We start from the raw sequence: 112,317 nt of genomic DNA, 5'->3' as shown, positions 1-112,317 counted from the left end.
ACCACTGAAGAAGAAGCCGGCCAGCGGGGCGATCTGGCTGAAGTTCTCCACGCGGCCTTGCACGTGCGGGGCGATCTTCATCAGGTACTCCGGGTTGAGCGCCCACTTCTGCACTTCTTTCGCAAAATCCTCCACCGACAGCTCGCGAATCCACTGGCCGTTCAGCCAGGAGAGCTTCTCGATGTCGAAGATCGGGCCGCCCAGCGAGACGCGGGACAGGTCGAAGTGTTCGATCATCTCCGCCAGGCTGAACTTCTCGCGCTCGTCAGGCATGGACCAGCCCATGCGGCCCAGGTAGTTCAGCAGCGCCTGGGGCAGCAGGCCCATGCGCTCGTAGAAGGTGATGGAGGTGGGGTTCTTGCGCTTGGACAGCTTGCTCTTGTCCGGGTTGCGCAGCAGCGGCATGTAGCAGAGCACCGGCTGTTCCCAGCCGAAGTACTCGTACAGCTTGATCAGCTTGGGTGCCGAGGGCAGCCACTCTTCGCCGCGCAGGACGTGGGTGATGCCCATCAGGTGGTCGTCGACCACGTTGGCGAGGAAGTAGGTGGGCAGGCCGTCGGCCTTCATCAGCACCTGCATGTCCATGCGGTCCCACGGGATTTCCACGTCGCCACGGAGCATGTCCGGCACCACGCAGACACCCTCGGTCGGCACCTTCATGCGCACCACGTGGGATTCGCCGGCGGCGATGCGCTTGGCCGACTCCTCTTTCGCAAGGTGCATGCAGTGGCCGTCGTAGCGCGGGGTTTCCTTGCGCGCCTGCTGCTCGGCACGCAGTGCGTCGAGGCGCTCGGAGGAGCAGAAGCAGGGGAAGGCGTGGCCTTTCTCGACCAGCTCGTCGCTGTACTGCTTATAGATAGCGCCACGCTCGCTCTGCCGGTACGGGCCGTGCGGGCCGCCGACGTCCGGGCCCTCGTCCCACTCGATACCCAGCCAGCGCAGCGCGTCGAAGATCTGCTGTTCCGATTCGCGGGTCGAGCGCACCTGGTCGGTGTCCTCGATGCGCAGAATGAACTGACCGCCGTGCTGGCGGGCGAAGCAGAGGTTGAACAGCGCGATATACGCGGTGCCGACGTGCGGGTCGCCGGTGGGAGACGGCGCGATACGGGTGCGGACTGTGGTCATGAAGGCTCTCGTGTGCAGCAATTCTTCGTGTGAAGCGGACAGCGCGCGACGGCGCGCGCGCTCATGGGTGCGATGGTATCAGGCGGGCCACCTTCGGCTCCAGCCAGCGACCGGGATCCAGGGGCAGGTTATTGATCATGAAGTCGAGGAAAGCCTTTACCTTCATTGCCTGGAAACGCCGCGACGGGTAAACGGCGTACAGCTCGCCCACCGGCAGCTGTACCTGCGGCAGCACGCGCACCAGGCTTCCGCTGGCCAACTGTTCGTCGACGATCAGCTCCGGCAGCGAAGCAATTCCCACTCCAGCCAGCACGGCTTCGCGGGCGAAAGTGATGTTGTTGCACGACAGCACCCGGTGACACGGCACGGTTTCCCCGCGCAACGGCCAGTAGCGCTGGGAGTCGGCCTGCAGCAGCACGGCGCGGTGGCCGGCCAGCTCTTCCACGGTTTCCGGGCGACCATGCAGCTCCAGGTAATCGGGACTGGCGCACAGGCAGCGGCTGGTGGTCAGCATGCGCCGGGCGATCAGGGTCGAATCCTCCGGCTGGCCGACCATGATGACGATGTCCACACCCTCCTCCAGCGGATCGACGGTACGCGAGGTGAGCTCGACCTCGGCGGTGATCTGTGGATAAAGGTTCATGAAGTCGCCTACCACCTTGGCCAGGTACATCTGGCCGAACTCGATGGGCGCGCTGATCCGCAACAATCCCGAAGGCGCCTGCTGCAACTGCATCACCGCCTGCTCCGCCTCGGCGAAGTCATGCATGATCTGCCGGCAGCGGTCGTAGTAGGCCTGGCCCACTTCGGTCAGCCTCAGCTTGCGCGTGGTGCGGTTGATCAGGCGCACGCCCAGGCGCTCTTCGAGCAGCGCGATACGCCGGCTCACCGTGGATTTCTGCATCCCCAGGCTCTGCGCCGCCTGGGTGAAACTGTGCAGTTCCACGACGCGAGTGAAGATCAGCGCATCATCCAGCCCCATGATTGTTCCCTATAAGCAACAAAGTTTCCGAAGTGTAGCGGCTACGTGCCGCCACGGAACACTGTTACATTGGCAAACATTTTTTTGGCCAACCAAACGCTCGTTTACCTATGCCTGCACAATTGAAACGCCGCCTGTCCGTATTCTTCGTCATCCTCGTGGTGGTCGCCCTCGCCTTCCTGGCGCGCTGGTACTTCATCGGCCGCTTCGTCGAGAGTACCGACAACGCCTACGTGCAGGGTGAGATCACCCGCATCGCCAGCCAGCTCGGCGCCCGCGTCGACGAGGTACTGGTGCAGGACAACCAGCACGTCGAGAAAGGCCAGTTGCTGGTGAAACTGGAGGCTGCCGACTTCCAGCTCGCCCTGGACCGCGCCAAGGCCACCCTGGCTACCCGCGAGGCGGAACTGGAACAGGCGCGCAGCAAGCTCAAGGGCCAGACCAGCATGATCGCCGCCAGCGCGGCCGACGTGAACGCCAGCCAGGCCACCCTCGGCCGCACCGAAGTCGACCTCGGCCGCGCCCAGGCCCTGCGCAAGCCCGGCTACGTGTCGGAAGAGCGCGTGACCACCCTGGCCGCCGATTCCAACGTCGCCCGCTCCCAGGTGGCCAAGGCCCAGGCCGACCTGCAGGCCCAGCGCGTGCAGCGCGAAACCCTGGGCACCGACGTGCAGCGCCTGCAGGCGCAGATCGAAAGCGCCCGCGCCGATATCACCCAGGCCGAGATCAACCTCGCCCGTACCGAAATCCACGCGCCGGTCAGCGGCCTGGTCGGCCAGCGCGGCGCCCGCGTCGGCCAGTACGTGCAGGTCGGCAGTCAGTTGCTGTCGCTGGTGCCGGACGACGGTATCTGGGTCCAGGCCAACTTCAAGGAAACCCAGATCGGCAAGATGCGCCCCGGCCAGACCGTCCGGCTGGTGTTCGATTCCTTCCCCGACCAGCCCATCGAAGGCCAGGTACAGAGCCTGTTCGCCGCCTCCGGTGCGCAGTTCAGCCTGCTGCCGCCGGACAACGCCACCGGCAACTTCACCAAGGTGGTGCAGCGCATTCCGGTCAAGATTACCTTCGCCACCGACACCCCGCTGCAAGGGCTGATCCGCCCGGGCATGTCGGTCGAGGCCGAGGTCGAGCTGCGTGGCCGGTGATCAACTGATCCGGCCGGTCGGCGAGCCGACCCGCCGCGACTGGATTGCCGTGTTCAGCGCCATGCTCGGCGCGTTCATGGCGGTGCTCGACATCCAGATCACCAACTCTTCGCTGAAAGACATCCAGGGAGCGCTGGCCGCCACCCTGGAGGAAGGCTCGTGGATTTCCACCTCCTACCTGGTGGCCGAGATCATCATGATCCCGCTCACCGCCTGGTTGGTGCAGCTGCTCTCGGCGCGTCGGCTGGCGTGGATGATCTCCGTCGGCTTCCTGTTCTCTTCGCTGCTCTGCTCGTTCGCCTGGAACCTGGAGAGCATGATCGTGTTCCGCGCCATGCAGGGCTTCACCGGCGGCGCGCTGATTCCCCTGGCCTTCACCCTGGCGCTGATCAAGCTGCCGGAGCACCACCGCCCCAAGGGCATGGCGCTGTTCGCCATCACCGCCACCTTCGCGCCCTCCATCGGCCCGACCCTGGGCGGCTGGCTGACGGAAAACTTCGGCTGGGAATACATCTTCTACATCAACATCCCGCCGGGCCTGCTGATGATCGCCGGCCTGCTCTACGGCCTGGAGAAGAAGGAAGCGCACTGGGAGCTGCTGAAAAGCACCGACTACGCCGGCATCGTCACCATGGCCATCGGCCTGGGCTGCCTGCAGGTGTTCCTCGAAGAAGGCCACCGCAAGGACTGGCTGGAGTCGAACCTGATCGTCAGCCTGGGCAGCATCGCCCTGGTCAGCCTGATCCTCTTCGTGATCCTGCAGACCTCGCGACCGAACCCGCTGATCAACCTGGGGATTCTGCGCAACCGCAACTTCGGGCTGTCGAGCATATCCAGCATCGGCCTGGGGATGGGCCTGTACGGCTCGATCTACGTGTTGCCGCTGTATCTCGCGCAGATCCAGGGCTACAACGCCATGCAGATCGGCGAGGTGATCATGTGGATGGGCGTGCCGCAGCTGTTCCTCATCCCGCTGATTCCCAAGCTGATGAAGATCATCGAGCCGCGCCTGCTCTGCGCTATAGGCTTCGGCCTGTTCGGCATGGCGAGCTTCTTCTCCGGCGTGCTCAACCCGGACTTCGCCGGCCCGCAGTTCAACCAGATCCAGCTGCTGCGCGCCCTCGGCCAGCCGATGGTGATGGTCACCATCTCGCTGATCGCCACCGTCTATCTGCAGCCGCAGGACGCAGGCTCGGCTTCCAGCCTGTTCAACATCCTGCGCAACCTCGGCGGGGCCATCGGCATCGCCCTGCTGGCCACCCTGCTGGATAGCCGCGCCAAGGTCTATTACGACTACCTGCGCGAAGCGGTAGTGCCGGTGAATGGCGCGGTGGACGAGCGACTGGCGCAGCTGACCGCGCAACTGGGCACGCAACAGGCGGCGCTGGGCAAGATCAGCGAGATCGTCCACCAGCAGGCGGCGATCATGGCCTACAACGATGCCTTCCACGCCATTGGCATCGTGCTGGCGATCAGCATGGTGGCAGTGCTGCTGACTCGCCCGCTACCGGCGGGCATGGGGGCTGGCGCAGGAGCCGGGGCGCACTGAGCGCCCCGCCCTCCTCTTACCCCATCGACACCATGCGGTCGCGCAACTTGCCGATCTCGTCGCGCACCCCGGCCGCGGCCTCGAACTCCAGGTCGCGGGCCAGCTGGTACATGCGCTCCTCCAGTTGCTTGATGCGCTTGCCGATCTCGTCGGGCGTACGCAGCTCGTTTTCGTACTTCCCGCTCTCCTCCGCCACTTTCGCCAGGCTGCGTCGCTTGCCCTTGGCACCCGGCACCACGGCACCTTCGAGGATGTCCTTGATGTCCTTCTTCACACCCTTGGGCACGATGCCGTGCTTGGCGTTGAACTCCAGCTGCTTGGTGCGGCGGCGCTCGGTCTCGTTGATCGCCCGCTGCATCGAGCCGGTCATGTTGTCGGCATAGAGGATCGCCTTGCCGTGCAGGTTCCGCGCGGCGCGGCCGATGGTCTGGATCAGCGAGCGCTCGGAACGCAGAAAGCCTTCCTTGTCCGCATCGAGGATGGCCACCAATGCCACCTCGGGCATGTCCAGGCCCTCGCGCAGCAGGTTGATGCCCACCAGCACATCGAACTTGCCCAGGCGCAGGTCACGGATGATTTCCACCCGCTCCACGGTATCGATGTCCGAGTGCAGGTAGCGCACGCGCACGTCATGGTCGCCCAGGTAGTCGGTAAGGTCCTCGGCCATGCGCTTGGTCAGGGTGGTGACCAGCACGCGTTGGTCCAGCGCCACGCGTTTGCCGATTTCCGAAAGCAGGTCGTCGACCTGGGTCGTCGCCGGGCGGATTTCCACTTCCGGGTCGACCAGGCCGGTGGGGCGTACCACCTGTTCGACCACGCGACCGGCGTGCTGGTCTTCATAAGGGCCGGGCGTCGCGGAGACGAAGATGGTCTGCGGGCTGATCGACTCCCACTCCTCGAAGCGCAGCGGGCGGTTGTCCAGCGCCGAGGGCAGACGGAAGCCGTACTCCACCAGGGTTTCCTTGCGTGAACGGTCGCCCTTGTACATGGCGCCGACCTGGGGAACGCTGACGTGGGATTCGTCGATCACCAGCAGGGCGTTGTCCGGCAGGTAGTCGTAGAGCGTCGGCGGCGGCTCGCCGGGACCACGCCCGGAGAGGTAGCGCGAGTAGTTCTCGATGCCGTTGCAGTAGCCCAGTTCGAGGATCATCTCCAGGTCGAAGCGGGTGCGCTGCTCCAGGCGCTGGGCTTCGACCAGCTTGTTGTTGGTGCGCAGGTAGTCCAGTCGCTGCTTCAGCTCGGCCTTGATGTGCTCGACCGCCTCGAGCAGCGTCTCCCGCGGGGTGACGTAGTGGCTCTTGGGGTAGAAGGTGAAGCGCGGCAGCTTGGTCAGCACCTCGCCGGTCAGCGGATCGAAGGCGGCGATATTCTCCACCTCGTCGTCGAACAGCTCGATGCGGATTGCCTCCAGGTCCGATTCCGCCGGGAACACGTCGATGACATCGCCGCGCACACGGAAGGTCGCGCGGGCGAAATCCATGTCGTTGCGGGTGTACTGCAGGCTGGTCAGGCGGCGCAGCAGCTCGCGCTGGTCCATCTTGTCGCCACGGTCCAGGTGCAGGACCATCTTCAGGTAGGACGCCGGGTCACCGAGGCCGTAGATCGACGACACGGTGCAGACGATGATGGCGTCCTTGCGCTCCAGCAGCGCCTTGGTCGCCGACAGTCGCATCTGCTCGATGTGGTCGTTGATCGAGGAATCCTTCTCGATATAGGTGTCCGAGGACGGTACGTAGGCCTCGGGCTGGTAGTAGTCGTAGTAGGAGACGAAGTACTCGACGGCGTTGTTCGGGAAGAAGGTCTTGAACTCGCCGTAGAGCTGCGCGGCCAGCGTCTTGTTCGGCGCCAGCACCATGGTCGGGCGCTGCACCTGAGAAATGACGTTGGCGATGCTGAAGGTCTTGCCCGAGCCGGTCACCCCCAACAGCGTCTGGTGCGACAGCCCCGCTTCCAGTCCTTCCACCATCTGTCGGATGGCTTCGGGCTGATCGCCGGCGGGCTCGAATCGCGAATCCAGTTGAAAAATCGACATGGGAACCTCGCTTTGGCGTGTGACGCTTCGGTCGCCAAAGCGTCATACCAGTCGAAAAGCACGCGCGACAACTCGCCGCCTGCTGTAGAGGCCTATATAATACCGGCCCGTCGACGCAACCCCCAGCGCCGTGTGCGGGTGGGTTGCAATTGCACTTCACTCCCGCCTTAGAGCTGCTGCCAAAATGAGTCTGTTCTCCGCTGTCGAAATGGCCCCCCGCGACCCGATCCTGGGCCTGAACGAAGCTTTCAACGCCGATACCCGTCCGGGCAAGATCAACCTGGGCGTAGGCGTTTATTACAACGAGGAAGGCCGTCTCCCGTTGCTGCGCGCCGTGCAGGCCGCGGAGAAAGCCCGCATCGAGGCCCACGCACCGCGCGGCTACCTGCCGATCGAAGGCATCGCTGCCTACGACTCGGGTGTGCAGAAGCTGCTGTTCGGCGCTGATTCCGAGCTGCTGGCCGAAGGCCGTGTGGTTACCACCCAGGCCGTCGGCGGTACCGGCGCGCTGAAGACCGGTGCCGACTTCCTCAAGCGCCTGCTGCCCAACGCCACCGTCGCCATCAGCGACCCGAGCTGGGAAAACCACCGCGCGCTGTTCGAAGCCGCCGGCTTCCCGGTGCAGAACTACCGCTACTACGACGCCGCCACCAACGGCGTGAACCGTGCCGGCCTGCTGGAAGACCTCAACGCCCTGCCCTCGCAGTCCATCGTTGTGCTGCATGCCTGCTGCCACAACCCGACTGGCGTCGACCTGACCATGGACGACTGGAAGCAGGTCCTGGACGTGCTCAAGGCCAAGGGCCACGTGCCGTTCCTCGACATCGCCTACCAGGGCTTCGGTGACGGCATCGACGAAGACGCCTCCGCCGTGCGCCTGTTCGCCAAGTCGGGCCTGAACTTCTTCGTGTCCAGCTCCTTCTCCAAGTCGTTCTCGCTGTATGGTGAGCGCGTTGGCGCCCTGTCGGTCGTGACCGACAGCCGCGAGGAATCCACCCGCGTCCTGTCCCAGGTCAAGCGCGTGATCCGCACCAACTACTCCAACCCGCCGACCCACGGCGCCAGCGTCGTCGCCGCCGTGCTGAACAGCCCGGAATTGCGCGCCGTCTGGGAAGAAGAGCTGGGCGAAATGCGCACCCGCATCCGCGCCATGCGCGTGGCGATGGTCGAGCAACTGGCCGCCCTGGGCGCCAAGCGCGACTTCAGCTTCGTTGCCGAGCAGCGCGGCATGTTCTCCTACTCCGGCCTGACCGCCGAGCAGGTCGAGCGCCTGAAGAACGAGTTCGGCATCTATGCCGTCGGCACTGGCCGCATCTGCGTCGCCGCGCTGAACAACGGCAACCTGGACACCGTTACCCGCGCCATCGTCCAGGTGCTGTAAAAAAATCAGGGGAAGTCGTCGGCACGATGTTGACTTCCCCTTTTTAATCAGTAAGATACGCCCCGTTGTTCCGCGATAGCTCAGTCGGTAGAGCAAATGACTGTTAATCATTGGGTCCCTGGTTCGAGTCCAGGTCGCGGAGCCAGAATTCAAAGCCCTCGGCACACGCCGGGGGCTTTTTTATTGGGCCTCTGGACTCTCTCCAGGGACTGCGTCCCAGGTGATTCCCCCTTCGGGGCCGCGCTGAAGCGCGTTCGGCTGACGCCGTCGAGTCCAGGTCGCGGAGCCAGAATTCAAAGCCCTCGGCACACGCCGGGGGCTTTTTTATTGGGCTTCTGGACTCTCTCCAGGGACTGCGTCCCAGGTGATTCCCCCTTCGGGGCCGCGCTGAAGCGCGTTCGGCTGACGCCGTCGAGTCCAGGTCGCGGAGCCAAATTCGAAGCCCTCGGCACACGCCGGGGGCTTTTTTATCGGGCTTCTGGACTCTCTCCAGGGACTGCGTCCCAGGTGATTCCCCCTTCGGGGCCGCGCTGAAGCGCGTTCGGCTGACGCCGTCGAGTCCAGGTCGCGGAGCCAGAACTCAAAGCCCTCGGCACACGCCGGGGGCTTTTTTATCGGGCCAAAGAATGCTCCCCAATGAAAAAGCCGGTCAGTGACCGGCCTTTTCATTTCGACTGGCAAAGGCTCAGAGCGAAATCCTGTCCCGGTTCTTGTCCAGGGTGCCCTTGCCGATACCCTTCACTTCCAGCAGCTGATCGACCGTGGTGAAGGGGCCGTTACTGGTTCGGTAGTCGACGATCGCCTGGGCCTTCACCTTGCCGATGCCTTTCAGGGACTTCTGCAGTTCCTCGACGGATGCCGTGTTGATATTCACCGCCTCGACCTGGGAGACAGGCGCCTTGGCAGCGGGAGCCGGAGCAGGAGCTTCGGCCGCCGTCTTGGTGGCAGGCTGATCATTGGTGGCTGCCTGGGCAAAACCACCAAAAGAAAGGCTGGTGAACAGAATCAGACTGGCGATGGAGAGCAGGTTCTTCTTCATGAGTCATTCCTTGGAATGAGAGGCTTCTAGGCGGGCGCGACGGCGCCGCCCAGTGACCATATCGCCAGGAACACTCGCAAAAACCTTGGTTTAGAGAGTCGGCAGCAGTTTCCGGCGCCGCCGACAGATCGCCAGGAAAGGACTGACGATGCACGCAGACGCGACGACGACCGCGTCTGCTAGGAACCCTGGATCAGGGCTCCATCCGCCGCTGCTGGTGAATCAGGTCGACGATCTCGCCCTCGGGGCAATAACCGCTGACGGTTTCCCGCAACAATTGCCGTACCCGCGCGTAGTTGCCCTGATCCACCGCCTTGAGCAGATCCGCCAGGACGAGCTTGAAGCCCTCCCAGTGCATCAGCTCCTCGTTGGCCTTCATGATCATCGGATGCTCGGTGGCGCTGACGTTGTCGCCGATCAGCAGCTCCTCGTAGAGCTTCTCGCCGGGCCGCAGACCACTGAACTCGATGGAGATATCACCGTGAGGCGTGCGCTCGGAGCGAACGCTGAGGCCCGACAGGTGGATCATCCGCTCGGCCAGTTCGAGGATCTTCACCGGCTGCCCCATGTCCAGCACGAAGACATCGCCGCCGCGCCCCATGGAGCCAGCCTGGATCACCAGCTGAGCCGCCTCGGGGATGGTCATGAAATAGCGGGTGATGCCCGGATGGGTCACGGTGACCGGCCCGCCGCGCTTGATCTGCTCGCGGAACAGAGGAATGACTGAACCCGACGAGCCCAGCACATTGCCGAACCGGACCATGGTGAAACGGGTCTTGTTGACCTGGTGTACGCCGGACTTGTCGCCGAACAGCACCGGAGCTGACTCCTGGCTCAGGGCCTGCAGGATCATCTCTGCCAGGCGCTTGGTGCTGCCCATGACATTGGTCGGGCGCACCGCCTTGTCGGTGGAGATCAGCACGAAGTGCTCGACACCGGCCTGTACCGCCACCTGCGCGGTATGCAGGGTGCCCATCACATTGTTCAGCACGCCCTCGGAGATGTTGTGCTCGACGATGGGCACGTGCTTGTAGGCCGCGGCGTGGTAGACGGTGGCGACCTTCCAGGTGCGCATGACGTCCAGCAGGCGCTCGGCACTGCGTACGGAGCCGAGGATCGGCACCAGCTGAACCGCGAGAGACTCGCGCTTGATACGGTTTTCCAGCTCCTGGTGCACGCGGTAGAGGTTGTATTCGCTGTGCTCGAACAGCACCAGCACGGTGGGCGATGAGCCGAGGATCTGGCGGCAGAGCTCAGATCCGATGGAGCCGCCAGCACCGGTGACCATCACGACTTCGCCGCGAATGCAGTGCTCGAACAACTCCTTGCGCGGCTCGACCGGATCGCGCCCGAGCAAGTCCGCAATATCCACTTCCTGGATGTCATCCACCCGCACGCGGCCGTTAGCCAGCTCGATGAACCCTGGCACGCTTCGTACGTGAACCGGGTAGGGCTCGAGCAGACCGAGGATTTCACGGCGCCGGGCGCGGGTGGCAGAAGGGATCGCCAGCAGCACTTCCTGCACGCCAGTCTCGTCGATCATCTGCTGGATATGCTTGGGCTTGTAAACCCGAAGGCCCGCAATGACGCGGTTGGCGATCTCGTCATCGTCATCGATGAAGGCCACCGGGCGCATCGCACGCCCCAGGCGCAACGCCGCCACCAGCTGGTTGCCGGCAGAACCGGCACCATACACCGCCACCTTGGGCAGGCCATCCTGTTGCTTGAGGAAGGGAACCGCCTGGACCGTGCTGTACCAGTCGCCCATGAAATATTGGCGCATGGCCAGGCGCAGGCCGCCGATCATCAGCAGGCTCAGCCACCAGTAGTTCAGCACCAGTGAGCGCGGGACCATTTCGGTCACCGAGCGGTTCCAGTAGACCACCAGCGAGAGCAGCAGCGCCGAGATCGTCACCGCCTTCCAGATCGCGATCAGCGCGTCATTGCCCAGGTAGCGCATCACCGCGCGGTACATGCCAAAGCGGATGAACAGCGGGACGGCAACCACTGGCGCCGCCAAGAACAGCCAACTGTGGACCCGGAACGGATACTCCAGATCGTCGGTGCCCAGGCGCACGATGAACGCCAGCCACAGCGAGAACCACACCAGCAGAATATCCGTGGTGACCTGCAATAGCCGTTTATGTCGTCTCGGAAGCCTCAGCAGGCGTTCTCGAAGCATCAGCGCTTGTCCTTAATCCCGAGCGGAGGAAAGTTCCTCGCCCGCTACATTGACCACCAAATCCGGCGGAGTTCAGCTCACATCCTGTTCATCCGGACGACCTGCACCCAGATGAGCTACGACAAGCACCAAGGGAGCATAGGCCACAATCAGCCCCAGCAAACCCGAAACATGCCCCAGTGCCACCAGCAACGCCAGCGGCATGAGCCACAGCACGTTGATGGCGGCTACCGCCAGCGACACCCGCAAGTGGCTGCCGTATCGGCGCGAAGCGCGCTGATAGGCATGGCTGCGATGCGCTTCGTAGACACGTTCGCCACGCATCAGTCGGTGGATCAGCGTGAAGGTGGCATCCACCACGAACACACCGAGCAGGATCAGCCAACTCCAGATCAGCGGCGCGAACACCGTCCCCGCCTGCAGCGCCAATCCTCCGAGCATCAACCCGAGAAAACCACTGCCCGCATCCCCCATGAAGATCCGCGCCGGGGGAAAGTTCCAGACCAGGAACCCCGCCGCCGCCATGCCCAGGATCAAGGGCAACCACACCAGTTGCGACTCGCCGACGAACCACCCGCAGAGGGCTCCGCCCAGGCAGACGCTGATAGCTTCCAGGCCGGCAATCCCGTCGATGCCGTCCATGAAGTTGTACAGGTTGAGCAGCCAGACCAGGAACACCACGCCCAGCAGGTCACCGGCCAAACCCAGGTCCAGAGGCCCCCACGGCATAGTCAGCGCAGGCAGCCCACCCAGCCAGCCAAGCAGCCAGGATGCGGCGACAAAATGCCCGAGCAGCCGCCAACGCGCCGGAATATGACGGTGATCGTCGAGGAAACCAATGACTGCAACCAGAGCGCCGGCCGGCAACAGGGCCAACAGGCTGCTCCCATCCACCGCACCTAGAACACCGGCCAACGGCAGACAGCCCAGGAAACCCAGCACAATGGCCACACCACCGCCCCGGGGCGTGGGGATCTGGTGCGAACTGCGGGCATTGGGAATGTCCATGATGCTGCGCGCCAGCGCGTAGCGGCGCACACCGGCCGTCATCACCCAGGATGCGATGAACACGGCCGCCAGCAGAATACCCATGCTCATCGCCCCTGCTCCTGACCACACCCCTGCGCTGCTGCCCTCAGGGCCTGCTCGACACTGACCGGCGGATTCCAGCCCAATCGACTGCGCGTCTTGGAAATATCCACCTGCAGCGATCCCAGCAAGCGCTGCACCTGCTGGCTCCGCCCGGTCAGCAGCCCCAGCAGGCGCAGCAGCGCAGCCGGAACCGGCAGCAGTCGCGGGCGAACGCCCAGAGCCTTGCTCAGACCACGGCACAGCGCTGCCGTCGACAAATCTTCACCGTCGCTCACCAGGAACACCTGCCCGGCGGCCGCCGGATGACGCGCGCAAAGCAGCAGCAGATCGACCAGATTGTCCCGCGCCACCAGGCTGCGGCGATTGTCGATGGAGCCGAAGGGCAACGGCAGTCGGCGTTGCAAGGCGCGCATTAGGCTGGCGAAATTGGCCTTCACGCCCGGCCCATAGACCAGCGGCGGACGCACCACGGCGACTTCGAGACCGGTCTGCCGGGCAACGTCGAACAGAGCCTGCTCAGCTTCGAGCTTGGACTGCCCGTATGGGTCCTGCGGTTGTGGCTCGGCGTCGGCAGTGAAGGGATGGCCCGGCGCAGTCTCCTCGCCATTGACCTTAATCGAACTGACAAAGACGAAGCGCTTCACGCCAGCTGCGGCGGCCTGTTGCGCCAGATGCCGGGTAGCCTCGACGTTCACCGCACGAAACTCGGCGAGCGGGTCCGCTGCCTGCTCGTCCATGACATGAACGCGGGCAGCGCAGTGGATCACCACATCAACCCCCTGCAGGGCCTGCGTCCAGGACTGCGCCACGCTCAACCCGTCGATGAGCGAAACTTCAACACCTTCGGGGTATTGCGCGCTGCCGCCACGCTGGGCGACGCGAACCTGCACGCTGTCTTCCCGGCACAAACGCGCCAGCACGCCTCGGCCGACAAAACCGCTCGCGCCCGTGAGTAGAACCTTCAATCCAGTACCTGCAGAACCTGACGCCTACGGCGTCTTCCATGTTTGAGCGAGCGCGTCAGAGCGGCGAAATGACCGGCCGCAGAGCATTCCAAGCGTGACAACTGGGACATTGCCAGTGCAGTTCGCGACCGGCAAAACCGCACTTGCCGCATCGATAGCGCGGCATTGTCTTATACAACCCGATGATTATTGGAGCGATTTTTCCCGTCGCCGAGTCTTTTTCAGTGTCGTTTCCCACCACTTCCAGGTATTCGCCCACGCCTTGCCAGGAGGGATGGCGCTCCACTCGCTCCAGCAGGCTTTCGCGCCAGCTGGAAGAACGCCCTGGCTGATCGCTTTCAGCCAACAACGCGAGGATCGCCGGAGGCACTTCCTCCCCCCCTGCCAGCTCGCGCAAACAGGCCAGCACCTCGGGCCGGGCAAGGCCGTCGTGGCGACGCAGCAGGGGCACTATCTCGCCCAGGAAGGCCTTGGCATCGCTCGCCAGCTCGCCGATGGTAGCGACAGCAGCGGCCGGATCCTTGCGCCACAACTCGCAGTCCAGCCGCATCAGCAGAGCGCGTACGCAGCGCTTGTCGACGCGACGAGCCTCGCGCAGCAATTCCTGCATGGCACTGCGATCCCCGGTCTTGCCTTTCTCCTGAGCGAGCTCGCAGTAATAGTTGGCCAGCGCGGCGCTCAGCTCGGGGCGGCTCGGTACCAGCCGGGCGGCCAGTTCGATGGCGCGCGACCAGTTCTTCTCGCGTTCGCAGATCAGCCGCTGCTCGTCGAGCGCCTCGAGAGAGATGGGCTCATCACGCTGCCGAGTCAGTTCGTCCAGCAACTCCTCGGCACTGCCGAGCAAGCCGCCAGCGATGTAGTCACGGGCCAGTTCCAGGCGTACTTGCGCCACCAGTGAGCCATCCTCGCCAGCGCGACCCAGCAAATCCTGGTGGATGTGGATGGCCTTTTCGATATCGCCGCGACGGCGGAACAGGTTGCCAACGTGCAGGTGACTTTCGAGCGTTTCCGGGCTGACGACCAGGCCCTGGGAAAGGCTTTCCAGCGCGTCGTCGGAATGTCGCTCCAGCAGATTGTGCATGCTGTGGACGCGCGCCCGGAGGTTCGATTCGGGCGCTGGCTGGGTGCGGGAAAGCGAGCGACGCCCCATCCACCAGCCGATGGCCAGGGCGCAGAAGAAGAACAGCGTGGCAATGACGCTAGGCATGGTCCGTCAGCGACTTTTCACGCAGCGCGTCATTCTCCTTGCGGAAACGGGTAACTTCGGAGCGCAGCCCGGTCATGCGGACGTGCGTCTTCGCGCGGAAGGGAATGCTCAGCAGCAGGCCGATCACGCCGCCGACGATGAAGGCAAGGGAGATGAAGACCACCAGCGGCCACTGCGGCGACTGCCAGCCGAGGAAGGTCAGCTGCGCGGGCTGCAGGTTTTCAAGGACGAAAACCACGACGACGGCGGCCAGGACGACCAGCGCCAGAATCAGCAGGAAACGTTTTGCCCGAAGCATGGACACTCCTTCTTGAAGACGGATACCCCGGGGTCACTCGGGTTCGTTGACGCGGTCGCGCAGCTCCTTGCCGGGCTTGAAGTGCGGGACGAACTTGCCGTCCAGGCGCACGGACTCGCCAGTCTTCGGATTACGGCCGGTGCGCGGCGCACGGTAATGCAGCGAGAAGCTACCGAAACCCCGGATTTCGATGCGATCCCCAGTGGCCAGAGCCTGGGACATTTGCTCAAGCATGGTCTTGATCGCCAGCTCCACATCCTTTGCGGAAAGCTGCCCCTGATGGGTGACGATTCTCTCGATCAACTCCGACTTGGTCATGGTTTTCCCTTCTTTTTCAAGCGGCTAGATCAGCTCTAGGTTCTTTTAGCATGCTGGTCATGCTTTGAACAGCCCGAACGGAAAGGATGTGTTTTCATCCGGTCAAGTAGTTGGCAAATAAAAAATGGCCGATCCCCGGGAGGCGATCGGCCACGGTCGCGTCCAGGAGCGGAAGGACGCGCAAGGGAGAAAAGCAGATCAGGCGATGGCGGCGAGCTGAGCCTTGGCCTTGGCCAGGCCCTTCTCGGCGAATTCACCGCCCATGTTCAGGCCCTCGGCATGGATGAAGGTCACGTCGTGGATGCCGACGAAGCCCAGCGCCTGGCGCAGGTAAGGCTCCTGGTGATCCAGCGCACCGCCGGCGTAGACGCCACCGCGACTGGTCAGGACGAAGGCGCGTTTGCCGGTGAGCAGGCCCTGCGGGCCGGTCTCGGTGTACTGGAAGGTGACGCCGGCGCGCAGCACGTGGTCCAGCCAGGACTTCAGGGTGCTGGGGATGGCGAAGTTGTACATTGGCGCAGCCAGGACCAGCACGTCGGCAGCCTGCAGCTCGGCGGTCAGTTGGTTGGAGCGTTCCAGCGCGGCGCGTTCGATCTCGCTGTGCTCCTGCGCCGGCTTCATCCAGCCACCCAGCAGGTTGGCGTCCAGGTGCGGCACCTGTTCTACGGCCAGGTCGCGGACCTGGATGTCGTCGGCCGGGTGGGCGGCCTGCCACTGGGCGATGAAATCGCGGGTCAGCTGGCGGGAAACGGAACCTTCCTGACGGGCACTGCTTTCGATAACCAGAACGCGGGACATGGACTGGACCTCCATCGGTCGCTGAATGTGTCGATGGAGGCCATCCTAAAGATGAACAAATCGATAAAAAAGCGTAAATAGTCGCTTCTAATTATCGAATAAATTGATTTCTTGCGTGACTGCTTCTAGGCTTGGAGGAACTCAGGAAGGGTTACAGGTCAGCTTGATGCGCAGCTTGATCACTGCGCGGCTGAAGCTGGAAGTCAGGTTGGCCTCCTTGCCAGGTGCAATGGTCGCCTTGCGCACATGCGGTGTCTCGGGACCGTTGACGAAGACCGCGGTGCAGGTCACCGGCTGCTGGCCGCCGTTGCGCAGGAGGATCGCCCCCATCTGGTCGCCGATATCCTGGGTCTCGATGTCCATCTCGGTGCCATTGAGGCTCTTCTGCACTTCGATGGGATAGGCCAGGGCGGTCAGCGGCAACATGGCCAGAACGGCACAACAGAATTTTTTCATGGCGGTCTCTTGTTGGTCTTCTGCGGACCGCCAGAGTAGACAAGAGGAAGCGAGGATGAAAGCGCCCCGCGTTACCCTGGATCAGTGGAGAACCCTGCAGGCCGTGGTCGATCACGGCGGCTTCGCCCAGGCGGCCGAAGCCCTGCACCGTTCGCAGTCGTCGATCAGCTACACCGTGGCGCGTATGCAGGAGCAGCTCGGCGTGCCGCTGCTGCGCATCGACGGACGCAAGGCCGTGCTCACCGAGGCCGGTGAAGTACTGCTACGCCGCTCGCGGCAACTGGTGAAATCCGCCGGCCAGCTGGAAGAACTGGCCCACCACATGGAACAGGGCTGGGAGCCGGAAGTGCGCCTGGTCGTCGACGCCGCCTACCCCACCGTGCGTCTGGTGCGTTCGCTGTCGGCCTTCATGCCACAGAGCCGCGGCTGCCGCGTGCTGCTGCGCGAAGAGGTGCTGTCGGGTGTGGAGGAAGCGCTGGTGCAGGGCCACGCAGACCTCGCCATCAGTGGCCTGAACATTCCCGGCCACCTGGGCGCCGATCTCTCCATCGTCGACTTCGTCGCTGTCGCCCATCCCGATCATCCGCTGCATCGCCTGCAACGCGAGGTCACCCACCAGGACCTGGAAACCCAGATGCAGGTGGTCATCCGCGACTCCGGCCGCCTGCAACCGCGCGACGTCGGCTGGCTCGGCGCCGAGCAGCGCTGGACCGTCGGCAGCCTCGCCACCGCCGCCACCTTCGTCAGCAACGGCCTGGGCTTCGCCTGGCTGCCGCGGCACATGATCGAGCGCGAACTGCGCGACGGGCAGCTCAAGCCGCTGCTGATGAAACAGGGCGGCGTGCGCGAGAGCCGCTTCTATCTTTACCCGAACAAGGAAAAGCCCCTGGGCCCGGCCACGCAGATCCTCGTGGAACTGCTGACCACCTTCGCCAACGTGCCCCTCGACGCCCATTTCGCCGCCCCGGAAAGCCCGGCCTGAAGCCACAGCCCGCACGAACAAGGAGCTCGTCATGCCGTTCTTCGACCACGCCGGTCACCGTCTGCACTACGAGGAAAGCGGACTCGGCACGCCGGTGCTGCTGGTGCATGGGCTCGGTTCCAGCACCCGCGACTGGGAATACCAGGTGCCGGAGCTGGAGAAACGTCATCGGGTGATCGCCCTCGACGTACGTGGCCACGGCCAGTCGGACAAACCGCGCCAGCGTTACAGCATCGCCGCCTTCGCCGAGGACGTGATCGCCCTGCTCGATCACCTGGGCCTTGGCCGCGTGCATCTGGTGGGCATCAGCATGGGCGGCATGATCGGCTTCGAACTGGCTACCCGCTGGCCGGAGCGGCTGAACAGCCTGACCATCGTCAACAGCGCCCCGGAAGTGAAGCCACGCAGCCTGCGCGAGTACCTGGAAGTGGCGCGCCGGCTGTTCCTCGCCCATGTGCTGGGCCTGGACACGGTGGGCAAGGCGCTGGGCAAGATGTTGTTCCCCAAGCCCGAACAGAGCGACCTGCGCCGCAAGATCCAGCAGCGCTGGCCGCAGAACGACAAGCGCGCCTACCTCTCCAGCCTGCACGCCATCATCGGCTGGGGTGTGCAGGAACGCCTGGCGCGCATAACCTGTCCAACCTTGGTGATCAGCGCCGATCGCGACTACACCCCGGTCTCGCTCAAGCAGGCCTACGTCGGGCGCATGCCCAACGCGCGCCTGGTGGTGATCGAGGACTCGCGCCACGCCACGCCGCTGGACCAGCCGGAAAGATTCAATACCACCCTGCTCGACTTCCTCGAGCAGGTCGACCATCCCTAGAACCTTCAGGAAACATCCGCCAAATGACCCTGTTCAAACGCTTCCTGCTCGCTGCCTGCTCCCTGGTCCTGGCCGGCTCGGCAATCGCCGCCGACGCCAACAAGCCCCACGTGCTGCTGTCCACCACCTCGGGTGAAATCGAAATCGAGCTGTACGCCGACAAGGCGCCGATTTCCGTGAAGAACTACCTGTCCTACGTCGACAGCGGCTTCTACAACGGAACCATCTTCCACCGCGTGATCCCCAACTTCATGATCCAGGGTGGCGGCTTCACCGAAGCCATGAAGGAGAAGGACACCCAGGCGCCGATCAAGAACGAGGCCGACAACGGCCTGCTCAACGAGCGCGGCACCCTGGCCATGGCCCGCACCAGCGACGTGAACTCCGCCACCAGCCAGTTCTTCATCAACCTGACCGGCAACGACTTCCTCAACCACGGCGCCCGCGACTTCGGCTATGCGGTATTCGGCAAGGTCGTGCGCGGCATGGGCGTGGTTGACCAGATCGCCGGCGTGAAGACTGGCAACAAGGGCATGTTCCAGGACGTACCGACCACCCCGGTGGTCATCCTCTCCGCCAAGCGTCTGTGATTCTGCGCAACCACGGCTGACGGAGGCCATTCAAGGCGAGCCCGGGACGGGCTCGCCAACACAACCCGAGAGCCATCATGCTTTACCGTCGTTTCGAGCGTCTGATCGATCCCTTCCGCGACGTCCCCGAGCGCATGCCGCCTTCCGACGTCGTCCGCTTCTACGTCTACTACCTGCGCCAGGTCTGGCCGGTCTTCCTCGCCCTGCTCTTCGTCGGGCTGATCGTCGCACTGATCGAAGTCGCGCTGTTCAGCTACCTGGGGCGCATCGTCGACCTCGCCCAGGGCACCGCCCCCGCTGACTTCTTCACCGTACACGGCCGCGAGCTGATCTGGATGGCCGTGGTCGCACTGGTCCTGCGTCCGGTGTTCAACGGCCTGCACGACATGCTGGTGCACCAGAGCATCAACCCCAGCATGACCAACCTGATCCGCTGGCAGAACCACCGCTATGTGCTCAAGCAGAGCCTGGGCTTCTTCCAGAACGACTTCGCCGGGCGCATCGCCCAGCGCATCATGCAGACCGGCAACTCCCTGCGTGACTCCGCCGTGCAGGTGGTCGACGCCATCTGGCACGTGCTGATCTACACCATCAGCGCCCTGGTGCTGTTCGCCGAGGCCGACTGGCGCCTGATGATTCCGCTGGTGCTGTGGGTAGTCGGCTACGTCGGCGCGCTGGGCTACTTCATTCCGCAGGTGAAGCAACGCTCGGTGATCGCCTCGGATTCCCGCTCGAAACTCATGGGTCGGATCGTCGACGGCTACACCAACATCACCACCCTCAAGCTGTTTGCCCACACGCGCCAGGAAGAGGACTACGCCCGCGAAGCCATCGACGACCAGACCCGCAAGGCCCAGCGCGCCGGGCGCGTGGTCACCTCGATGGACGTCACCATCACCATCTTCAACGGTCTGCTGATCGCCGGCACCACGGGCCTCGCCCTGTGGCTGTGGACCCAGTCGCTGATCTCGGTGGGTGCCATCGCCCTGGCCACCGGCCTGGTCATCCGCATCAACAACATGTCCGGCTGGATCATGTGGGTGGTCGGCGGCATCTTCGAGAACGTCGGACAGGTGCAGGACGGCATGCAGACCATCGCCCTGCCCCGCCAGGTGACCGATGCGCCGGACGCCAAGCCGCTGGTGGTGAAGCACGGCGAAGTGCGCTTCGATCAGGTGAACTTCAGCTACGGCAAGGGTGGCGGCCTGATCAGCGGCCTCGACCTGACCGTGCGCCCCGGCGAGAAGATCGGCCTGGTCGGCCCCTCCGGCGCCGGCAAGTCGACCCTGGTGAACCTGCTGCTGCGCCTCTACGACCTGGAGGGTGGACGCATCCTGATCGACGGCCAGGACATCGCCCACGTGACCCAGGAAAGCCTGCGCGCGCAGATCGGCATGGTCACCCAGGACACCTCGCTGCTACACCGCTCGATCCGCTCCAACCTGCTCTACGGCCGCCCGGATGCCGGCGAGGCCGAGTTGCAGGACGCGATCCAGAAGGCCCGCGCCTCGGAGTTCATCCCGCAGCTGAGTGATGCCGAGGGCCGCTTCGGCCTGGACGCCCACGTCGGCGAGCGCGGCGTGAAGCTCTCCGGCGGCCAGCGCCAGCGCATCGCGATCACCCGCGTGCTGCTCAAGGACGCGCCGATCCTGATCCTTGACGAGGCCACCTCGGCGCTGGATTCGGAAGTGGAAGCAGCGATCCAGGAAAGCCTGGAGACCCTGATGCAGGGCAAGACCGTGATCGCCATCGCCCACCGCCTCTCGACCATCGCGCGCATGGATCGCCTGGTGGTGCTGGAGCATGGCCGCGTGGTCGAGAGCGGCAGCCATGCCGAGCTGCTCGCCCACGGCGGGCTCTATGCGCGGCTGTGGCGGCACCAGACGGGCGGGTTCGTCGGGGTGGATTGAATCCGGAGCCACACTGCAGGAGCGTGCCATGCCCGCGATCGCGCCCATGGGGCGCTCCTACAGGGTGCGCCGCTTTATCCAGCGCGCATAAAAAAGCCCGGCACAAGGCCGGGCATGTCCAGATCAGGACAGCTCAGTGTGTGTCCAGCAGCGCCAGTGCCTCGCGGCTCAGGCGCTCGACCGTGGCCCAGTCGCCGCTGTCGATGGCGGCCTTGGGCAGCATCCAGCTGCCGCCCACGCACATCACGTTGGCCAGCCGGTAGTAGTCGTTGAGGTTGTCCGGGCCGACGCCGCCGGTGGGGCAGAAACGCACCTCCGGGAACGGCCCGCCGAAGGCCTTGAGCGCTTCCACGCCGCCGGCGACCTTCGCCGGGAACAGCTTGAAGCGGCGCAGGCCATGACGGTACGCCGCCATGATTTCCGAAGCGGTAGCCACGCCGGGCAACAGCGGCACCGGGCGGGTCACCGCGTACTGCAGCAACTCGTCGGTGCAGCCGGGGGTGACGATGAACTTCGCCCCCGCCTCTTCCGCCTGGGCGAAGGTTTCCGGGTCGAGCACGGTGCCGGCGCCGACAATCAGCTGCGGGCGCTGCTCGCTCAGCTGGCGAATCGCGGTGAGGCCCAGCGACGTCCGCAAGGTCACTTCCAGAACGGTGATGCCGCCGGCTGCCAGAGCATCCGCCATGGGCAGAATGTCCGCCTCGCGGTCGATGGTGATCACCGGCAGGATGCGAGCACGCTGCGCGAGGGCATCGATCTGCTGGATGTGTTGTTCAGACATTGCGGTAACTCCGTGCGTCAAGGGCACCAGTGGATCGAAAGAGGCGAACGCAGGAACGCATTGATGGGCATGCGCTGGTCGTCGTTGTCGCTGAGCGCCTGGCTCAGGGTGGCGAGCTTGGACTCGCCCTGGATGGCCAGTATCTGCACCCGCGCGCCCTGCAGCACGGCGCGCGTCAGGGTCAGGCGCTGGTGCGGTACGGTCGGCGCCCACATCGGCAGGCAACGGCGCGTGCCGGCCGGGTCGAGCGCCTCCACCAGGTTGGTGCTGCCGGGGAACAGCGAAGCCGTGTGGCCATCGTCGCCCATGCCCAGCACCAGCACATCGATGGGCAGCATCAGTTCATGCAGGCAACGATCGGCCTTGTCGGCCGCTTCTTCCAGGCTGGCTGCCGGCTGGTAGATGCCGATGAACTGCGCCTTGGCTGCCGCGCCCTTGAACAGGTGACGACGCAGCAGGCCGGCGTTGCTGTCCGGATGCGACTCGGGCACCCAGCGCTCGTCGGCAAGGCTGACGGCCACTTTCGACCAGTCCAGCACGGCGCCACTCAGGGCTTCGAGAAAAGCCACCGGGCTGCGCCCGCCGGACACCACCAGCAGCGCGCGGCCGCGTTCGATCAATGCCTCGCGCAGCGCATCGGCTACCGCCTCGGCCAGGCCGCGAGCCTGCTCGGCGGCGTTGTTCCAGGTCTTCCAGGCCATGCCTTCAGCCAGTTGGGGTTCAAAGATCGCCATACCAGTCCCTCCCGTCGCGTGCGATCAGGGCAACCGAGGCCTGCGGTCCCCAGCTTCCGGCCGGATAGGGCTTGGGCTCCTCGCCCAGGCGCCCCCAGCCGTCGATCAGGCCGTCGCACCATTTCCAGGCGGCCTCGATCTCATCCTTGCGGACGAACAGGTTCTGGTTGCCTTGCGTGACTTCCAGCAACAGTCGCTCGTAGGCATCCGGCGTCCGGGCGGTCTGGAAGGTTTCGGAGAAATTCAGTTGCAGCGGGCCGGTGCGCAGTTGCATGCCCTTGCCCAGGCCCTGGTCCTTGGTCATCACCTGCAGGGAAATGCCCTCGTCCGGTTGCAGGCGGATGATCAGCCGGTTGCTGATCAGCGAGCGCTGCTCCGGGGCGAAGATGTAGTGCGGCGGTTCCTTGAAGTGGATGACGATCTGCGAGTGCTTCTGCGGCATGCGCTTGCCGGTGCGCAGGTAGAACGGTACGCCGGACCAGCGCCAGTTGCGGATGTCCACGCGCAGGGCGACGAAGGTCTCGGCATCGCTGTTGGGGTTGGCGTTTTCCTCGGCGAGGTAGCCGGGCACTGCCTTGCCATCGATGTAGCCGGCGGTGTACTGGCCACGCACTACGCGGGTTGCCAGCTGTTCGGGGGCAATGGGCTCCAGCGCGCGCAGCACCTTCACCTTCTCGTCACGGATGCTGTCGGCGGTAAGGTCCGCCGGCGGGTCCATGGCGATCAGGCAGAGCAGTTGCAGCAGGTGGTTCTGCACCATGTCGCGCAGCTGGCCGGCCTTGTCGAAGTAACCCCAGCGGCCTTCGATGCCAACCTTCTCGGCTACGGTGATCTCCACGTGGGAGATATGGTTCTGGTTCCACTGGGTCTCGAACAGGCTGTTGGCGAAGCGCAGCGCGATGAGGTTCTGCACCGTCTCCTTGCCCAGGTAGTGGTCGATCCGGTAGATGCGGTTCTCGGGGAAGAAGCGCGCCACCGCGTCGTTCACCGCGCGGGACGATTCCAGGTCGTGGCCGATGGGCTTTTCCAGGACTACCCGGGTGCGCTCGGCGAGGCCGGCGGCAGCAAGGTTCTCGCAGATACCGCCGAATACCGAGGCGGCGGTAGCGAAGTAGGCGACCAGGGTCTTCTCGTCACCCACAAGCTCAGCCAGCGCCTGGTAGGAACCGGCATCGAGGAAATCCATGCTCAGGTGATGCAGGCGCGCCTGGAAGCGGGCCCAGACGGTTTCGTCCCACTCCTTCGCCGGCACGGCCTGGCGCAGGCGGCTCTCGATGGTCGCCAGGGGGGCTTCACTGGCGCCGTCGTCGCGGGCCAGCGCGAGAATGCGGGTGTCGCGGTGCAGCAGGTCTTCACGGTCGAGCTGGTAGAGCGCCGGCAGCAGCTTGCGCAGGGCGAGATCACCCAGGGCGCCGAACAACGCGAGGGTGCAGGGCAGAACACGGACTTCAGGCATTTGTTGTTACCAACCAAATTTTGGACGATAGTTAGCCTTCTACGCCGGCATTAAGACAAATATGTAGTAATTAAACAACATATTTTTGCCGCTTCGCGCCGTTGTTGGTCGCCTGCCGGCCTGACGTTAGGATAGCGCCGCTGGCCGCACCTACCCGGCCAACCGTCGATTGCCCAAGGAGCACGGATGAAAAACCTGCTGGAGCAGATCCAGAGCCGTCTGGAAGAGCTGAACAAGGCCGAGCGCAAGGTCGCCGAAGTGATCCTGCGCGACCCGCAGCAGGCCACGCGCTTCAGCATCGCCGCGCTGGCCCAGGCCTCCAGCGTCAGCGAGCCGACGGTGAACCGCTTCTGCCGTTCCTTCGGCATGAGCGGCTACCCGGAGCTGAAGATCCAGCTGGCCCAGAGCCTGGCCAGCGGCGCGGCCTTCGTGACCCAGGCGGTGGCCGCCGACGACGGCCCCGAGGCCTACACGCGCAAGATCTTCAGCAGCACCATCGCCTCGCTGGACAGCGCCCACAAGGTGCTCGACCCGAAGCTGATCGACCGCGCCGTGGACCTGCTGATCCAGGCCCGGCAGATTCACTTCTTCGGCCTCGGCGCTTCCAGCTCCGTGGCGCTGGACGCCCAGCACAAGTTCTTCCGCTTCAACCTCGCGGTCTCGGCGCAGAGCGATGTGCTGATGCAGCGGATGATCGCCTCGGTGGCGCACACCGGCGACCTGTTCGTGGTGATCTCCTACACCGGGCGCACCCGCGAGCTGGTGGACGTGGCGCACCTGGCGCGGCAGAACGGCGCCTCGGTGCTTGGCCTGACCGCCGCCGACTCGCCGCTGGCCCGCGCCAGCACCTTGAGCCTGGACATCCCGCTGCCGGAGGACACCGACATCTATATGCCGATGACTTCGCGGATCATCCAGCTGACCGTACTCGACGTGCTCGCCACCGGCGTGACCCTGCGCCGTGGCGTGGACTTCCAGCCGCACCTGCGCAAGATCAAGGAGAGCCTGGTGCCGACGCGCTACCAGCTCGACGAGGAAGACTGAACGCCGCCGCTCCCGCAGTTAGAATCCTGCGCCTGCCTCTGACTCGATTCGTGCCTGATCAGTCATCCGCGCCCGGATCGAGCCCCGGGAACAGCACCTCGGTAAAGCCGAACTTGCTGAAATCGGTAATGCGCGATGGGTACAGGCGGCCGATCAGGTGGTCGCACTCGTGCTGCACCACGCGGGCGTGGAAGCCGTCCACGGTGCGGTCGATGGGCTGGCCCTGCGGGTCGACGCCCTGATAGCGGATGCGCTGGTAGCGGTTCACCGCACCGCGCAGGCCCGGCACCGACAGGCAGCCTTCCCAGCCCTCCTCCAGCTCATCGCCGATGGGCGTGATCACCGGGTTGAGCAGGATGGTCGGCGGCACCGCCGGCGCGTCCGGATAGCGCTCGCTGCGCTCGAAGCCGAAGATCACCAGCTGCAGGTCGACACCGATCTGCGGCGCGGCGAGGCCTACACCACCGACGTGGTGCATGGTCTCGAACATGTCGTCGATCAGTTGCTGCAGCTCGGCGCTGCCGATCATCGACTCGGGCACCGGTGGGGCGATGCGCAGCAGGCGCTCATCGCCCATCTTGAGAATCTCGCGGATCATCTCGGCCTCGTTCGCCGTTGCGTGAAAGCGGCATGCTTCCAATGAGAGCTGCATCCTCGGCCCCCGCAACCGGTCTTGGCAACCCCGCGACCGCCGGGCAGCGCCCCGGAGCCCGCAGCGCCGCGGTGTTAGACTGATCTGCGACGACAACCATCGAACGACGGATATTTGCCGAATTTCACGGCAGATGGCGGTCGAACCCTGGGGGGAACTTTCATTCCGAGGGGCGTGAGGTTCGTCATGAACAGGCATTACTACATCAGCGACAACCTGGACGACCTGGAGCAGGTCGAGCAGGAACTCTCCGAAAGCGGCATCGGCATCGAGCAGATGCATGTGCTCAGCGACAGCGACGCGGAACTGCAGGAGCACCGCCTCCACGAAGTGCCCTCGATGATGAAGAAGGACGTGGTGCACTGGGGCAAGATCGGCCTGATGATCGGTGCCGCGCTGGCCGTGCTGGTACTGGTGGTCGGCTACCTGAGCGGCTGGACGCAGACGGCGGCCGGCTGGATTCCGGTGGTCTTCCTCGCCGCGGTGCTGCTGGGCTTCAGCCTGTGGGAAAGCAGCTTCTTCGGCCTGCAGCGCCCCAGCGGCGACGTGCGCCGCTTCCAGGACAACCTGCATGAAGGCCGCCACGTGTTCTTCGTCGACGTGAAGCCCGAGCAGGAACCGGTGCTGGACATGGTGGTGCGCCATCACCCGCGCCTGGAGATCGCCGGCTTCGGCAGCGCCATGCCGGCCTGGTGGCTCTCCGTCGAGCAGGCCTGGAACCGCTTCCGCCACATGATGTGATGCGCACCGGCCGCGCGCCGGTGGTTATGCGGACCCTCCCCTCCGCGCCCGTGCGGCCAGCGGCCTGGCAGTTGTGCGCCGCGCAGAGCACTGTTGGCAGGACGAGAATGGCTGCCGTTCAGGAATCATTCAGAAACCGTTAGCTTGCTATTGATACATGTCAGCCGCGCGCCTCCGGTCGACCTCGAAACTATTCGAGTTCCCCATTACTCAGGAGGCTGGGACATGTCTTCATCGCCCAACCAGAAACTCGGCCTGGCCGCGCTCACCGCCCTGGTGGTCGGCTCCATGATCGGCGGCGGCATCTTCTCGCTGCCGCAGAACGTCGCGAAAAGCGCCAGCCCCGGCGCCGTGCTGATCGGCTGGGCCATCAGCGGCATCGGCATGCTGATGCTCGCTTTCGTCTTCCAGAGCCTGTCCAACCGCAAGCCGGAACTGGACGCAGGCGTCTACGCCTACGCCAAGGCCGGCTTCGGCGACTACATCGGCTTCAACTCGGCCTGGGGCTACTGGATCAGCTCCATGCTCGGCAACGTCAGCTACTTCGTGCTGATCTTCAGCGCACTGGGCTACTTCTTCCCGGTGTTCGGCGAGGGCAACACGGTCATCGCCTTCGCCTGCTCTTCCCTGCTGCTGTGGGGCCTGCACTTCCTGATTCTGCGCGGGATCAAGCAGGCCGCCTTCATCAACCAGGTCACCACGGTCGCCAAGGTCGTGCCCATCGTGCTGTTCATCCTGATCGGCCTGGTGGCATTCGACATGGACCTGTTCACCGCCGACTTCTGGGGCCATGGCCACGTCGATTTCGACAGCGTGATGAGCCAGGTGCGCAACATGATGCTGATCACCGTCTGGGTGTTCATCGGCATCGAGGGCGCCAACCTCTACTCGGGCCACGCGAAGAAGCGCTCGGACGTCGGCACCGCCACGGTGATCGGCTTCGTCTCGGTGATGGCGCTGCTGGTGCTGGTGAACGTGCTGTCCATGGGCATGATGAGCCAGGCGCAACTGACCGGCCTGCCCAACCCGTCCATGGCCTATGTGCTGGAGCACGTGGTCGGCCACTGGGGCGCGGTGCTGATCATCTCCGGGCTCGTCGTCTCGCTGTTCGGCGCGCTGCTGGCGTGGATCCTGCTCAGCGCGGAGATCATGTACGCCGCCGCCCACGACCACACCCTGCCGAAGTTCCTCGCCCGCGAGAACGACAAGGACGTGCCGGTGAACGCGCTGTGGATGAGCAACGCCACGGTGCAGGTGTTCCTGGTGGTCACCCTGTTTGCCGCCAGCACCTACACCAGCCTGGTGTACCTGGCCGCGTCCATGGCGCTGCTGCCCTACCTGTTCTCCGCCGGCTATGCCGTGCTGCTGAGCCTGCGCGGGGAAGGCTACGAAGGCCTGCTGCGCGAGCGCCGCAAGGACCTGGTAATCGGCACCATCGCCCTCATCTACAGCCTGTGGCTGGTGTATGCCGGCGGCATGGACCACCTGCTGCTCTCGGCGCTGCTCTACACCCCGGGCGTGGTGCTGTTCATCATGGCCAAGCGCGAGCGCGGCGAGCGCGTGTTCAGCAAGGCGGAATGGCTGATCTTCGCCCTCCTGCTGGCCGCGACCCTGGCCGCCGGCTACGGTCTGTATGCGGGTCAGCTGAGCCTCTGAGGTGCAGCGCCGATGCCCGCGGCTCAGGCCGCGGGCTTTTGCTTTCCAGGAGAAATGGCTGACTTCAGGAGAAGAGAATGAGCACACCCACCGAGGTCACTATCCATTCCAGCACCGGCCTCGACCGCCAGCAGTACCGCATCCGCCTGAGCTACACGGTGGAGAACGCCGCCAGCCGGGATGCGCTGGTGAAGTTCGAGCTGGACGGCGAGATCGACGGCCAGCCATTCAAGGATGGCTTCGACCTGCCCGGCGACCTCGCCTTCAATTTCGCCGGCAGCGCCACGCGCATCCTGCGCCGCCACGGCCTGCGGGTCTGCCGCGGGCCGGTGCTGCGCTTTCGCAGGGAACATGACCGGGTGTTCGACGACCTGCGTCGTCGGCTGAAGGCAGAGCCAGGCACGCCGGTCGACCTGCAGCGCATGGGCTCGCTGGCCCCGGCCGAACCACGTTGCGCGGTGGCCGAGTCCATAGTCCGCGGGCGCGGTTGAGCCGGTCAGACCAGTTCGATACCGTCGTCGTGGATGACGATCAGGCCCTGTTTGAACAGGCCGCCGATGGCCTTCTTGAAGTTGCCCTTGCTGACGCCGAACTGCTGCGCGATCAGGTCCGGCGGGCTCTTGTCGCTGAGCGCCAGCTGGCCGCCAGCCTCGCGCAGGGCCTTGAGGATCTGCTCGCTCAGCGCATCGGACAGGCCGGCGCCAGCCGGCTGCAGGCTCAGGCTGATCTTGCCGTCGGCGCGCATTTCCTTGATGTAGCCGGTCTCGCGCAGGCCATTGCGCATGAACTTGAAGACTTCGTTCTTGTGGATCAGGCCCCAGTGCTTGCCATCGATGATGGCCTTGTAGCCCAGGTCGGTGCGCTCGACGACGAGCAGGTCCACCTGCTGGCCGGCCTTGTAGTTGGCTGGGACATTGTCCAGGTAGCGGTCCAGGCGCGCGGTGGCGGTGATGCGACGGCTGCGCTCGTCGAGGTAGACGTAGACCACGCAGTAGTCGCCGACCTGCAGCGGGCGCTTCTCTTCCGAGTGCGGCAGGAGCAGGTCCTTGGGCAGGCCCCAGTCGAGGAACAGGCCAACGCGGTTGACCTCCACCACCTTCAGGCTGGCGAAGCCGCCGACCTGCACCTTGGGCTTCTGGGTGGTGGCGATCAGGCGGTCTTCGCTGTCCAGGTAGATGAACACGTTGAGCCAGTCACCCACTTCGGTAGGTTCGTTCTTCGGCACGTAGCGCTTGGGCAGGAGGATTTCGCCGTGGCTCTCGCCATCCAGGTAGAGACCGAAATCGGTGTGCTTGGCCACCTGCAACGAATTGAACCGACCTATGACTGCCATGACGCTTACCTCGTGAACGGGGCGGGCATTCTACGCGCATTGGCGCGTTATGGCTGCCGCCGGTTGCCGGATCGGGCGCGCGTCATCGACGCGCATCGCGGGCATGGCCCGCTCCTACAGGTGTTCCGCCTGGCCGAACTGGAGTTCCGCCAGCCGCGCATATAACGGATTGCTGAGCACCAGCTCGGCGTGCCGCCCCAGCGCCACCAGGCGACCGTGCTCGATCACCGCAATGCGGTCGGCATTGAGCACCGTGGCCAGGCGGTGGGCGATCACCAGCGTGGTGCGGTCGCGCATCAGCCCCGGCAGTGCCTGCTGGATCAGGTGTTCGCTCTCGGCATCCAGCGCACTGGTGGCTTCGTCGAGCAACAGGATAGGCGCGTCCACCAGTAACGCACGGGCAATCGCCAGGCGCTGGCGCTGGCCGCCGGACAAGCCCAGGCCGCTCTCGCCCAGGTGCGTCCGGTAGCCCTGCGGCAGGCGCAGGATGAACTCGTGGGCATGGGCCGCGCGGGCGGCGGCCTCGACTTCCGCATCGCTGGCGCCGGGGCGGCCGTAGCGGATGTTCTCCTCCACCGTGCCGAAGAACAGCGCCGGGTTCTGCGACACCAGCGCGAAGCTGCGGCGCAGGTCCGTCGGATCGAGCCGGGCGATGGGCTGGCCGTCGATCAGGATGCGCCCCTGCTGCGGGTCGTAGAAGCGCAGCAACAGGTCGAACAGGGTGGACTTGCCGGCGCCGGACGGTCCGACCAGCGCCAGGGTCTCGCCCGGTTCGACGCGCAGGTCGATGCCATCGATGGCCCACTGCTCCGGGCGCGACGGATAGGCGAAGTGCACGCCCTGCAACTCGATACTGCCGACGATGCGCTCCGGCAGGTGCAGCAGGTCGCTGGTCGGGGCATGGATTTCGCTGCGCGCGCGCAGCAGTTCGGCGATGCGCTCGGCGGCACCGGCCGCGCGCTGCAGCTCGCCGATCACTTCGCTCAACGTGCCGAAGGCCATGCCGACGATCAGGCTGTAGAACACGAAGGCCGCCAGGTCACCGGGGCTGATGCGCCCGGCGATCACGTCCATGCCGCCGACCCAGAGCATCACGCCGACCGCGCCGAGTACCAGCAGGATCACCACGCTGACCAGCCAGGAGCGTTGCATGATGCGCTTGCGCGCGGTGTCGAAGGCGTCCTCCACTGTGCGGCCAAAGCGCGCGCGGTCCTGCGCCTGGTGGTTGTAGGCCTGCACCGTCTTGATCTGGCCGAGGGACTCGCCGACATAGCTGCCGACGTCTGCCACGCGGTCCTGGCTGAGCCGCGACAGGCTGCGCACGCGGCGGCCGAACAGCAGGATCGGCGCGATCACCAGCGGCAGCGAAGCGACCACGATGCTGGTCAGCTTGGCGTTGGTGAAGAACATCAGGATGATCCCGCCCAGCAGCATCAGCACGTTGCGCAGCGCCATGGACAGCGAGGAACCGATCACCGACTGCAGCAGCGTGGTGTCGGCGGTCAGGCGCGACTGGATCTCCGAGGACCGGTTGTTCTCGTAAAAACCGGGGTGCAGTTCGATCAGGTGGTCGAACACGCGCTGGCGGATATCGGCGACGAAGCGCTCGCCGATCCACGACACCAGATAGAAGCGCACGAAGGTGCCCACCGCCAGACACAGCACCAGCAGGAAAAAGATGCCGATGGCGCGGGTGAGCAACTGCTCGGACTGGGTGATGAAGCCCTGGTCCACCAGCAGGCGGATGCCCTGCCCCAGGGACAGGGTGATGGCGGCGGTGAACAGCAGCGCCAGCAAGGCGCCGAGGGCCCGCCAGCGGTAGGGAGCGAGAAACGAACGAGCCAGGCGCAGGGCATTGCGCTGGCGGGACGACAACAGGGACATGGCGGGCTCTGAACGGCCGGAATGGGCAGAGGGTAGCACCGCCGCAGCGCGCCGCGTGAAGGACGATTCAGGCAGAGCAATGGGACCGTTCGTTCCATAACCGCCCCGAAAGGTGCTCGTTTGATGTACAATAGGCGGCCAATTTGCGCAGACAGGTATGGCAGATATGACTACCAAGCCCTCCACCCGCCAGAAAGCAGCCCCCAAGGCCCCCGCCGCTACCGCGACCAGCGAAGCCCTGGAAGCCCAGATCGCGGCCTTCCTGAACTCCGGCGGTGAGATCCAGCAGATCGCCAAGGGCGTGACCGGTCAGAACTACGGCGCACCGAGCCGCCACATCAGCCTCGGCAAGAAGTAATATTCGCAGGCAAGCCTGCCGGCTCCCGGCAGGCTGCCCGCCTCCCCCGCTTCGCCCGTCCTGCGTTCCCCCTCCCTGATACCTCGCTTTACACCAAAGCCTCCGCAATTCCGTCGATCCTGTGTTGCCTGTGCGCCTTGCACTCGGGCAGAGTCCGCCCATAGTCAGGACTTGGCCTATCCCAGGCCACTCGCAAGGAGCACCCCATGCTGCCCTCTCCGGAAAAGCTGCTGTCGCGCAACCTGCTCGATGTGCTGATCCGCGCCGGCCTGATCCTGTTGCTGGCCGTTTTCTGCTTCCGCATCTTCCATCCCTTCCTCGACCTGATGCTCTGGTCGGTGATCCTCGCCATTACCCTCTACCCCATGCACCAGTTGCTCAGCGGCTGGCTGGGCGAGCGCCCGAACAGCGCCGCGAGCCTGATCGTGGTGCTGGGCCTGGTAATCCTGCTGGTGCCGGTGGTGGTGATCGGGTTGTCCATGGCCGATTCGGTGCGCGACCTGGTGCACGCCATCCAGAACCGCACCCTGCAGATCCCGCTGCCGCCGGACTCGGTACAGAACTGGCCGGTGATCGGGCAGTACGTCTATCCCTTCTGGCATCGCGTGGCCACCGACTTCATGGGCGTCGCGCACCAGTTGGCGCCGCACCTGCAGGGCGTGGCGAAGAAGGTCGCCGGGCAGGCGGCGGGCGTCGGCATGGGGCTGATGCAGTTCCTCGCCGCCTTCGTCATCGCCGGGGTGATCATGGCCTACGGCAAGCTGGGCAGCCGTACCGCTTGTGACATTGCCGTACGCATTTCCGGCCCTGACCGTGGCCCGGGCCTGGCCGAGCTGTGCACCGGCACCATCCGTGCGGTGGCCCAGGGCGTGGTGGGCGTGGCCTTCATCCAGACGCTGATCCTCGGCCTGGGCTTCATCGTCATGGGCATCCCCGGCGCCGGCCTGCTGGCTCTGGGTGTGCTGCTGCTGGGCATCACCCAGCTGCCGGTGGTGCTGATCACCCTGCCTGCAGTGGCCTATGTGTTCATGACCAACGATTCGCTGCTGGTGTCCATCCTGTTCACCGTCTGGACGGTGGCCGGCGGGCTCTCCGACAACGTGCTCAAGCCGCTGATGTTCGGCCGCGGCAGCAAGGTGCCGATGGCGGTGATCCTGATCGGCGCCCTGGGCGGCATGCTCAGCAATGGCATCATCGGCCTGTTCGTCGGCCCCGTGGTGCTGGCCCTGGGCTATGAGCTGTTCATGTCCTGGGTCCACGAGCGCGAGGCGCCGGTCGCGCCGCCGGTCGAACCGACGCCCTGATGCCGTAAACCTGACACCCGCCCGTGGCATGAGCTACGGGCATTCACCCGCAATGGAATGCACACGATGTCCAAACGCTGCACCCTCACCGCCGCCCTGCTCGCCACCGGCCTGCTGCTCTCCCCGCTGGCCTTTGCCGAACAGGCCGCCGTCGTCTGGCCGGCGGCGGTCAACGCCGCCGACCAGCAGCGCCTGACCACCCTCGACGCACAGGTCAAGCAACTGCTCGACCAGCTCCAGCAGAGCGAGGACGAAACCACCCGCAACGAAGCGCTGAACCTCTACCGCATCGTGCTGGAAGACCCGGAACCGCTTGCCGACGCCGCCCTCACCGGCAACTGGAAGTGCCGCTCGGTGCAGCTCGAAGCACAAGCGCTGTACGGCTACCCGAACTTCAAGTGCTCGGTGCGGCAGACGCCCAAGGGCCTGTTCCTGGAGAAGACCAGCGGCTCGCAGCGCATCAGCGGCTACCTGCAGCGCCTGGACGACAGGCAGCTGGTGTTCGTCGGCGGCGCTTCGGTGAACGACGACCCGCAGGTCGGCTACAGCGGGTTGGAGCAAGCCGCCGCGCGCGAGTCCGACGTGGTCGGCGTGGTGCGCAATTCGTACGATGGATTCGTGTTGCTGGTGCCCGAACAGCTCGGTGGCTACAACCTGTTCCGCTTCACCCGCTGAGCCCACTCTCGCCAGGAAAGGCTCAGAGCAGCGCCACCATCTCCTTGAGGGTCACCGCCCAGGTCCCCTTCGCATTCAGGTAGCGATAACCGAAGCGCGAACCGTTGGCCTGGGTGGTCAGCACCGCGTTCCAGGCCAGCCCGCGCTGCAGGTCGTGGGCCGGGTCGAGGAGGAAGAAGGCGTCGTCGCTCATGCCCACCGCCAGGCACCAGTGGCGGATGTCACTGTCCTTGCGGCCATGGAAGCCGAGCACCACCGGGATGTTCTCCTCCAGGTGCCGCCGGGTCAGCTCGACCATCCGCGTGCCGTTGCCACGCTCGACGCGGTACTCCTTGTCACTGATGACCTTGAGCAGTTCCAGCAGGTCGGCGCCCGTGGTGCCGACGCGCACCAGCGTCTCGTGCTGGTTCAGCGCCTCCATCAGCCGCCCGTAGCGGGTCCGCGAATCCACCGGCGCCAACCCCTTGGCCTGGCGCCGCGCCAGCTGGTTGCGGGCGAGCATGGCCATCACCAGGCAGTAGGGCCCGCAGGCGCCGTCCATGTCGCCCTGGCGCAGGTGCACCTTCTCGCCACGCCGGTTGGTCAGGCCGCCGGTGCCGTGCTCGTCCAGGTCCCAGCCCAGGCCGTCGATCAGGGTGATCCGCATCGCGCTTCCTCGTTGCTTGGTCTGAGGTTGTGACCGGACACCGCGCGGATCATTCCACCGGCTTGCGGTTACAATGAACGCTTTCCCCTGCCTGGTTACCCGAAATGTCCGAAGCCATCCGCCTGTCCAAGCGTCTCGCCGAGCTGCTGCCCTGTTCGCGCCGCGACGCCGAGCTGTACATCGAGGGTGGCTGGGTCACGGTCGACGGCCAGCGCGTGGAGGAACCGCAGTTCAAGGTCGATACCCAGCGCATCGAACTGCTGCCGGGCGCCTCTCCCGACCCAATTCCGCCGGTGACCATCCTCGTGCACAAGCCGGTCGGCCTGGGCAGCGGCAACGGCGCCAACTCCGCCCAGCAACTGCTGACGCCGGACAAGCGCTGGACCGAAGACAACCTGCAACAGCGCCTGCTGCGCAAGCACTTCGGCCACCAGTTCAACACCACCGTGCTGGAGACCGACGCCAGCGGCCTGCTGGTCTACACCCAGAGCCGCGGCGTGCAGCGCCGGCTGGTGGACGAGGCGGACAACATCGAGCACGAGTACGTGGTCGAGGTCAGCGGGCAGATCGCCGACAACGGCCTGAAGCGCCTCTGCCGCGGCATGCTGATCGACGGCCGCGAACTGCCGCCGCTGAAGGTCAGCTGGCAGAGCGAGACCCGCCTGCGCTTCGCCGGCAAGCAGTTCCGCCCCGGCCAGATCGCCGCCATGTGCCGCGCGGTCGGCCTGCACGCCGTGTCGATCCGCCGCCTGCGCCTGGGCGGCGTGGCCATGGGCAAGCTGCCCGTCGGCCAGTGGCGTTTCCTGCAGCCGGGCGAGAAGTTCTGACCGTCTACCCGACCAAGGTCGCGGGCGCCCGCGGATAACCAGGGCGCCCCTCTAATCCGCGGCTTACAGCCGCTATCGATAACGTCGATAGTCACCAGTCGACGCATTCAGTTCTCTTGATAGTCCGCGCGCGGCATCTTTGCCCCATCAACTCGCTGGCAGGAGATTCGCCGGCCCCGCAGTCGGGCCGCAGGGGCGAACAGGCTACTCGCGAGACGCCCCCAAACGGATCGTCAAGAGGACACCACCATGCAAGTCATTCTCGATTTCCTGCTGCTCATTGGCTCCCTGGTGGAGCTGCTGCTGTACGTCGCTCTGGCCAGCGTCGTACTCGCTACCACGCTGCTGGCCGGTGGCATCGCCGTGCTGACCCTGCGTTCGCCGGGCTCGGCCGTGATGATCCCCGACCGCCGTCCCTCGGTCAGCCGCCAGCCGCGTCCGGCGGTGAAGCATCAGCTGGTCCGCCCCGTACTGGTCGCCGTAGCGAACGAACCGATCCTGGCGAAAACCGCGTGAAGCCGTCCTCGCCAGCGATTCAGCCCGGGTAGCGCCCGAGTGCGGCCCCCAGGTCGCGCTCAAGATCCCCGTCCTGCTGGCCGCCGTTGTCCATCATCCAGCGCACCCGCTCCAGCGTTTCCGGCGCCGACATTTCACCGACGAAGCGCTGCGACTCCTCCACCAACGCCGTCTGATCCGCCGCCGTCACCTGCTCCACCAGCGCCTTCACATGGGCGATGCCCGCCGCCGGGAAGGCCGCAATGCGTCGCGCCAGGGCCTCGCAGAACCCCTCCAGCTCCGCGTCCGCCAGGGCCCGGTTGATCCAGCCGTAGCGCTCTGCCGTATCCGCATCGAAATCCTCGCCGCCCAGGCAGACCTCCAGCGCCCTGCCCCGCCCCAGCATTTGCGCAAGGCGCACCGTGCCGCCCGCACCGGGCAGCAGACCGACCGCCACTTCCGGCTGGCCGAGCAGCGCCCGCTCGCGGGAGGCGAAGCGCATGTCCAGCGCCAGGAGGAATTCGCTGCCGGCGCCCCGCGCGCGGCCGCGCAGTTCGCCGATGGTCACCTGCGGCAGCCGGCTGAAGCGGCTGAACAGCGCACTGAGCGGGCTGGCCATGCCGGCCGGCAGCTTCATCGGCGGCGCGTCCAGCTGGCTGCCGAGGTCGTAGTGGGCAAGGAAGAAATCCGGGTTGGCGCTGCGCAGCAGCACCACGCGGGTATCGCTGTCTCGCTCCAGCTCATCGGCCAGGTGCAGCAGGTCGATGACCATGGCGCGGTCGACCAGGTTGATCGGCGGGTGGCAGAAGCTCACCACGGCAACGCCGTCGCGGTCTTCACGGGTGAAAGTGCGGTAGTTGCTCATCGATGGGCCTCCATTGCGAAGGCCCGAGGATGCGCCGGGGCGCGCGTGGCGCCCCAGCACTATCGATGCGCGGAATGGCCGGTCAGTGGTGGCCGATGCCCTGGTCTTCCAGGTGGTCGGCCTCGAACAGGGTTTCCAGCTCCTTGCGCGCCTCGCGGGCGGTCTGGATCACCGCGGTTTCGTCGTCGTAGACCCGGTACTGTGCCATCAGCACCGCTTCGTCGTGGCGCTTGAAGCGGCGGATGCGCGCGGCGACCTGTTCCTCGGTCAGGCCCAGGCCGGTAAGCAGCAGGCGGCTCATCTCCAGGCTCGAGTGGAAGGTCTCGCGCACCGGCGTCGCATCGGCGTCCAGCAGGTGGTAGACGTGCTGGCGGTTGCGGGCCCGGCCGATAACTTTCAGGTGCGGGTAGAGCTTGCGCACCAGGCGCGCGGTCTCGATGTTGGTCTGCGGATCGTCGGTGGCGACGACGAAGAACTCGGCCTTCTCCACCTGGGCGGCGCGGAGGATTTCCGGGCGCAGCGGGTCGCCATAGAAGATCGGGATATTGCCGTAGCTGCGGGTCAGCTCGATGGTGTCCACCGAGGTATCCAGTGCGACGAAGGGCACGCCCTGGGCGCGCATGATACGGGCAACCACCTGGCCCATCCGGCCCATGCCGGCAATCACCACGCGCGGCGCATCATCCGGCAGTTGGCGGTATTCAGGCGGCGGCTCGCGCAGCACGGCGGGCTTGGGTTTGATGCTGCGCGCCAGGGCCAGCACCAGCAGTGGCGTCATCGCCATGGACAGGGTGATGCACAGCACCAGCAGCGAGTGCAGCTTGCCGTCCATCAGCCCCTGGGCCAGGGCCAGCTTGAACACCACGAAGGCGAACTCGCCACCGGCGCCCAGCAGCACGCCCAGGCGGATCGCCGAGACCTTGTCCAACCCGCCGGCCAGACGGCCGATGAGGAACAGCAGCGGCAGCTTGATGCCCACCAGCAGCAGGGTCAGGCCGAGCACCACCAGCGGCTCGCTCCTGAGCAGGCCGAGGTCCGCGCTCATGCCCACGCTGATGAAGAACAGGCCGAGCAGCAGGCCCTTGAAGGGTTCGATCTGTGCTTCCAGTTCGTGGCGGTACTCCGAGTCCGCCAGCAGCAGGCCGGCGAGGAAGGCGCCCAGGCCCATGGACACACCGGCCCACTCCATCAGCCAGGCGGTGCCGACCACCACCAGCAGGGCGGTAGCGGTGGACAGGTCAGCCTGACCGGTGCGGGCCACCGAGCGGAACACCGGGCGCAGCAGGAAGCGACCGCCGATCACCACCACGGCGATGCTGCCGACCACTTCCATGACGTGAGCCAGGTCACCGCCCGGCGCCGCCGAATCGGCGCGCGCGCCCAGCAGCGGGATCATGGCGATCAGCGGAATCGCGGCAATGTCCTGGAACAGCAGGATGGCAAAGCCGAGGCGGCCGTAGGGGCTGTTCAGCTCCTTGCGCTCCGCGAGAATCTGCAGGCCGAAGGCGGTAGACGACAGCGCCAGGCCGCCGCCCAGCACCACGGAAGTACTCACCGGCATGTCGAAAGCCAGCACCGCTACGCTGCCAATGGCCAGCGCGGTGAGCAGCACCTGCGCCAGGCCGACGCCGAACACCTGTTTGCGCATCACCCACAGGCGTTTGGGCGAAAGCTCCAGGCCGATGATGAAGAGCAGCAGCACCACGCCCAGTTCGGACAGGCTGGCGACGCTTTCGGGGTTGTCGATCAGCCCCAGCAGTGACGGGCCGATGAACACCCCGGCGAGCAGGTAGCCGAGCACGGCGCCCAGTTGCAGGCGCTTGGCCAGCGGCACCATGAACACCGCCGCGAGCAGGAAGACCACTGCCGACTGCAGGTAATTCGTCCCATGTTCCATCTATCAAGACTCCTTGGAAGGGTTGGGGCGAAGCGAAGATCCACCCACGTCGTTCATCTCATACATCCAGCGCCACGCCCTCGGCCAGCAGGTGCCGCTGGAACTGCCCGGCCAGGGCGTCCACCTGGTCCCAGGGCTGCTCGTAGCGCTCGTCCAGCGCGACATGGCTGCCGGCGCGCACACGGGCATCGAGCCCGCAGTGCTCGTAGAAGGCGTTCACCGCGGCCACCATCGGCTCGCGCTGGTTCTCCATCAGGATGGCGCCGTGAGCCAGCACCACGTAGCGCCCGTCGCTGGGCCGGCGGCGCCAGCGCTGGGCGGTACCCACCAGCTTGCGCCCGCCCAGGTTGACGTTGTAGCGGCCATCGCAGAAAGCGCCTTCCACTTCCCCCAGGCCCGGATCGAGGCCCAAGGCCGCCAGCCAGTCGCACAGCGGCTGGCACAGACGCAGGTAGGCGGTCTCGATGCGCGTCTGCTCGTTGTCGCCCGGCGGGATCGCATAGACCAGCGCGACGTTGAGCACCCCGGCGGACTGCGGCACCGGCTCGCCGCCGGTATCACGCAGGGCGATCGGCCAGCCCAGCCCGGCGCAGGCGGCCTCGGCGGCGGCAAAGCCTTCCAGGCGGCTCAGCCGGCGCGGCATCACCAGGGACTGTTCCAGCGGGCTCCAGAACAGCAGGCCGCTGTCGCGCTCACCGGCGAAGGTGGCGTCGAGCAGTGCGCGCTCGGCATCCAGGCCCTGTTGCGCCGACAGTCGTTGCACTCTATTCATGACAGCGCACCTGGATTCATCACAGCGTCCTGGGGGTTCATGGCAGCGTCCTTGGGTAAACCGGGTTGCGGACTATGCCCGCCGAGGGCTTATCCGACAATGTTCCAAGCCAATTTGTTGCCACGCTCGGAAATTTCAGCGTAGCGGGCTGTGACTGCGCCGGTGTCGCGCCAAGTCACGTCGATTTCAATCCACACCACAGCGAGGCGGAGCTGCGTCTATCCTGCTAGTGGCCGGCACTTGCGCAGGAGGCCAGAGCCCGTGTCCAGGACGTTGCTTCAGCGTCTGCACCACGCCATTGCCGTCAACGACGCGCTGGCGCTGCCGATCGCCCGGGAAAACCTGCGGCGCCTGTACTTCTCCGCCCTGCTGGCGGTGCCTTTCGACTTGATCCACATCCTGGTATTCCGCCTCAATCTGCAGGGTTCAAGCGCTGAGTACGACGGCTGGCGGGTGGACATCATCCGCGTCCACGCCGTGGTCGCCGTGCTCTTCACCCTCCTCGGCCTGCTCGCCTGGCTGGCTGCGCCACCGCGCCGCAGCGCATCGTTGCGCTACATGCAGACCCTCACCGTGCTCGGCAGCATCCTGGTGCTGGGGTTCGGCATCGCCATCACCGGTGCCGACCAGCAGGTCACCAGCAGCATCACGCCCTTCCTCATGTCCTCCGTGGCCACCGCCCTGCTGATCCTGCTGCGCCCGAGCCTGGCCGTCGTCCTCTATATCCTCGCCCTGGCCGCCTTCGAGGTGACCATGGTCCTGACGCAGGCCAGCCCGCAGTTGCGCCTGTCGAACCAGATGGGCGGGCTGACCATCTGCGGCATCGGCCTGGTGCTGTCGTTCATCCTCTGGCACGGCCATGTGCGCAACCTGCGCCAGCGCGAGTTCCTCCGCCAGCAAAGGCTGGAACTGGAGGAAAAGAACCGCCAGCTGGAATACCTCGCCGGGCACGATCCGCTGACCGGGTTGTTCAACCGCCGCCAGTTCGACCAACTGGTGGGCATGGAGCTCTCGCGAGCTGCCCGTCAGCCCGCACCGATCAGCCTGCTCATGGTGGACCTGGATCATTTCAAGTTCATCAACGACCGCTACGGCCACCCGCTGGGCGACGAGGTCATCCGCCACACCGCCAGCCTGCTGAGGAACTACACCCGCACCGGCGACAGCGTGGCGCGCCTGGGCGGCGAGGAATTCCTGCTGCTGCTGCCCGACACCTCGCAGCCGCAGGCACGGGTGATCGCCGAGAAGGTGCGCCGGCTGCTGGAGGAAACCCCGCTGCCGATGAAGGACGGCCTGCTCTACCTCACCGCGAGCTTCGGCATCGCCTGCCTGGAGGCCGGCATTCCGGGCACCTATGAGGGGCTCTACGCGGCGGCGGACAAGGCGCTGTACAAGGCCAAGGCGAGCGGACGCAATCGGGTGGAGGTGATAGAGCTGGGGACGGAGATGGGGACGTTCGATTGAGCGCCCAGGCTCCCTGCTATCCGGGTGCGCCCTATTGGGCGTATTTACGCGTCAGCCCCGGCGGTACGCCGCTGCTGTCGGTCTCGGTCCAGGGGCCTTGCGGGCCGACGCCCCAGTACCAGCCGCTGTCCCAGTGGTAGTAGGTGCGCTGGCGGTAGTAGAGGTCCTTCTGGCCCTGGATCACGTAGACGCCGAGGCTGGCGTCCCAGCGGCCCTTGCCGCCGGGCGGCGGGGCGAACTGGGTCGGGCGCTTGGCGGCCGGCGCAGCACTGGGCTGCGGGGTGATCGGCGAGCTGGAAGTCTTGGCCGGCGGGATCGGCTTGCTCGGTTGCGAGGGCGGCGGAATCTGCGAAGGCGGCTGCTCCGGCTGCTGCGGTTGCACCACGCAACCACCCAGTACCAGCATGGCGCCCAGCGCCAGCAATCTGCCCTTCATCGCTCAACCCTCTCTTGTCGTGATTACTTCTGATCCGGGCTGTCGATTGTCACGCTCTGCTCGCCCGCCTGGGAAGTAGACAACGAAGCACTTCGTCCGATCCATTCCCCGGCAGTAGCGTTGCCCGCGCGGGAGATGCGCGCGACCAGTTGCACCTGCGGATGCTGGGAGAGCTTGAGCTGCGGCATCATCGCGTCGGCGTCGCTCAGCGACACCTCGCTGGGCAGGTCGGAGACCTTCAGGCGCTTCACTGCCAGCGGCATCGGCGGGCCGCTCACGGCACGGGCGAAGACGAACACGCTGTCGTCCGGCTTGACCTGGCCCTTCACGGCGTCGGTCAGGTCGACCTTCACCTTCAGGGTCACGCCAGCGGTAGCGGCAGCAACCGGGGCTTCGGGCGGAGTCTGGCCCTTCTCGACCATCCGCTGGCGGGCGCGCTCGATGCCACCGGCGATGGCGTCGCGGGACGGATCGTCCTGTGGCAGCACGGTGACCAGACGGCCCCAGTAGTCGATGGCGTCGGCGTACTTCTCGTCCTCGAACGCGGCGATGCCGAGCAGGCCGAGGGTGGTGACTTCCTGCGGGTCCTTCTTCAACGCTTCGTCGGCGAGGTCGCGGACCTGCTGACTGAGCGCCTTGTCACCGGCGAAGTACAACGCCTGCGCCCATTGGCCGAGCACTTCCGGCTGGCGGCCGGAGAGGCGCGCGGCCTGCTCGAAGGCCTTGGCGGCGTCGGCGGCGCGATTCTGGGTCATGTAGGCGCGGCCGAGGAAGTACCAGCCTTCAGCGGAGTCCGGCTGAGCCTTGAGCGAGCGCTCCAGACGCGAGGTCATCTCTTCCATGGACTTGGGCGCGGTAGCGAATTCGCGAGCCAGCTCGACCTTGTCACTGGCCCCCCAGTGCAGGTAGAGGCCCAGCGCGAGGAACGGCAGGACCAGCGCCACCACCAGCGGCGCGGCGCGGCCGAGACGGGAGCGGCGATCATCGCCGGCGCCTTCGGTGTCGGAAAGCAACTCGCGAGCCGCTTCGGCGCGGCCGGCTTCGAACTGCGCGGCGTCGAGGGTGCCGGCATCACGCTGGGAACCCAGCTCGGCCAGACGCTCCTGGTACAGGGCGACGTTGAGGGCGGTGCGGTCTTCCTCAGCCTGGGCCTTGCGGCCGCGCAGCAGAGGGACGAGGAGGAATGCCAGGGCCACCAGCAACAGCAGGCCGGCGGCGAGCCAGAAATCGATCATTTGTCTTGGTTATCCAGCAATTGGTCGAGACGCGCCTGCTCCTCGGCGGACAGCGTGGTGGAGGTGGCAGCGGCCGGGCGCCGACGGCGCGCGACGATGGCGCCGATGACGATCACGCCCAGGCCCAGCAACGCGGCGGGGCCGAACCAGAGCAGCCAGGTGCGCTCGCTGACTTCAGGCTTGTAGCGCACGAACTCGCCGTAGCGGTCGACCATGTAGTCGACGATCTGCTGGTTGCTCTTGCCGGCCGCCATCTGGGTGTAGATCTGCTTGCGCAGATCGGCGGCGATCGGCGCGTTGGAGTCGGCGATGTCCTGGTTCTGGCACTTGGGGCAGCGCAGCTCGGTGGTCAGTTCGCGGAAGCGCGCACGCTCGGCGTCGTTGGCGAACTCGTAGGTGTCGATGGCGGCGTGGGCGATGCCGGTCAGGCAAAGCCCGAGCGCGGCGGCGGCGAGAAGTCGCTTCATTTGCCCTCCGCTTCGTCGACCAGACCCTGGTAGATCGGCGCCAGCTGTTCACGCCAGACCTTCTCGTCGACGGCGCCGACCAGCTTGTGGCGGATGATGCCGTCCTTGTCGATGATGTAGGTCTCCGGCGCGCCGTAGACGCCCAGGTCGAGACCCAGGGTGCCCTGCACGTCGGCGATGTTCATCAGGTAGGGGTTGTGCAGCTCCTTGAGCCACTTCTGCGCCGCGGCGCCGTCGTCCTTGTAGTTGATGCCGTAGATCACCACGCCCTTGGCGGCCAGATCGGTGAGCACCGGGTGCTCGAAGCGGCAGGTCGGGCACCAGGTGCCCCAGACGTTGACCAGCGCCGGCTTGCCCTTGAGGTCGGCCTCGGTGTAGGTCTTGCCCGGCTCGGTGACGCTGGGCAGGGAGAACGCCGGGAACGGCTTGCCGATCAGCGCCGAGGGCAGCTCGCTGGGGTCGAGCCAGAGGCCACGGAAGAGGAATACCGCGACGACCAGGAAGATCGCCAGGGGCAACAGCAGGATCGCACGCTTCACACTCAGGCTCCCTGTCCGGCGAGGCCCAGGGCCTCGCGTACACGCGTTTTCACTTTCAGGCGGTAGCGACGGTCCAGCGCCGCCAGCACGCCACCCAGGGCCATCAGCAGGCCGCCGAGCCAGATGAAGCGCACGAAAGGTTTGATGTGCACACGCACGGCCCAGGCGCCGTTGTCCAGCGGCTCACCCAGGGCGACGTAGAGGTCGCGGGTCAGGCTGCCGTGGATGCCGGCCTCGGTCATCATCGAGTTCTGCACGCTGTACAGGCGTTTCTCCGGGTGCAGCACGGCCACTTCGGAACCGTTGCGGGTCACGCGGATAGTGCCCTTGTCGGAGGTGAAGTTCGGCCCTTCGAAGTGGTGGGTGCCCTCGAAGCGGAACTGGTAACCGGCCAGCTCCACCGACTCGCCCGGCGCCATGCGCAGGTCGCGCTGGGCACTGAACTGGCTGGTGAGCACCACGCCGATGGCGCAGATGGCGATACCGAAGTGCGCCAGCTGCATGCCCCAGTAGCTGCGGTTCAGGCCCGCGGCACCGGCGATCACGCCCTTGTGACGGACCTTGTCGAAGAAGTCGCGCAGACCGGCCAGTACGACCCAGGCGGCCAGCATGAACACGGTCAGTACTTCCCAGTGCAGCTCGCCATACAGGAAGCTGCCGACACCGCCGAGCACCACGGTGCCGATCAGCACCGGGGTAAGCATGTTGCGCAGCCAGCGGGTCGGGGTGTCCTTCCAGCGCACCAGCACGCCAACCGCCAGGGCCAGCATGAGGATGGCAATCAGCGGCACGAACAGCGCATTGAAGTACGGCGGGCCGACCGACAGCTTGGCGCCGCTGATGGCGTCGAGCACCAGCGGGTAGAGGGTGCCCAGCAGGATCATCGAGGCGGTGACCACCAGGATCAGGTTGTTCAGCAGCAGCAGGGTCTCGCGGGACCACAGGGCGAAGCCGACCTGGCTCTTGACCACCGGTGCGCGCAGGGCGAACAGCGTCAGTGAGCCGCCGACCACCACCAGCAGGAAGGCGAGGATGAACACGCCGCGCTCGGGGTCCGAGGCAAAGGCGTGCACCGAAGTCAGCACGCCGGAGCGGACCAGGAAGGTGCCCAGCAGGCTCAGCGAGAAGGCCGCGATCGCCAGCAGCACGGTCCAGCTCTTGAACACGCCGCGCTTCTCGGTCACTGCCAGCGAGTGGATCAGCGCAGTGCCCACCAGCCAGGGCATGAACGAGGCGTTTTCCACCGGGTCCCAGAACCACCAGCCGCCCCAGCCCAGTTCATAGTAGGCCCACCAGGAGCCGAGCACGATGCCGACGCCGAGGAAGGTCCAGGCCACCAGGGTCCACGGCCGCGACCAGCGCGCCCAGGCGGCATCGAGACGGCCGCCGAGCAGTGCGGCGATGGCAAAGGCGAAGGCCACCGAGAAGCCCACGTAGCCCATGTAGAGCATCGGCGGGTGGAAGATCAGGCCCGGGTCCTGCAGCAGCGGGTTGAGGTCGTTACCGTCGGCCGGCACCTGCGGCAGCAGGCGGCTGAAGGGGTTGGAGGTGATGATCAGGAAAAGCAGGAAGCCGGTGCTGATCATGCCCATCACGGCCAGCACGCGGGCCAGCATCACTTCCGGCAACTGGCGGGAGAACACCGACACGGCGAAGGTCCAGCCGCCGAGGATCAGCGCCCAGAGCAGCAGCGAGCCTTCGTGGGCGCCCCACACGGCGCTGAACTTGTAGAACCAGGGCAGCGCGCTGTTGGAGTTGCTGGCGACGTAGGCCACCGAGAAATCATCGTGGAGGAAGGCCCAGGTCAGGCAGCCGAAGGAGAACAGCAGGAAGGCGAACTGCCCCCAGGCTGCCGGGCGCGCCAGACTCATCCACTGGCGATCGCCGCGCCAGGCACCGACCAGCGGGAAGAACGACATCACCAGCGCCATGCACAGCGCGAGGATCAGCGAGAGGTGACCGAGTTCGGGAACCATGTCAGTTGCTCCCCTGTTGCGGCGCGGCGTTGCCGCTCTGGCTGGCTTCGTAGTGCTCCAGCTTGCCGCTGTCCTTGAGCGCCTTGGTGACTTCCGGCGGCATGTACTTCTCGTCGTGCTTGGCCAGGACTTCATCGGCGGTCAGCACGCCGGCTTCGTTGATCTTGCCCAGGGCGACGATGCCCTGTCCTTCGCGGAACAGGTCCGGGAGGATGCCGCGGTATTTCACCGTCACTTCCTTGGCGAAGTCGGTGACCACGAACTCCACGTCCAGCGAATCCGCCGAACGTTTGAGCGAGCCCTTCTCCACCATGCCGCCGGCGCGGATGCGCGTGTCGTGCGGAGCTTCGCCGTTGGCGATCTGGGTCGGGGTGTAGAACAGGTTGATGTTTTCCTGCAGGGCCGACAGCGCCAGGCTGACGGCGACGCCAACGCCGGCGACGATGGCGAGGACGATGTACAGACGCTTCTTGCGGACCGGATTCACTTGCTGGCCTCCCGGCGCAGACGACGCGCCTCTTCTTGCAGGTAACGCCGGCGCGCCACGATCGGCGAGACGACGTTGATCGCCAGGACCACCAGGCAGATGGCGTAGGCGGACCACACGTAAGGGCCATGGTGACCCATGGCGAGGAAATCGGAAAAGGACTCGAAACTCATAGCGCGCGCTCCACCTCGGCCTTGACCCAGCTCGCGCGGGCTTCGCGCTTGAGCACTTCCAGGCGCATGCGCATCATCAGCACCACGGCGAAGAAGCAGTAGAAGCCGGCGACCATCATCAGCAGCGGAATCCACATCTCCGGCGGCATCGGCGGCTTTTCAGTCAGGGTGAAGGTGGCCGGCTGGTGCAGGGTGTTCCACCAGTCCACCGAGTACTTGATGATCGGGATGTTCACCACGCCGACGATGGCCAGTACGGCGCAGGCCTTGGCCGCGCTGTCGCGGTTGGTGATGGCCTGGCCCAGGGCGATGATGCCGAAATAGAGGAACAGCAGGATCAGCATCGAGGTCAGGCGCGCGTCCCAGACCCACCAGGCGCCCCAGGTCGGCTTGCCCCAGATGGCACCGGTGACCAGCGCGACGAAGGTCATCCAGGCGCCAATCGGCGCGGCGCACTGCACGGCGACGTCGGCGATCTTCATCTTCCAGATCAGCCCGACCGCGCCGGCCACGGCCAGCATCACGTAGCAGGACTGGGCGAGGAACGCCGCCGGCACGTGGATGTAGATGATGCGGAAGCTGTTGCCCTGCTGGTAATCCGGCGGCGCGAAGGCCAGGCCCCAGACGGTGCCGGCAACCATCAGCAGGATCGCGGCGACCGCGAACCAGGGCATCCAGCGTCCGCTGATCTCGTAGAACCACTTGGGCGAGCCAAGCTTGTGAAACCAAGTCCAGTTCATCATCAGGCTCTGTAATTCAAAGCTCTAGTCTGCCGCCGGTGCCGCTTCCCAGCCCGGCGATCGTTCGTTCACTCGCCGACGCTGATCTTCAGCCCGGCGGCGATGGCAAAGGGCGTCAGCGTCAATGCTAACGCCGTCAGGCTGGCCAGCCACAGCAGGTGCCCGGCGGTGGGCAGCCCCTGCAGCGACGCCTGCAGCGCTCCGCTGCCCAGGATCAGCACCGGAATGTAAAGCGGCAGGATCAGCAGGGCCAGCAACAGGCCGCCGCGCTTGAGACCCACAGTGAGCGCCGCGCCCACGGCGCCCAGCAGGCTCAGGATCGGTGTCCCCAGCAGCAGCGACAGCAGCAGGTCCGGCAGGCAGCGCGCCGGCAGGCCCAGCATCAGGGCGAACAGCGGCGACAGCAGCACCAGGGCCAGCCCTGAAACCAGCCAGTGTGCCAGCACTTTGGCCAGGACCAGTAGTGGCAGGGGGTGCGGCGAAAGGACCCACTGTTCCAAAGAACCATCTTCGAAATCGCTGCGGAACAGGCCGTCCAGCGACAGCAGCACCGCCAGCAATGCCGCGACCCAGACCAGCCCTGGCGAGAGATTCTTCAGCATTTCCGATTCGGGACCGACCGCCAGCGGGAACAGCGCGATGACGATGGCGAAGAACACCAAAGGATTAGCCAGCTCCGCCGGACGACGGAACAGCAGGCGCGCTTCGCGGGCGAGCAACAGGGTGAAGACGTTGCTCATCGCGCCGCGACCTCCCGTGCGTGCTGGCCCAGATCGAGGGCGCGGTAGCCTTGCGGCATGCGCTCCAGGCTGTGGTGGGTGGTCAGCACAACCAGTCCACCGCGCTCGCAATGGCCGGCCAGGTGTTCTTCCAGCTGCGCCACGCCCTGCTTGTCCAGGGCGGTGAAGGGTTCATCGAGGATCCACAGCGGCGGCGCGTCCAGATACAGGCGCGCCAGGGCCACGCGACGCTGCTGGCCGGCGGACAGGGTATGGCAGGGAACGTCCTCGAAGCCGCGCAGGCCGACCGCTTCCAGCGCCTGCCAGATGGCATCGCGGTTGGCCGGCTGGTGCAGGGCACAGAGCCAGGCGAGATTCTCTTCGGCGGTGAGCAGGCCCTTGATGCCAGCCGCGTGGCCGATCCACAGCAGCTGACGGGCCAGTTCATGGCGTTGTTCGGTGAGTGGCTTGCCGTTGAGCAGCACATCACCGGCGGTAGGCTGCATCAACCCGCTGAGCAGGCGCAGCAGGCTGGTCTTGCCGCTACCGTTGGGGCCGACGATCTGTAGCATTTCGCCCGCGCCGAGTCGCAGATCGAGACGCTCGAACAGCATGCGCCAGTCCCGCTCGCAGGCGAGCGCCACGGTTTCGAGGAGGGGATGGGTCAAGGGCATCGGCAACCGTCGGGCAGAAAACAGTCAGTAGTGCAAAAACGCGGCCATACCACGCGGGCCGCCAAGCACGGCCTCGGGCGGCGCATTATACACAGCGGTTCCTACACCCGACGTCAGGTTTTTCGACAGGGTGTAACGTCAAATCAGCGCACCTTGAGCTGCGTCCATGCGCAACCACCGCCCTGCCCTCCTGCCGCCGGACGGTCTAAAGTGCGCGCAATGGCCGCCGATACACTGGGCGCAACCCCGTCACGCCGCCTGCAGGTCCCCGATGCCGAGTGAAATTGGCGCTTCCCGTCCGCTACCGCCTACCCCGCCGCTACGCAGCACGCAAAGCGCGGCCGAGCTGACGCTCAAGCTCGCGCAGAGTCTCGGCGATCTGCTGCCGCCGGGAGACAAGGCCCACGCAGAAGTACTGGCAGTGCGCGACGGACAGGTGAATTTTCAGCTGCTGCTGCGCCTGACCATGGCCAGCGGGCAGCAGGCGTTGGTGGTGGCGGAGAGCCCTCAGGCGCTGCCCAAGGGCAGCACCCTGCAGCTGTCGACGCTGAACCAGACCAGCCTCGCCGCCACCCTGCTGACGCAACCGAGCCTCAGCACCCTCGGCATGAGTGGGGCCAGCCAGGCGCCACTGGGCAGTCTCGATCTCGACGTGCTGCCGGTGGGCACGCTGATCCAGGGCAAGGTGGACGCCAGCCAGCTGATCGCCCTCGGCAAGGCTGAGCAGGTGGTCTACAAGGTGTTGGTGACGTTGCTCAATACACCGCTGGCCGGGCGCCAGCTGAGCATCGAATCGCCCAACCCGCTCCCCCTCAACAGCCTGCTCAGCGCCCGCGTGCAGGACCAGCAGGCCCTGCAGTTCCTGCCGATGAACGCCCGCCTGGACCAGCTCGACCTGAGCCTGCAGCTCGACGCCCAGCAGAACCGCCAGGGCCCGCTGGATAACCTGTTCAAGGCGCTGCAGGGTGCCGGCAGCAATCCGGACATGAGCCCGGAGCTGCGCCAGTCGGTGGACAAGCTGCTCGGCGCCCTGCCGGACATCCGCCAGCTCAGTGATGCCAAGGGCGTCGCCCAGGCCTTCCAGCAAAGCGGTGCGTTCCTCGAAGGACAGCTGCTGCGCGGCGTAGAGGGTTTGCCCCAGGACCTCAAGGCCAACCTGCTGCGGCTGATTGCCCAGATACTGCCAACCGTCCAGGGTGGTACGGCGGCCGCGGTGCTGGGCAACCTGCCGGGCAGTGCCCTGGCCGGTGCCAACAATCTGGCACAGGCCATGCCGGCGTTCGTCCGCAATGCGCTGGGCGTGATCGGCCAGACCAGTGGGCGCACACCGCCACCGGTCAGCTTCCCGCTCCCCAGCCGGCTGGCCAATGAACTGGAAGAAGAAGGCGACCTCGAGTCGCTGCTCAAGCTGGCCGCCGCTGCCGTTTCCCGCCTGCAGACCCACCAGCTGGGCAGCCTGGCGCAGAGCGACGTGCTGCCTGACGGCACGGTATTGAACACCTGGCAGCTGGAGATTCCCCTGCGCCATCAACAGCAGATGGTGCCGATCCAGGTGCGTATCCAGCAGGAAGAAAAAGACAGCCCGGCGAGCGAGCGCGAGCAGCAGCCGCGGGAAATGCTCTGGCGCGTCGATCTGGCCTTCGACCTGGACAGCCTCGGCCCGCTGCAGGTCCAGGCCACCCTGGCCCACGGCAGCATCGGCACCCAGCTGTGGGCCGAGCGCGCCGCCACCGCCAGCCTGATCGATGGCGAACTGGGCACCCTGCGCCAGCGCCTGAACGACGCCGGACTCAGTGTGGGCGAGCTGAGTTGCCGCCTGGGCAAGCCGCCCCAGGGCGCGCGCACGGCGGTGGAACAACGCTGGGTGGACGAGACTGCATGAAGAAATCCAGGAAAGCGCCGCGCCAGGCCATTGCCCTCAACTATGACGGGCAGAGCGCACCGACGCTCACCGCCAAGGGCGACGATGAACTGGCGGAGACCATCCTCGCCATCGCCCGCCACCACGAGGTGCCGATCTACGAGAACGGCGAGCTGGTGCGTTTGCTGGCGCGCCTGGAGCTGGGCGATGCGATTCCCGAGGCGCTGTACCGTACCATCGCGGAAATCATCGCCTTCGCCTGGTACCTCAAGGGCAAGAGCCCGCTTAACGATAAGCCAGGGGCGCCGCCGGACGCGATGCCGCTGTTGCTGGAAGGGCCGGACTCTCGTCGCCGGTGAGCCTGCTCAGCCGCGGCACTCGCAGCCGCTGCGGGCAGGAGGGAGGTCGCCGGCCGGGGCGAAGTCACTGAACTCGCGCACCGACTTGCGGATCGGCTGCTCGTCCTCGCTGTGGTAGAGCACCATGCTGCTTGTCACCTCGCGCAACTGCGCCAGGGAAAGCGGCTTGTCCAGCACATCCAGCAGCGGCACACGGTTGGTCCAGGCCCACTGCATCAGGCCGCGCCGCTCCTCCGCGCTGTAGTTCCCCACCAGCAGGAACTGGCGGAAGGTGTTGCTCTGGCTCAGCGCCTTCAGGCTCATCAGTTCGTTGGGGCCGGGGCGGAAATCGTCGTGGATGAACAGGCTGTAGCGCTGGCGGCCCGAAAGCGCCTTGCGCACTTCATCCAGGTTCAGGCAGAGGCTCAGGTGGTAGAACTCCAGGCGATTGAGCAGCACGCTGTAGTTCAGTAGCCGGCCGGGGTGCGAGCACAGCACCATGGCCCGACGGGAAATGGTCGCCATATCGATGGCCTCGGAAAAATTTTGACGAGGCCAATTTAGCGACGTATTGCCGCGATTCTTATCAGACGAGTCCTAATTGCCTGTAGTGAAACTCCTACAAGCCAGGAATCCCGACAGGCGGCTGGGGCTCGAAAAAGGCGGCGGCGCGGGCTCAGTCCCGCGCCTTGCCCTGATGCAGGCGGGCGACCAGTTCGGCTTCGGCCTGGGACAGGCCGCAGCTCTGGGTCAGGTCTTCGGGGCTGGCGCCCATGCCAACCAGACGTGCCGCCTGGCTGAAGGAGAGGCTGGTGGGGTCGCGCTGCTCGATGCGCACCAGGCGCTCGGGCAGCGGCGCGACCTGCTTGTTCAGCTCGCGCAGCTCCTCGCCCATGCGGATATTGATCTGCTGGTACGACTCGATGCGCTTGCCCTGTTCCTTCAGGCGCTGCTCGAACACCGCCAGCTGCTTGGCCAGCTGCACCGCCTGGGCTTCCTGGGCACGCTGTCGGCCGGACAGCCAGACGCAGGCCATCGCCAGGCCCGCGCAGGCGATACCGAGCACCACCAGAGCGATCAGCACCTCAGATGCTCTCCAGCTCCGACCACTCTTCCTCGGTCATCATCTTGTCCAGCTCTACCAGGATCAGCAGCTCGCCGTTCTTGTTGCAGACGCCCTGGATGAACTTGGCCGATTCCTCGTTACCGACGTTCGGCGCAGTCTCGATCTCGGACTGGCGCAGGTAGACGACCTCGGCGACACTGTCGACCAGGATGCCCACTACCTGCTTGTCGGCTTCGATGATGACGATGCGGGTGTTGTCCGAGACCGGCGCCGGGTCCAGGCCGAAGCGCTGGCGGGTGTCGATCACGGTGACCACGTTGCCGCGCAGGTTGATGATGCCCAGCACGTAGCTCGGGGCACCGGGGACCGGCGCGATCTCGGTGTAGCGCAGCACTTCCTGGACCTGCATCACGTTGATGCCGTAGGTCTCGTTGTCCAGGCGGAAGGTGACCCACTGCAGAATCGGATCTTCGGCACCTTGCGCTGACGTTTTCTTCATATCCCCTCGCCTCTTCTGGTTCCACGCCGCCTGCGGCGTGGAGGTTGTCTTTCAAATCCGCTTGCGCGCAGCCTCAGGGCTGCAGGCGCTTGGTGGCGCCGCTGGCGATCAGTTCGGCCAGGGCCGAGACGTCGAGCAGCGCGCACATCTGGTCTATCACCGTGCCGGCCAGCCACGGGCGTTGCTGGCGCTGGCTGCGCCACTTCACCTCGGACGGGTCCAGGCGCACCGAGCGGCTGACCTGATGCACGGCCAGCCCCCACTCGTAGCCCTGCACGGAAATCACGTACTGCAGCCCCTCGCGGTAGTCGTCGCGGTAGCGCTCGGGCATCACCCAGCGTGCAGTGTCGAGTACCTTCAGGTTGCCGTTCTGGCCCGGCAGGATGCCGAGGAACCAGTCGGGCTGGCCGAACAGCGGGGTCAGGTCGTGCCCCGCCAGTGGATAAATGGAGCCCAGGCAAACCAGCGGCACCGCCAGGGTCAGCCCGGCGACGTCGAACAGCAGGCACTCGAACGGCTCGGCGGCCCACACCGGGCGACCGTCGTCGAGCAGCTTCAGCGGCGCGGCGGGCATCTCGGCGCTGCCGGGCTGGTGCAGGTCGATGACCTGGGCCAGTTGCGCCGGTGGTTCATCCGCGACGGGAGCGTCGGCAACGGGCGCTTCGATGACCGGTGCTACGGGCTCGGGCAGGCGCAGCTCAGCCACGGTAGCCTGGGCAACTGGCGCGCGGGTGGCCACGCTCAGGCGGGCATCACGGACCTGCTCTTCGAGCACGGCCGCTTCGAACTCATCGAGGCTGACGCTGGTTTCCGGCGCCTGCAGCACCGCAGCCTGGGGTTCGGCGACCAGCGGCGCGACCGGCTCGCTGACCACCAGGGCGACCGGAGCCGGAACCACGGGGGCAACAACAGGCTGCGCCACCGGTTCCGGGGCGAAGTCTTCGAAAGTGGCCTCCTGCAGCAGCGCGTCCAGGTAGGACTGCAGCGCGAGCTGGGGGCGAGTGGCGGTAGCGGAACGACTCATGATGGATAACCGCGCAAGGTGTCTGTCCAGCCTATCGGCAGCGGACGCGCCGCTCTTGAGCGCATCCGTCGGATTCTTTTTTTCAGGCCTGCCATCTTCAGGCTACCTGGCTCGCCGGCACATGGGCCAGCAGATGCTTGAGCAGCGCGCGGTAGGCGATCACGCCACGGCTGTTGCCGTCGTTGCGCGAGGGCACCGTGCCCAGGCGGCTGGCGTCGCGCAGCTTGGTATCCACCGGGATGAACGCCTGCCAGAGGGTATCCGGGTAGGTATCGCGCAGCACCCGCAGGGTGCCCAGCGACGCCTGGGTACGGCGGTCGAACAGGGTCGGCACGATGGTGAACGGCAGCGCCTGCTTGCGTGAGCGATTGACCATCTTCAGCGTGTTGACCATGCGCTCCAGGCCCTTGAGGGCGAGGAACTCGGTCTGCACCGGGATCACCAGGTGCTGGCTGGCCGCCATGGCGTTCACCATCAGGACGCCCAGCAGCGGCGGGCTGTCGATGATCGCGTAGTCGAACTCGTTCCACAGCTGCGCCAGGCTCTTGGCGATCACCAGGCCGAGACCGTTCTGCCCCGGCGACTGGCGCTCCAGGGTGGCCAGCGCGGTGCTCGACGGCAGCAGGCGGATGTTCTCGTGGCTGGTGGGCAGCAGCAGCGACTCCGGCAGTCCCTCGGGCACGTTGCCCTGGTGCAGGAACAGGTCGAACACGCTGTGTTCCAGGGTGTCCGGGTCATGACCGAAGTAGCTGGTCATCGAGCCATGGGGGTCCAGGTCGACGATCAGCACGCGCTTGCCGGCGTCCGCCAGCAGGCCTGCCAATGCGATCGAGGATGTGGTCTTGCCGACGCCACCTTTCTGGTTGGCTACCGCCCAGACTTTCATAGTGCTGGCTCCCCGCATGCACAGGATCGGATCAGGGTCATCATGGTCGCTCAGTCCCCTGCCGATGACGAAGAATTGACGGCGCCACTGCCGGGCGCCTCGCTGGCAATCACTGGTGCAGATTGCGTGCCAGCATGCCGCAACGCCGGGTCCGGCTGCGCCTTGCCACTGCCCACCCCGCTGATGCTGCGGCGCACCTCCAGGTTGCGGGAGATCACCAGCACCACCCGGCGGTTGCGTGCGCGGCCATCCGCCGTGGCATTGTCCGCCACTGGCTGGAATTCGCCATAGCCCACCGCGGCCAGCCGACCGGCGTCGAGGCCGTCCTGGGCGAGCATGCGGACGATGCTGGCGGCGCGGGCCGCGGACAGTTCCCAGTTGGTCGGGTACTGCGAATTATGGATCGGAACGTTGTCGGTGAAACCTTCGACGTGCACCGGGTTGCGGTAAGGCGCCAGAATCCTGGCGACCTTCTCGATGATCTCGAAGGCGGCGTCATTGGGAATGGCATCGCCACTGGGGAACAGCAAGCTGGAATTGAGGGTGATCTCGATCCAGAACTCGTTGCCACGCACCGACAGCTGATCGGTGGAGATCAGGTCACCGAAGGCCTGGCGCACGCTGTCGGTGATCTGCTGCAGGGTATCGGGGTTGCCCTGGGCCTGGCCGTCGTCCTGCGGCTCGTTGAGCGACTGGTCCGGCTGCTGGGTGCGCGGGCGTTCCTCGCCGACCGGGATCGGGCGGATCGAGCGGTCCGGCTGGTTGAACACGCCGGTCAGGGTTTCCGAGAGGATCTTGTACTTGCCCTCGTTGATCGAGGAGATCGAGTACATCACCACGAAGAAGGCGAACAGCAGGGTGATGAAGTCCGCGTAGGACACCAGCCAGCGTTCGTGATTCTCGTGTTCCTCATGACGTCTGCGGCGAGGCATGCGCATCCCCTCCCCCTCAGCCGACGAAGCCTTGCAGCTTCAGCTCGATGGAGCGCGGGTTCTCACCCTCGGCGATGGACAGCAGGCCCTCCATGAGCATTTCGCGGTAGCAGGACTGGCGCAGCACGATGCTTTTCAGCTTGTTGCCGATGGGCAGCAACAGCAGGTTGGCCAGGCCGACGCCGTAGATGGTGGCGACGAAGGCCACGGCAATGCCGTTGCCCAGCTGGCTGGGGTCGGCGAGATTGCCCATCACGTGGATCAGGCCCATCACCGCACCAATGATACCGATGGTCGGCGAGTAGCCGCCCATGGCTTCGAATACCTTGGCAGCCGCCAGGTCGCGGCTTTCCTGGTTGTACAGGTCGACTTCGAGGATGCTGCGGATGGCCTCGGGCTCGGTGCCGTCCACCAGCAGTTGCAGGCCCTTGCGCGCGTAGGGGTCACGCTCGGCGTCGGCGACGGTCTCCAGGCCCAGCAGGCCTTCCTTGCGCGCCGTCATGCTCCAGCCGACCACGTGGTTGATGCCACCGACCAGATCCACCTTGGGCGGCAGGACCATCCAGCGCAGCATGGTCACGGCGCGCTTGAGCACCGCGACCGGGGTCTGCAGCAGTGCAGCGGCCAGGGTGCCGCCCACCACGATCAGTGCCGCCGGGCCATTGGCCAGGGCACCGACGTGCCCGCCCTCGAGGAAGTTGCCACCAATGATGGCAACCAGCGCGAGGATCAGGCCGACCAGGCTGAGGACATCCATCAGCCGCAGGCCTCGGTCAGGTGACGGCCGATGTCGTCCAGGCTGTACACCGCGTCGGCCAGGCCCGCCTTGGCGATCGCCATGGGCATGCCGTAGATCACGCAGCTGGCTTCGTCCTGCGCCCACACCTGGGCGCCGCCCTGCTTGAGCATGCGTGCGCCTTCGCGGCCGTCGGCGCCCATGCCGGTGAGGACCACCGCCAGGACCTTGTCGCCATAGGCCTTGGACGCGGAACCGAAGGTCACGTCGACGCAGGGTTTGTAGTTCAGGCGCTCGTCACCAGGCAGGATGCGGATCGCGCCACGGGCGTCGACCATCATCTGCTTGCCGCCGGGAGCCAGCAGGGCCACGCCGGGACGCAGGATGTCACCATCCTCGGCTTCCTTGACGGTGATCTTGCACAGCTTGTCCAGGCGCTCGGCGAAGGCCTTGGTGAAGGCTGCAGGCATGTGCTGGATCAGCACCAGCGGTGCAGGGAAGTTGGCAGGCAGCTGGGTCAGGACCCGCTGCAGCGCCACCGGCCCACCGGTCGAAGTGCCGATGGCTACCAGCCGGTAGGGCTTACGCTTTGGGGCGGCGGAAGTCGCCGGAGCCGGAGCGGCGGGCGCGTGACTGGCGCCCGACGAAACGGGAGCGGCCGGGCGCGCAGTGCCGGCAGCGGCAGCCGAAGCCGGCGCGACCGGGCTCGACGAGTACGAGGAGTACGCGGCGAAGCGGCGGTTGCTCTTGGCGATGGTGTGAACCTTCTCGCACAGCAACTGGCGGACCTTGTCCGGGTTGCGCGAGATGTCCTCGAAATTCTTCGGCAGGTAATCGACGGCGCCGGCGTCCAGCGCGTCCAGGGTCACCCGCGCGCCCTCGTGGGTCAGCGAGGAGAACATCAGGACCGGCGTCGGGCAGCGCTGCATGATGGTCCGCACGGCGGTGATGCCATCCATCAGCGGCATCTCGTAGTCCATGGTGATCACGTCGGGCTTGAGCGCCAGCGCCTGATCGATCGCCTCGCGGCCGTTGGTTGCCGTGCCGACCACCTGGATCTGCGGGTCAGCCGAAAGAATCTCCGAGACGCGGCGGCGGAAGAACCCCGAATCGTCCACCACCAGGACTTTGACAGCCATAGACACTCCTGAAAAAAACTTCTTCCATCACATGGGCGAGCCCTGCGGCTCGCCCATGGCGGTCAGATACGACGGGCGTAGCGCTTGAGCATGCTCGGCACGTCGAGGATCAGCGCGATGCGGCCGTCCCCGGTAATGGTCGCCCCCGCCATGCCCGGCGTGCCCTGCAGCATCTTGCCCAGCGGCTTGATCACCACTTCTTCCTGGCCCACCAGCTGGTCGACTACGAAGCCGATGCGCTGGGTGCCCACGGAGAGGATCACCACGTGGCCCTCGCCCGGCTCGTCATACTGCGCGCCCGGCACCAGCCAGCGCTTGAGGTAGAACAACGGCAGGGCCTTGTCGCGGACGATCACCACTTCCTGGCCGTCCACCACGTTGGTGTTGGACAGGTCGAGGTGGAAGATCTCATTGACGTTGACCAGCGGGAAGGCGAAGGCCTGGTTGCCCAGCATCACCATCAGGGTCGGCATGATCGCCAGGGTCAGCGGGACCTTGATGACGATCTTCGAGCCCTGGCCCTTGGTCGAGTAGATGTTGATGATGCCGTTGAGCTGGGAAATCTTGGTCTTCACCACGTCCATGCCGACACCGCGGCCGGAGACGTCGGAGATCTCGGTCTTGGTCGAGAAGCCCGGCGCGAAGATCAGGTTGTAGCAGTCGGACTCGGACAGGCGATCGGCCGCATCCTTGTCCAGCAGGCCCTTCTCCACGGCCTTGGCGCGCAGCACATCCGGGTCCATGCCTTTGCCGTCGTCGGAGATCGACAGCAGGATGTGGTCGCCTTCCTGCTCGGCGGACAGCACCACCTTGCCCGAACGCGACTTGCCGGCGGCCTCGCGCTCGTCGGGGCCTTCGATGCCGTGGTCCACTGCGTTGCGCACCAGGTGCACCAGCGGGTCGGCCAGGGCTTCGACCAGGTTCTTGTCCAGGTCGGTCTCTTCGCCGATCAGCTCGAGGTTGATCTCTTTCTTCAGGTTGCGCGCCAGATCGCGGACCTGGCGCGGGAAGCGGCCGAAGACCTTCTTGATCGGCTGCATGCGGGTCTTCATGACCGACGACTGCAGGTCGGCGGTGACCACGTCGAGGTTGGAGACGGCCTTGGCCATCGCCTCGTCGCCGCTGTTCAGGCCCAGGCGCACCAGACGGTTACGCACCAGCACCAGTTCGCCGACCATGTTCATGATCTCGTCCAGGCGGGCGGTGTCCACGCGCACGGTGGTTTCCGCTTCGTTGGCCGGCTTCTCCACAGCCGCAGCGGCGGGCTTGGCCGATGCAGGCTTGGCGGCAGCGGCCGGCGCCGGAGCGGCAGCAGACTTGGGTGCGGGCGCAGGCGCAGCAGCCGCTTTGGGCTGTGCATTGGATGGCGCAGCCGCGACCGGCTCTTCCTTCGCGCCGGTAAACTGGCCTTTGCCGTGCAGCTCGTCGAGCAACTTCTCGAATTCGTCGTCGGTGATGTTGTCGTCGCCGCCGACCGCCGGAGCTTCCTCAGGCTTGGTCTGGGCAACAGCCTCGACGGCAGCCGGTGCCTCTTCCTTCGCACCGGTGAACTGGCCCTTGCCATGCAACTGGTCGAGCAGCGCTTCGAACTCGTCGTCGCTGATCTCGTCGCCAGCACCGGCGACGGGCGCCTCGGCAACCGGTGCCGGAGCCGCACTGACGGGTTCCTTGGCAGCAGCGCTGAACTGGCCCTTGCCGTGCAACTGGTCGAGCAGTGCTTCGAATTCGTCGTCGGTGATGTCGTCGCCACCGCTGCCAACCGGCGCGGCGGGCGCTTCAGCGGCAGGCTCGAGGGCATCCATCAGCTGTTCGAACTCGGCGTCGGTGATGTCGCCATAAGCGGCCGCAGCGGCCGGAGCCGCTTCCACGACAGGCTCGGCAACAGCCGCAGCGGGAGCTTCGGCGGGAGCAGCGTTCGGGTCGGCCAGGCGCGACAGCGCGGCCAGCAGCTCGGGAGTCGCCGGCGTCGGCTCCTCCGCATCACGCACCTGCTGGAACATGACGTTGACGGTATCCAGCGCCTGCAGCATCACGTCCATCAGTTCGGCATCCACGCGGCGTTCGCCCTTGCGCAGCATGTCGAACACGTTCTCGGCGATGTGGCAGCACTCCACCAGCGCATTCAGCTGGAGGAAGCCGGCACCACCTTTGACGGTATGGAACCCACGGAAGATTGCATTGAGCAGGTCCATGTCATCCGGGCGGCTTTCCAGCTCGACCAGTTGTTCGGACAGTAGCTCGAGAATCTCGCCGGCCTCCACCAGGAAGTCCTGGAGGATTTCGTCATCGGCGTCGAAGCTCATTCGGTGCTCCCTCTACAGCGTCAGCGGACGCTTAAAAACCAAGGCTGGACAACAGGTCATCGACATCGTCCTGACCGGATACGACGTCCTTTCTTGTATCGGCAGCAATCTGCGGACCTTCACCCTTGGACGATCTTTCTTTTTCCACCGCGTCGCGCATGCTCTCGTGGTCATGCTCGATGCCGGCGTAGCGATCGACCTGACCCGCCATCCAGACCAGCTTCACCAGGTTCGACTCGACCTCGGTCACCAGCTTGGTGACGCGCTTGATCACTTGCCCGGTGAGGTCCTGGAAGTCCTGCGCGAGCAGGATGTCGTTCAGGTGCGCGGAAAGTTTGCGGCTGTCCTGGGCACTGATGTAGAGGAACTGCTCGACACGCTTGGCCAGGTCACGGAAGGCCTCGGGGCCCAGCTCGCGACGCATGAAACGCGACCAGTCTTCCTGCAGCTCCTTGGCCTGGGTCTCGATGTGCATGACCACCGGGGTGCACTCTTCCACCAGGTCCATGGTGCGATTGGCCGCTTTCTCGGTCATCGTCACCACGTAGGACAGGCGATCGGTGGCGTCGGCAATCTGCGAGACTTCCTGGGCGCGCGGGGAACTGGGATCGATCTGGAAGTTGACGATGGCGTTGTGCAGTTCGCGGGTAAGCTTGCCTACCTCTTGGTAGAGCCCGCGATCACGCGCCTGATTGAGCTCGGAGATCAGCTGCACGGCGGTCTGTACGTCGCCCTGCTCAAGGCAGTCGACCAATTCGCGCGCGTGTTTTTTCAGGGTCGACTCGAAGTCACCCGCGGATTCGTTGAAATCCATGACGCCCTCTTGGTCAGCCTCAGCTGCCGACCCGCTCGAAAATCTTCTCGATCTTTTCTTTCAGCACCTGAGCGGTGAAAGGCTTGACCACATAGCCGTTGACCCCGGCCTGGGCCGCTTCGATGATCTGGTCGCGCTTGGCTTCGGCGGTGACCATCAGTACCGGCAGGTGCTTCAGACGCTCGTCGGCGCGGACCGCACGCAGCAGGTCGATGCCGGTCATGCCGGGCATGTTCCAGTCGGTAACGAGGAAGTCGAAGTTGCCGCTGTGCAGCATCGGCAGCGCAGTGGTGCCGTCGTCGGCTTCTGCGGTGTTGGTGAACCCCAGGTCCCGCAGGAGGTTCTTGATGATGCGCCTCATCGTGGAAAAGTCGTCCACGATGAGAATTTTCATGTTCTTGTCCAAACCTGCCTCCATCGATACCAAACGCGCCCTGGCGGGCGTGCCGTCAATTCATCGAGCGCCGTGCGCTCTTTGCTGTGGGCGCGTCAAAGGAACGTCACCCAAAAATTCGTAAGCCTATAACTTGCCTAAGGAAAATCCCTTCAGCACCGCCTCTCAGAAGCAGCCGACGCGAAACTACCCGATGCTCAGCGAGCGCGCCACTCCGCCAGTCGCGAACGCAGGCGCGCGGCGCACTGGCTGTGCAGCTGGCTGACGCGGGATTCGCTGACGCCCAGCACTTCGCCGATCTCCTTGAGGTTGAGTTCCTCGTCGTAGTACAGCGCCAGCACCAGTCGCTCGCGCTCGGGCAACTTGGTGATGGCGTCGGCCAGGGCCGCCTGGAAGCGCTCGTCTTCCAGCCCGTGGGACGGCTCGTTCTCGTGGTGCGAGGCGTCTTCGGCAAAGCCGCCGCCCTGGTCGCCGTCCTGCAACATGTCATCGAAGCTGTACAGACGGCTGCCCTGGGTGTCGCTGAGGATGCCGTAATAATCTTCGAGGCTCATATTGAGTTCGGCAGCAACCTCCTGATCTTTAGCGTCGCGTCCGGTACGCGCTTCGACGGCGCGGATGGCGTCGCTGACCATGCGGGTGTTGCGGTGGACCGAACGCGGGGCCCAGTCACCCTTGCGCACCTCGTCGAGCATGGCGCCGCGGATACGGATGCCGGCGTAGGTTTCGAAGCTCGCGCCCTTGCCCTGATCGTATTTCTTCGCCGCCTCCAGCAGGCCGATCATGCCGGCCTGCATCAGGTCCTCCACCTGCACGCTGGCCGGCAGGCGGCCGAGCAGGTGGTAGGCGATGCGCTTCACCAGTGGGGCGTGTTTCTGGATCAGCAGTTCCTGGGAGTTGTGCGCCTGTGCCTTGCTGTACATACGCGCTCCGGAGGCCGCGGTCATACGGCCGAACCCGTGGGATGTTGCACCAGGCGCTCGACGAAGAACTCCAGGTGCCCTCGTGGGTTGGCCGGCAGCGGCCAGCTGTCGACCTTCTGCGCCACCGCACGGAAGGCCAGGGAAGCCTTGCTGCGCGGGAACGCCTCATACACCGAACGCTGCTTCTGCACGGCCTTGCGCACCGACTCGTCGTAGGGAATGGCGCCGACGTACTGCAGCGCCACGTCCAGGAAGCGGTCGGTGACCTTGGTCAGCTTGGCGAACAGGTTGCGGCCCTCCTGAGGGCTGTGGGCCATGTTCGCCAGCACGCGGAAACGGGTCATGCCGTAGTCGCGGTTGAGCAGCTTGATCAAAGCGTAGGCATCGGTGATGGACGTGGGTTCATCACAAACGACCAGCAGCACTTCCTGGGCGGCACGCACGAAGCTCACCACCGAGTCGCCGATGCCGGCGGCGGTGTCCACCACCAGCACGTCGATGTTGTCGCTGATGTCGCTAAACGCCTGGATCAGGCCGGCGTGCTGCATCGGCGTGAGGTGCACCATGCTCTGGGTGCCCGAGGCCGCCGGGACGATGCGAATGCCGCCAGGCCCCTGGAGGATCACGTCACGCAGGTCGCATTCGCCTTCGATGACGTCGGCCAGCGTGCGCTTGGGCGACAGGCCCAGCAACACGTCGACGTTGGCCAGGCCCAGGTCGGCATCCAGCAGCATGACGCGGCGGCCGAGATCGGCCAGCGCCAGCGACAGATTCACCGACACGTTGGTCTTGCCCACGCCACCCTTGCCGCCGGTGACTGCGATTACCTGAACGGGATGCATACCCATATCAATACCTTGTCTCGTCGTTCGACCGTCACGCATCGGCGTTTCGGCTAATCCGGCTGCAGTGCTCTACCGCCTCCGGCGCTCGCGGATCGTCTTGCAGAGCATCCGCATCGCTTGGGCGGCTCAACCGGCCACCCCACGCCCCACCCGGGGCTCACAATCTTCAGCTGGCGCGACGCACCGGCTGTTGGTAAAGGCCGGCGAACATGTCCGCCATGGCATCCTCGCAGGGCTCTTCGGGCGACTGCAGGCTCACCGCGCGGCTGACCAGTTGGTGCGCGCGTGCCACATGCAGGTCATCCGGGATCTTCGGCCCGTCAGCCAGATAGGCTACCGGTAGATGCTGGCTGATAGCCAGAGCCAGAGCTTCGCCGAGGCTTCCCGCTTCGTCCAGTTTGGTCAGGATGCACCCGGCTAGCCCACAGGAACGATAGTTCTGCCAGGCGGATTTGAGTACCTGGCTCTGGCTGGTCGCGGCCAGCACGAGGTAGTTCTTCACATTCAGGCTCAGCGACGACAGCGCTTCGAGCTGCATGCGCAGCGCCGGATCGTTGGCGGGCAGGCCGGCGGTATCGATCAGCACCAGGCGCTTGCGCGCCAGCGGTGCCATGGCCTGGATCAGCGACTGGCCCGGATCGACCAGGGTCACCGGCACATTGAGGATGCGGCCGAGGGTCTTGATCTGCTCCTGCGCACCGATACGGAAGCTGTCCATGGACACCAGGGCGATGCTCTGCGCGCCGTACTTCAGTACGTAGCGGGCGGCCAGCTTGGCCAGGGTGGTGGTCTTGCCCATGCCGGCCGGGCCGACCAGGGCGATCACGCCGCCCTGTTCCAGCAGGTCGATTTCCGGGGTGTTGATCGAGCGCGCCAGGTGCGCCAGCAGCATGCGCCAGGCCTGCTTCGGATCGGCGATGGACGCCACGCGCTCCAGCAGGTTGCGCGACAGGTCGGCCGGCAGTCCCATGCGCTGCAGGCGACGCCACAGGCCGGCCTGTTTCGGGCGCTGGTTCTGCAGCTGGTTCCAGGCAATCGAGCCCAGCTGCACTTCGATCAGCTCGCGCAGGCCGTTGAGCTCGAAGCGCATGGCTTCCAGCGCCTGCTGGCCGACAGCGGCCGGCGCCGGGGCAACCGGTGCATCCATGGCGGCGGCCAGGGTTTCGGCGGCGCTGCGACGCGGCTTCTCGGTGCCGTACATTTGACGGTCGCCGCGCACGCTATCGCTGGCGCGGGTCGGAGCCGACAGGTCAGCCTTGGCCTGGGCGATCTTCGCCTGGGTCTTGCGCAGCTCGGCTTCCAGCGCCGGGTTCGGCTTGCTGGCCGCCACCGGAGCCTGGTAATCCAGCGCCGCGGTCAGCTCTACGCCACCTGCGACACGGCGATTGCCGATGATCGAGGCGTCCGGGCCCAGCTCGTCACGGACCAGTTTCATGGCCTGACGCATATCAGCGGCGAAGAAGCGTTTTACCTGCATGGCCTGCGACCTCAATCAATTCTGCCCAACGGTGGCAACGATCGTGACTTGTTTGTTGTCGGGGATTTCCTGGTAAGCCAGCACGTTCATGGTGGGAACCGCCATCCGGGCGAATCGCGACATCATCGCGCGGATGGGACCTGCCACCAGCAGAATCGCCGGCTTGCCGAGCATCTCCTGACGCTGCGCCGCTTCAACCATCGAGCGTTGCAGCTTTTCGGCCATTCCGGGTTCCAGCAACATGCCTTCTTCGGAGCCCTGTCCGGCCTTCTGAAGACTATTGAGCAATATCTGTTCCAACCTGGGTTCCAGAGTGATCACAGGCAGCTCCGGCTCTAGTCCCACAATGGTTTGCACGATTGCGCGGGACAGCGCGACGCGAACTGCCGCCACCATCGCGGCGGGATCTTGACTCTTCACCGCGACGTTGGCGATGGCTTCCGCGATGGTACGGATGTCACGTACCGGCACCTGTTCCTGCAGCAGCGCCTGAAGGACCTTGAGCAGCGTCGACAGGGAAATCATCCCCGGCACCAGCTCTTCGGCGAGCTTGGGCGAAGTCTTGGCCAGCAGCTGCATCAGTTGCTGGACTTCCTCGTGGCCCAGCAGCTCGTGGGCATGCTTGTGCAGCACCTGGTTCAGGTGGGTGGCGACCACGGTGCTGGCATCGACCACGGTGTAGCCCAGCGATTGCGCCTGATCACGCTGCGAGGCCTCGATCCACACGGCTTCCAGGCCGAAGGCCGGGTCCTTGCCAGCGATGCCGTTGAGGGTGCCGAACACCTGGCCGGGGTTGATCGCCAGATCGCGGTCCGGGTAGATCTCGGCTTCCGCCACGCTGACGCCCATGAGCGTCAAACGATAGGCGTTGGGCAACAGGTCGAGGTTGTCGCGGATGTGCACCGACGGCATCAGGAAGCCCAGGTCCTGAGACAGCTTCTTGCGCACACCCTTGATCCGCGCCAGCAACTGGCCGCCCTGGTTGCGGTCCACCAGCGGAATCAGGCGGTAGCCCACTTCCAGGCCGACCATGTCCACCGGGGTCACGTCGTCCCAGCCCAGTTCCTTGGTCTGCTCGGCGCGCTGGGCGGGCAGCAGTTCCTGCTGGGTCTGGGCTTCCTGCTCGGCCTTCTGGCTGGCCTGGCGCTGGCGGTGCCAGATCAGGTACGCGCCAGCAGCGGCCAGGCCACCCAGGCCCACGAAGGACACGTGCGGCATGCCGGGGACCAGGCCCATGGCGATCAGGATGGCGGCAGAGATCGCCAGCGCCTTGGGCGAGGCGAACATCTGGCGGTTGACCTGCTGGCCCATGTCCTCGGAGCTGGAGACACGGGTCACCATGATCGCGGCGGCGGTGGACAGCAGCAGCGAGGGCAGCTGCGCCACCAGGCCGTCACCGATGGTCAGCAGGGCGTAGACCTTGCCGGCGTCGCCGAAGCTCATCGCGTGCTGGATCATGCCGATGGCCACGCCACCGATGAGGTTGATGAAGAGGATCAGCAGGCCGGCGACGGCGTCACCGCGGACGAACTTGCTGGCACCGTCCATCGAGCCGTAGAAGTCGGCTTCCTGGGCCACTTCGGCGCGGCGCTTCTTGGCTTCCGCCTGCTCGATCAGGCCGGCGTTGAGGTCGGCGTCGATGGCCATCTGCTTGCCGGGCATGGCGTCGAGGGTGAAACGCGCGCTCACCTCGGAGATACGCCCGGCACCCTTGGTGACCACCACGAAGTTGATGATCATGAGGATCGCGAAGACCACGATACCGACGACGTAGTTGCCGCCGATCACCACCTCGCCGAAGGCCTGGATCACCTTGCCCGCAGCCGCGTGGCCGTCGTGGCCGTGCAGCAGCACGACGCGGGTGGACGCGACGTTCAGCGCCAGGCGCAGCAGGGTGGCGACCAGCAGGATGGTCGGGAACACGGCGAAGTCCAGCGGGCGCAGGGCGTACACGCTGACCAGCAGGACCACGATGGACAGGGCGATGTTGAAGGTGAACAGCACATCCAGCAGGAACGGCGGGATGGGCAGGGTCATCATCGCCAGCATGGCGAGCAACAGCAGCGGCACGCCGAGGTTGCCCCGGCTGAGCCCTACCAGATTGCTGCGAACAGTGCCGATCAGTTGCGTACGATCCACCCGAATTTCCCCTGCGCGTTGGTGACCGAGCCGGCCACCGGATCAAACTTTTGACGCCCAACCGGGCATCCGCACAGGGTTTTGCAGGAAGCGTTCCAACTTCTTCGAAACGCTTCAGGAACTGTCTTTCACCAGCTTGAAAGTGCCGTCCTTGAAGCTGCCCGCCACCGCGCAGGTGGACTGGTTGGCGTCACTTCGCGCCTCGAAACGGTAGTGCCCGGACATCACGCCGTACTCGGTGTCGTCCTCGCTGCGGACGATCTCCACGCGGTCGATCACCAGCTCGCCATGGCTGGCGCGCAGGGCATCCTCGGGCGCCTCCTGGAACAGTACCGCCGCGCCCTCACCCAGCCTTGCCCGGCCCTCGCGCTGCGGACCGATGGCGTAGCGCCCGGAAAGCTTCGAAGGATCGACGCGCAACTGGTCCTGCGCAGTGGTCAGGTGGAACTGCGCGGTTAGCGTCGCCGGGCGACCGCCCTCGCCCTGCACCGCCAGCGGCACGCCAACCACCAACTGGTTGTCGCCGCTGAGCTGGGCGACATAGAGCGAGCCCCACCAGCGATCCGTCACCTGCGCCTCGTGCTGCGTGCCGCAGACCTGCAGGCGATACTGCGTCGTCGGCGTATCGGGCGCGCACGCGCCGCACAGACCGACGCCCACCGCCATCGCCAGCACCCTGAAGTGTCCCGCTTCGCTCATCGTCCTTCTCCGCGCAGTGTCCCGGCGCACGAAGGCTGGTGCCCTCGCCTCGAAGGTTCGACTGGCACGTCCCGGCGAAAGGTTCCCCTGTCTTTAGGCCGGTCACCAGCTCCCGGAGGCACCGCCTCCGCCGCTGGAACCACCGCCACCGGAGTAACTGCTGCCGCCACTGGACGACGAACCACCGCCACCGCTGCTGGAACCCCCGGAGCCCCCGGAAGGCGAGCCGCCGGAGACGAAGGCGAACAGCAGCGGGAAGAACAGCATGGGTAGCAGGACCAGCGAATCGGGGAATACCCAGGGTTGCTGCAGGACGCCGGACACATGGATCACCGCACCGGCGATGAGCAGCGCCACCACCAGACGAATGGCGAACTCCACGCGGCTACGCTGCCAGGTCTTGTACGCGAGCACGAATGGCAGGCAGAGCAACACCACGCCAATGCAGCCGCCAATGGGCAAGGCCAGGCAATAGAGCGCCACATCGCCGCCGTCGAAGTACGAAGAACAGGCTACCAACGCCAGCAGGTAGCCGATGATACCGCCGACTATCCCGGCCGAAAGGCGCGAGCCCGCCGCCAGCGCACCGATGCCGGCGCCGAAGAGCATGCTGAAGGGAATGGCCATGAGCAGCATCGGCAGGCTTCTCAGCCCCGCGCTGGCGGCCATCAGCGCAGTCGCCACCGCCAGCGTCGGCAGCACGACCTTCACCCCCAGCCAGCGGCGGCGCAGCACGACACCGGCCACACCACCGCCGACCAGTCCGATCAGCAGCAGCCAGCCTTCCCTGGTCAGGCCGCCGCTACGGCGCTCGTCAGGCAGCGTCTCGCCATCGATCAATCGCTCCAGCACATTCACTGCATTCTCGATGCCACCGGCGAAGTCGCCATTGCGGAATGCCGGAACCATTTCTTCCCGGATGATGCGCCCGGCGACCACGTCGGGAATCGCCCCTTCCAGGCCGTAACCGACCTCGATGCGCATGGTCCGGTCTTCCTTCGCCACCAGCACCAGCGCGCCGTCGTCCACGCCCTGCCGGCCTAGGTGCCATTGCTCGAAGACGCGCGAGGCGAACTGCTCGATGCTGTCCTCGCCGGTGCTGGGCACCATCAGGATGGCGATCTGCGAGCCCTTGCGCTGCTGCAATGCCAGCAGCCGCTGCTTCATCGCGGCGATCCAGTCGCTGCCGAGGGTGCCTGTGACGTCAGTGACCGGACTCTTGAGCTCGGGCACCGGAATCAGCCGAGGAAGCTCGGCCTCACTGTCGGCTTCGTCAGGCGCGGCAGCGAGCCCCGCCGCCGCGAGGTGGGCCACGTCGGCAGGCACCTCGGCCCGGACACCCGCCGAGGCGAGCAGGATTAACAGATACAGAGCGTAACGAATCCAGATATTCACGCCTTCTTTCCCTGAAGGTGCGGGCTTGGCAACCCGGAAAGTTGAGGAATCAAGCCGTCACCAGCTACCCGACGCACCGCCACCACCACTGGAGCCACCGCCACCGGAGAATCCGCCGCCCGAGCCGCCGCCGGAGGAAGAGCCACCAGACGAAGAGCCCCCACTCGTCCCCGAATCGCCCATGTTCCTGCCGAAACCGAATACCGCCAGCGCCGGCAGACACATGATCGGCAATAGGCCTACCAGCAGCATTGGCGCGATTGGCGCACCGGCAAAGAATTCAATCAGCAGATATAGCCCAAGGAATACCCATAGACGCCGGTAGAAAGCCTTGCGTCCATCTTCGCGCCAGACGGCGCGCATGTACGAAATCGCCAGCCACCACAAGCCTGCCAGCACCGCCACCAGAACCGGCGCAACCAGCGCATAAACCCACAGCAGGCCGCCGAAACGCGGCGTCAGGAAGCCGAGCAGGATGCAGTAGGCGATCAGCCCCAGCACGCTGTAGAACACCACACGCGCCGTCCACAGCGCGCCGAAGGTGGCGCCGCCGACCAGCAGGCAGATCGGCGTGATGGCAGCCACTCCCAGGGCATCCTTGCTGCCGGACAATATGCCCACCAGCACGACCACCACCGCGCAGAACGCCAGTGCGCCGCGCCAGCCGATCCGCCGTGCGGCAAGCAGCACGCCACCCACGCCACCGGCCACGAAGGACGCCAGCAGCAGCCACGCCTGCAGCGGGAACGTCAAAGGTTCGGGGGCCGGCTCAGGCAACGCCTCGCCATCCACCAGCAGGATCAGCGCATCCACCGCCGACTCGATGCCGCCGGCATAGTCGTCCTGGCGGAAGGCAGGCGCCATCCGCTCACGGATGATGCGCCCGGCCAGCACGTCGGGAATCGCGCCTTCCAGGCCATAGCCGACCTCGATGCGCATCAGGTGGTCGTCCTTTGCCACCACCAGCAGCACGCCGTCATCCACGCCCTTGCGGCCGAGCTTCCAGAGGTTGAACAGCTTGTTGGAGAAGGCCTCGATGCCCATCTTGCCCACGGTCGGCAACATCACCACGGCGATCTGCGCGCCGCGCCGGTCCTCCAGGGCCTTGAGCTTGTCGATCAGATGGGTTTTGGTGGGCTGATCCAGCGTGCCAGTGACATCCACCACACGCTCGTTCAGCGGCAGCAGCACGCCGCCGTCGACAGGTTCGGCAGCCCAGGCGAACGGGGCGCAAAGCAGGCAGAAGAGCAGCCAGAACGCGAAACGCGCGCCGGCCCCCTGGAACAAGGCTCCTTGCAACATGGCACTTTCCCTTGGCAGAACAGGCTGCCCGGCATCTCTGACGCCGGGCACGAGCCGACCATCCTAACGCAGCAGCAGCGCCGACGAATCACTCGTCGCGTCGCAAATCCGGCGGGATCGGCAGGTTCGGCATCGGTCCCGGACGCTTGCCCTTGCCCGCGCGGTACTGCTTGAGCTGGTAGACGTAGGCCAGCACCTGGGCCACGGCGAGGTACAGGCCAGCAGGAATCTCGTGGTCGAGTTCGGTGGAGTAGTAGACCGCCCGCGCCAGGGCCGGCGACTCGAGCACCGTGACCTTGTGTTCCTGGGCGATCTCGCGAATCTTCAGCGCCATGAAGTCGTTGCCCTTGGCCAGCAGCCTGGGCGCCCCGCCCTTCTCCGCGTCGTATTTCAGGGCCACGGCGAAGTGCGTCGGGTTGGTGATGATGACGTCGGCTTCGGGCACCGCCTGCATCATCCGCCGGTTGGCCATCTCGCGCTGCATCTGGCGGACCTTGGCCTTGACCTCCGGCTTGCCCTCGGAGTCCTTGTACTCGTCCTTGACCTCCTGCTTGGTCATCATCAGCTTCTTGCGGTTGTCCCAGAGCTGGAAGGGGACGTCCGCGGCGGCGATGAAGATGATGCTGCAGGCCAGCCAGAAGGCGCTCCAGCCGACGATCCGTGCGCTGTGCACCATGGCCTGTTCCAGCGGCTCGTGGGAGATGGCCAACAGGTCGTCCTGATCGGACTTGAGCACCAGGATCGCCACGATCAGCACCAGCACGAACTTGGCCAGGGCCTTGAGCAGCTCGGTCAGCGAGCGCAGCGAGAACATGCGCTTGAGCCCGGCCAGCGGATTGAGCCGGCTGAACTTGGGGGCCAGCGCTTCGCCGGAGAACAGCCAGCCACCCAGCGCGACCGGGCCGACCAGCGCCGCGACCAGCAACACCGCCAGGACCGGCCAGACCGCATCGGCGCCGATCTTGCCGCCAGCGATCAACAGGTTGAGCATGCTCTCGCTGTTCATCACCGTGGCGCGGTCCAGCTCGAAGCTGCCGCGCATCAGGCGCATCAGCGCATCGGCCAGGCTGGCGCCAAACATCAGCAGGGCTCCGGCGCCAGCGAGCAGCACGGCCAGGGTATTGAGCTCCTTGGACCGAGGGAGCTGCCCCTTCTCGCGCGCGTCGCGGCGCCGTTTCTCGGTAGGTTCCTCTGTCTTGTCTTCGCTACTACTGTCGTTTTCGGCCATCAGTGGGCCCCCACGAGTTCGCGAAGCAGGCGCAGGCCCTCACTGGCCAGCGCCTGGTACTGGGTGAGAATCTCGGCACTGCCAATCCAGACAATGACGAAGCCCATGATCAGGGTGAGCGGGAAACCGATCGAGAAGATGTTCAGCTGGGGTGCCGCGCGGGTCATGGCGCCGAACGCCAGGTTGACCACCAGCAGCGCGGTGATCGCCGGCAAGGCGATCATCAGACCTGCGCCCAGCACCCAGCCGAGCTTGCCGGCCACCGTGATGAAATGGTTGCTCGACAGCCCCTCGCCCACCGGCAGCGTGGTGAAGCTTTCCGCCAGTACCTCGAAGACCACCAGGTGGCCGTTCATGGAGAGGAACAGCAGGGTCACCAGCATGGTGAAGAACTGCCCCAGTACCGGCACCGAGATGCCGTTGGTGGGATCGATCATGGACGCGAAGCCCAGGCCCATCTGCATGGAGATGATCTGCCCGGAAATGACGAAGGCATGGAACATCAGCTGCAGGACGAAGCCGAGCATGGCGCCGACGAGGATTTCCTGGGCGATGTAGACCATCGCCTTGAGGCTCAGCGCATCCACCTGTGGCATCGGCGGCAGGTTGGGCACCAGCGCCACGGCAATCGCCACGGACAGGTACAGGCGCACGCGGGTCGGCACCAGCTGGGTGCCGATGATCGGCATCACCATCAGCATGGCGGCGATGCGGAACAACGGGAACAGGAAGGCTCCGATCCAGCCGCCGATCTGCGCGTTGCTGAGCTCGAGCATCAGCCGATCAGCGTCGGGATGCTGGTGATCAGTGACTGGGTGTATTCCATCAACTGCCGCAGCAGCCAGGGGCCCAGCACGATGAGGGTGAGCAGCACCACCAGCAGGCGCGGCAGGAAGCTCAGGGTCTGCTCGTTGATCTGCGTGGCGGCCTGGAACATCGCCACGATCAGGCCCACCAGCAGGCTGGGCAGCACCAGGATGCCGACCATCACGGCGGTCAGCCAGAGCGCTTCACGGAACAGGTCGACGGCGACTTCGGGGGTCATGGCTGCTCCTGTCGTTCAGCAGAGGGGTTCATCGCTAGACCGTCCCGAAACTGCCGGCGAGCGTGCCGATGATCAATGCCCAGCCGTCCACCAGGACGAACAGCATGATCTTGAACGGCAGCGAGATGATCAGCGGCGACAGCATCATCATGCCCATCGCCATCAGCACGCTGGACACCACCAGGTCGATGATCAGGAACGGAATGAAGATCATGAAACCGATCTGGAACGCAGTCTTCAACTCCGAAGTGACGAACGCCGGCACCAGGATGGTCAGGGGCGTGGCGTCGGCGCTGGCGATGTCGGTGCGCTTGGACAGCCGCACGAACAGCTCCAGGTCCGATTGCCGGGTCTGCGCCAGCATGAAGGCCTTGAGCGGCACTTCCGCGCGAGTAAGTGCTTCCTGCGCGGGGATCTGCTCGCTCAGGTAAGGCTGCAGCGCAGTCGTGTTGATCTTGTCGAACACCGGCGCCATGACGAACAAGGTGAGGAACATCGCCAGGCCGATCAGTACCTGGTTCGACGGCGTGCTCTGCAGGCCCAGCGCCTGGCGCAGGATGGAGAAGACGATGATGATCCGGGTGAAGCTGGTCATCAGCATGACGAACGCCGGGATGAAGCTCAGCGCGGTCATGATCAGCAGGATCTGCAGGCTGACCGAGTATTCCTGCTGCCCCTGCGGATTGGTGGTCACGGTGATCGCCGTCAGCTGCGTCGGATCGGCGGCGAAGGCCTGCGGCGCCATCAGCGCCAGCAGGCCCAGGAGCAGCGGCGCGACTGACTTGAGCGCACCGATCAGAACGGAGAGGTTCGGCGAACGGGTCACTGCGGGCGGCCCTTGTCCTTGTTCAGCAATTCCAGCAGGCGCTGGGCGAATTCCGGCTGCGCCGGTTCCGATTCGGCGGCATGCACCGGCTGGCGCATGACGTGCAGCGGGGTAATGCGACCGGGCGTCAGGCCCAGCAGCACCTGTTCCTCGCCCACCTGCACCAGCACCAGCCGATCACGCGGACCGAGGGACTGGCTGGAAATCAGGCGGATCGCCTGGTTGCCGCGCGGCACGACCTGTTGCACGCGGCGCACCAGCCAGGCCAGCAGGAAGATCAGGCCGACCACCAGCACCAGGCCCAGCAGCAACTGCATCAGCTGCGCGCCGGCACTACCGGTGATGAGGCTCGGCGTGGAGCTGGCATGGACGATGGCCGGGTTGGATGCCGGCGCCTTGGCCTCCTCGCCCAGGGCGAGCAGGGACAGACCCAGCAACGGCAGGGCGCAAACGCTGGAGAGCAGGCGGCCCATGTCAGCGCAGCTTCTTGATGCGTTCGCTGGGGCTGATCACGTCAGTGAGGCGGATGCCGAACTTCTCGTTCACCACCACCACTTCGCCGTGTGCGATCAGGGTGCCGTTGACCAGCACGTCCAGCGGCTCGCCGGCCAGGCGATCGAGTTCGATCACCGAGCCCTGGTTGAGCTGCAGCAGGTTGCGGATGCTGATGTCGGTATGGCCGACCTCCATGGAAATGGTCACCGGGATATCCAGGATCACGTCCAGGTTCGGGCCTTCGAGCCCGGCAATGGTCGGTGCCTTGGGCGCCATGCCGAACTCTTCCATCGGCGCGCGCGGCGCGGCGGGCACAGCCGGAGCCGCGGCACTGGCCATCATCGCATCGATGTCGTCCTGGTTGGCGTCACCCGATTCGGAGAGCGCCGCGGCCCACTCGTCGGCCAGCGCCTGCTCTTCGGGAGTTACGTTTTCTTCGTCTGACATGGTGTGTCCTCTTGGGATTCGCTCAGCGCGGGCGCACGAGCGGATCGAGAATCTGCAGCGCCAGGTTGCCCTTGTGCGAACCCAGCTTGACCTTGAAGGAAGGCACGCCGTTGGCGCGCATGATCATGTGATCGGGCAGCTCCACCGGGATCACGTCGCCCGGCTGCATGTGCAGGATGTCCCGCAGCTTGAGCTGACGACGCACGACGGTGGCGCCCAGCGGCACGTTGACGTCGAGGATGTCCTCGCGCAGGGCGTTGATCCAGCGTTCGTCCTGATCGTCCACGTCGGACTGGAAACCGGCGTCGAGCATCTCGCGGATCGGCTCGATCATCGCGTACGGCAGGGTGATGTGCAGGTCGCCGCCGCCGCCATCCAGTTCGATATGGAAGGTGGAGACCACCACCACTTCGCTGGGGCTGACGATGTTGGCCATCGCCGGGTTCACCTCGGAGTTCACGTACTCGAAGGTGATCGGCATTACCGCATGCCAGGCTTCGGCGAGATCGACGAAGGCCTGCTCGATGACCATGCGCACCACCCGCAGCTCGGTGGGGGTGAACTCGCGCCCCTCGATCTTGGCGTGACGACCGTCACCGCCAAAGAAGTTGTCCACCAGCTTGAACACCAGCTTGGCGTCGAGGATGAACAGCGCGGTGCCGCGCAGCGGCTTCATCTTCACCAGATTGAGGCTGGTGGGCACGTACAGCGAGTGCACGTACTCACCGAACTTCATCACCTGCACGCCGCCCACGGCAACATCCGCCGAGCGACGCAGCAGGTTGAACATGCTGATGCGGGTGTAGCGGGCGAACCGCTCGTTGATCATCTCCAGGGTCGGCATGCGGCCCCGGACGATGCGGTCCTGACTGGTCAGGTCGTAGGACTTGATCGCCCCCGGCTCGACGTCGGACTCGGTTTCCACCAGGCCGTCGTCGACGCCGTGCAACAGCGCGTCGATCTCGTCCTGGGAAAGTAGATCCTGCATGGCCATGGCGGGTACCTACTGCAATACGAAATTGGTGAAAAGCACTTGCTCCACGGTCAACTGACCGGTCGCCTTCTTCGCCAGTTCCTGAAGACTGGACGTGGCCTGCTGGCGAAGCATCTCCTTGCCGACCGGGGTCACCAGATTGTCGAAATTCTGGCTGGAGAACAGCATCACCAGCTGGTTGCGCACCAGCGGCATCTGCTCGCGCAGGGCATCCATCTGCGCCTGCTCGCGGCCCATCAGGGCAACGGCCACCTGAAGATAGCGCTGGCGGCCGTTCTGATTGAAGTTGACCACGAAGGACGGCGCGAGAATCTCGTAGACCGCCTGCTTCTTCGTCGGCTCGGCGTGTTCCGCGGCCTTGGCCTCGGCTTCGTCGGGCTTGGCGCTCTTGTGCAGGAAGAACCAGGTACCGCCCACCGACGCACCCACCGCCAGCAGGAAGGCCAGCACGATGATGATGATGAGCTTCAGCTTGCCCTTGCCGGGCGCCTGGCCACCGGGGAGAGAAGGCGTCTGTTCTTTCTTGGCCATGCCAATAATCCGTCACTTTTGCGGCGCGATGCGCTGATACCGGGGTAGCAGCAAGGGCTGTGCCAGTTTGCAGGAGTCCTACTGGCGACGCCGCGGATATTACAGGCTAGACGGAGGATGTCACGGGGAGGAGTAAGAATTTTCCTCTGAGCCGGATAGGTCGGGTATTGAGGCGGTTCGCGAGCAAGGTAAAACCTGGCGCTCGGGCTTATACCCTCTCCCCAGCCCTGGCTGCGCGCCCCGCTCCGAAGGGAGAGGGAGCTAACCGTGCCGTTCTTGGCATTGTGCCATCCGGCGAGCGCCGATCTTTCAGCACGCGCCGAACAAGGCCCCTCTCTCTTCAGGGGGAGGGTCAGGGAGGGGGCGCCTCCAGGCAGCACAGCATCCCCCGGAAGGCTCCCACCCGATCACGCGTAGTAATCCACCAATCCCCTGCCCTGCGCAGCCGTCTGCGGGCGGATCTCGGACACGCCACTGATCATCGGCTCATCGTCGCCGCTACCGCTACCCGCCACGCTCCGCGAGCTGCCACGACCGTCGCCCTGCTGCTGTTGCTGCCAGCCACGGGCGGACTGGTCGGAAACGTTCACGTCCAGCTGCATGCCCTGCTGGTTGAACATCTCGCGCAGACGGTGCTGCTGGCTGTCCAGCGCTTCGCGGACGTTGGCGTTGGCACTGACGAAGTTCACCTGGGTCTGGTCGCCGGTCATGTGGATGCGCACTTCCAGGCGGCCGAGGTTGGCCGGGTCCATCTGGATCTCGGCCGACTTGAGGTTCTGCGAGGACATCCACATCACCCGGTCCACCACCTGGTCGGTCCAGCCGTTCTGCTGCACGGACACCGCCTGCCCTGGCACCAACGGGTTCACCGGGCGACTGGTCATGGCCTGCGGCGTGTTCAGCGCCTGCGTCAGCGACTCCAGGCGTGCGGCAAACGCCTCGTTGCGCGGCATCTCCGGCTTGGCGTCGGCCTGCACGTCCGCCAACTGCTGGATGAGGTCGGCGCCATCTTTCAGCGCGCCTTCAGCGAGCTTGGTTTCAGAGCCCTTGGCAGTCGAGTCCGAGGTCAGCGCAGCCAGGGCGGCGGACAGATCGTTCTTGCCGCTGGCATCCAGTGACTTGTCCCCCGCCTTGGCGCCGAGATGACCAGCGAGCTGTGTCTGTTGCGCCTGCTGGGCCTGGTCGTCAGCGCCCACGGCGAGCGTCAGGTTCACCCCCGGAATCTCGTTGAGCTTCTGCAGATCGCCATCGCTGCTGGCATCGGTGAGCGGGCTGGTACCGCTGCTGACCACCAGCGGCGGCGCCTCAGGCTCCGGCAGCTGGCCGGTCATACCGAGCATCAGCAGCGGGTCGAGGGTCGCGTCGGGGCTGGTCTCGGTATCCGCCACCTTCTCCTCCGCCTTGCTGGCGCCATCGGCCGGCAAGGCCTTGCCGTCCTCGGCAACCTTTGGCTGGTCGGCGGCAGCCGGCGCGGTGGAATCCTTGCTCGCGGTGTCCTTGTCGGCACTGTCCCGCGGCTTGTCGTTCTTCGCCTTCACCGGTTTGTCGGCGCGCTCGCTGGCGGCTGGCCGCTGCTCCTTGGCGTAGACGTCGGCGAAGCTGGAACCCTTGTCGCTGCTGCTGTTCGACGAACTTTGCGCAGACTTGGAGAGCGCCGCCTTGGGCCGGGTGTCAGGCGTCGACGTCAATAAAATATCCGGGGCGACAGCCATCGGAGTTCTCCGTTGATGTGAATATCCAACACGGAGATAGCAAGGCGCGGGCCAACTCGGAAAAGGTCAGGGGCGACCGGGCAACAGCAGGGTGCGGACGATGGAGAATTCGTGCTCGACCTTGCCGATCAGGCCTTGCGCGCCGGCCAGGTCGTTCTGCCGCGCGGCCTCCTCGAGACGCTTGCACAGGCTGCTCAGTACCGAGGCGCCCATGTTGCCGCAACTGCCCTTGAAGCTGTGCGCGGCGTGGCGCAAGGCCGGCGCATCACTGGCGGCGGAGGCCTCGCGGATGCTGCGCAGGCGCTCCTCGGAGTCGCTGAGGAAGGTTTCCACCAGGAGCGGATACTCGTCTTCCATGATCGACAGCAAATTGCTCAGCACGGCGCCATCGAGATGCGGCTCGGACATTGGGCACTCCCTGAAAGACGGCTCGCCACCCTGCGGGGGACAAGAAGGCTCCGATTATGCCTGAGCCGACCAGAAGAACTCCACGGAGACCGCCTTGCCGTCGCCCGACCACTGACAGCGGTCAGACAACTGCCGGACCAGCGTCAGGCCGCGCCCGCAGAGGCTACCGGCGGCCCTCTGCGAAGCCAGCACTGCGCCCACATCGAAACCATCGCCGCTGTCCTCCACCCGCACCAGCAGGCGCCCGCCATCGCCGTGGGGGGCGAGATCAAGATGGAAGCGCACGAAGCCGTCGCGCAGGGTGGACAGGCGCTTGCTGCGCTCCTGGTAATAGCGGGCGAAGCCGGCGGCATCGCACTTGAGCGAGGAGTCCAGGCCCATCACGCCGTGCTCCAGGGCGTTGGAGTACAGCTCGGCGAGCACGGTGTAGAGCGCACCACCGCGCGGGCGCAGGTCTTGCACTTCCATCAGCAGTTGCAACAGGAAGGGCAGCGGATTGAAGTTGCGCAGAGTCGGCGCGCGGAATTCGAAGCTGGCGGACCAGTCCAGCGGGCTGCTCAGGCCGTTGTCGGAGAACGCCAGCGGCGGGTGCTGCAGCGAGTCCTCGGGGACCAGCGCGATCTCCAGCATGCTGACGTCGTCCTGGGCCTCACCGCGAAAACGCGCCACCGCCGCCTGGATGCCGTCGAACAGGCGCGACGGCGCGAGGCCCTCGCCGAACACCTGGCGCAGGCGCTCCTCGCCGAAGGCTTCGCCCGTGGCATTGCGCGCCTCCAGCACGCCATCGGAGAAGAGGAACACACGGTCGCCCTCCTCCATCGCGTAGACCTCGACATGGTCGCTGAAGGCCGACGGGTCGAGAATGCCCAGCGGCAGATGCCGCGACACCAGCGGCTGCAGTTCGCCGCTGGCGTGGCGATGCAGGTAGCCGTTGGGCAGGCCGCCATTCCACACCTCCACCAGGCCGCGCTGGAAACTCAGGTTGAGCACCGCGGCGCAGCAGAACACGCCCACCGGGAGAATGCGTTTGAGCTTGGCGTTCATCTCGCGAAGGATGTCCGCCATCGGGTAGCCCTTGGCGGTCATGCCGTAGAACACCTCGGCCAGCGGCATGGCGCCGATGGCCGCCGGCAAGCCATGGCCGGTGAAATCGCCGAGCAGCACGTGCATGCCGCCGGAGGGCTTGAACGCCGCCAGCAGCAGGTCGCCGTTGAACAGTGCGAAGGGCGATTGCAGGTAGCGGATGTTCGCCGCGTTCAGGCAACCCGAGTGCGCCACCTTGTCGAACACCGCCTTGGCCACCCGCTGCTCGTTGAGCAGGTGCTCGTTGTGCCGGGCGATCAGGTCGCGCTGCTCCAGCACCATCCGCTGCAGGTGATGCAGGCGGCCCATGGCGCGGATCTTGGCTTCGAGGATGACGCGGTTGTAGGGTTTGGAGAGGAAGTCATCGCCGCCCGCCTCCAGGCTCTGCACCAGCGCCTCGGGCTCGCTCAGCGACGTGAGGAAGATGATCGGCACCAGCTCCTCGCCAGCCTGCCGGCGAATCCGCCGCGCCGCCTCGAAGCCGTCCATCACCGGCATCAGCGCATCCATCAGCACCAGCTGCGGGCGCTCCTGGGCGAACAGCGCGAGCGCTTCCAGCCCGTTGCCGGCGGTGATCACGCGATGCCCCTGGCGGCTGACGATGGTCGACAGCAACAGGCGATCGGCAGCGTTGTCGTCGGCGATCAGGACGGTGAGGAGTTCGGACATGGCCGTTGCCACTGCAGAGCGCGTCGCGTCAGCTGATCCTGAACAGCTGCTCGAAGTTGGAGATGGACAGCACCTTGCGCACGTCCGGATTGCAGTGCGCCAGGCTGATCTGCGCGCTCTCGCCGCCGGCGTGGTCGCGCAGCAGCAGGAGCATGCCCAGCGCCGAGCTGTCGAGGTAAGTCGCGCCCTTCAGGTCCACCACGTAGCGCTTGGGTGTAGTTTCGACACGCTCGTAGGCATTGCGGAATTCCTGGTGTGCGCCGAAATCGAAACGTCCCTGGACCACGATGGTGAGCTCCTGCCCGTCAGCGGAGGGAACGGAAGTGATGGCCATGGGATTCTCCTTATCGATCGATGGTCGCGCACGAGCTTGAAGATGTAGCAGCTAGCGGTGACAGCGGCAACCTCGGCGAACGATGGGAAACCGCCTCGCCAGACCGGTCGAACGGTACCCGGCAGGTCGATTAATGGACCGCCGGTCGCCACAGGCGCGGAGAATGCCTTTACCCTTTTACGCGTGCGACGCAGGGCGAAGGCTCGCAAGAGGCCTTGGAAGGGTCGCACCCGCAAGAAGGGGGGATCATGTACAAGTCCATTCTCATCGCGGCCTGCGTGTTGTGCGCGGCGCCGTACGCAGGTGCCCAGGTGATGCAGCGCGAACTGGGCGATTTCGAACTCAAGTTCGCCAACTCGCCAACGCGCAGCATGGCCCAGGGGCTGGTCCAGCCGGGCCAGGCCAACAGCGCCCAGGGCGGCCTCGACATCACCCACGACAGTGGCTGGTACGTCGGCAGCTGGACCTCGAACATCGAGCAGGAAAAGCCGCTGGAGATCGACAGCTACGCCGGCTTCAAGCACCCACTGGGCGACGGCAAGCTGGGCTACGAAGTGGGCACACTGCGCTACACCCGGCCGGAACAACCCGACTACGACAGCCAGGCCCTGTACGGCGGCCTCTCGGTATTCGGCAGCCGTCTCGGCGCGGCCTACAGCGCCCAGGCCGGGCGCAGCACCACCACGCTGTTCACCGACCTGGGCGTGCAGCCTGACCTCGGCTTCGACGTGACCTTCAAGTATTCCACCTACAACCTCGCCTCCCCCGTGAGCCTGAACAGCGGTGGCAGCGTCAGCGAATTCGGCGACTGGTCGGTGAACTTCAGCCGCCCCTGGAACGGCATCGACCTGAACTTCTCGTACAGCGGCAGCAGCCTCACCGGCGGAGACTGCAGCGCCTACTCCGGACACAACGCCTATTGCGACTCGGCGTTCATGTTCAAGGCCTCGCGACCGTTCTTCTGAGGCGCCTGCCACCCTGGCCCCTCACCCCAGCCCTCTCCCGGAGGGAGAGGGAGCAATCCGCTGCCAGGCGCCACTCCTGCGCCCTTCCTGCACCTCCATTCCCAGCTGACTCCGATGCCCGCATCCCTGCCGAACGGCCCCCTCTCCCCCTGGGAGAGGGCTGGGGTGAGGGCGAGACCGCGCGCCGAAAGCTCCCGGCTCCAAGAAAGTCAATTTCATTCAAGATGGCGCCGGTCTGAGGGGCTACTCTGCCTATCACCCTCCGCTCCCGCAGGCCTGCCCCAATGCTCCACCAAGTGATCTGCACCACGACCGCCCTGCCCGGCCTGCGCATCGTCGAGATACTCACGCAGCGCAGCTTCCCGCGCCACGCCCATGACGAATACGGCATCGGCGTGATGCTCGAAGGCGGGCACCGCTCGTGGAGTGGCCGCGGCCAGGTCGAGGCCGGGCCCTGCGACATCATCACCGTGAACCCCAATGAACTCCACGACGGCATTCCCCTGCGCGGCGCGCCGCGGCGCTGGTGGATGCTCTACGTGGAACCGGCGCTGCTGGCGGAACTGGCCGGCGGCAACATGGCCCAGCGCGAGTTCACCCTCCCTGCCCTTGCCTACCCGCCACTCGCCCAGCGCATTGCCAGCCTGCTGCAACACCTGCCGGGGGCCAGTGCCGATGAAGCCAGCGAAGGCGTGCTCGACCTGTTCGGCGAGTTGCTCGACCAGCGCCCAGACACGAGCGTGGCGCCCCTCCCTTCCCGCAGCGTGGCGCGCATGCTCGAACGGATTCACGACGACCCACGCAACGCTCCCGCGCTGGCGGAGCTGGCCGGCATTGCCGGGCTGACGCCCTATGCGGCACTGCGCCGCTTCCGCCGCGAACTGGGCACCACGCCCCACGCCTACCTCCTGCAGTACCGCGTGCGACAGGCCCACAAGGCCATCGGCGAGGGGCGCACGCTGGCCGACGCCGCCCTGCTCTCCGGCTTCGCCGACCAGTCGCACATGACCCGCGCCTTCGCCCGCCAGCTCGGGCTGACACCGGGGCAATGGCGCTCATCGTTCAGGCAGCCGTCAACGCCCTGATTGCTCTGGTCGCACGGCCTCATTTCTTCCACACAGGAAACCCACGGGAATGAACGCAGAATTCCTGCTGACGGCGTTCGTCGTCGTTTTGCTGCCCGGCACCGGCGTACTCTATACCCTGGCCGTCGGTCTCGGCCTGGGCGCCCGCGCCGCCACCCTCGCGGCGCTGGGCTGCACGCTGGGCATGCTCCCGCAACTGCTGCTCGCCACCTTCGGCCTGTCGCTGATCCTGCAGGCCAGCGCGGCCAGCTTCCAGCTCATCCGGCTGCTGGGCACCGCTTACCTGCTGTTCATCGCCTGGCAGGTGTTTCGCGGCAGCGGCGCCCTGGCGCTGGATTCGGACAGCAGCCCGCGCAGCACCTCGCAGCTGGTAGGCACCGGGCTCTGGCTGAACCTGCTCAACCCCAAGCTCGGGCTGTTCTTCCTGGCCTTTCTGCCGCAGTTCGTGCCGGCCGGCAGCGAGGACACGCGGGGGCTGTTCCTGATGCTGGGCCTGGTGTTCGCGCTGATGACCCTCATCGTGTTCATCGGCTACGGGCTGCTGGCGTCCTGGGTACGCGATTATGTGATCGGGCGTCCGGCGGTGATGACGCTGATCCGCTGGAGCTTCACTCTCGCCTTCGTCGTGCTGGCGCTAAGGCTGGCTGTCGAGACGCTGCAACCCTGATCACCCACGCTAGCCGATCAGCCCCGCCCCCATGTTGATCGCCAACCCCAGGATCGCGGTATTGAACAGGAAGCCGATCACCGAGTGCGCCAGCACCAGCTTGCGCATCGCACGCGAGGCGACCTCAACGTCGGAGGTCTGCACCGCCACGCTGAGGGTGAAGGAGAAGTAGAGGAAGTCCCAGTAGTCTGGATTCTTCTCGCCCTCGGGGAAGCGCAGCGCTGGTTTCGCCGCATCGGCCGAGTAGAACTGCCGGGCGTAGTGCATGGTGAAGATGGTACCGATGAGGAACCAGGAACCCAGCACCGTGCTGGCGGTAAAGGCGTAGCGGACGATCTTCTCACTGCCGTTGGCATGCCCGGCGGTGGCCAGCTCGACGACGATGGCGACCAGGCTGGCCACGGCGGCAACGGTGACCAGCACCAGCACCGCTTCGGCATTCTCGTCCTCGATTTCGGCCAGGCGGCGCACTTCCGCGGGCGCAGCGCGCAGCGCCAGCCAGCCGATCAGCAGCACGTAGAGCCAGGCCATGCAGTTCCAGCCCAGCAACACACGGGTCATGGGCGCAAACGGGTAGCACGCCAGCCCCACCAGCACACCCATGACGACGGAGCTGATCAGCCGCGGATGCGCCTGCAACAGGGCCCGGTTCAGGCGCAGCATGCCATGCGGTCCAGCTCGGCGGCGGCCAGGTGCGCCACGCTCAGGTCGCTGTCGGCGGCCATGCCATCGTCGAGGAACCAGGCGGCGGAGAGACCGGCGAAAGCCAGCACCCATTCCAGCAGGCGGCGCCGGTCGACGCGTGCGTGCTCGACGATCACGTCGAGCTGGCGCAGGAAGCGCGTGCGCTCGCGGGAGGTCGGCAGGTCCGGATTGCACAGCAGGTTGGCGTAGTCGAACAGGCGCTCGCCATGCAGGCGCTTGGGGTCGATGGCCCGCCAGCCGCGCTCGGCGAAATCCAGGATGTTGTCGTGGTGAATATCGCCATGCAGTACGCACTGGTCATGCTCGCTGGCCAGCAGCGCCTCGGCGGTCTCCAGGCAACGCGGGAACAGCTCGCCATAGCGCCCGGCGGCAGGCGCGAGATCGCGGAACCACTCGCGCAGGTCGATCACCTCCGGCAGAGGCTTTTCCCGTGGCTGATGCAGCTTTCGCACGACATCGCAGACGATGCGGCTGGCCTGGTCGTCCTCGCCGTTCAGCGCCATGTGCATCAGCGACTGCGTGCCCTCGGCGCGCTCCATGAGGATGGTGTCGCCGTCGTAGGCATAGACCAGCGCTGCGCCGTCGCCGCCCCACCAGTCGAGCACCTTCGAGCCCAGGCGTTCGTCGATGTCCAGGGCGCGTTTGAGCATGGCTGAGCGCCCCTGCCAGCGAACCGGCAGCAGGTGGCTGCTCGGCGTGATGATCGGATCGCCTTCGGCGCTCAGGCGCCACAGCGAGAAGACGTGCCGGAAATCCACAGGCACAGGCGTGGGAAGAGGCATTAAGGAGTCCAACCGGGGAGACTGACTGGAGCCTAGCACGGCGTTCCGCGGAACCCGATCGCTATTGCTCGGCGGAAGGCTTCAGGCGCTGGGCGAATTCGTCGAGCTGTTTCTGCTCGTACTTGTCGGCGGCCAGGCGCGCCTCCTCGCGGTAGCGTTCCACCAGCTTGCGCAGTCCTTCGAGGCGCGCGTACTTCTCCTGCCAGATGACCCGTGCCTTGCCCACGTTGGTCTCGTGGAAGGCCACCGAGCGATTCTGCTGCTCGACGGCACCTTCGAGCTGGGAGAGGAAGCGCTGGTAGTTGATCAGCCACTGGCCGCTGACACCCTGCTGGCCGTTGGTGATCCATTGCTGCTGGTAGTCGTAGCGGTAGCGCTCAAGCTCGGCGAGCTTGCGCTGCGCCTGCTGCAGCTGGCCCTGCATCTGGCCGAGCTGGCGCGCGGCCTCGCGCTCGGCCTTGAGCGCCATGTCCACCACCGGGGCGAGGCGTTCGGCGCGGCGGTTCATTGGCTCACCACGAGCCGTAGGACGGGTGGAGCGGAGCGGTACCCATGCTGCATCTCGCCACGAGCTGAAAGACGATGGGTATCGCAAGCTCCACCCATCCTACGCAAAGCAGTTCCTGGCCGCTTCATCAGCCGGCCTTGCCGCTGACGACTGCATCCAGCAGCAGGCGCGAGTCGTCGAGGTTCTGGCTCTCGTCCAGGGCTTGGCGGAGGAACTGGCGCATGATCGGGAAGCGCTGGATGGCCAGGTCGGTTTCCGGATCGCCGCCGGCCACGTAGGCGCCGACGCTGATCAGGTCGCGGCTCTGCTGGTAGCGCGACCACAGCTGCTTGAAGCGCTGGGCGTCACGCATGTGCTCGGGCGTAGTGACCTGGGGCATCACCCGGCTGATCGAAGCTTCGATGTCGATGGCCGGGTAATGGCCTTCCTCGGCCAGCCGGCGCGACAGCACGAAGTGGCCGTCGAGCACACCCCGCGCGGCGTCGGCGATCGGGTCCTGCTGGTCGTCGCCTTCGCTGAGCACGGTGTAGAACGCGGTGATCGAACCGCCGCCCTTCTCGCCGTTGCCGGCACGCTCGACCAGGCGCGGCAGCTTGGCGAACACCGAGGGCGGATAGCCCTTGGTCGCCGGTGGCTCGCCGATGGCCAGCGCGATCTCACGCTGGGCCTGGGCGTAACGGGTCAGGGAATCCATCAGCAGCAGGACGTTCTTGCCCTTGTCGCGGAAGTACTCGGCGATGCGGGTGCAGTACTGCGCGGCGCGCAGGCGCATCAGCGGCGCATCGTCCGCCGGCGAAGCAACGACCACGGAGCGCTTGAGGCCTTCCTCGCCGAGGATGTGCTCGATGAATTCCTTCACCTCGCGGCCCCGTTCGCCGATCAGCCCGACCACGATGATGTCGGCCTTGGTGAAGCGGGTCATCATGCCCAGCAGCACGGATTTACCCACGCCGGTACCGGCGAACAGGCCCAGGCGCTGGCCACGGCCGACAGTGAGCAGAGAGTTGATCGAGCGGATGCCGACGTCCATCGGCTCGTGGATCGGGTCGCGCGCCAGCGGGTTGATGATCGGGCCATCCATCGGCACCCAGTCCTCGGCGCGCATGCCGCCCTTGCCGTCCAGGGCGCGGCCGACGCCGTCGAGCACGCGACCGAGCATGGACATGCCCATGGGCAGCCGGCCGGAGTCCGGCAGCGGCACCACGCGGGCGCCAGGGGCGATGCCGACGAGGCTGCCCACCGGCATGAGGTAGATCTTGCTGCCGGCGAAACCCATCACTTCGGCTTCCACCTGCACCGGGTGATAGCCGCCGTCGTTGATCACCTGGCAGCGGCTGCCGACGGCGGCCTGCAGCCCCTCGGCCTCCAGCGTCAGGCCGACCATGCGCAGCAGGCGGCCCTCCACCACAGGCTGGGTCGGCAGGCTCACGGCGTCGCTGTAGCCCTGCAGACGACGGGCGAAGCTGACGCGATCAAGACGCATCGGCGCCGCCCTGATCGGCTTCGAGGTTCACGTGAAGGTCTGGCTCCAGGGCGTGGGTCGCCTGGTCGCGCTGCTGCTCGAAGAGCTGCTTCACGGCCTGGGCCAGGCGCGTTTCGACAGTGGCGTCGATGCGCGAATGTTCGGTCTCGATGCGGCAGCCGCCGGGCAGCAGGCCGTCGTCCTCGATGATCTTCCAGCTTTCCTCGTGGCGATCGCGCAAGGCCTTCACCAGTTCGAAGTCCTGCGGATTGACCTGGATGCGGATGTTGCTGGCGCCCATCGGCAGCAGCTTGAGCGCCTCGCGCAGCACCAGGCGGATCTGGCTGGAATCGGTGGCCAGCTCGCGCTGCACCACCTGGCGCACCACGTGGGTCACCAGGTTGAGCATGCCCTGTTCGAGCATCTGGTCCTGTTCGGCAATGGGCTCGAGCAGGTGCGACATCAGGGTTTCGAGATTCTGCAGGCGCGGTTGCAGCGCCGCGTCGGCTTCCTGACGCGCCTTGATCTGGCCGGCGTGGAAGCCGTCCTTCTCGCCGGTGGAGAAGCCCTCGTTGTAGGCCTCCTGGCGAATCGCCTCGAGCTCGTCGAGCGTCAGCGGCTTGACCTCTTCCTCGGGCACCTCTTCGATCTGCGGCGGCTCCTCGACTACCGGCTCGGGTTCGGGCTCAGGCTCCGGGGCCGGCCGCGCCGGGTCGAAGCTGGGCAGCGACCAGCGGTCGAAGCCCGCCACGTCGCGCGCGCGGATCAGCTCGCTGAGTTTGTCTTCGTCTTTGGCCGGCGGTACCACGTCAGATCATCTCCTCGCCGCCCTTGCCACCCAGCACGATTTCGCCGGACTCGGCCATACGGCGGGCGATGGTGAGGATTTCCTTCTGCGCGCCTTCCACTTCGCTGACGCGCACCGGGCCCTTGGCCTCCAGGTCGTCGCGCAGCAGTTCGGCGGCACGCTTGGACATGTTGCGGAAGATCTTCTCGCGGATCGCCTCGTCCGAGCCCTTGAGCGCCAGCACCAGCACGTCCGAGGACACCTCGCGCAGCAGCGCCTGGATGCCACGGTCGTCGACATCGGCGAGGTTGTCGAAGACGAACATCAGGTCTTCGATCTGGCCCGACAGGTCCTCGTCGACTTCGCGGATGGCGTCCATCAGCGCGCCTTCGACCGAGCTGTCGAGGTAGTTCATGATGTCCGCCGCGCGCTTCACGCCGCCCATGGTGGTGCGGGTGGAGTTGGCGTTGCCGGCGAACTGCTTCTCCAGGATCAGGTTCAGTTCCTTGAGCGCGGACGGCTGCACGGTGTTGAGCGAGGACACGCGCAGGATGATGTCCAGGCGCACCTTGTGGTCGAAGTGGCTGAGCACTTCGCCGGCCTGGTCCGGGTCGAGGTAGGCGACCACAATGGCCTGGATCTGCGGGTGCTCGTAGCGGATCACGTCGGCCACGGCGCGCGGCTCCATCCACTTCAGGCTGTCCAAGCCGCTGGTGTTGCCGCCCAGCAGGATGCGGTCGATGAGGTTGTTCGCCTTGTCCTCGCCCAGGGCCTGGGTGAGCATCTTGCGGATGTAGCTGTCGGCGCCAACGCCCAGGCTGGTCTGGTCGCCGACGATCTCGACGAACTCGCCCATCACCTGCTCGACCTGCTCACGGTGCACGTTGCGCATCTGCGCCATGGCCACGCCGACCTTCTGCACTTCCTTCGGGCCCATGTGGCGCAGCACCTGCGCGGCATCGGTCTCACCCAGGGAGAGCAGGAGGATGGCAGCCTTGTCGACCTTGTTCAGTTTGGCGTTCATGCGCGCTTCACTCATCGGAATTGATCCAGTCCTTCACTACCTGGGCAACGCGCCCCGGGTCCTGGGCGACCAGTGTCTTGATCGCATTCAATTGTGCATCGTACCCCTCGGACGGGCTGGGCAGCAGGATGCTGGCCGGGCCACCGAGGCTCACACGGTCTTCGGACAACTCGCCCTCCAGACCGCCCAACTCGCCCAGGCCACCTTCGCCTGCTGCGCCACCGGCCACCAGGGCCTTGCTCTTGTTGCCCGACAGGTTGTTCAGCACCGGGCGCAGCACGCCCAGCACCAGCACCAGGATGAAGACGATGCCCAGCACCTGCTTGACCACGTCCCAGAACCATGGCTGGGAGTAGAACGGCGGCGATGCAATTTCATCGCCCAGTTCCGGGGCGAACGGCGCGTTGATCACGCTGACGCTGTCGCCACGGCTGGCGTCATAGCCTACCGCGTCCTGCACCAGGCGGGTGAAGCGACCCAGCTCATCGGCGGTCCAGGGCTGGTGGCTGACTTCGCCGGTCTTCGGATCGGCGATCATGCGGTCATCCAGCACCACCGCGACGGAAAGCCGGCGCAGGCGACCCTGCTGCTGCTTGGTGTAGCTCACCGAGCGATCCAGCTCGTAGTTGCGGGTGTTCTGCTGGCGCTTGTCGGTCGGGTACGGCGCCAGTTCCGGCTTGCCGGTCTTGGGGTCGATGATCGGCTGGCCGTTGGCGTCCTTCAGCGGCTGGCCCGGCGCGACGAAGTCTGCCGGCTTGTTCTGCGCCGTGGTCTGCGGCGCACTGGCCGGGCCCGGCGGCTGGTTCGACAGCGCACCCGGCACGCCCTGCGGGCCGTTGCTGTTCTGGCGTTCCTCGTTGTTGCTCTGCTCGCTGCGCAGGGCCGGCTGGTCCGGGTTGAACGACTCCGAGGTGGATTCCACCGCGCTGAAGTCGACGTCCGCCGACACCTCGGCCTTGTAGCGGCCGCTGCCCAGCACCGGCGCGAGGATGCTGTGTACGCGCTGGGTGAAGTTGGTTTCCATCCGACGGGTGAAGTCGAACTGCTTGCCGGCCATGGTCAGCTCGGAGAGCTCCTGCTGGTCGGAGAGCAGGTTGCCCTTCTGGTCGACCACGGTGACCTGGGATTTATCCAGTTCCGGCACGCTGGTGGCGACCAGATTGACGATGGCCAGCACCTGGCTCGGCTCCAGGGTGCGGCCCGGGTAAAGCTCGACCAGCACCGAGGCACTGGGCTTGCGGTCGTCACGGACGAACACCGAGCTCTTGGGGATCGCCAGGTGCACGCGGGCGCCCTTGACGTTGTTGAGGCTGGAGACGGTGCGCGCCAGCTCACCTTCCAGGCCGCGACGGTAGTTGGTCGCTTCCATGAACTGGCTGGTGCCCAGCGCCTGTTCCTTGTCGAGGATCTCGAAGCCGACGTTGCTGTCGGTCGGAGCCAGGCCGGCACCGGCGACTTTCATGCGCGCGCGGCCCAGGTCGTCGGCCTTCACCAGCAGCGCGCCGGAGTTGGGCTCGATCTTGTAGCCGATGTCGGCGGCGGACAGCGCCTCGACCACCTTGTTGGCGTCGACGCCGTTGAGGCTGCCGTACAGCGGCTTGTAGTCCGGCTGCTGCGACCACAGGACCATGCCGAAACCGATGGCGATGCTCGCGGCGAGACCGACCAGCAGGCCGACCTGGCGCAGCACCGGCATGTCCGCGAGGTTCTCGAGGAAAGTCAGGCCGAGCAGCGGCTTCTTCGGCGCGTCGGCACCGACCTTGGCCGGAACCTGACTGTCAACAACGGAGGCTTGGGACATTACCTACGATCCTCGCCGCTCAAACCGGCATCTGCATGATGTCCTGGTACGCCTGGACGAGCTTGTTGCGTACCTGGGTCATCGCCTGGAAAGAAACACTGGCCTTCTGCGAGGCGATCATCACCTGGGTGAGATCGACCCCGCCCTGCCCCATCTCGAAAGCGGTCGCCATGTCGGAGGCGGCCTGCTGGGTACCGTTCACCTTGTCCACGGCCTGTCCGAGCATCTGCGAGAAGCTTGGCGCCCCCGGCTCGGCCGGTGCGGCCTGCGTCTTCGCCTTGGCCATGGCCTCCATTTGCATGGAGCGCATTTCCAGCAGCAGACGATTGAACTCGATACCCTGACTCATCACTTACCCCTCCGACTGTCCGCGGTTTTTTGACACTGCGCGGCGCTTTGCAGAGGTGATTGCAACTTGGGTGCCAGGTTTTCGGAGCGTGGAAAAAAGGCGAAGGATGGCTCTGGGATAGGCATTTCAGTGGAAGCAAACGACTCAACCGGCGTCTTCTTTTCCGCCAGGGCCAGGCCTTGCCTGCAGGAGGGAGCTTGCTCGCGAACCGGCCTCGCAGCAGGGCTATTCGCGAGCAAGCTCGCTCTTACGAAAAGCACGCCGCCCCGTGTGCAGTGCGCGTCAAGAAAAGGCCCGCACGAATGCGGGCCAAGAGGGGGTCTGTCAGTGGCTCAACTGGCGTAGAGGTAAGCCTCCACATCCATGCCGGCGTCGCGCATCTGCGCGAGCTTGTAGCGCAGGGTGCGCGGACTGATGCCCAGTCGCTCGGCGGCTTCCTTGCGGCGGCCACGCTCGCTGCGCAGGGTGTCGATGATCATCTGGAACTCGCGGCGCTTGAGGTCCTCACCCAGTTGCCCGGCTTCTGCGGCGGCAGGCGACGGAATTTCGACGCCGACCGGAACCTGCGGCGCAGTCGAAACCGGAACGGCCGCCAGCACCGGGCGCGGAGCAAGACCGATGGGCGCGGTCAGGCACAGGTCGGCGGCCTGGACCTGGCCGCCCTGCTGCAGGATCAGCGAGCGCTGGATGGCATTGTCCAGCTCACGCACGTTGCCCGGCCACGGATGCGCCAGCAAAGCGGCGCGGGCGTCGTCGGCCAGGGTCACCGGCGTGTGGTTCATCTTGCGTGCGTACTTGGCCAGCAGCCGTTCGGCCAGCGGCAGAATATCGGCGGGACGCTCGCGCAACGGGCGCCAGGCCAGCGGGAAGACCGACAGGCGATAGTAGAGGTCCTCGCGGAAACGTCCGGCAGCCACTTCACCGAGCAGGTCGCGGTTGGTGGTGGCGAGCACGCGGATGTCGAGGCTGATCGGCTTGCGCGCACCGACGCGCTCCACTTCGCGCTCCTGCAGTACACGCAGCAGCTTGGCCTGCAGGGCCAGCGGCATCTCGGAGATTTCGTCGAGCAGGATGGTGCCGCCGTCGGCCAGTTCGAACTTGCCCGGCTGGGCGGCGATGGCGCCGGTGAAGGCGCCCTTCTCGTGGCCGAACAGGGTGGCCTCGAGCATGTTGTCCGGGATCGCCGCGCAGTTGATCGCGACGAAGGGTTTACCAACCCGCGGCGACTGCTGGTGGATGTACTGCGCCAGGACTTCCTTGCCGGTACCGGACTCGCCGGAGATCAGCACGGTGGAATCGCTGCGCGCGACACGGGCGGCCAGCTCCAGCAATTGCTGGCTGGCCGGCTCCAGCGCCACCGGACCTTCGCCGATACTGGCGGGAACGGCACCCAGCGCATGACGCGCCACCAGCTCCAGCAGCGCGCGCGGCTCGAAAGGCTTGACCAGGTAATCGGCGGCGCCCTGGCGCATGGCGTCCACGGCGCGATCAACGGCTCCGTAGGCGGTCATCAGCAGCACCGGCAGTTGCGGGTAGCGCTTGCGGATCAGGCCGAGCAGCTGGTGCCCGTCCATGCCCGGCATGTTCACGTCGCTGATCACCAGGCCGAAGACCTCTTTCTCCAGTGCAGGCAACGCGGCCTCGGCGCAATCGACGGCGACGAAGTCGTGCCCGCCAAGCGACAGGGTGTCGGAGAGGGCTTCACGAAGGGCGCGGTCGTCTTCGACCAGCAGGACTTTGGCGGCCATGGAAATCACTCCTCGTGGACGACGGGTTGAGCCAGGATCAGCGGCAGGATCAGGGTGGCGCAGGTACCGACACCAGGACGCGAGCGCAGGCGCAGCTCGCCCTGGTGGGCCTTGACGACGGCTTTCACCACGGCCAGGCCGAGGCCGGTGCCGGTGGTCTTGGTGGTGAAAAAAGGCTCGCCCAGGCGCGCCAGGGTTTCCGCGCTCATGCCCGGGCCGTTGTCGCTGATCGACAGGCGCAGGCTGTTGTCGCGCTGATACAGGTGCACCTTCAGGCGTACATCGCGGCCGGCAGCCTGGATGGCGTTCTCCACCAGGTTGAGCACGGTGCCGACCAGGGTGTCGCGGTTGCACAGCAACTCGCCGACGCGGGCGTCGCACTGCCAACGCAGGTTGAGGCCGGCGACATGGGATTCGGCGGCAGCGCGCAGGCTGGCAAACAACTGGTTGGGCGCGAGGCGATCCGGCAGCGGCAGCTCGCCGCGGGCGAACACCAGCATGTCGCGCACCTGGCTTTCCAGTTCGTGCAGGCGCTCCTTGATGCGCCCGGCGAAGCGCTGCTGATGCTCGACCGGCAGCTCGCCCTCGCTCAGGTGACCGGCATAGAGCATGGCGGCGGACAGCGGAGTACGAATCTGATGAGCCAGGGAGGCGACCATCCGGCCCAGGGCGGACAAGCGCTCGTGGCGGGCGAGCTGGTCCTGCAGGCGACGGGTTTCCGTCAGGTCATTGAGCAGGATGAGCTGGCCGGGCTCGCCGTTCAGCGGGCGGATGGCAATGGACACGCGACGTCCATCGCGCAGGGAAACTTCGTGGCCGTCGTCGGCACGCGGGGCGAAGCTGCGGGCAATGACTTCACGCCAGAGCATGCCCACCAGCGGTTTGCCGAGCAGCGCGACCGCCACCGGATTGGCGTCGCGCACCACGCCTTGACCGTCGATCATGATGACGCCACCGGGCAGCACGTCGAGCAGGCTCTGCAGGCGGTTGGCCTGACGCTCCTTCTCCGCCAGCTCCTGCATGCGCTGCGCGCTTACCAACGCCAGTTCGCCCTTCAGCTCGGTGACGCGGGCTTCCAGCAGGCTGTAGGACTGGTTGAGCTGGCTGGACATCTGGCTGAACAACTCGAAGGTCTGTTCCAGATGGGCACGGCTCTGCTGCTCCACCGGCACCTGCAGCGGTTCTGCCGGCAGTTGCGGAGCAAGGTCAGTCTGGCGATTGGTGGCGGGCATCATGCGGGTTTTCCTCATCCGTCCGACGGCGTGAATCTGTCGGTCGGATGAGTCTTAGCAAACCCCGTGCCTAAAATTTACTCGTTATATTTCAATGACTTGAAAAAACGAGTCAGGCGAAGGCGTCAATCCTCCGCCATTTCCTCTTCGCGGCGACTCATGCCGTACTTGCGCATTTTCTCCACCAGGGTGGTACGGCGGATGCGCAGGCGTTCGGCGGCACGGGCGACCACGCCGCTGGCGTCGTCCAGCGCTTGCTGGATCAATCCCTGCTCGAGGTTGGCGAGGTAATCCTTCAGGTCGATGCCCTCGGCCGGCAGCATGGCCGGCGAGTCGAGGCCCGGAAGGCCGGCGGTGATCGCCGCGCGCTCTTCCAGCTCCTCGCGCAGGCTGGTTGCCAGCTGCTCGTCCTCGTCGTCGACGTGGCGGAATTTCTTCGGCAGTTCGCCCACGCCGATCACGCCGTAGGGGTGCATGATCGCCAGGCGCTCGACGAGGTTCGCCAGTTCGCGCACGTTGCCCGGCCAATCGTGGCGGCAGAGCGACATGATGGCGGCGGAGTTGAAGCGGATCGAACCGCGCTTCTCGTGCTCCATGCGCGAGATCAGTTCGTTCATCAGCAACGGGATGTCTTCCACGCGCTCACGCAGCGGGGCCATCTCGATGGGGAAGACGTTGAGGCGGTAGTACAGGTCTTCGCGGAAGCTGCCGTCCTCGATCATCTTCTCGAGGTTCTTGTGGGTCGCGGCGATGATGCGCACGTCCACGTTCTGCGTCTTGTTGCTGCCCACGCGCTCGAAGGTGCGCTCCTGCAGCACGCGCAGCAGCTTGACCTGCATCGGCAGCGGCATGTCGCCGATCTCGTCGAGGAACAGGGTGCCGCCGTTGGCCAGTTCGAAGCGCCCGGCACGGGTGGTGATGGCGCCGGTGAAGGCGCCCTTCTCGTGGCCGAACAGTTCGCTTTCCAGCAGCTCTGCCGGGATCGCGCCGCAGTTGACCGGCACGAAGGGCGCGTCGCGGCGCTTGGAGTGGTAGTGCAGGTTGCGCGCCACCACTTCCTTGCCAGTGCCGGACTCGCCAAGGATCAGCACGCTGGCGTCAGTATCGGCGACCTGCTGCATCATCTGCCGCACCTGCTGGATGGCACGGCTGGTGCCTACCAGGCTGCGGAACAGGTTGGGTTCGCGCTGACGACCACGCTCGCGGGCCTGGTCGTACATCTCGCGGTAGACCTGGGCGCGGTGCAGGGAGTCGAGCAGCTTGTTGTAGCTGGGCGGCATCTCCAGGCTGGCCAGCACGCGGCGGCGCAGCTCTTCGGGCCACTCATTGGGCACCGGCTCGCCCATCAGCAGGACCGGCAGGTACTCGTCCCAGGACGCGAGCTGCTTGAGCAGCTCCAGCGCCCCGCCCTTGCTCTCCACGGCGCCGACCAGTACGCAGAGCACGTCACGGCTGCCGTTGGGAAGCGGGTCGACGACCTGGCGCCAGTCACGGCTGCTGCAGGACAGTTGGTCTTCACCCAGGAAGCTGATGATCACCGAGAGGTCCCGGCAACGGTCCTGGTTGTCATCGATCACGAGGATTTTCGTTTCGCGCCACATCTTAGCTTGTCATCCCGGGCTTGAAGGCCGTACTACGGCGGCTGACACGATCTGGCCACAGCACAATTTCCTCGTGCTAGCCAGCATTTGGCCACTAGTTAAGTCAAAATTGTGGCTCGAGTCAAATTTATGGCGTGTTTTTTTTGGTGCGGCCCGACGAAGGGTGTTGATCCCTGTCATGGCAACTGAAATGGAGCGTAGTTCGAAGCAGAGACGGCGGCCACCGGCACCTGGCCGATCACCGCCGAAAGAGAGCCGATCCGAATGGATCAGCCGAACATCTGGTAGACCTTGGCGCCCTGGTGCGAACGGTTGACGCGGACGATCTCGGTGGCCACTTCCTCACGCTGCCGGGTGACAGCCTGGACCAGTTCGCGATACAGCGCCAGCAACCCTTCGAGGCTGCGCTTGAGATCGCTGTCGTCATCCAGCGGTTCGACCATGGCGGCGTCGACGTGCTCGCGACACTGGAGGTCGAGTTGAGCAACGGCTTCCCAGTCTTCCTGGGCCAGCGCCGCGCCCAAAGCAAGGCGGGTCTGTTCGATCTGCTGGACGGCGAGAGTCATGTTCGGTATCTCCTGGCGAGCGGCGATCACTGCGGAATCGCGTCCCAGCCTTCCTTGATGGTGCGCAGCAGGCCGGATACTTCGTCGAGAACTTCGACTTCGTTGCTGCGGTTGGCGTCGCCCAGGCGACGACTCATGTAGTCGTACAGGTTGGCATAGTTTTCCGCCAGCTCACCACCGGCTTCGAAGTTCAGCGCTTCGCGCAGGCCGCCGATGATGGCGGTGGCCTTGCCGATCAGCATGCCTTTCTGGGCGAACTGCTCGCGCTCCATCGAACCGCGGGCCTGGGCGATGCGGCTCAGGCCGCCTTCCATCAGCATCTGGATCAGACGGTGGGGAGAGGCGTCGTGCACCTGCGACTGGTTGTTCACGTTCTGGTACTGACGCAGTGCGGCCGAAGCGTTCATCTGATTTCCCCTTGATTCGCTGAACGATCAAATCGTCGATATTCAAAGTATCGGCGCGGGCGGGAAAAGCTTTAGGCAAAAATCTGCACTGGCGTACTGCCCCGCAGCCCGCCCTTGAGAGGCGGACCACCGAAGCGTCAGCTGTCGGAACTGCTGGCCTTGTTCAGCGCGTTCAGCGTGGTCAGCACGCTGGACTTGGTGGCGTTGAGCTGGGCGACCAGGGTGTCCATGGCGGTGTACTTCGCCATGAGCGTCTCGGTCAGCTTGGTCATGCGGGTATCCAGTTTGGTCGACTGGTCGGCCAGGTCGCTCAGGGTGTCGTTCAATGACGCCTTGCGCTGGTCAAGCAGGCCGTTGCTCTTGGTGTAGAGGTCCATGCTGCTGCTCATGCGATTGAGCAGGCCGCCATCACCGGTGAAGAAGCCCTGCACCGAGGCGAAGTTCTTCTCCAGGGCGGCGTCGAGCTTGGTGTCGTCGACGTCCAGGGTGCCATCGGTCTTGGTGGAGATGCCCAGCTGCGACAACAGCTTGATCGAGCCGCCCTCCGTAGAGGAGCCGACCAACTGGGTGCGCAGCGTGTTGAGCAGGTTGCGGGTCATCGAGTCGCTGGCCAGCGAAGCGGCCGAGGTCGTCGGGTTGCCACTGGAGTCCGTGGTGGTGGTGACCTTGGTCAGCGAATTGATGCTGGTCATCAACGCGTTGTACGCCGAGACGAAAGACTGGATGGAAGTCTTCAGGCCGTCGGTGTTGGTATCCACGGTGACGGTTGACTTGCCTGTGGCCACCAGGTTGAGCTCCACGCCACTGATGGCGCTGGAGATCTTGTTCACCGAACTGCTCATTTCCAGACCGTCGATGGTGTACTTGGCATTCGCCGCGGGCGCGCTGACATAGCCGCCGGCGGTGGCCGACGCCTTGGTGCCGGCACCGTCGATCTTGAGCACATCGAGGCTCGAGTCGCCGCTGGTGGCTACGCTGATATCGCTGCCTGCACCGGTGACACTGGACCCCAGAACCAGGCGCGGGCCGCTGGCATCAGTGATGATGTTGGCGGTGAGGCCCTGGTCCTTGAGCTGGGTATTGATGCTGTCGCGGATATCGGACAGGCTCGCCCCCGCCTTGACGGTGACGTTGTAGGTGCTGCTGCCCTGGGTGATCGTCAGCTTGCCGGCGCCGAAGCTGGCCGACTTGTCGATATACTGGGTAGCGACCTTGGAGCTGGTGGCCAGACTTTCCACATCGATGGCATAGGTACCGGCGGCAGCGCCGGTGCCCAGGGTGGCAGTCAGGGCATCGGCGTTCGACGACTTCACGGCCAAACCAGCGAAGGAGTTGGCGTCGTTGAGCTTGCCCATGGCCGTCTGGAAGGTATCCAGGGCACTCTGCAGCGAGCCGATACCGGACAGCGTGGTATTGGTCGCGGTCTTCTGGGTGGCGATCTGGTTCGATTTGGGCGCCTTCTGCGCATTCACCAAAGCAGTCACGATGGAGTCGATGTCGTATCCCGACCCTACGCCATTGATCGAAGTCCCGGCCATGTGCCTACCCTCCTGTCCAAATTTCTGGCGGTTTTCAGATTGCCGCCTGCGTCTGGTGACGCTTCATTCAAGAATCGCGCCAGAGCTCGTAAATAACGAGATCAGGCGCGTTCACTGAACAGCAGATTACCCGCTTCCTTCAGGCTTTCTGCCAACTTGAGCGCAACTTCCGAAGGAATCTGGCGAATCACCTCGCCGGTATCGGAGGCCACGACCTTCACGACGGTTTCGCCGCTGGCGTCGTCCACCGAGAACTCCAGGTTACGCTGCACCGACTGGGCCTGCTCGCGCAGACGGCTGACGGCTTCGTTCAGGTTGCGACGGTTGTTGGCCGCCGGCGATTCCTTGGCGCTCTGCGGCAAGCTGTTGCCGCTGGCCGGCTTGCTACCCGCGGCGGCGTTGTCGGCCGGTCGCAGGGTGTTGATTCCGAGGCTGGTATCCATCAGGTATTACCCTCCGAATGCAAAGCAAGGAAGGGCGCTGAGCGCCCTTCCTTTCCGTTTTTGCCTTGCGGCAACCCCTTACTGGAGCAGCTTCAGGACAGCGGAGGGCAGCTGGTTGGCCTGGGCCAGTACCGCGGTGGCGGCCTGTTGCAGGGTCTGCTGCTTGGTCATCTCCGCGGTTTCTGCGGCGAAGTCCACGTCCTGGATGGTGCTGCGTGCAGCGGTGGCGTTCTCGGACACGTTCTGCAGGTTCGAGATGGTGCTGTCCAGACGGTTCTGGATGGCACCCAGCGAGGAACGCTGGCTGTCGATCTGCTTCAGGGCGGCGTCGATCACCTGGGTAGCCGATTGGGCACCTTTGGCGGTCGCGATGTCCAGCGCCTGGATGGTGGAGTTCGAGGTGACCACAGCGTGCGCGCTGCCGGCGCCGCTGCCCACACCTGCGGTGAAGTCCTTGCCGGAAGTCAGCGAGATGGTGGTGGTGGTGCCGCCGCTGCCAGCCGCGCCGGCCACTGCCGCTACGCCGCTGATGTTGGTGTTGATCGCCGAGACGATGTCGTTGGCGCTGGCGCCCTTGGCGTAGCTGACCTGGGTACCGTTGACGGTGACCGAGCCGGCGGTGGCTGCAACGCCGCCCGAGCCGCTGAGTACGGTGGACAGGTCCAGGGTGCCGGAAGCCAGTTGCGAGGTACCTTTCAGAGCGGTGGCGCTCATGTCGCTCAGGGTGAAGCTGACGGTTTCGTTGGCGTTGGCGCCGACCTGGAAGGTCAGGGTGCCGTTGGTGCCGGCGGTGCCGTCGAGCAGCTTGATACCGGAGGTGCCGCCACCGAAGGTGGTGGTCTTGGAGATACGGGTCAGTTCAGCGGTCAGCGACTTGAACTCCTGGTTCAGCGAGGTCTGGTCTTCGCTGCTGTTGGAGCCGTTGGCGGACTGCAGGGACAGTTCACGCATACGCTGCAGGATGTTGGTGGACTCCTGCAGGGCGCCTTCGGCGGCCTGGGCGATGGAGTTGGCGTCCTGGGCGTTCTTCACGGCTACGTTCAGGCCGTTGACCTGGCTGGTCAGACGGTTGGAAATCTGCGAGCCGGCGGCGTCGTCCTTGGCGCTGTTGATACGCAGGCCGGTGGACAGACGGGTCATCGAAGTGTTCAGGTTGTTGGCGGCCTTGGTCAGGTTCTTTTGAACCGACAGCGAGGCGATGTTGGTGTTGACGGTAAGAGCCATGACGAATTCCTCGTGTTAGGGCTAAGTGGCCTCCCTGCCCGTTTGATTCGAAATGGCGTGGAGAACCTTCGTTAGGGTTATCGTCCCAAGTCGGACGGGCTTTAACTTTTTTTTCGAATTTTCTTCAGACCGCTCTGTAGGCCCCGGCTGGCCTCGTTCTTGCAAAGCCCCCGGACACGCGCCAAAGCTCCGTCACCAGCAGGTTCCGCATGTCCAACCACAAGCTTCAATCCGAGATCCAGCGCCTCAGCCAGGCGTTGCAGATTGCCGAAGACCGCGAAGACCGCGCGGAACAGATCCGTCTATATGAAGCGCTGGCGAAACTGGTGCCCAACACCGCGATGGTCCACGCCAAGATCGCCCGCCTGCACCTGGAGCTGCAGGACCCGCAATCGGCGGAAGCCTGGGCCGAGCGCGCGCTCGACATGACCACCGACCCCAAGGTCGATGAAGAGCTGCTAGACACGATGCGTACTCATCGGCTGTTCATAAAGAACCTTGAGCGTGCCGAACGCTGGTACCGGGCCTCGCCGAGCCTGCCGCGCCTGGCCCTGTACTGCGCAGCGCTGAGCCTGCGTAAACGCTTCGACGAAGCCGAGGCGCTCTATACCCAGGCGCTGGAAAAGCCGCTGGAGCCATGGCAGCAGAGCATCCTGCTCGGCCTGCTGGGCACCCTGTACTTCGAGTGCGGGCGCTTCCATGACAGCGTCGCCTGCCATCAGCTGACGCTGGAACTGGCCCCCAACTACCTGTTCGGCCCCTTCAACCTGGCACTGTCCCTGGAGCAGGTGGCGCGCTACCAGGACGCCTACCGTCTCTATATGCAGACGCTGGAGAAGATGCCGGAGCATTCGGGCACGCATAACAACCTGTCGCTGCTGCAACTGCGCCTCAAGCAGTTCGATCTCGCCTGGCCGCACTACGAGGCGCGCTGGAAGACCTCGCTGAAGGAGCACTACCAGGATTTCAATACCCCGCGCTGGCGCGGCGAGCCGCTGGAAGGCAAGACCCTGCTGGTCTGGGCCGAACAAGGCATCGGTGACCACGTCATGTTCGTCAGCATGCTGCCGGACCTGCTCAAGCTGGGCGGCCAGGTGCATGTCGAGACCTACGACCGTCTCTGCCCACTGCTGCAGCGCAGCATGCCGGGCCTGTCGATCATCCAGCGCGAAAGCACCGGCCAGGTCCACAACGGCCAGCGCATGATGCACCGGCAGACCTGGCCACGCAGTGACTACCAGATTCCCATGGGCAGCCTGGGCGAGTTCCTGCGCCCTACCCTCGCCTCCTTCGCCGGTACCCGCGCCTTCCTCAAGGCCGACGAGCAGCAGACCCAGGCTAAACGAGCCGAGTACCAGCGTCTGTTCCCCGGTAAACGCCTGGTGGGCATTTCCTGGCGTGGCGGCACCGATACTGCCAACGACATGCAGAGCCGCCGCATCGAGATGCAGGAACTGGCGCAACTGGCAAAGCTGGACAACGTACAGCTGATCAACCTGCAGTACGGCAATACCGAGCCGGAGCGCGCCGAAGCCGAAAGCCTCGGGCTGCATATCCACCATGACGCCGCGGTCAATCCGCTCAAGGACATGGATGCCCAGGCCAGCCAACTGGCCGCGCTGGACGCCGTGCTGAGCATCGACAACACCACTGTCCACCTCGCCGGGGCGCTGGGCGTGCCGACCTTCGTGCTGCTCCAGCTCAATCCGAACTGGCGCTGGGCCGTCGACGATGCGACCAGCTACTGGTACCCATCCGTACAACTGATCCGCAACCGCGAGCTGGGCCGCTGGGGCGAAGCCCTGGACCAGGCCGTGCAGCGCATGCGCGGGAGTGGCGTGCTATGAACGCCGTCCGCGCCAACACCTTTCAACCGGCCCGCCCGTGCGGCGCCTGCCAACCCTGATCGCCAGCGACTCCGCTTGGAGGAGAACCCCAGTGTCCCAACCTTTTGAAGCCCGCATTGCCCAGGCTCAGCAACTGCAACAAAGCGGTCAGCGTGAAGCGGCCGTCGCCGCCTTCCGCGAGTTGCACGGCGAACGTCCTGATGACCTGCCCGTGCGCCTGAGCCTGGCCATCGCCCTGGGCGAGCTCGGCAAGAACAACGACGAAGCCCTCGACCACCTGCTGCATATCCAGCAGGCGGTGCCTGACAACGCCGCGGTGAACAGCCTGCTCGGCCGCCTGCTGGTGCGCCTGCGTCGCTACGACGAGGCCCACCCCTACCTGCACCTGGCGGTGCAACTGGATGCGGAAGACTTCGAGGTACGCAACACCCTGGCGACCCTGGCGCTGTTCCAGGGCCACCTGGAAGAGGCATACCACTGGCTGGCCAGCCTCTCCACCTACGAGAAGCGCGCTGACACCGCTGACCTGCTGGCGCAGCTGGAGATGCTCCAGGGCATGCGCCAGGCCGAGGCCAGCAGCTTCTTCGGCAAGGCCCGGGTGTTCGCCCGCTCCAGCCACGCAGCGACCGTCGGCGGCCCTCCCGGCGCCAAGGCGATCATGGAGAACAACCCGAGCCAACGCGACGACCTGCTGGCGGTCACCGGCTGGCAGCGCATCGAAGCCGGCACCCTGAACCTGCAGGCGCTGTTCGATCCGAAAGACCTGGTGCAGAAGATCGCCCCGCTGTTCTTCGAATCCGGCAACGGCATCATCTACGCGGCGCCCTACGAGCACGTGCCCTATATCCGCATGGGCTACTTCTACTACCAGGGCTTCCTGCAATACGAAGGCCGCCACGCCCCGGTGCTGATCCGCCGCGCCGCCGTGCCAACCTCACCGGACGTGCTGGAGGTCTGGGCCGAGCACAACCTGCGCGAGCAACTGAATCTGGTCGACGGTAACGACGTGCTCTGCTATCTGCGCAGCCCCGACGCCGCGCCGGAAGAGAGCCAGTGGCGCGACTGCAAGCTGGACGTACACGAGAACTTCTTCTCACAGTCCCAGGTATTCGGCGCCAACAAGGAGCTGTACCAGGGCCATGAGGGCTGGGACCTGCCGGGCGCCCGCCCGACCCTGTTCCGGATGAACCGCTACGCGCTGGATAAATGGCTCTCGCCGACCGACCGCGTGCTGGACATCGGCTGCAACATCGGCTGCTTCGGCATCGAAGTGGCGCAACAGGTTGGCAGCTACCTGGGCTTCGACAACAACGACTCGCTGATCCGCATCGCCGACCGCCTGGCGCAGCATCACAAGGTGGAGAACTGCGAGTTCCGCACCTGCACCTATGAAGACTTGCGCGCCAGCGAGCCGGGCCTGTTCGACGTGATCTTCTCGTTTGCCGTGCACGTGTGGATCGGCAAGCCGATGCCCGACTACGTCGCCGACCTCAAGAGCCTGCTCAAGCCCGGCGGCATCGTGGTCATAGAGAGCAACGACTTGCGGATGAACGACACCAAGTTCTTCGCCAACATGCGCCACTTCTACGAGCAGGGTTTCTTCCTGCTGTACCAGGGCCAACTGGTCGACGACAAGGTTCACCATCGCGGCTTCTGTGTGTTCAAGCGCCTGGACTGACAGAGCGCGGCAACGAAAAAGCCCGGCGTTTGCCGGGCTTTTTCTTGGACACTTGGCAGGAGCGAATCGCTCTGTCGATTTGCGTTGGTCTGCGGGTACGCCTCGGAGGATTTCGCAGACAAGGTCCGCATCTACGAAAACTGAACTGTAGGAGCGCGCCTTGCGCGCGATCGCGGGCATGGCCCGCTCCTGCAGGGGGAGCGCTTGGGTTAGCCGAGCAGGTCTGCTCCTGCCCATTGCGCACGAACAAGAAAGCCTCCACTCGGGAGGCTTTTCTGTTGACTGCGCAAGCGGCTCAGTTGGCGATGACGAACGTCTCGCTGGCCTGCCACATGTCGCCACTCCACTGCGGAAAACCGGTGGCCTGACGCCAGGCGGTGGAACAGATCAGGCAGGTCGTGATGCCGGGGAACTCCGGTGTGATGCAGTCCAGCATGCCCTTCCACCACAGCGGCTGGCGTACGGTGATGTGGGCGTTCTCACCGTTGGGCAGCAACGCCTGGGCCGGATAGCAGGCGACGTTGAGGATCACCAGGCGCTCAGCGCAGGAGTAGATGTCACGCAGAACCTTGGGCACGTCGGCAACGAAGATGTGCTCGAGTACGTCGAAGGACACTACGCAGTCGACTTTCCGGCGTTCGTCGATGCCACGCGCAGGCTCGTAGCGGTAAGCCCCTTCGAGGTTGAAGTACTGCACGGCGGACTGGCCATTGTCATCGAAGCCGGGCTGGGTCCAGTCGGAGCCGCCGCAACCGTAGTCCAGCACGTTGCGAATAGCATGGTTCTGCAGTATCTCGCGGACCTGGGGACGGAACGGGCGTAACTCGAAGTCGCTGAAGGCAACGTCGACGTGCTGCTCGTCGTTGCGATCGTAGCCTTCGCGCGCCATCTGCCCGTACATCTCGATCAGTTGGCGGCCCTTGGCGCTGAAGTTGATATCACCCATGTGTGGTTCTTCCCGAGTGGGGCCCGCCGCTTTCGGGCGGGCCGGAATGATCAGAGTTTGTTGAACAGACTGAGCTGGCTGATCCGCGCGAACGCCGCCTGGGCCGCTTCGAGCATGGTCTGCTGCAGCACCAGTTGCGAGGTCGCCGCGGCCATGTCGGTATCGCGGATCGACGACTGCGTAGTGGTGTTGGTCAGCGCCAGGCTCTGGTTTTCCTGGTTCAGCACATCGATGGTGTTGAGCCGCGCACCAATGGACGACTGGGTCGCCAGCACCTGGTCGCTGGCCTTGTCGAGGTTGGTGAGCGCAGTCGCGACCATGTTGCGGATATTCAGCTGCGCCTGCGGGTTCCCACTGGTAGAGGTATCCAGCGCGGTCCGCAGATCGCCGATGGTATTGAGGATGTTCTGCCGCTCCGGAGAGCTGGCAGTGACGGAGAACTGATCACCGGTCGCCGGGGCGGCGCTGAGGGTCATGTCCACGCCGGCCACGGTCACCGTTTGCGGGAAGGTCGCGCCCAGCGTGCCGGTGGACAGCGGTGTGGCGCCCTGGCTGGTGGGCAGCGCGTAGACCTCGAAGTCGGTGGCGCTGGTGAACTTGAGCTGCACGCCGCTGCTGGGGAACTGCGTGGTGTAAGCGGTGTTGTTGCTCACCGTGGTGGAGGTGATCTGCGCCGTGGAGGTGTTGGTGGCGCTGCGCTTGACCGACAGGGTGTCGGGCGCGGTACCGAAGCTGAAGCTGTAGCCGTTGACCAGGCTGTCCACCGTGCTGGCGTCGTCGCTGGAAGGCAGCGATACGTCCAGCTGGAACTGCGCACCACGGAAGTTGATGGCGTTGCTGTCGGTGGAGGTCGAGTCGTAGGTGCCATTGGTGGTGGCATCGCTGGTGACGTCGTTGCCGTCCTTGTCGAGGATCTGGTACTGCGTGCCGCTGAGCACGTTCAGCGTGTAGGGCGCGCCATCACGGAAGCTGGCGTTGTAGTTGCTGTCGCTGGTCACATTGCCCTGGGACAGGAAAACACGCTGCACACCGTCGGCGCTCGGATTGCTGGTCACCGAGCTGATGGTGCGGCTGGCGTTGGCCGCCATCTCGAAGATGCTCCAGCCGTTGTCGTTGGTGGACAGCGTCAGATTGTCGGAGATCTGCAGTTTGAGGGTGCTCTGGTCGCCCTGGTAGCTGAAGCTGCCGTCGGCGTTCTGCACGAAGGGCTGCACGGTGCTCTTGCTGCCGGAGAACAGGTAGTTGCCGCTGGCGTCCTTGCTGTTCATCAGGGTCAGCAGCTGGTTCTGGATTTCGCCCAGCTCATCGCTGATGGCGCCACGGTCCTCGTCGGTCATCGAGCCGTCGCCGGCGCGCAGGGTCAGTTCGCGGGCGCGCTGCAGGGCGGTGGTGATGGAATCGAGGACGCTCTGCTCCTGGTTCAGGCTGTTGGTCGCGGACGTCATGTTGCCGCTGTACTGGGTCAGCAGCGCCTGCTGCTGCTCCAGCTGCAACAGACGCGCGGCGCCGACGGGGTCGTCCGCCGGAGTCTGGATACGCGTGCCGCTGGAGATCTGCTCCTGCAGCTTGGCCAGGCTGGCATAGCCGCGGTTGTAGTTGTCGATGTTCGAATTGAAGATCTGCGGGGTGGAAATTCGCACAACCATTTCAGCCTCCTCAGATGTTGTTGATCAGGGTGTCGAAGAGCGTCTGCGCGGTCTTGATGATCTGCGCGGAGGCCGTGTAGTACTGCTGGAACTTCACCAGGTTGGCCGCCTCTTCATCGAGGTTGACCGCCGACAGCGAGTCGCGGCTGCCTTGCGCCTGGGTCAGCACCGCCTCGGTGGCGGTGGCATCGAGCTTGGCCTGGTTGGCCGTGGCGCCGACGGTCTCGGTCAGGCTGCTGTACGCGCCGGTCAGGCTCATGCCGCTGCCGCTGCCCGTGCCGCTGCCGACGGTCTTGGTGGTCTGCAGGTCGATGAGCTTCTGGGCGTTGCTATTGTCGGCGTCGCCATTGCTGTTGAAGGCCACGCCGAAGCTGTCGCCGTCCGCTGGATAACCGGCGATGGTGGTCTGGAAGCTGAACGATGGCGAGCCCGGTACGGTGATGCTGATGTCATTGCTCTGGCCCGGCACGATGTTGCCGGTGCCCAGCGAGTTGCCTGCCGAATCGTAGATGGTGTAGCCCTGGGTGCCGCCGCTGGCTGCGTCGAACACCAGCTTCACCGGCAGGCCGGCCTTGATCGAGGCGCCCAGCGCGGTGCCGTTGCTGGCATCCAGCTTGCTGGTCAGGGTGGTGCCGCTGATGGTGCCGCTGCCTTCATTGCCAGTGGTGGTGCTGGCGACCACCGGCGAGGCGAAGGCCAGGCGGTTGGAGTCGGTCATGGTGACCGAGATGTCCGAGGCCGCGGTGCGGGTCGGGATTACCGTGAAACGGTCGCCCGCCTGCACGGTACCGACGCTCTGCTGGCTGATGCTGAAGCCGTCGAATTCCTTCGGCGGGTTGTCGGTCAGGTCGCCGCTGCCCAGCACCGTGCCATCAGAGGAGCGCTTGATGGTGTAGCCGGTGGCGGAGGTGAAGGTCACCTCGTAGTCACTGGTGGTCAGTGCGCTGCTGTCGGTGATGTTGACGTTGAGGTTGCCGGTGCCGGTATTGTGGGTATTGGCCAGGCTGCGGTTGCCGATGACGCTGGCGTCGTTGATGTCCTTGAACAGCTGCGCGCCGAAGTTGCCGTTCAGGTCCAGGCCCTGGGCGAGCTGGCTGTTGAAGGTGTCGGCAAGGACGATGGCCATGCGCCCCAGTTCGTTCTGGGTCGTGTTCAGCACGTCGCTGCGGTAGCGCAGCAGGCCGCCCATCTGGCCCCCGGTGACCACCGAGGTGACGTCCATGGTCGAGCTGCCGGAGCTCAGGCTCAGGCTGAATTGCGACGGGTTGTTGGCGCTCGGGCCGGCGGTCAGGGTGGAGGAATTGGCCCCCACCACCAGCGGCTGGCCGGAGCCCAGGTAGAGGTTGAGGCTGCTGCCCTGCTTGACCACGCTGACGCCGATCATGTCGGAAAGCTGCAATACCGCCTGGTCGCGCTTGTCCTGCAGGTCGTTGGCGCTGGCGCCGCCAGCCTCGGCTGCGATGATCGCCTGGTTGTACTGGGCGATGGTCTTGGCCAGGTCGGTGACCTGCCCGGCCAGGCTGTCCATCTGGGTGTTGACGTAGCTGTTCTGGGTGCCCAGCTGGGTGGAAATCGAGTTGAAGCGCTGCGCCAGGTTCGCGGCCTGGGTCAGCACCAGCTGACGCGAGGCGGCGTCGGTCGGCGTCGCCGCAGCGGTCTGCAGCGAGGCGAAGAAGTTCTGCATGACCTTGGACAGACCGGTGGTGCTGTCGGACAGCAGCGAATCGATCTGGTTGACCTGGGAGAGGTAGGTCTGCGCATCGCTGTCCACCGAGGTGGCGCCGCGCAACTGGTTGGCCAGGAACTCGCTGTACATCCGGCGGACGTCCTGCACCGTGGTACCGGTGCCAACGTAGTACTGCCCCGCGAACTGCTCGGCGGAGGTCACCTGCGACGTCGTCTGGCGCGTGTAGCCCGCCGTGTTGACGTTGGTGATGTTGTTGCCGGTGGTGCTCAGCGCCGCTTGCGAGGCGTTGAGGCCGGACAGTCCGATGGATAAGAGGCTCATGGTCTTTCCTTAGCGCAGTCCTTTGTACAGGGCTTCACAGTGTGCGAGTCGGGGTGTCGGCCATCGCGACGGTCTGGTAGACCTGCATCTGCTTGGCGATCTGGTTCACCTTGCGCGCGTACTGCGGGTCGGTGGCGTAGCCGGCACGCTGCAGTTCCTTCATGAACTGATCCGGACGCGACGCGGAATCCAGCGCGCCCTGGTAGCGATCGTTGTTCTGCAGGAAGCTGACGTAGTCTTGGAAGCTCTGCTCGAAGGAGTTGTAGGCACGGAACGAAGCCACTTCCTTCACTTCCTTGCCTTTCTCGAATTCGGTGGTGGTGGCGCGGGCGGAGTCGCCCTTCCAGCTGGAACCGGTCTTGATGCCGAACAGGTTGTGGCTGCTGCTGCCGTCGCGCTGGGCGATCATCTTCTTGCCCCAGCCGGTTTCCAGCGCGGCCTGGGCCACCAGGTAACGCGGGTCGACACCGATGCGCTTGGCCGCGCGCTCGGCCATGGGCAGCATGGTGCTGATGAAGTCGTCGGCCGAAGCGAACATCGACTTGCCCGGCCTGGTGGAGATCGCCGAGGTATCGATATCGGCCACCGCCACGGTGGTGTCGATCTGTTTGGTGTAGGCCTGGCTGCCGCGCCAATCGTTGCTGGCCAGCTGTGCCGGCTGGTTGGCGGTGGAAGCCACGGAGCTGTCGGCGCCCGGCACCAGGCCTGCAGCGATACGCTGGGCGAGCTTGCCCGGCAAGGCAAGGCGACGGGCGTTCAGCGCCTGGCGATCGTCACGGCCGGCTTCGGGTTGCGGCAAGGCCTTGCCGTTGGCGGCAAACACGCTCGGGGTCTTCTGCCGGTCGGACGCAGCAGCGGTGGCCGCAGCGCTCTGGGTGCCGTCGGTGGCCGCCTGGGTGCCGGTCTGGGCGAAGGGGTTGTTGCCGGTGTGGCGGACGCCCTGCATCTTTTCCATCTGCTTGACCAGCACGTCGGCCAGGCCGATACCATGCCCCTGGGTGGCCAGAGACACGGACAGCTGATGGTCGTACATGTCCTGGTACTGCTTGGCCGCTTCACTGTTCATCGGGTTGTCCTTGGCGAACACCTCGTTGGCCGAGCGCATGGATTTCAGCATCTCGTTCATGAACAGCGATTCGAACTCCTGGGCGACCTTGCGGATGTTCCCCGCGCTGTCGCGGTTCGCGCCGGTCTTCATCGCCGACAGGCGATTGAGGTCGGAGTAGGAACCGGAGTCGGTAGTGGAGGTACCAGCAGAAAGCAGTCGGGCGTCCACGGCGGCGTCCTCAGATCACGATCAGGTCGGCTTGCAGCGCGCCGGCCTGTTTCAGGGCTTCGAGGATCGCCATCAGGTCGCCGGGCGCAGCGCCCACCTGGTTAACGGCGCGTACGATTTCATCCAGGGTGGTGCCGGGGCCGAACTTGAACATCGGCTTGGCTTCCTGGTTGGCGCTCACGTTCGAGCGCGGGACGACGGCAGTCTGGCCGTTGGAGAACGGACCGGGCTGGCTGACGATGGGGTCTTCGGTGATGGTCACGGTCAGGCTGCCGTGGGTCACGGCGGCCGGCGAAACGCGCACGTTCTGGCCGATCACGATGGTGCCGGTGCGCGAGTTGATGATGACCTTGGCCACGGCTTCGCCGGCCTGCACATCGAGGTTCTCCAGCACGGACATGTAGTCCACGCGCTGGTTCGGGTCCAGCGGCGCGCTGACGCGTACCGAGCCACCGTCCACAGCCTGGGCGACGCCCGGGCCGAGCAGTTCGTTGATGCGGTCGACGATGTGCTTGGCGGTGGTGAAGTCAGGGCGATTGAGGTTCAGGGTCAGGGTATTGCCCTGGTCGAAGCCGCTCGGTACCGCGCGCTCGACGGTAGCGCCCGCCGGAATGCGGCCGGCCGACGGCACGTTGACGGTGATCTTGGAACCGTCGCGGCCTTCGGCGTCGAAGCCGCCGACCACCAGGTTGCCCTGGGCCACGGCGTAGGTCTGGCCGTCGATACCCTTGAGCTGGGTCATCAGCAGGCTGCCGCCGCGCAGGCTCTTGGCGTTGCCGATGGACGACACGGTGATGTCGATGGCCTGGCCCGGCTTGGCGAACGGCGGAAGGTCGGCATGGATGGACACCGCCGCGACGTTCTTCAGCTGCACGTTGCCCGAGCCTGCCGGCACCTTGATGCCGAACTGCGCCAGCATGTTGTTGAAGGTCTGCAGGGTGAACGGCGTCTGCGTGGTCTGGTCGCCAGTGCCATTGAGGCCGACGACCAGGCCGTAGCCGATCAGCTGGTTATTGCGCACACCCTGGATGGTGGCGATGTCCTTGAGCCGTTCGGCATGGGCGGCCGGCACGGCGAACAGCGCGCAGGCCAGCAGCGCGCCGCCGAGGCGGAGCGCGCGGGTCAGGCCGAGGGATACCTTGCGAACGACAGTCATCGTCATCACCCTCAGAACGGGAACAGCGGGCTGAGGAAGAAGCGGTCGAACCAGCCCGGCTGGCTCGCATCGGCGAACGCGCCGGTGCCCGAGTAGGTGATGCGCGCATCGGCCACACGAGTGGAGGCGACGGTGTTGTCGGTGGCGATGTCGTCGGCGCGGATCAGACCGGCAATGCGCACCAGCTCGTTGCCGGTGTTCAGGGTCATCCACTTCTCGCCGCGCACGGCGAGGATGCCGTTGGGCATGACGTCGGCCACGGTAACGGTGATCGAGCCCGTCAGGCTGTTGCTCTGCCCGGCCGCGCTGTCGCCCTTGGTTTCGCGGTTGCCCGAGTACTCGGCGGAGAGGCTCAGGTCTCCGCCGCCCACCGGGTTGTTGGTAGTCAGGCTGCTGCCGAACATCGAGGTCAGGCCGAGCTTGTTGCTGCTGTCCTTGGAGATGTCCGAGTTGGCTTTCTTGCTCGCCTGGGTCTTCTCGTTGAGGGTGATGGTGATGATGTCACCCACGCGGAAGGCCTTGCGGTCGCCGTAGAGGTTGTTCTCGAACCCGGCCTGGTAGATCGACCCATTGTTCTGGGCAGCCGGCGCAGGCGTGCGCGGCAGCACCGGAGCGTAATAGGGATCGTCCGGCTTGGGCGGAGGGCTCACGCACCCTGCCAACGCGGCGATGGCCAGCAGCGGAAGGAGGTGGGAACGGTTCATCTACAGCTACCTCTCGGGGAGAGCGACTACGGGATCACAGTGGCCCAAGGACCGGTTTTTCCAACGACCGCGCGAGCTAGGTCAGGCAAGGCGAAATCGAATTAGGAAGCGGAGTTGGCTCCAGCCAATGAGCATTCCTAATTCGATTTCAACGCCGCATGGCCGACGCGCAGCCGGTTGTTACAGGTTCTGGGTGACGAAGGAGAGCATTTGGTCCGCGGTGGAGATCACCTTGGAGTTCATCTCGTACGCGCGTTGGGTGGTGATCATGTTCACCATCTCTTCCACCACGCTGACGTTGGAGTTCTCCAGGGTGTTCTGCAGCACGGTGCCCAGGCCGTTCAGGCCAGGGGTGCCGACCTGGGGCGCGCCGCTGGCGGCGGTTTCCAGGAACAGGTTGTTGCCGGTGGCCTGCAAGCCGGCCGGGTTGATGAAGTCGGCGGTCTGGATGTTGCCGATGATCTGCGGCGTCGCGTTGCCGGCGACGGTGACCGAGACAGTGCCGTCGTTGCCGACGGTGAAGGTCTGGGTTTCAGCCGGGACGACGATGGCCGGCTCCAGGGCATTGCCGTTGGAGGTGACGATCTGGCCGTCGGAGTTCAGGTGGAAGCTGCCGTCACGGGTGTAGGCGACAGTGCCGTCCGGGGTCAGCACCTGGAAGAAGCCACGACCGTTGACCGCCATGTCCAGCGGGTTGTCGGTGGTCTGCAGGCTGCCGGCGGTGAAGTTCTTCTGGGTGCCGACGATGCGCACACCGGTACCCAGTTGCAGGCCCGAGGGCAGCTGGGTGTCCTGGGTCGAGTTGGCGCCGGGCTGACGCTTGATCTGGTAGAGCAGGTCCTGGAACTCCGCGCGGTCGCGCTTGAAGCCCGTGGTGGACACGTTCGCCAGGTTGTTCGAGATGGTGGTCAGGTTCATGTCCTGGGCGGACAGACCGGTCTTGCTGACCCAAAGTGCCGGAAGCATGTCGTTCTCCTCGGGCGCCGGATTCGTGGCGCCTTGGACGGTTAATCAGGTTCTTATCAGCTGAATTGCAAAACACGCGCCATCGACTGGGAGTCTTCTTCGGCGGTTTTCATCATCTTCACGTGCAACTCGAACTGGCGAGACAGCGCCAGGATCGAGGTCATCTCGTCGACAGCGTTGACGTTGCTGGCTTCCAGCACGCCGGACTGCACGCTGGCATTGGCATCGACCTGGGGAGCGGGCTGGCCCGACTTCATGCGGATGAGGCCGTCGCTGCCCTTCTCCAGTTGCTTGGCGTCGGGAGTCACGAGCTTGATGCGGTCGACGGTAGCCAGTGCATTGGGGTTGTTGCCCTGACCACGGATGGTGATGGTGCCGTCCTCGCCGATGTCGATCTTTTCTTCCGGCGGAATCGCGATCGGCCCGCCGTTGCCCATCACCGGCATGCCGTCGCTGGTGCGCAGCTGGCCGAGGGCGTCGATTTCCAGGCTGCCGGTGCGCACGTAGGCTTCGCCGCCGTCCGGCGCCTGCACGGCGATCCAGGCATCGCCCTTGGCGGCGACGTCGAGGTCACGGCCGGTTTCCTGCAGGGAGCCGGTGGTGAAGTCGGTCGCCGGACGTTCGCTCATGGCGAAGACGCGCGCCGGAAAGCTGTCACCGAACACGGGCATGGCGCGAGCTTGCTCGAAGTCGCGGCGGAAGCCGGTCGTGGAGATGTTCGCCAGGTTGTTGGCGTGAGCCTGCATGGCTTTGGTGTTCTGGCTCGCGCCGCTCATGGCGACATACAGCATCTTGTCCATCGAATCCTCCGTACCCCAGCTGATTGCCGCTGTAGGCGTCTGGATGCTGAGCAAGCAAGTGCCGTACCAATCGCTAAAAATCAACTCAACCAATTGATTTTTAATAATTATTTAAAAAACACCGGCAATTGCCTGCGCCAAAGCGGCGACGCTCTGCCGCCTGCGGCAAGACCAGGGCCTGCGGCCAATGCTCTCTCTTCTCATACGCAGGTCAGCATTTTCCCATCGCATTTTGCGCTCTGGCTCTACGACTCCTTGGCACACGAAGTAGGAAGCGCCGCTGTCCGACGAATCTTCAAAGCGTCAATGAACCGTCTGCATCAGCAATCAGGCGTCATTTACGGCCGTGGCGGGTGCTAAAGCTGCTCAGTCCGTTCGGACTAATTCACCCCCCCTTCCTGAAACGAGTGCTTACCCATGAGTAACTCTTCGTCCTCTCTGACACGCCGCAACCTTCTCTCCATGATCGGCATGGCCGCCGGTGGCGCGGTGCTGTACCAGGCCATGACCAGCCTGGGTTATGCCGCAGTGCCGCCCTATCGCGGCCCGGTGAAGCTCGACGGCGACCCCAAGGGCGCCAGCGTGCTGATCCTCGGCGCGGGCATCGCCGGCCTGGTGGCGGCCTACGAGCTGCGCAAGGCCGGCTACAAGGTGCAGGTCCTCGAGTACAACGCCAAGGCGGGCGGCCGGTCCTGGACCCTGCGCGGCGGCGACGAATTCACCGAGCTGAGCGGCATCAAGCAGGTCTGCCGGTTCGATGAAGGGCAGTACGTGAACCCTGGTCCGTGGCGCATCCCGTACAACCACTACGCCATGCTCGACTACTACAAGGAACTGGGCGTCGGCCTCGACCCGTTCTTCCAGGTCAACTACAACGCCTACGTTCACGCCTCCGACGCCTTTGGCGGCAAGCCACAGCGCTTGCGACACGTGCAGTGCGACTACCAGGGCGGCATCTCCGAGCTGCTGGCCAAGGTGGTGGGCCAGGGCAAGCTGGACTCGCCGCTGACCAAAGAAGACCAGGAAAGGCTGCTCGAATCGCTGAAGGACTTCGGCGGCCTGGACAGTAACTACCGCTATTCGAAAAGCCTGGAAGCCAGCTCGCGGCGCGGTTATGACATCGACCCCGGCGGCGGCCTGATGCCGGTCGTGCAGTACTCCCAACCGACACAGTTGGGCGATGTGCTCAAGTCCGGCCTGTGGGAGGCGATCTCCCAGGGACAACTGTATGAATTCCAGACTGCGCTGTTCCAGCCTACCGGTGGCATGGACATGCTGCCCCGGGCCTTCGAGCGCGAGCTGAAATCCGTCCTGCGCTTCAACGCCAAGATCAGCAGGATCGAGCAGACCGACAAGGGCGTCACTGCCACCTACACCGACCTGAAGACCGGCAAGACCGATCACGCCAGCGCCGACTGGTGCATCTGCACCCTGCCCCTGTCGATCCTCAGCCAACTCGACATCAACGTCAGCGACAAGATGAAGGCCGCCATCGCCTCGGTGCCCTACGACACCGCCTTCAAGGCCGGCATCCAGTTCAAGCGGCGCTTCTGGGAAGACGACGAGCGCATCTACGGCGGCGTCACCCGCACCAACCTGCCGATCAACCGCATCAGCTACCCCATGGCCGGCATCAACCAGCCGGGCAAGGGCGTGCTGCTGGCGGCCTACACCTTCGGCGCCGACTCCTTCAAATTCAGCGCAATGACGCCCGAGGAACGCCTGAAGAAGGTCGTCGAGTATGGCGCGCAGATCCACCCGCAGTACCACGAAGAGTTCGACAACGGTATCAGCGTGGCCTGGCATCGCGTGCCCTGGACCAACGGCTGCTACGGCCTGTGGACCGAGGAAACGCGCAAGGAGCACTACGACAACCTGTGCCAGATCGACGGCCGCATCCTGCTGGCCGGCGAGCACGCCTCCTACATCCCCGGCTGGCAGGAAGGCG

111 protein-coding genes and 1 tRNA gene (2 of these 112 only partly in view) are annotated in these 112,317 nt (G+C 65.4%); 26 read left to right on the top strand and 86 right to left on the bottom strand.

Going from position 1 to position 112,317, the window contains the following annotated elements; all coding sequences use genetic code 11:
• Both gltX and IB273_RS13065 read right to left on the bottom strand, forming a co-directional pair.
• Positions 1-1,125, bottom strand: partial view of a glutamate--tRNA ligase gene (gene gltX, locus IB273_RS13070; protein ID WP_192224223.1) — the 5' portion only. 360 nt of this gene lie to the left of the window's left edge; 1,125 of the gene's 1,485 nt are visible here — the first part of the coding sequence; its start codon is at positions 1,123-1,125; its stop codon lies off the left edge, out of view.
• A gap of 61 nt (positions 1,126-1,186) precedes the next feature.
• Complete coding sequence (locus tag IB273_RS13065) at positions 1,187-2,107, bottom strand: LysR family transcriptional regulator (protein WP_081519347.1); 921 nt, start codon at positions 2,105-2,107, stop codon at positions 1,187-1,189.
• Between the two features lie 110 nt (positions 2,108-2,217).
• Between IB273_RS13065 and IB273_RS13060 the strand changes: the two genes are divergently transcribed.
• Both IB273_RS13060 and IB273_RS13055 read left to right on the top strand, forming a co-directional pair.
• Entirely contained in the window at positions 2,218-3,252 is a 1,035-nt protein-coding gene (locus IB273_RS13060; protein ID WP_151187807.1) for an HlyD family secretion protein, read from the top strand.
• Between the two features lie 49 nt (positions 3,253-3,301).
• A complete protein-coding gene (locus tag IB273_RS13055; RefSeq protein WP_139791626.1) occupies positions 3,302-4,801 on the top strand; it encodes an MDR family MFS transporter in 1,500 nt (499 codons plus the stop codon).
• Positions 4,802-4,817: 16 nt separating this feature from the next.
• Here the strand turns inward: IB273_RS13055 and uvrB are convergent, their stop codons facing one another.
• The gene (gene uvrB / locus IB273_RS13050) at positions 4,818-6,833 is read right to left on the bottom strand and encodes an excinuclease ABC subunit UvrB (RefSeq protein ID WP_081519344.1); all 2,016 of its coding nucleotides are present in this window, start codon (positions 6,831-6,833) and stop codon (positions 4,818-4,820) included.
• Between the two features lie 184 nt (positions 6,834-7,017).
• Here uvrB and IB273_RS13045 point away from each other — a divergent pair, with 184 nt between their 5' ends.
• A complete protein-coding gene (locus IB273_RS13045; RefSeq protein WP_045211941.1) occupies positions 7,018-8,214 on the top strand; it encodes an amino acid aminotransferase in 1,197 nt (398 codons plus the stop codon).
• A 69-nt stretch (positions 8,215-8,283) separates the two neighbouring features.
• Positions 8,284-8,359, top strand: a tRNA-Asn gene (locus IB273_RS13040).
• A 540-nt stretch (positions 8,360-8,899) separates the two neighbouring features.
• Here the strand turns inward: IB273_RS13040 and IB273_RS13035 are convergent.
• The 9 genes from IB273_RS13035 to IB273_RS12995 form a co-directional block, all read right to left on the bottom strand.
• The gene (locus IB273_RS13035) at positions 8,900-9,253 is read right to left on the bottom strand and encodes a ComEA family DNA-binding protein (protein ID WP_192224222.1); all 354 of its coding nucleotides are present in this window, start codon (positions 9,251-9,253) and stop codon (positions 8,900-8,902) included.
• A gap of 193 nt (positions 9,254-9,446) precedes the next feature.
• Complete coding sequence (locus tag IB273_RS13030; protein ID WP_192224221.1) at positions 9,447-11,435, bottom strand: polysaccharide biosynthesis protein; 1,989 nt, start codon at positions 11,433-11,435, stop codon at positions 9,447-9,449.
• 72 nt (positions 11,436-11,507) lie between these two features.
• The gene (locus tag IB273_RS13025; protein ID WP_192224220.1) at positions 11,508-12,533 is read right to left on the bottom strand and encodes an MraY family glycosyltransferase; all 1,026 of its coding nucleotides are present in this window, start codon (positions 12,531-12,533) and stop codon (positions 11,508-11,510) included.
• Entirely contained in the window at positions 12,530-13,492 is a 963-nt protein-coding gene (locus IB273_RS13020) for a UDP-glucose 4-epimerase family protein (protein ID WP_192224219.1), read from the bottom strand. Before IB273_RS13020 ends, IB273_RS13025 begins: the two co-directional genes overlap by 4 nt.
• 55 nt (positions 13,493-13,547) lie before the next feature.
• Positions 13,548-14,699 carry a tetratricopeptide repeat protein gene (locus tag IB273_RS13015; protein ID WP_151187811.1) on the bottom strand — a complete coding sequence of 384 codons (1,152 nt, stop codon included), beginning with the start codon at positions 14,697-14,699 and terminating at the stop codon, positions 13,548-13,550.
• Positions 14,692-14,997, bottom strand: a complete 306-nt coding sequence (locus IB273_RS13010; RefSeq protein ID WP_081519338.1) for a lipopolysaccharide assembly LapA domain-containing protein — start codon at positions 14,995-14,997, stop codon at positions 14,692-14,694. The genes IB273_RS13015 and IB273_RS13010 overlap by 8 nt, the downstream gene beginning before the upstream one ends.
• Before the next feature lie 33 nt (positions 14,998-15,030).
• Positions 15,031-15,315: an integration host factor subunit beta gene (ihfB, locus tag IB273_RS13005; RefSeq protein WP_015478091.1), complete on the bottom strand. Its 285-nt coding sequence runs from the start codon at positions 15,313-15,315 to the stop codon at positions 15,031-15,033.
• A 198-nt stretch (positions 15,316-15,513) separates the two neighbouring features.
• The gene (locus IB273_RS13000; protein ID WP_151187813.1) at positions 15,514-16,113 is read right to left on the bottom strand and encodes an FMN-dependent NADH-azoreductase; all 600 of its coding nucleotides are present in this window, start codon (positions 16,111-16,113) and stop codon (positions 15,514-15,516) included.
• A gap of 141 nt (positions 16,114-16,254) precedes the next feature.
• Positions 16,255-16,569 carry a 3-phosphoglycerate kinase gene (locus tag IB273_RS12995; protein WP_081519336.1) on the bottom strand — a complete coding sequence of 105 codons (315 nt, stop codon included), beginning with the start codon at positions 16,567-16,569 and terminating at the stop codon, positions 16,255-16,257.
• Positions 16,570-16,624: 55 nt separating this feature from the next.
• Here IB273_RS12995 and IB273_RS12990 point away from each other — a divergent pair, with 55 nt between their 5' ends.
• The 4 genes from IB273_RS12990 (at position 16,625) to IB273_RS12975 (ending at position 20,874) form a co-directional block, all read left to right on the top strand.
• A complete protein-coding gene (locus IB273_RS12990) occupies positions 16,625-17,551 on the top strand; it encodes a LysR family transcriptional regulator (protein WP_081519335.1) in 927 nt (308 codons plus the stop codon).
• Positions 17,552-17,582: 31 nt separating this feature from the next.
• A complete protein-coding gene (locus IB273_RS12985; RefSeq protein WP_081519334.1) occupies positions 17,583-18,374 on the top strand; it encodes an alpha/beta fold hydrolase in 792 nt (263 codons plus the stop codon).
• 29 nt (positions 18,375-18,403) lie between these two features.
• On the top strand, positions 18,404-18,964 hold the full coding sequence (locus tag IB273_RS12980) for a peptidylprolyl isomerase (RefSeq protein ID WP_225601650.1): 561 nt from the start codon (positions 18,404-18,406) through the stop codon (positions 18,962-18,964).
• A gap of 77 nt (positions 18,965-19,041) precedes the next feature.
• Positions 19,042-20,874, top strand: coding sequence for an ABC transporter ATP-binding protein (locus IB273_RS12975; RefSeq protein WP_081519332.1), 1,833 nt, complete (start codon positions 19,042-19,044; stop codon positions 20,872-20,874).
• 133 nt (positions 20,875-21,007) lie between these two features.
• Here the strand turns inward: IB273_RS12975 and IB273_RS12970 are convergent, their stop codons facing one another.
• From IB273_RS12970 to zwf, 3 genes are read right to left on the bottom strand one after another with little or no spacing between them, the layout of a single operon-like run.
• Complete coding sequence (locus IB273_RS12970; protein WP_081519331.1) at positions 21,008-21,655, bottom strand: bifunctional 4-hydroxy-2-oxoglutarate aldolase/2-dehydro-3-deoxy-phosphogluconate aldolase; 648 nt, start codon at positions 21,653-21,655, stop codon at positions 21,008-21,010.
• 17 nt (positions 21,656-21,672) lie between these two features.
• Positions 21,673-22,389, bottom strand: coding sequence for a 6-phosphogluconolactonase (gene pgl, locus IB273_RS12965; RefSeq protein WP_192224218.1), 717 nt, complete (start codon positions 22,387-22,389; stop codon positions 21,673-21,675).
• The gene (gene zwf, locus IB273_RS12960; RefSeq protein WP_151187816.1) at positions 22,376-23,845 is read right to left on the bottom strand and encodes a glucose-6-phosphate dehydrogenase; all 1,470 of its coding nucleotides are present in this window, start codon (positions 23,843-23,845) and stop codon (positions 22,376-22,378) included. The genes pgl and zwf overlap by 14 nt, the downstream gene beginning before the upstream one ends.
• A gap of 186 nt (positions 23,846-24,031) precedes the next feature.
• Between zwf and IB273_RS12955 the strand changes: the two genes are divergently transcribed.
• On the top strand, positions 24,032-24,889 hold the full coding sequence (locus tag IB273_RS12955; RefSeq protein WP_081519328.1) for a MurR/RpiR family transcriptional regulator: 858 nt from the start codon (positions 24,032-24,034) through the stop codon (positions 24,887-24,889).
• Positions 24,890-24,947: 58 nt separating this feature from the next.
• Here IB273_RS12955 and def read toward each other — a convergent pair whose 3' ends face one another.
• Entirely contained in the window at positions 24,948-25,487 is a 540-nt protein-coding gene (gene def / locus IB273_RS12950; RefSeq protein WP_081519327.1) for a peptide deformylase, read from the bottom strand.
• Positions 25,488-25,727: 240 nt separating this feature from the next.
• Here def and IB273_RS12945 point away from each other — a divergent pair, with 240 nt between their 5' ends.
• From IB273_RS12945 to IB273_RS12935, 3 genes are all read left to right on the top strand, one after another.
• Positions 25,728-26,282, top strand: coding sequence for a magnesium transporter (locus tag IB273_RS12945; protein ID WP_151187818.1), 555 nt, complete (start codon positions 25,728-25,730; stop codon positions 26,280-26,282).
• Positions 26,283-26,507: 225 nt separating this feature from the next.
• On the top strand, positions 26,508-27,938 hold the full coding sequence (gene arcD, locus IB273_RS12940; RefSeq protein WP_081519325.1) for an arginine-ornithine antiporter: 1,431 nt from the start codon (positions 26,508-26,510) through the stop codon (positions 27,936-27,938).
• Positions 27,939-28,015: 77 nt separating this feature from the next.
• Complete coding sequence (locus IB273_RS12935) at positions 28,016-28,429, top strand: DUF5064 family protein (protein WP_192224217.1); 414 nt, start codon at positions 28,016-28,018, stop codon at positions 28,427-28,429.
• Between the two features lie 5 nt (positions 28,430-28,434).
• Here IB273_RS12935 and IB273_RS12930 read toward each other — a convergent pair whose 3' ends face one another.
• Positions 28,435-29,271, bottom strand: coding sequence for a S1 RNA-binding domain-containing protein (locus tag IB273_RS12930; protein ID WP_081519323.1), 837 nt, complete (start codon positions 29,269-29,271; stop codon positions 28,435-28,437).
• Positions 29,272-29,385: 114 nt separating this feature from the next.
• On the bottom strand, positions 29,386-31,155 hold the full coding sequence (locus IB273_RS12925; RefSeq protein ID WP_192224216.1) for an ABC transporter transmembrane domain-containing protein: 1,770 nt from the start codon (positions 31,153-31,155) through the stop codon (positions 29,386-29,388).
• 157 nt (positions 31,156-31,312) lie between these two features.
• Between IB273_RS12925 and IB273_RS12920 the strand changes: the two genes are divergently transcribed.
• From IB273_RS12920 to IB273_RS12910, 3 genes are all read left to right on the top strand, one after another.
• On the top strand, positions 31,313-31,513 hold the full coding sequence (locus IB273_RS12920; protein ID WP_024765957.1) for a hypothetical protein: 201 nt from the start codon (positions 31,313-31,315) through the stop codon (positions 31,511-31,513).
• Between the two features lie 206 nt (positions 31,514-31,719).
• Positions 31,720-32,817: an AI-2E family transporter gene (locus IB273_RS12915; RefSeq protein ID WP_081519321.1), complete on the top strand. Its 1,098-nt coding sequence runs from the start codon at positions 31,720-31,722 to the stop codon at positions 32,815-32,817.
• A 66-nt stretch (positions 32,818-32,883) separates the two neighbouring features.
• Entirely contained in the window at positions 32,884-33,492 is a 609-nt protein-coding gene (locus IB273_RS12910; protein WP_192224215.1) for a DUF4893 domain-containing protein, read from the top strand.
• A gap of 22 nt (positions 33,493-33,514) precedes the next feature.
• On the opposite strand, the gene IB273_RS12905 is transcribed toward IB273_RS12910, so the two are convergent.
• Positions 33,515-34,138 (bottom strand): hypothetical protein, encoded by a 624-nt coding sequence (locus tag IB273_RS12905; protein ID WP_151187823.1) that lies wholly within the window; start codon positions 34,136-34,138, stop codon positions 33,515-33,517.
• A 104-nt stretch (positions 34,139-34,242) separates the two neighbouring features.
• On the opposite strand from IB273_RS12905, the gene IB273_RS12900 reads away from it, so the two are divergent.
• Positions 34,243-34,965: an RNA pseudouridine synthase gene (locus IB273_RS12900; RefSeq protein ID WP_151187824.1), complete on the top strand. Its 723-nt coding sequence runs from the start codon at positions 34,243-34,245 to the stop codon at positions 34,963-34,965.
• Between the two features lie 249 nt (positions 34,966-35,214).
• The gene (locus IB273_RS12895) at positions 35,215-35,481 is read left to right on the top strand and encodes a hypothetical protein (protein ID WP_192224214.1); all 267 of its coding nucleotides are present in this window, start codon (positions 35,215-35,217) and stop codon (positions 35,479-35,481) included.
• A 19-nt stretch (positions 35,482-35,500) separates the two neighbouring features.
• Here the strand turns inward: IB273_RS12895 and IB273_RS12890 are convergent, their stop codons facing one another.
• The 3 genes from IB273_RS12890 to IB273_RS12880 form a co-directional block, all read right to left on the bottom strand.
• Positions 35,501-36,325, bottom strand: coding sequence for an enoyl-CoA hydratase/isomerase family protein (locus tag IB273_RS12890; RefSeq protein WP_192224213.1), 825 nt, complete (start codon positions 36,323-36,325; stop codon positions 35,501-35,503).
• 82 nt (positions 36,326-36,407) lie between these two features.
• A complete protein-coding gene (locus tag IB273_RS12885; protein WP_192224212.1) occupies positions 36,408-38,222 on the bottom strand; it encodes a monovalent cation:proton antiporter-2 (CPA2) family protein in 1,815 nt (604 codons plus the stop codon).
• A gap of 58 nt (positions 38,223-38,280) precedes the next feature.
• A complete protein-coding gene (locus IB273_RS12880; protein ID WP_192209717.1) occupies positions 38,281-38,994 on the bottom strand; it encodes a biotin/lipoate A/B protein ligase family protein in 714 nt (237 codons plus the stop codon).
• Between the two features lie 261 nt (positions 38,995-39,255).
• Here IB273_RS12880 and IB273_RS12875 point away from each other — a divergent pair, with 261 nt between their 5' ends.
• The gene (locus IB273_RS12875) at positions 39,256-40,458 is read left to right on the top strand and encodes a GGDEF domain-containing protein (protein WP_081519313.1); all 1,203 of its coding nucleotides are present in this window, start codon (positions 39,256-39,258) and stop codon (positions 40,456-40,458) included.
• 31 nt (positions 40,459-40,489) lie between these two features.
• Here IB273_RS12875 and IB273_RS12870 read toward each other — a convergent pair whose 3' ends face one another.
• The 10 genes from IB273_RS12870 to ccmA form a co-directional block, all read right to left on the bottom strand.
• On the bottom strand, positions 40,490-40,894 hold the full coding sequence (locus IB273_RS12870) for a hypothetical protein (RefSeq protein ID WP_081519312.1): 405 nt from the start codon (positions 40,892-40,894) through the stop codon (positions 40,490-40,492).
• Positions 40,895-40,917: 23 nt separating this feature from the next.
• Positions 40,918-42,129, bottom strand: a complete 1,212-nt coding sequence (ccmI, locus tag IB273_RS12865; protein WP_192224211.1) for a c-type cytochrome biogenesis protein CcmI — start codon at positions 42,127-42,129, stop codon at positions 40,918-40,920.
• Positions 42,126-42,596 (bottom strand): cytochrome c-type biogenesis protein, encoded by a 471-nt coding sequence (locus IB273_RS12860; protein ID WP_081519310.1) that lies wholly within the window; start codon positions 42,594-42,596, stop codon positions 42,126-42,128. The genes ccmI and IB273_RS12860 overlap by 4 nt, the downstream gene beginning before the upstream one ends.
• Positions 42,593-43,135, bottom strand: a complete 543-nt coding sequence (gene dsbE, locus IB273_RS12855) for a thiol:disulfide interchange protein DsbE (RefSeq protein ID WP_081519309.1) — start codon at positions 43,133-43,135, stop codon at positions 42,593-42,595. Before dsbE ends, IB273_RS12860 begins: the two co-directional genes overlap by 4 nt.
• Positions 43,136-43,137: 2 nt before the next feature.
• Complete coding sequence (locus IB273_RS12850) at positions 43,138-45,111, bottom strand: heme lyase CcmF/NrfE family subunit (RefSeq protein WP_192224210.1); 1,974 nt, start codon at positions 45,109-45,111, stop codon at positions 43,138-43,140.
• 1 nt (position 45,112) lies between these two features.
• Positions 45,113-45,598: a cytochrome c maturation protein CcmE gene (gene ccmE, locus IB273_RS12845; RefSeq protein WP_045212029.1), complete on the bottom strand. Its 486-nt coding sequence runs from the start codon at positions 45,596-45,598 to the stop codon at positions 45,113-45,115.
• The gene (ccmD, locus tag IB273_RS12840; protein WP_081519307.1) at positions 45,595-45,771 is read right to left on the bottom strand and encodes a heme exporter protein CcmD; all 177 of its coding nucleotides are present in this window, start codon (positions 45,769-45,771) and stop codon (positions 45,595-45,597) included. Before ccmD ends, ccmE begins: the two co-directional genes overlap by 4 nt.
• The gene (locus tag IB273_RS12835) at positions 45,768-46,514 is read right to left on the bottom strand and encodes a heme ABC transporter permease (RefSeq protein WP_088416741.1); all 747 of its coding nucleotides are present in this window, start codon (positions 46,512-46,514) and stop codon (positions 45,768-45,770) included. The genes ccmD and IB273_RS12835 overlap by 4 nt, the downstream gene beginning before the upstream one ends.
• 65 nt (positions 46,515-46,579) lie before the next feature.
• Complete coding sequence (gene ccmB, locus IB273_RS12830; protein ID WP_017520311.1) at positions 46,580-47,251, bottom strand: heme exporter protein CcmB; 672 nt, start codon at positions 47,249-47,251, stop codon at positions 46,580-46,582.
• Complete coding sequence (gene ccmA / locus IB273_RS12825) at positions 47,248-47,904, bottom strand: cytochrome c biogenesis heme-transporting ATPase CcmA (RefSeq protein ID WP_192224209.1); 657 nt, start codon at positions 47,902-47,904, stop codon at positions 47,248-47,250. Before ccmA ends, ccmB begins: the two co-directional genes overlap by 4 nt.
• 271 nt (positions 47,905-48,175) lie before the next feature.
• Here ccmA and IB273_RS12820 point away from each other — a divergent pair, with 271 nt between their 5' ends.
• Together IB273_RS12820 and IB273_RS12815 are read left to right on the top strand one after the other, a co-directional pair.
• Entirely contained in the window at positions 48,176-49,786 is a 1,611-nt protein-coding gene (locus tag IB273_RS12820) for a flagellar hook-length control protein FliK (protein WP_192224208.1), read from the top strand.
• The gene (locus IB273_RS12815) at positions 49,783-50,124 is read left to right on the top strand and encodes an EscU/YscU/HrcU family type III secretion system export apparatus switch protein (RefSeq protein ID WP_081519305.1); all 342 of its coding nucleotides are present in this window, start codon (positions 49,783-49,785) and stop codon (positions 50,122-50,124) included. Before IB273_RS12820 ends, IB273_RS12815 begins: the two co-directional genes overlap by 4 nt.
• A 6-nt stretch (positions 50,125-50,130) precedes the next feature.
• Here IB273_RS12815 and IB273_RS12810 read toward each other — a convergent pair whose 3' ends face one another.
• From IB273_RS12810 to IB273_RS12665, 30 genes are all read right to left on the bottom strand, one after another.
• Complete coding sequence (locus IB273_RS12810) at positions 50,131-50,628, bottom strand: hypothetical protein (protein WP_225605916.1); 498 nt, start codon at positions 50,626-50,628, stop codon at positions 50,131-50,133.
• Between the two features lie 151 nt (positions 50,629-50,779).
• The gene (locus tag IB273_RS12805) at positions 50,780-51,139 is read right to left on the bottom strand and encodes a DUF2802 domain-containing protein (RefSeq protein WP_167523289.1); all 360 of its coding nucleotides are present in this window, start codon (positions 51,137-51,139) and stop codon (positions 50,780-50,782) included.
• 49 nt (positions 51,140-51,188) lie between these two features.
• Positions 51,189-51,668, bottom strand: coding sequence for a chemotaxis protein CheW (locus IB273_RS12800; protein ID WP_015476565.1), 480 nt, complete (start codon positions 51,666-51,668; stop codon positions 51,189-51,191).
• Positions 51,669-51,741: 73 nt separating this feature from the next.
• Complete coding sequence (locus IB273_RS12795) at positions 51,742-52,692, bottom strand: CheW domain-containing protein (protein ID WP_192224207.1); 951 nt, start codon at positions 52,690-52,692, stop codon at positions 51,742-51,744.
• 97 nt (positions 52,693-52,789) lie between these two features.
• Entirely contained in the window at positions 52,790-53,578 is a 789-nt protein-coding gene (locus tag IB273_RS12790; RefSeq protein WP_151187830.1) for a ParA family protein, read from the bottom strand.
• Positions 53,579-53,628: 50 nt separating this feature from the next.
• The gene (gene motD, locus IB273_RS12785) at positions 53,629-54,510 is read right to left on the bottom strand and encodes a flagellar motor protein MotD (protein WP_081519496.1); all 882 of its coding nucleotides are present in this window, start codon (positions 54,508-54,510) and stop codon (positions 53,629-53,631) included.
• Between the two features lie 16 nt (positions 54,511-54,526).
• The gene (locus tag IB273_RS12780) at positions 54,527-55,267 is read right to left on the bottom strand and encodes a flagellar motor protein (protein WP_138215067.1); all 741 of its coding nucleotides are present in this window, start codon (positions 55,265-55,267) and stop codon (positions 54,527-54,529) included.
• Complete coding sequence (locus tag IB273_RS12775; RefSeq protein WP_192224206.1) at positions 55,267-56,385, bottom strand: protein-glutamate methylesterase/protein-glutamine glutaminase; 1,119 nt, start codon at positions 56,383-56,385, stop codon at positions 55,267-55,269. The genes IB273_RS12780 and IB273_RS12775 overlap by 1 nt, the downstream gene beginning before the upstream one ends.
• A gap of 62 nt (positions 56,386-56,447) precedes the next feature.
• Positions 56,448-58,688 carry a chemotaxis protein CheA gene (locus IB273_RS12770; RefSeq protein WP_192224205.1) on the bottom strand — a complete coding sequence of 747 codons (2,241 nt, stop codon included), beginning with the start codon at positions 58,686-58,688 and terminating at the stop codon, positions 56,448-56,450.
• Positions 58,689-58,719: 31 nt separating this feature from the next.
• A complete protein-coding gene (locus IB273_RS12765; protein ID WP_045212054.1) occupies positions 58,720-59,502 on the bottom strand; it encodes a protein phosphatase CheZ in 783 nt (260 codons plus the stop codon).
• A gap of 19 nt (positions 59,503-59,521) precedes the next feature.
• Positions 59,522-59,896, bottom strand: coding sequence for a chemotaxis response regulator CheY (locus IB273_RS12760; RefSeq protein WP_085988857.1), 375 nt, complete (start codon positions 59,894-59,896; stop codon positions 59,522-59,524).
• A 197-nt stretch (positions 59,897-60,093) separates the two neighbouring features.
• Positions 60,094-60,843, bottom strand: coding sequence for an RNA polymerase sigma factor FliA (gene fliA, locus IB273_RS12755; RefSeq protein WP_081519299.1), 750 nt, complete (start codon positions 60,841-60,843; stop codon positions 60,094-60,096).
• Entirely contained in the window at positions 60,840-61,667 is an 828-nt protein-coding gene (gene fleN / locus IB273_RS12750) for a flagellar synthesis regulator FleN (protein ID WP_017520297.1), read from the bottom strand. The genes fliA and fleN overlap by 4 nt, the downstream gene beginning before the upstream one ends.
• 163 nt (positions 61,668-61,830) lie before the next feature.
• Positions 61,831-63,141, bottom strand: a complete 1,311-nt coding sequence (flhF, locus tag IB273_RS12745; protein WP_081519298.1) for a flagellar biosynthesis protein FlhF — start codon at positions 63,139-63,141, stop codon at positions 61,831-61,833.
• A gap of 15 nt (positions 63,142-63,156) precedes the next feature.
• A complete protein-coding gene (gene flhA, locus IB273_RS12740; protein WP_151187833.1) occupies positions 63,157-65,280 on the bottom strand; it encodes a flagellar biosynthesis protein FlhA in 2,124 nt (707 codons plus the stop codon).
• A gap of 114 nt (positions 65,281-65,394) precedes the next feature.
• The gene (locus IB273_RS12735; RefSeq protein ID WP_192224204.1) at positions 65,395-65,979 is read right to left on the bottom strand and encodes a hypothetical protein; all 585 of its coding nucleotides are present in this window, start codon (positions 65,977-65,979) and stop codon (positions 65,395-65,397) included.
• 102 nt (positions 65,980-66,081) lie between these two features.
• A complete protein-coding gene (locus tag IB273_RS12730; RefSeq protein ID WP_192224203.1) occupies positions 66,082-67,374 on the bottom strand; it encodes a TPM domain-containing protein in 1,293 nt (430 codons plus the stop codon).
• A gap of 57 nt (positions 67,375-67,431) precedes the next feature.
• Entirely contained in the window at positions 67,432-68,727 is a 1,296-nt protein-coding gene (locus IB273_RS12725; RefSeq protein WP_318652478.1) for a TPM domain-containing protein, read from the bottom strand.
• Positions 68,728-68,764: 37 nt separating this feature from the next.
• Complete coding sequence (gene flhB / locus IB273_RS12720; RefSeq protein WP_192224202.1) at positions 68,765-69,904, bottom strand: flagellar biosynthesis protein FlhB; 1,140 nt, start codon at positions 69,902-69,904, stop codon at positions 68,765-68,767.
• Positions 69,904-70,680 (bottom strand): flagellar biosynthetic protein FliR, encoded by a 777-nt coding sequence (fliR, locus tag IB273_RS12715; RefSeq protein ID WP_081519293.1) that lies wholly within the window; start codon positions 70,678-70,680, stop codon positions 69,904-69,906. The genes flhB and fliR overlap by 1 nt, the downstream gene beginning before the upstream one ends.
• Complete coding sequence (gene fliQ, locus IB273_RS12710; protein WP_045212070.1) at positions 70,680-70,949, bottom strand: flagellar biosynthesis protein FliQ; 270 nt, start codon at positions 70,947-70,949, stop codon at positions 70,680-70,682. Before fliQ ends, fliR begins: the two co-directional genes overlap by 1 nt.
• Before the next feature lie 34 nt (positions 70,950-70,983).
• Positions 70,984-71,694, bottom strand: coding sequence for a flagellar type III secretion system pore protein FliP (fliP, locus tag IB273_RS12705; RefSeq protein WP_225594669.1), 711 nt, complete (start codon positions 71,692-71,694; stop codon positions 70,984-70,986).
• A gap of 77 nt (positions 71,695-71,771) precedes the next feature.
• Positions 71,772-72,248, bottom strand: a complete 477-nt coding sequence (gene fliO, locus IB273_RS12700; RefSeq protein ID WP_081519291.1) for a flagellar biosynthetic protein FliO — start codon at positions 72,246-72,248, stop codon at positions 71,772-71,774.
• A 1-nt stretch (position 72,249) separates the two neighbouring features.
• A complete protein-coding gene (gene fliN, locus IB273_RS12695) occupies positions 72,250-72,717 on the bottom strand; it encodes a flagellar motor switch protein FliN (RefSeq protein WP_081519290.1) in 468 nt (155 codons plus the stop codon).
• A 22-nt stretch (positions 72,718-72,739) separates the two neighbouring features.
• Positions 72,740-73,711, bottom strand: a complete 972-nt coding sequence (gene fliM, locus IB273_RS12690) for a flagellar motor switch protein FliM (protein WP_081519289.1) — start codon at positions 73,709-73,711, stop codon at positions 72,740-72,742.
• A 9-nt stretch (positions 73,712-73,720) separates the two neighbouring features.
• Positions 73,721-74,242 carry a flagellar basal body-associated protein FliL gene (fliL, locus tag IB273_RS12685; RefSeq protein WP_192224201.1) on the bottom strand — a complete coding sequence of 174 codons (522 nt, stop codon included), beginning with the start codon at positions 74,240-74,242 and terminating at the stop codon, positions 73,721-73,723.
• 407 nt (positions 74,243-74,649) lie between these two features.
• Positions 74,650-75,954, bottom strand: a complete 1,305-nt coding sequence (locus IB273_RS12680; RefSeq protein ID WP_192224200.1) for a flagellar hook-length control protein FliK — start codon at positions 75,952-75,954, stop codon at positions 74,650-74,652.
• Positions 75,955-76,020: 66 nt separating this feature from the next.
• Positions 76,021-76,362 carry an Hpt domain-containing protein gene (locus IB273_RS12675; protein ID WP_151187839.1) on the bottom strand — a complete coding sequence of 114 codons (342 nt, stop codon included), beginning with the start codon at positions 76,360-76,362 and terminating at the stop codon, positions 76,021-76,023.
• 54 nt (positions 76,363-76,416) lie between these two features.
• Entirely contained in the window at positions 76,417-78,114 is a 1,698-nt protein-coding gene (locus IB273_RS12670; RefSeq protein ID WP_192224199.1) for a SpoIIE family protein phosphatase, read from the bottom strand.
• Between the two features lie 28 nt (positions 78,115-78,142).
• The gene (locus IB273_RS12665) at positions 78,143-78,448 is read right to left on the bottom strand and encodes an STAS domain-containing protein (RefSeq protein WP_151187840.1); all 306 of its coding nucleotides are present in this window, start codon (positions 78,446-78,448) and stop codon (positions 78,143-78,145) included.
• A 248-nt stretch (positions 78,449-78,696) separates the two neighbouring features.
• On the opposite strand from IB273_RS12665, the gene IB273_RS12660 reads away from it, so the two are divergent.
• From IB273_RS12660 to IB273_RS12650, 3 genes are all read left to right on the top strand, one after another.
• A complete protein-coding gene (locus IB273_RS12660; protein WP_081519283.1) occupies positions 78,697-79,413 on the top strand; it encodes a TorF family putative porin in 717 nt (238 codons plus the stop codon).
• A 284-nt stretch (positions 79,414-79,697) separates the two neighbouring features.
• The gene (locus tag IB273_RS12655) at positions 79,698-80,498 is read left to right on the top strand and encodes an AraC family transcriptional regulator (protein WP_192224198.1); all 801 of its coding nucleotides are present in this window, start codon (positions 79,698-79,700) and stop codon (positions 80,496-80,498) included.
• 49 nt (positions 80,499-80,547) lie between these two features.
• On the top strand, positions 80,548-81,165 hold the full coding sequence (locus IB273_RS12650; protein WP_192224197.1) for a LysE family translocator: 618 nt from the start codon (positions 80,548-80,550) through the stop codon (positions 81,163-81,165).
• 9 nt (positions 81,166-81,174) lie between these two features.
• On the opposite strand, the gene IB273_RS12645 is transcribed toward IB273_RS12650, so the two are convergent.
• The 16 genes from IB273_RS12645 to IB273_RS12570 all read right to left on the bottom strand — a co-directional run bounded on the left by IB273_RS12645 (position 81,175) and on the right by IB273_RS12570 (position 97,342).
• Positions 81,175-81,828, bottom strand: coding sequence for a DUF1345 domain-containing protein (locus IB273_RS12645; protein ID WP_192224196.1), 654 nt, complete (start codon positions 81,826-81,828; stop codon positions 81,175-81,177).
• Positions 81,816-82,652, bottom strand: a complete 837-nt coding sequence (locus tag IB273_RS12640) for an aminoglycoside phosphotransferase family protein (protein WP_151187845.1) — start codon at positions 82,650-82,652, stop codon at positions 81,816-81,818. Before IB273_RS12640 ends, IB273_RS12645 begins: the two co-directional genes overlap by 13 nt.
• A 61-nt stretch (positions 82,653-82,713) precedes the next feature.
• Positions 82,714-83,160, bottom strand: coding sequence for a flagellar export protein FliJ (fliJ, locus tag IB273_RS12635; protein WP_081519279.1), 447 nt, complete (start codon positions 83,158-83,160; stop codon positions 82,714-82,716).
• Positions 83,161-83,287: 127 nt separating this feature from the next.
• Complete coding sequence (gene fliI / locus IB273_RS12630) at positions 83,288-84,643, bottom strand: flagellar protein export ATPase FliI (RefSeq protein WP_081519278.1); 1,356 nt, start codon at positions 84,641-84,643, stop codon at positions 83,288-83,290.
• Complete coding sequence (gene fliH, locus IB273_RS12625; RefSeq protein WP_151187846.1) at positions 84,633-85,430, bottom strand: flagellar assembly protein FliH; 798 nt, start codon at positions 85,428-85,430, stop codon at positions 84,633-84,635. The genes fliI and fliH overlap by 11 nt, the downstream gene beginning before the upstream one ends.
• Before the next feature lies 1 nt (position 85,431).
• Complete coding sequence (gene fliG, locus IB273_RS12620; RefSeq protein ID WP_045212107.1) at positions 85,432-86,448, bottom strand: flagellar motor switch protein FliG; 1,017 nt, start codon at positions 86,446-86,448, stop codon at positions 85,432-85,434.
• Positions 86,441-88,234 carry a flagellar basal-body MS-ring/collar protein FliF gene (fliF, locus tag IB273_RS12615; RefSeq protein WP_081519276.1) on the bottom strand — a complete coding sequence of 598 codons (1,794 nt, stop codon included), beginning with the start codon at positions 88,232-88,234 and terminating at the stop codon, positions 86,441-86,443. The genes fliG and fliF overlap by 8 nt, the downstream gene beginning before the upstream one ends.
• 19 nt (positions 88,235-88,253) lie before the next feature.
• On the bottom strand, positions 88,254-88,583 hold the full coding sequence (gene fliE, locus IB273_RS12610; RefSeq protein ID WP_081519275.1) for a flagellar hook-basal body complex protein FliE: 330 nt from the start codon (positions 88,581-88,583) through the stop codon (positions 88,254-88,256).
• Positions 88,584-88,915: 332 nt separating this feature from the next.
• Positions 88,916-90,331 carry a sigma-54-dependent response regulator transcription factor FleR gene (fleR, locus tag IB273_RS12605; protein WP_081519272.1) on the bottom strand — a complete coding sequence of 472 codons (1,416 nt, stop codon included), beginning with the start codon at positions 90,329-90,331 and terminating at the stop codon, positions 88,916-88,918.
• Positions 90,332-90,336: 5 nt separating this feature from the next.
• Entirely contained in the window at positions 90,337-91,566 is a 1,230-nt protein-coding gene (locus tag IB273_RS12600; protein ID WP_412548074.1) for a sensor histidine kinase, read from the bottom strand.
• A gap of 122 nt (positions 91,567-91,688) precedes the next feature.
• Complete coding sequence (locus IB273_RS12595) at positions 91,689-93,164, bottom strand: sigma-54 dependent transcriptional regulator (protein ID WP_045212115.1); 1,476 nt, start codon at positions 93,162-93,164, stop codon at positions 91,689-91,691.
• Positions 93,165-93,433: 269 nt separating this feature from the next.
• Positions 93,434-93,730, bottom strand: coding sequence for a flagellar protein FliT (gene fliT, locus IB273_RS12590; RefSeq protein ID WP_151187847.1), 297 nt, complete (start codon positions 93,728-93,730; stop codon positions 93,434-93,436).
• A 26-nt stretch (positions 93,731-93,756) separates the two neighbouring features.
• Entirely contained in the window at positions 93,757-94,137 is a 381-nt protein-coding gene (fliS, locus tag IB273_RS12585; protein WP_081519269.1) for a flagellar export chaperone FliS, read from the bottom strand.
• A 137-nt stretch (positions 94,138-94,274) separates the two neighbouring features.
• A complete protein-coding gene (fliD, locus tag IB273_RS12580; protein WP_081519268.1) occupies positions 94,275-95,675 on the bottom strand; it encodes a flagellar filament capping protein FliD in 1,401 nt (466 codons plus the stop codon).
• Between the two features lie 101 nt (positions 95,676-95,776).
• Positions 95,777-96,118: a flagellar protein FlaG gene (locus IB273_RS12575; RefSeq protein WP_081519267.1), complete on the bottom strand. Its 342-nt coding sequence runs from the start codon at positions 96,116-96,118 to the stop codon at positions 95,777-95,779.
• Between the two features lie 78 nt (positions 96,119-96,196).
• Positions 96,197-97,342 (bottom strand): flagellin, encoded by a 1,146-nt coding sequence (locus tag IB273_RS12570; RefSeq protein ID WP_192224195.1) that lies wholly within the window; start codon positions 97,340-97,342, stop codon positions 96,197-96,199.
• Positions 97,343-97,551: 209 nt separating this feature from the next.
• Between IB273_RS12570 and IB273_RS12565 the strand changes: the two genes are divergently transcribed.
• Positions 97,552-99,189, top strand: coding sequence for a hypothetical protein (locus IB273_RS12565; protein ID WP_192224194.1), 1,638 nt, complete (start codon positions 97,552-97,554; stop codon positions 99,187-99,189).
• A 91-nt stretch (positions 99,190-99,280) separates the two neighbouring features.
• The gene (locus tag IB273_RS12560) at positions 99,281-100,867 is read left to right on the top strand and encodes a methyltransferase domain-containing protein (RefSeq protein ID WP_192224193.1); all 1,587 of its coding nucleotides are present in this window, start codon (positions 99,281-99,283) and stop codon (positions 100,865-100,867) included.
• A 295-nt stretch (positions 100,868-101,162) separates the two neighbouring features.
• Here IB273_RS12560 and IB273_RS12555 read toward each other — a convergent pair whose 3' ends face one another.
• The 8 genes from IB273_RS12555 to flgF form a co-directional block, all read right to left on the bottom strand.
• Positions 101,163-101,813, bottom strand: coding sequence for a hypothetical protein (locus IB273_RS12555; RefSeq protein ID WP_081519263.1), 651 nt, complete (start codon positions 101,811-101,813; stop codon positions 101,163-101,165).
• A 50-nt stretch (positions 101,814-101,863) separates the two neighbouring features.
• Positions 101,864-103,459, bottom strand: a complete 1,596-nt coding sequence (locus tag IB273_RS12550; RefSeq protein ID WP_225594636.1) for a flagellar hook-associated protein 3 — start codon at positions 103,457-103,459, stop codon at positions 101,864-101,866.
• Between the two features lie 10 nt (positions 103,460-103,469).
• Complete coding sequence (gene flgK, locus IB273_RS12545) at positions 103,470-105,467, bottom strand: flagellar hook-associated protein FlgK (protein WP_192224192.1); 1,998 nt, start codon at positions 105,465-105,467, stop codon at positions 103,470-103,472.
• 34 nt (positions 105,468-105,501) lie between these two features.
• Positions 105,502-106,743: a flagellar assembly peptidoglycan hydrolase FlgJ gene (flgJ, locus tag IB273_RS12540; protein WP_192224191.1), complete on the bottom strand. Its 1,242-nt coding sequence runs from the start codon at positions 106,741-106,743 to the stop codon at positions 105,502-105,504.
• Positions 106,744-106,753: 10 nt separating this feature from the next.
• On the bottom strand, positions 106,754-107,899 hold the full coding sequence (locus IB273_RS12535) for a flagellar basal body P-ring protein FlgI (protein WP_081519260.1): 1,146 nt from the start codon (positions 107,897-107,899) through the stop codon (positions 106,754-106,756).
• 11 nt (positions 107,900-107,910) lie between these two features.
• Positions 107,911-108,603 carry a flagellar basal body L-ring protein FlgH gene (gene flgH, locus IB273_RS12530; RefSeq protein ID WP_081519259.1) on the bottom strand — a complete coding sequence of 231 codons (693 nt, stop codon included), beginning with the start codon at positions 108,601-108,603 and terminating at the stop codon, positions 107,911-107,913.
• Between the two features lie 180 nt (positions 108,604-108,783).
• Positions 108,784-109,569 carry a flagellar basal-body rod protein FlgG gene (gene flgG / locus IB273_RS12525; RefSeq protein ID WP_081519258.1) on the bottom strand — a complete coding sequence of 262 codons (786 nt, stop codon included), beginning with the start codon at positions 109,567-109,569 and terminating at the stop codon, positions 108,784-108,786.
• A gap of 56 nt (positions 109,570-109,625) precedes the next feature.
• Positions 109,626-110,369 (bottom strand): flagellar basal-body rod protein FlgF, encoded by a 744-nt coding sequence (gene flgF, locus IB273_RS12520; RefSeq protein WP_192224190.1) that lies wholly within the window; start codon positions 110,367-110,369, stop codon positions 109,626-109,628.
• Between the two features lie 417 nt (positions 110,370-110,786).
• On the opposite strand from flgF, the gene IB273_RS12515 reads away from it, so the two are divergent.
• Positions 110,787-112,317 carry the 5' portion of a flavin monoamine oxidase family protein gene (locus IB273_RS12515; protein WP_192224189.1) on the top strand. It continues 56 nt past the right edge of the window, so 1,531 of the gene's 1,587 nt are visible here — the first part of the coding sequence; it begins with the start codon at positions 110,787-110,789; the stop codon falls past the right edge of the window.

This window comes from Pseudomonas sp. PDM19, assembly GCF_014852215.1.
Classification (GTDB): Bacteria; Pseudomonadota; Gammaproteobacteria; order Pseudomonadales; family Pseudomonadaceae; genus Pseudomonas.
Note: the sequence above shows the minus strand (reverse complement) of the source record. Positions and strands in the feature narration are given on the sequence as shown.

Bases quoted from the DNA above. Each gene is read 5' to 3' on its own strand.
- IB273_RS13065 (WP_081519347.1), bottom strand. From the start codon at position 2,107: ATGGGGCTGGATGATGCGCTGATCTTCACTCGCGTCGTGGAACTGCAC.
- IB273_RS13060 (WP_151187807.1), top strand. From the start codon at position 2,218: ATGCCTGCACAATTGAAACGCCGCCTGTCCGTATTCTTCGTCATCCTC.
- uvrB (WP_081519344.1), bottom strand. From the start codon at position 6,833: ATGTCGATTTTTCAACTGGATTCGCGATTCGAGCCCGCCGGCGATCAG.
- IB273_RS13045 (WP_045211941.1), top strand. From the start codon at position 7,018: ATGAGTCTGTTCTCCGCTGTCGAAATGGCCCCCCGCGACCCGATCCTG.
- IB273_RS13035 (WP_192224222.1), bottom strand. From the start codon at position 9,253: ATGAAGAAGAACCTGCTCTCCATCGCCAGTCTGATTCTGTTCACCAGC.
- IB273_RS13030 (WP_192224221.1), bottom strand. From the start codon at position 11,435: ATGCTTCGAGAACGCCTGCTGAGGCTTCCGAGACGACATAAACGGCTA.
- IB273_RS13025 (WP_192224220.1), bottom strand. From the start codon at position 12,533: ATGAGCATGGGTATTCTGCTGGCGGCCGTGTTCATCGCATCCTGGGTG.
- IB273_RS13015 (WP_151187811.1), bottom strand. From the start codon at position 14,699: ATGCCTAGCGTCATTGCCACGCTGTTCTTCTTCTGCGCCCTGGCCATC.
- IB273_RS13010 (WP_081519338.1), bottom strand. From the start codon at position 14,997: ATGCTTCGGGCAAAACGTTTCCTGCTGATTCTGGCGCTGGTCGTCCTG.
- ihfB (WP_015478091.1), bottom strand. From the start codon at position 15,315: ATGACCAAGTCGGAGTTGATCGAGAGAATCGTCACCCATCAGGGGCAG.
- IB273_RS13000 (WP_151187813.1), bottom strand. From the start codon at position 16,113: ATGTCCCGCGTTCTGGTTATCGAAAGCAGTGCCCGTCAGGAAGGTTCC.
- IB273_RS12995 (WP_081519336.1), bottom strand. From the start codon at position 16,569: ATGAAAAAATTCTGTTGTGCCGTTCTGGCCATGTTGCCGCTGACCGCC.
- IB273_RS12990 (WP_081519335.1), top strand. From the start codon at position 16,625: ATGAAAGCGCCCCGCGTTACCCTGGATCAGTGGAGAACCCTGCAGGCC.
- IB273_RS12985 (WP_081519334.1), top strand. From the start codon at position 17,583: ATGCCGTTCTTCGACCACGCCGGTCACCGTCTGCACTACGAGGAAAGC.
- IB273_RS12975 (WP_081519332.1), top strand. From the start codon at position 19,042: ATGCTTTACCGTCGTTTCGAGCGTCTGATCGATCCCTTCCGCGACGTC.
- IB273_RS12970 (WP_081519331.1), bottom strand. From the start codon at position 21,655: ATGTCTGAACAACACATCCAGCAGATCGATGCCCTCGCGCAGCGTGCT.
- pgl (WP_192224218.1), bottom strand. From the start codon at position 22,389: ATGGCGATCTTTGAACCCCAACTGGCTGAAGGCATGGCCTGGAAGACC.
- zwf (WP_151187816.1), bottom strand. From the start codon at position 23,845: ATGCCTGAAGTCCGTGTTCTGCCCTGCACCCTCGCGTTGTTCGGCGCC.
- IB273_RS12955 (WP_081519328.1), top strand. From the start codon at position 24,032: ATGAAAAACCTGCTGGAGCAGATCCAGAGCCGTCTGGAAGAGCTGAAC.
- def (WP_081519327.1), bottom strand. From the start codon at position 25,487: ATGATCCGCGAGATTCTCAAGATGGGCGATGAGCGCCTGCTGCGCATC.
- IB273_RS12945 (WP_151187818.1), top strand. From the start codon at position 25,728: ATGAACAGGCATTACTACATCAGCGACAACCTGGACGACCTGGAGCAG.
- arcD (WP_081519325.1), top strand. From the start codon at position 26,508: ATGTCTTCATCGCCCAACCAGAAACTCGGCCTGGCCGCGCTCACCGCC.
- IB273_RS12935 (WP_192224217.1), top strand. From the start codon at position 28,016: ATGAGCACACCCACCGAGGTCACTATCCATTCCAGCACCGGCCTCGAC.
- IB273_RS12930 (WP_081519323.1), bottom strand. From the start codon at position 29,271: ATGGCAGTCATAGGTCGGTTCAATTCGTTGCAGGTGGCCAAGCACACC.
- IB273_RS12925 (WP_192224216.1), bottom strand. From the start codon at position 31,155: ATGTCCCTGTTGTCGTCCCGCCAGCGCAATGCCCTGCGCCTGGCTCGT.
- IB273_RS12920 (WP_024765957.1), top strand. From the start codon at position 31,313: ATGGCAGATATGACTACCAAGCCCTCCACCCGCCAGAAAGCAGCCCCC.
- IB273_RS12915 (WP_081519321.1), top strand. From the start codon at position 31,720: ATGCTGCCCTCTCCGGAAAAGCTGCTGTCGCGCAACCTGCTCGATGTG.
- IB273_RS12910 (WP_192224215.1), top strand. From the start codon at position 32,884: ATGTCCAAACGCTGCACCCTCACCGCCGCCCTGCTCGCCACCGGCCTG.
- IB273_RS12905 (WP_151187823.1), bottom strand. From the start codon at position 34,138: ATGCGGATCACCCTGATCGACGGCCTGGGCTGGGACCTGGACGAGCAC.
- IB273_RS12900 (WP_151187824.1), top strand. From the start codon at position 34,243: ATGTCCGAAGCCATCCGCCTGTCCAAGCGTCTCGCCGAGCTGCTGCCC.
- IB273_RS12895 (WP_192224214.1), top strand. From the start codon at position 35,215: ATGCAAGTCATTCTCGATTTCCTGCTGCTCATTGGCTCCCTGGTGGAG.
- IB273_RS12890 (WP_192224213.1), bottom strand. From the start codon at position 36,325: ATGAGCAACTACCGCACTTTCACCCGTGAAGACCGCGACGGCGTTGCC.
- IB273_RS12885 (WP_192224212.1), bottom strand. From the start codon at position 38,222: ATGGAACATGGGACGAATTACCTGCAGTCGGCAGTGGTCTTCCTGCTC.
- IB273_RS12880 (WP_192209717.1), bottom strand. From the start codon at position 38,994: ATGAATAGAGTGCAACGACTGTCGGCGCAACAGGGCCTGGATGCCGAG.
- IB273_RS12870 (WP_081519312.1), bottom strand. From the start codon at position 40,894: ATGAAGGGCAGATTGCTGGCGCTGGGCGCCATGCTGGTACTGGGTGGT.
- ccmI (WP_192224211.1), bottom strand. From the start codon at position 42,129: ATGATCGATTTCTGGCTCGCCGCCGGCCTGCTGTTGCTGGTGGCCCTG.
- IB273_RS12860 (WP_081519310.1), bottom strand. From the start codon at position 42,596: ATGAAGCGACTTCTCGCCGCCGCCGCGCTCGGGCTTTGCCTGACCGGC.
- IB273_RS12850 (WP_192224210.1), bottom strand. From the start codon at position 45,111: ATGGTTCCCGAACTCGGTCACCTCTCGCTGATCCTCGCGCTGTGCATG.
- ccmD (WP_081519307.1), bottom strand. From the start codon at position 45,771: ATGAGTTTCGAGTCCTTTTCCGATTTCCTCGCCATGGGTCACCATGGC.
- IB273_RS12835 (WP_088416741.1), bottom strand. From the start codon at position 46,514: ATGATGAACTGGACTTGGTTTCACAAGCTTGGCTCGCCCAAGTGGTTC.
- ccmB (WP_017520311.1), bottom strand. From the start codon at position 47,251: ATGAGCAACGTCTTCACCCTGTTGCTCGCCCGCGAAGCGCGCCTGCTG.
- ccmA (WP_192224209.1), bottom strand. From the start codon at position 47,904: ATGCCCTTGACCCATCCCCTCCTCGAAACCGTGGCGCTCGCCTGCGAG.
- IB273_RS12820 (WP_192224208.1), top strand. From the start codon at position 48,176: ATGCCGAGTGAAATTGGCGCTTCCCGTCCGCTACCGCCTACCCCGCCG.
- IB273_RS12815 (WP_081519305.1), top strand. From the start codon at position 49,783: ATGAAGAAATCCAGGAAAGCGCCGCGCCAGGCCATTGCCCTCAACTAT.
- IB273_RS12810 (WP_225605916.1), bottom strand. From the start codon at position 50,628: ATGGCGACCATTTCCCGTCGGGCCATGGTGCTGTGCTCGCACCCCGGC.
- IB273_RS12805 (WP_167523289.1), bottom strand. From the start codon at position 51,139: ATGGCCTGCGTCTGGCTGTCCGGCCGACAGCGTGCCCAGGAAGCCCAG.
- IB273_RS12800 (WP_015476565.1), bottom strand. From the start codon at position 51,668: ATGAAGAAAACGTCAGCGCAAGGTGCCGAAGATCCGATTCTGCAGTGG.
- IB273_RS12795 (WP_192224207.1), bottom strand. From the start codon at position 52,692: ATGAGTCGTTCCGCTACCGCCACTCGCCCCCAGCTCGCGCTGCAGTCC.
- IB273_RS12790 (WP_151187830.1), bottom strand. From the start codon at position 53,578: ATGAAAGTCTGGGCGGTAGCCAACCAGAAAGGTGGCGTCGGCAAGACC.
- motD (WP_081519496.1), bottom strand. From the start codon at position 54,510: ATGCCTCGCCGCAGACGTCATGAGGAACACGAGAATCACGAACGCTGG.
- IB273_RS12780 (WP_138215067.1), bottom strand. From the start codon at position 55,267: ATGGATGTCCTCAGCCTGGTCGGCCTGATCCTCGCGCTGGTTGCCATC.
- IB273_RS12775 (WP_192224206.1), bottom strand. From the start codon at position 56,385: ATGGCTGTCAAAGTCCTGGTGGTGGACGATTCGGGGTTCTTCCGCCGC.
- IB273_RS12770 (WP_192224205.1), bottom strand. From the start codon at position 58,688: ATGAGCTTCGACGCCGATGACGAAATCCTCCAGGACTTCCTGGTGGAG.
- IB273_RS12765 (WP_045212054.1), bottom strand. From the start codon at position 59,502: ATGGATTTCAACGAATCCGCGGGTGACTTCGAGTCGACCCTGAAAAAA.
- IB273_RS12760 (WP_085988857.1), bottom strand. From the start codon at position 59,896: ATGAAAATTCTCATCGTGGACGACTTTTCCACGATGAGGCGCATCATC.
- fliA (WP_081519299.1), bottom strand. From the start codon at position 60,843: ATGACCGCGGCCTCCGGAGCGCGTATGTACAGCAAGGCACAGGCGCAC.
- fleN (WP_017520297.1), bottom strand. From the start codon at position 61,667: ATGGGTATGCATCCCGTTCAGGTAATCGCAGTCACCGGCGGCAAGGGT.
- flhF (WP_081519298.1), bottom strand. From the start codon at position 63,141: ATGCAGGTAAAACGCTTCTTCGCCGCTGATATGCGTCAGGCCATGAAA.
- IB273_RS12735 (WP_192224204.1), bottom strand. From the start codon at position 65,979: ATGAGCGAAGCGGGACACTTCAGGGTGCTGGCGATGGCGGTGGGCGTC.
- flhB (WP_192224202.1), bottom strand. From the start codon at position 69,904: ATGGCCGAAAACGACAGTAGTAGCGAAGACAAGACAGAGGAACCTACC.
- fliR (WP_081519293.1), bottom strand. From the start codon at position 70,680: ATGCTCGAGCTCAGCAACGCGCAGATCGGCGGCTGGATCGGAGCCTTC.
- fliQ (WP_045212070.1), bottom strand. From the start codon at position 70,949: ATGACCCCCGAAGTCGCCGTCGACCTGTTCCGTGAAGCGCTCTGGCTG.
- fliP (WP_225594669.1), bottom strand. From the start codon at position 71,694: ATGGCGCCGCAGGCCTTCGCCGCCGATCCGACGCAGCTGACGGCGATC.
- fliO (WP_081519291.1), bottom strand. From the start codon at position 72,248: ATGGGCCGCCTGCTCTCCAGCGTTTGCGCCCTGCCGTTGCTGGGTCTG.
- fliN (WP_081519290.1), bottom strand. From the start codon at position 72,717: ATGTCAGACGAAGAAAACGTAACTCCCGAAGAGCAGGCGCTGGCCGAC.
- fliM (WP_081519289.1), bottom strand. From the start codon at position 73,711: ATGGCCATGCAGGATCTACTTTCCCAGGACGAGATCGACGCGCTGTTG.
- fliL (WP_192224201.1), bottom strand. From the start codon at position 74,242: ATGGCCAAGAAAGAACAGACGCCTTCTCTCCCCGGTGGCCAGGCGCCC.
- IB273_RS12680 (WP_192224200.1), bottom strand. From the start codon at position 75,954: ATGGCTGTCGCCCCGGATATTTTATTGACGTCGACGCCTGACACCCGG.
- IB273_RS12675 (WP_151187839.1), bottom strand. From the start codon at position 76,362: ATGTCCGAGCCGCATCTCGATGGCGCCGTGCTGAGCAATTTGCTGTCG.
- IB273_RS12670 (WP_192224199.1), bottom strand. From the start codon at position 78,114: ATGTCCGAACTCCTCACCGTCCTGATCGCCGACGACAACGCTGCCGAT.
- IB273_RS12665 (WP_151187840.1), bottom strand. From the start codon at position 78,448: ATGGCCATCACTTCCGTTCCCTCCGCTGACGGGCAGGAGCTCACCATC.
- IB273_RS12660 (WP_081519283.1), top strand. From the start codon at position 78,697: ATGTACAAGTCCATTCTCATCGCGGCCTGCGTGTTGTGCGCGGCGCCG.
- IB273_RS12655 (WP_192224198.1), top strand. From the start codon at position 79,698: ATGCTCCACCAAGTGATCTGCACCACGACCGCCCTGCCCGGCCTGCGC.
- IB273_RS12650 (WP_192224197.1), top strand. From the start codon at position 80,548: ATGAACGCAGAATTCCTGCTGACGGCGTTCGTCGTCGTTTTGCTGCCC.
- IB273_RS12645 (WP_192224196.1), bottom strand. From the start codon at position 81,828: ATGCTGCGCCTGAACCGGGCCCTGTTGCAGGCGCATCCGCGGCTGATC.
- IB273_RS12640 (WP_151187845.1), bottom strand. From the start codon at position 82,652: ATGCCTCTTCCCACGCCTGTGCCTGTGGATTTCCGGCACGTCTTCTCG.
- fliJ (WP_081519279.1), bottom strand. From the start codon at position 83,160: ATGAACCGCCGCGCCGAACGCCTCGCCCCGGTGGTGGACATGGCGCTC.
- fliI (WP_081519278.1), bottom strand. From the start codon at position 84,643: ATGCGTCTTGATCGCGTCAGCTTCGCCCGTCGTCTGCAGGGCTACAGC.
- fliG (WP_045212107.1), bottom strand. From the start codon at position 86,448: ATGAGTGAAGCGCGCATGAACGCCAAACTGAACAAGGTCGACAAGGCT.
- fliF (WP_081519276.1), bottom strand. From the start codon at position 88,234: ATGTCCCAAGCCTCCGTTGTTGACAGTCAGGTTCCGGCCAAGGTCGGT.
- fliE (WP_081519275.1), bottom strand. From the start codon at position 88,583: ATGAGTCAGGGTATCGAGTTCAATCGTCTGCTGCTGGAAATGCGCTCC.
- fleR (WP_081519272.1), bottom strand. From the start codon at position 90,331: ATGGCCGCCAAAGTCCTGCTGGTCGAAGACGACCGCGCCCTTCGTGAA.
- IB273_RS12600 (WP_412548074.1), bottom strand. From the start codon at position 91,566: ATGATGCCCGCCACCAATCGCCAGACTGACCTTGCTCCGCAACTGCCG.
- IB273_RS12595 (WP_045212115.1), bottom strand. From the start codon at position 93,164: ATGTGGCGCGAAACGAAAATCCTCGTGATCGATGACAACCAGGACCGT.
- fliT (WP_151187847.1), bottom strand. From the start codon at position 93,730: ATGACTCTCGCCGTCCAGCAGATCGAACAGACCCGCCTTGCTTTGGGC.
- fliS (WP_081519269.1), bottom strand. From the start codon at position 94,137: ATGAACGCTTCGGCCGCACTGCGTCAGTACCAGAACGTGAACAACCAG.
- fliD (WP_081519268.1), bottom strand. From the start codon at position 95,675: ATGGCCGGGACTTCGATCAATGGCGTAGGGTCGGGATACGACATCGAC.
- IB273_RS12575 (WP_081519267.1), bottom strand. From the start codon at position 96,118: ATGGATACCAGCCTCGGAATCAACACCCTGCGACCGGCCGACAACGCC.
- IB273_RS12570 (WP_192224195.1), bottom strand. From the start codon at position 97,342: ATGGCTCTTACCGTCAACACCAACATCGCCTCGCTGTCGGTTCAAAAG.
- IB273_RS12565 (WP_192224194.1), top strand. From the start codon at position 97,552: ATGTCCAACCACAAGCTTCAATCCGAGATCCAGCGCCTCAGCCAGGCG.
- IB273_RS12555 (WP_081519263.1), bottom strand. From the start codon at position 101,813: ATGGGTGATATCAACTTCAGCGCCAAGGGCCGCCAACTGATCGAGATG.
- IB273_RS12550 (WP_225594636.1), bottom strand. From the start codon at position 103,459: ATGGTTGTGCGAATTTCCACCCCGCAGATCTTCAATTCGAACATCGAC.
- flgK (WP_192224192.1), bottom strand. From the start codon at position 105,467: ATGAGCCTCTTATCCATCGGACTGTCCGGCCTCAACGCCTCGCAAGCG.
- IB273_RS12535 (WP_081519260.1), bottom strand. From the start codon at position 107,899: ATGACTGTCGTTCGCAAGGTATCCCTCGGCCTGACCCGCGCGCTCCGC.
- flgH (WP_081519259.1), bottom strand. From the start codon at position 108,603: ATGAACCGTTCCCACCTCCTTCCGCTGCTGGCCATCGCCGCGTTGGCA.
- flgG (WP_081519258.1), bottom strand. From the start codon at position 109,569: ATGCTTCCGGCACTTTGGGTCAGCAAGACCGGTCTGTCCGCCCAGGAC.
- flgF (WP_192224190.1), bottom strand. From the start codon at position 110,369: ATGGACAAGATGCTGTATGTCGCCATGAGCGGCGCGAGCCAGAACACC.